Raw genomic sequence first — 111,704 nt, forward strand, 5'->3', positions numbered from 1 at the left:
ATGGAACAGACGAACTGTTAAAAGATCCTACAGTTAAAGATCGTTATACAAAAGAATTTATTTCGTTTAAAGAAGGACAAAGAGTTAGGGTTGCAATTCAAAAAGGGAGTTCATGGTCAGGGTCATATTCAAAGTATGATTGGATTATTGTATCAATGTTCCCTGTATTCTAAATGTGTGTTATAATCTATATTATGGAAGAAAGTGACTATGGTATGGAAAATAATAAAATTATACAAAATGTGAAACAAACTATTTCTGGGATTGAAATTGGGTATTTTACCACTGCCAAAAACTATATTTATGATGAGTATTTTAAATATTTTAATGATGATGATAAAGAAACTAAAAAATATGCATTATTAATTTTTACATGCATGTTAGGCAACTGGTTTAATAAGTCTACTTTTGTCTTTAAACCTGAAAAGGAACGTTTAAAATACAACAATGAAAAAGGAACAAAATTTTTTAATTTTGAGGATTATATAACTTCATTGTTAGATAACTATCAAAATATTAAACAAGAATTTCCTTATATGTTTGAGATTATTGTTGTGTATTTAATTTTGATAGAAAAGGATAAACATATGATTTATGAAGAATGGTTTCCAGAAATTAATCCGGAAATATTTCAAGAACTTAGGGAGAAAATTTTAATTCCCAACAAAAATCTGGTCGATGATTGTCATCCAATAAAATATTTATTTAGAGAAGTTGGAATTAAACCTTTTTTCAAAGGTGATTTTTTTGATGAATAAATACTAAAACCACATTTCAAATGTACAGCACCCCCTAAGTTAGGCCAAAAATCTAACTTTTAGCCTGTAGACCTCGAGGACTTTGAACAAACACAAGAAAAATGGCATTGTCGTGGCTGTAATTTTAGGGAGCTATGTGCATCAAGGTGAAAAAGAAGCGAGTGCTAATATAGCCTCTCGCTTCTTTTTAAGTGATTTTCGTAAAGTGAGCTTTTGTGCTTTTTTTAATAAAGTAAAGAAAAATTAATTGCACAAGTAAAACGATTAGAAACATGATGCCCAAAATAATGAATGAAACCATTTTCACTTCAGGTGTTTGCACAATCCCTGCACCATCAACATTTCTTGCCCCAATAAATACGGCGATGCCAGAAAAGATCAATAACCATACAATATTTACAGCCCACCAGAATATTTTCATACCCAATATAAACACCTCTTTCTTCTTGTAATTCCCTCTTGGAGCTTAATTATAACAATTTACCTTAAATTTGGAAATGTCCGATAGACGGTGCTACATCTCAGCCTACAGACGGATTGACTATTTTAAAAATAGAAGTTTTTCATAGGCTTCATTCCTTGTTTAGGGGATATATGGTAAATTTGGTATGTGCATATTACGTATTACCTTAGAAAGGAGGCAGCATATGGTTAACAATAAAAAGGCCTTTATCGGGTCAATCGTTATGTTGGGTATATGTATGTGTCTGTTTTTTCCTTATCCTTACAATGAAGCAAGTATGGCACATACTACATTCATGTCAATTCCTATCGAAACACAAGATGGATACGTGTTACTTGGCATCTTTGGCTCGATTTTATTTATAATTGCTATGATTTTACTACTTAGGAGTATCAACAAATATCATTTTCGAACATTTGTTATTGTAGTATTACTTTATTCATTTTTACCTCATTTGCTTATCGTGGCGTATCAAGAAACCTTTGCTAGTGGCATTATGGCCATTTCATACAAAGGGGATGGAGAATGTCGGTTTGATATGGTGGAAAAAGACTTAATGAATGGGGAATGTACCATTGTCTTACATAATCGAAGCAATGAAGCTGTGTCCTTTGATTTACAATTTATCGATACGAATTTTTTTAAAGGCGATAAGCGGATGAATTCACTGATGAATATAGCAGGGCCATATCATGTGTCCATCGAGGCCAATCGTGAAAAAGCTATTCATCTAAAGGAATTACTCGATTTAACAAATGTTCCTAATCATATAGAGGGAGGTAGCTCCTCTAAGGTGCATGTTCAATTAATAGACGGTGACAAGGAAAGAACTTTATAAATAGTCGATGCTTGGAAAATATTTTGCGTCTTATACATAGTTCAACATTGTATTTGCTTTTGTGGTAAACTTGTATTAAATTATAGTAAGTTATGAATTGATCTTGAGAGAGGAGGCAAAAAGTCATGGAAACGATTTTCAGAAGAACGGCGATTGAGGTAAAGACATTTTTACAATTAGATGATTTAGGCTCAAAGGGACCAGTCTGTGGTTTTTTAAGAAAACAGCATAGTGAAAGTAGTAACCGGAAGCTTTTTGCTTTTGTCAGTCATGTGTGAAAAATGACTTTTTAACCATACAAAGTAATTGGTAGACGCCGGTTTTATGGCGTCTTTTTTGTTGCGATAAAACGGAGAGAGGGTGAGTGAATTGCTAAAAAAACTAAGACAATTAAGGAATGTTGCAGTGTTCCAAGCGCTTCTAATTTAGAAAAATAATTAGAAGCGAGGAATTTTACTATGAAAAAACAACTAATTTTTACTTCATCATTTCTTTATCTATTTCTAAGTAATTTTTTTATTTTTATAGGATTTGAAATGCTATTGCCTATTTTACCAGCCTATTTATTAACCATAAACGCTAATCCGATGCAAGTAGGCTTGGTGACGACGGTATTTACACTAGGTGCCATTACGATAAGACCTTTTGTAGGGTACTATTTAATGGATCATAAGCGGAAAAAACTAGCGATTGTGGCAAGTATAGCCTTACTCATAATTACAATGCTGTATCCATTGCTTAATACGATTTGGATTTTCCTATTACTCCGACTTTTCCATGGAACAGCGTGGGGTGTAACCACGACAGCCAATAGTACAATGGCTGTAGATAGTATCCCTAAAGCTCGATTAGGAGAGGGAATGGGCTATTTCTCGGTATCCACAACCGTGGGAGCAATTGTTGCACCAAGTCTCGGGATTCTTATTTACAGTACCTTTTCTTTTCACACGCTGATTTGGTCGTCAGCCTTACTAAGCCTTTTTGCGATCATAATGCTTTCATTTGTGCATGCAACAACACCTATTCAAAATGACAAGCAGCCATTTCGATTTATGGAAGCGATATTTGAAAAAGAAGTAAGGTTTCAGGCAGTATTGACTGTTGTGACGACGCTGGGTTTTGGCGCTATTATTACATTCTTAGTTCTTTTTGGTGAACAAAAGGGATTAAAGCATATTTTTCTATTCTTTCTTATCAACGCAATTGTTTCCACTTTAATACGTCCTTTTACAGGGAAATGGTTTGATAAGCATGGACCATGGTCGATCATTATTGTGTCAGCGATTTTCGGTTTTCTATCTTTAATCGTGTTATCCTATACTACAAATAATTTCACATTGATTATCGCCGCGATTTTATTTGGTGCAGGCTATGGCACCGTTATGCCGTGCCTACAAACCTGGGCTGTTCAAAAAGTAAGCGAAGCCAAAAGTGGTGCAGCCAATGCCACTTTTCTTTCCAGTTTTGATGTTGGAGTAGGTATGAGCGCATTTATCTTAGGAATTTTAGCTGAATGGATAAGTATAGAAATGATTTTCCGACTTGTTAGCCTTAGCTTTCTTCTTGTCGCTCTGTTAGTCTATCGGGATTACATTCTTAATAAGAAAACAAACCATTAATATAGGAAGAAGGACCAGTCTCAAGTGTCTGGTCCTTTTTTCTTTGACTTATATAACGCAAGGGTAAACTATTTTTCCCAAAGCTCAATCAGTCGACCTTCTGGATCTTTAATCCAAATAAACTTTCCAAATTCGTTACACTCTAGAGGTTTTGCGAGTGGGACATCAAAATGTTCAAGATGCTTTATCATCTCGTTTACATCATGAACTTGGAAATTTAACATCACTTGCTGTTCTGCTGGAAAATAATTGTCCTGTTCAGTGAAAAAAGAAAAGATCGTTTCATTGCCTTCTTGGGGTTTAATGATTGTCCCATTCCAATCGTTTATTTCTAGCATCAAGGTTTCGCTATACCACTTTTTTACAGAAGCTAGATTCTTTGTTCGCCAAAATATACCTCCAAAGCCTTTTATCATCGTCTCGATCTCCTGTCTGTTTAACGTTTCCTCATCTTTTCCATTACTATAGCATGACAAGATGGCCATAAGAAAGAGACCATGCCATTTTGGATGATCTCTACCTATTATTCGGTAATCGTTTCTGCAAATGTTTTACGGCCAGGGCTTACTTTATTAATATGAATATCGATTTTACTGATGGAATCTTTGCTTAAAGGAATTTTGCCATCCTTCTCTAATCTCTTCCAAGCCTTTACATTACTACGATAGAGATATTCGGATAGACGAAAGACATCCGCATCCATTTTTAGTCCTTCCTCAAAGGTAGTTAGGATTTCTTCCTTGACGGCTTTTTCTACTTTTTTTCTTACCTGATTGGGTGTCAGCTTTCCTTTAAAACCATTTAAAATCGTATCGAATTTTAAATTTACCTCAAACTTTACATCATTACCTTTCACAATTGGCTTGACTTTAACATCTAGCTTTTTAATATCGACGGTTAAGTAATCACTTTTTTCATTATTTTCTAATTCGACGGTGATTTCTCCTTGCTTTGTTTCATCATTCATCCACTCGATTCCACGTGCAGATTTGCCTTTAATATAGCCTTTAAAACTATCCTTTGAAAGAATACCAACGCCAGCAAAAAAGGTTTCTGTTTTGGGGCCATCCATTGTCTCCCAGTTTTCGTTGACGGTTACATAAGGAATTTTCATTTCGTGGTTGGGCTCATTTAAGCCAATGACGAGCTGTCTTAAATTAACAGGCTCTACAAATGACTCCTGCTTCGCTGTATTTTTAGGATTACTTAATTTGGTGGCAGTTGGTGATTTCTCTAACAATGGAGAAACTAATAAAACATCCTCGATAGGATCTTGGGTACAGTAAACCCAAATATGATATCTTGTCTCTCGAAAGCGTAGAAAAGTATCAATAACCGCAATCGCATGTTCAGCTTTCATGGCACTCTCTGAGAAGAGAAGAAAGGTCATATGTCCCCAAAATACTTCTTGGTCCATTGAACGATACAATTTGTAAATGGCTTCTTCTATTGTCTTACCCTTCGCTTGACCAATTTCGGTAGGCGCTGCATTAGGGTTAGCTGATTCTGTTTTCGCTACGTTAGCAAAGTTGATAATTTGTAAGTATGCTGTATATTCATTATCCTTGTAGTCAACCCCCACACCTTGTACGTAATACATGCGTTGCGGCTCTGTTACATCCCAACAGCCTGATAGCAGTAGTGTAGTCGTCAGCATTAAAATAACAATCGCAATTTGTTTTTGGCTCATATATCTCCCTACTTTTTGAAGTTCGTGTATATTAGTTTGTACAAGAACGCAAGGTATTATAAGTAGAGACCATTTGTATGTAGGAAAGTGCTGCTCTCGTCAAAATGACGTAGAGACAGCACTAATGATTTTAGTGGAAATATTTTTGGACGCGTTCAACGACCTCGTTTGCCGATAGTCCATTCGCATCAATCACAGGACCTTCCATAACTGGATCACTAATTCCCATGACATCGCGATCCTGACCTGTAATAATACAAGCATCACATTTTTTCGCATCCTCTTCATTGCGAAGCTGGATGACTTCAAAGCCTTGTGCTTTTAAAGCATCTTCGATATTCGTTAATGATTGTTCCACACCAATAATTCTAGACATTTCTTGTCCACCTCCTACAAATAATGTGCCATTTCAGGTTGCTCATTATTCATACTATTTTTTAGTGGGGAGAGATAATTTCTAGAGATCCGTGCGTAATAGGGGTTGTGTACTACATCTAAAAGAACCGCCAAAGCTTCGAGAAATCGTAAAATCAACATATTCTACGGTGATACCTCTCTTCGCTAGTTGCTCGCCAATCCATGTAAATTCTTTGTCTGTAATATAGACTTCTTCATTAATAGGTAAGCCGTTAGTAGCAAGTTTTGCGGCATCTTCTAGGGAAACGTGAATTTTATCCCAATCTTTTAGCTGTTTGGGAATACCATCAATGAGTGCTTCCTCGCAGACAATCATTAGACCCTCTCTAACGAGGCTAAGCGCACAGTCGAGATGAAGAATGGTTGGATGAAGCGGCACTTCGACCACCGTATAATCAAAGTTACTTGCTAAATTACGCAGCCACTGCACACCATTTTTATTGGAGGCTAGTCCTGAATTCCCGACAAAAATCGTTTTATTTAACACTAACACATCGCCGCCCTCTAAAAACGGGCCAGCTTCAGAATCTAAACCATCTGCCATATCAGGCTTTGGAATGGAGACATAGAAGCATTGATTTTCATTTGCTTCCTGTGCTAAAAGATTACGTACGGGCAAAACTTCGTTGCGTCTATGTGGGAATCGAAGGGAGCCCTCGATTAAAAAATGGCCGATAGTGAAAAAGGGATCGCGAACGAAGAAATTGCTATAGCCATCTTCTTTTCCTACTTCTTTTTCATAGTCTGTTAAACGTCTTGGTACTTGTACTTCTACCCCGTATTTTTCTAATACTTTTTTTAAATTTGCTCGTTCCAATTCCCATTGCTGCTGTCTTTCTGGAAAGACATCTTTAAAATTTTTACCGAGTGTATCTACGCTTGCATAAAGTGCTAGTGTTTCTTCTGTTAAAAATTCATCATCTGTTGGAGCCTCCTTAGCTGGAAAAGCAAATTCCGATTGCGCCATGACAACTCGTTTTAAAGGAGCAAACTCACTTTTTACAAAAATATTCGTCATCTTACTGCCTCCTGTTGTATGATTTAGAAAAAGTAGTGAAAATTTTTCCTGTAATGTTCCTTATCGTAAGATATATAGTTACTATATAGTCAAGGATGGGCTGTAAGGTGGTGAAATGATGGGCATTGCAGAAGTGTTGACCATTGTCTTTGTCGTATTAAAGCTAACAAATGTCATTACATGGTCGTGGTGGCTGGTATTATTACCAGCGATTCTTTCATTTAGTCTGTATGCCATTATTGGGCTGGTGAAGCTTGGGATGGTATTGATTGCTGTGGTAGCAGTGAAAAGGCGGGAAAAGAAAGCAGAATTATGAAATCATAGTAGCCAAATTCTAGTAATCAGAACAATCAGGTCCTTCTTTTGTTTCGCATAGTCATGTAGGATCGTATTGGAGATTAGAGCATGAAAAAGGTGAGGATAGTTCAATTAGGTCCACCCTCACCATTTTATTATTTGCTTAATTCATAAGTTTTCACAGCTGGAGGAACAAAGCTTTCACATTTATCTAATAGTGCTGCTGCGTCCTCATCAACAATAAGTGCATCACGATATTGTGCTTTTAAAAATTGTTCATTTTGCATATGGTCAAAGAAAGATATTAATAAATCAAAATAGTTTTCCATATTGAAAATAGCACAAGGTTTTTGAAGCAGCCCGATTTGATTCCACGTAAATACTTCAAAAAATTCCTCTAATGTTCCAGGTCCACCAGGAAGGGCAATAAAGCCATCTGCTAATTCCATCATTTTACTTTTACGTTCATGCATTGTCTTTACAACAATCAGCTCTGTCAGCTGTTGATGCGCAATTTCACGTTCTTCTAATAATGTCGGAATCACCCCAATGACCTTGCCGCCTTCTTCTAGCACTGTATTCGCTACTGTTGCCATGATGCCTACAGAAGCACCACCATAAATAAGAGTAATTTGTCTTTTGGCTAATTCTTTTCCTAGTAAAATCGCTCCTTGACGATAAGCATCGGAAGCGCCTAGACTGGATCCGCAAAATACGGCAATACTTTTCATAGCTGATTTCCTCCATATCTGATCGAATTCTTTTATAGTATAATTTATTTTGAAGAGGAAGGAAATGGAGGAAACTGAATTGGAACTAAATGAATTTCAACGCTGGGTAAAGGATTACTATGAAGCACGTGGCTGGTCAGAGCTTAATATTTTTACACGTATTGGCTTCTTGGCAGAAGAAACAGGTGAGGTAGCCAGGGCGATTCGAGCAATCGAGATTGGTAGAGATCGACCAGATGAAAAAACACCATCCTTTGAAGAAAATAAGCAGGAGCTAATTGAAGAGCTAGGGGATGTCTTAGGAAATCTTATAGTGATTGCCAATCAGTACGATATTCCATTAGAAGAAATATTTGCAGCTCATCAAGACAAGCTGATAAAGCGTTACCAGGAATAGGAGGATCGAGATGGAATATCAAGTAGAGGTTTTACGGGGACAGCATGAGGATTTTACAAATTTTTTAAGCGAAAAAATTCGTGCCTTTAATAATGAGCAATCTCCTTATCATCGCGAAAGTAGAAAGAAGGGTGCGGTTCTTCCTTTACAGTTAATCGTCACAGATCAACAGCAGCAATGGATAGGTGGTATAACAGCTGAAGTCTACTGGGGATGGATAGAAATACATAAATTTTGGTTTAGTGAAGAATATCGTGGAAAGGGAATTGGCACAAAGCTCTTAGCACAGGCAGAGTTAGTAGCCAAGGACATGGGGGCAACAAAAGCCCTACTGACAACCTACGAGTTTCAAGCGCGTACCTTTTATGAGGCACATGGCTATCAAGTAGTGGGGGAAATTAAAGATTATCCACCAGGCAGTAGCTACTATACGATGGTGAAAGTGCTACATTAAGAATAGACTGTCTAAGGAGATAGACAGCCTGTTTTAATTGACATCGCCCAAATAGATTGTTGTTTGTTGTTCTCGTATAAATTTCTGTAATGGTTGGGTAATCGCTTTGGGGTAAATTCTATATGTATGAAGCTTTTCAATCGGTATCCATTGTGTCCCAATTTGAAGACTATCAGGATTCGTTGGTTGACAAGTTTGCGCATTTAGCTGACAGAGGAAATAATATTCTACCTGATGTACATCAGCGTCAAAGGCGGCATGCTCATGATTTTGTCCGATGTATTCACGGATAAATAACAGCTCTCCAATGTGAACGGAGGAGCCAATTTCCTCCAGGCATTCCCTTTGCAACGTCCTGTGAAAGGTCTCTCCATGCTCCTGTCCACCACCTGGACAAAGGTAAAAGTAGCCCTCTATATCTTGATTTTTTGTTAGCAATAGTTTCCCATCCACGATGATGATGGCTTTGACAGAATTTCTAATCATGGACTTCTCCTTTTAATTGTTATTTTTCGTGATCATGACTAAAACGCTTCATGAATGTCTACCTTAGTAAAAAGGGGAGATGAAGCGTGTATTCAATGTCCAATTTTAAATTACTTGTCGAAAAACAGACCGAAATTGATACCATTTATCAGAAATGTAATGATTTAATTCAATCAACTGTTACACCAAAGCTAGATGCAGAGGTCGAGCAGTTTTTAATGCTAGTTGAACAGCATTTGACACAGCAAGGCTTTACCATTACGAATACATCAACAGGGTTAATCGCCAATTATCAAGAGGCTGTTATTAATGTAGATAAACATTCAAAGCATTTGGAAGAATGCTTTTTTATCAATTTAAATAGTTATGCTGAGGATCAAGTCTCTATTGTACTCGATATCTCACCAACGATGCTACCGAAAATTTCAAACCAGCTCGATGGCTACACAGACATTATAGAGCAAATGACGGATAAGCTAAAGCAAGCAAAAAGTCTAGAGAAAGCCTGTACGAATCCCAAATTTCTTTATAAAACGCAAAGCAACAAAGTTTTTCATACCCCTCAGGAAGTGTTGGATTATTATTTTCAAGGATAGGAGAAGCAGCTAGAAAAAACTAGTAGGTGTATAAAAAATGGAAAATTGATGTTGAGGACTGACCTCAACAGTATAGACAAATAAAAAAATACACCTTCGATTGAATATGGGGTTAAAAACTAAATTTCAATTAGGAGGTGATTTTTCTAAGAGTAAAAGGTTTTAAATGAATTAAATGATCCCTATTGCGAAATATATATAAAGGATGATGATTCAATTACAAATCACCATCCTTTTTAGCGTATTAAATCTGTAAATAAATCATTCCTTAATCCGTTTCAAAGGCTTTTCTTTATACTTGGAAACATCATAACGCCCAATTACTTGATAATTAGACGTTTCATCGTCAGCCTTGAATTTATTGAAATCAGCTACATCCAGAGCATCTGTCATCATCTTCAATAAATATTGTGGTTCCGGAGCTTCTTCTACTGCTGCAAGAACTAGTGCATTTCGTAAATATCCTGCATACTGTGAGAGCAATTGAGCATTGAAGTCTAGCCTATTTGCTTCAGCAAAAAGCTTCATGAAAATCGATACCGTTCGTGTATTTCCTTCTCGGAAAGGATGAACACGCCAAAGTTTTGTCATAAATGAAGAAAAGTCCTCAACAAGGAGAGGATTAGAATACTTCCATTGCTTAGATTTAGACCAACTGAAAATAGTTTTTAAATCAGATACAATGTGATCTTTATCACTATAAGCAACAGATAATCCACTTAAAACATGTTCGCTTTTATAAATATTGACTGTGCGGAATTCTCCTGCCCATAAATATAGCTCATGAAAAAGGAAGTGATGAATCTTTTGGAGACTTTTATATTTTTGGAAGTCAATCTCATGCGTGATAGAAGAAATATCTATAATCCCAGCGATTAACAGTTGTGCTTCAACGTCAATCAATTGTTGTTCATCTCGAATATTTAATTTGTTGATTAAGACATTTGTATTAGGATAAATATATGGGTCCATAAACTACTGTGAAGCCCTTGTATATTTTTCAACAATCGCTTGTTTCAATTGGCTGGATGATACTTGACCATTTTCATATTGGTTTAAGAGGTTCTGTGTAAATGCGCTCGGTTTTCCACCGTCAATGGCAGCCAAACCAACTGCGAATTGCACTTGCTTTTTACGTTCTAAGGATGAATTTTCTTTCATAAATAACACCCCTCACTTTAATGGTATATCTATTATATCAGTTTTATGCATCAGGAGATAGTTAGATCACTGCACGATGCCTACTGACATAGTTCAATCTTTGTCATTAAGTATTTACACTTTGAGTGAGAAAATTCAATAGGTGCCAGTGGGGAAAATTTAGAGCTAGGCTATCCTATAATCAAAGTGGGTGAAATTTTACGAAGAGTAAAATTTCACCCACTTTTTCTATTCGGAGGAGAGGTTTTGTTCTAGTCTTTCATCTATCTAAAAGAGATAGCGATTGGAAGCCCGCTTTCTTCCATTATCGAATAAACTTTCTCCCGCAAAGCCACATTATCAAGGATAGACCTAAGAAATAAAGTGGCATTGTCAGTAAAGAACCGTTATGCAGTAAGCTCATACCAGATGTGATGGCACTGACGAGTAAGTAATAGCCGAGACTAAAGATAGCGCCTGCTGTGCCAATCACATCCTGAAAATCTACTAACGCTAAACTTAAGCAATTAGGAAGTGCGATGCCCGAGCCTAGCAGTGTGATAAAAATAGTAATCAGCATACCAATGGCCATCATGCTCGCGTGCAATGGCAGGGTACAAACGATGGTCAAAAGCAAAGTGCCAACAAGCATTACCAAACAGCCCACATGGATGATTTTTTGTGGCGAATGGCTGATGACGAGTCGCTTTGAAATCATAGCCCCAATTATGGAAGCAAGGGCAACGATAATGCCAAGAAATCCGTACAGGCCAGGTGACAGCTGGAAATGCTCGATGAATATAAAGGGTGCTTCGGCATAGTAGCTAAATAGAACACCATTAATGCCTCCTATTAGTAGCCCATAGACAAGCACGATGGGTGAAGCAAAGATGCGTTTGACGACAGGCCAAATCGCTGTTCTTTGTCTTGTTGCAGGATTGGTTGTTTCTGGAAGTCTGCAATAAGCATAGATAAACAACAGGATACTCATGATGACAAGGACAAAAAACACGGCTCGAAAGCCTAATGCTTGATCCACCCAACCACCAATTAACGGCCCTATAGCTGGGGTAAAGGCAATGACGGCTGAAATTTGAGCAAACATAGCATGGCGTTGACTTCCCGTCACACTTTCACGCAAAATGGTTTGCGTAATAATGGAGCCAGTTGCAGCGCCGAATGCTTGTAGCAATCGACTTGCTAATAGAAAAGGGATTGTCTCTGCGTAAAAGCAGAGTAGGCTACCTATTCCATAAAAAATTAAACCACCTAGCATGGCAGGTCTACGGCCAATAAAATCAGAAATCCATCCCCAGCAGAAAACACCGAACGCAAAGCCAATAAAATAGATACTTAATGTTAATTGGACAGAGCTATTGGCTACATCAAGTGCAGCGGCAATATCCGGAAGTGATGGTGTGTATATTGTTTCACTAATTTGTGGAAAAGCCACAAGAACAATCATTAATAATAAAGATGGTACTGCCTGTTTTTTCAACATATTGCCCTCCTACAAGCAAAATTCTACTTTGTTAGTTACAAGTAGATTGCGTAGCTAGGGAAACGGCGGGACCATTATAAGAATACGTTCATAGGATGTCATGTTGAAATCACCTTTATATGCTTGAAGTAGGAGTGCATAGTCTAGCAACTATTATAGGCTATTTTACAATAATTATATAGTAATAATTGCTAAAGCTAAGAGATATTGCTTGTATATGGAAGGGGGATTTTGTAAAATGGAACATATGTTCTTTCGAGAGGGTGTATCTAATTGAATTTTGAGCTAACTTTATTTACTTCTAGTGATATTCAGGGATTAATCGAGCTATCAGCTTCCGTTGGATGGGATTACGATGCCTACGAAATTGAAACGATTATGGCAGCAGGTAGAATAGTTGGACATAAAAATATGAAAGGAAAAATTGTTTCCAGTGCAGCCATTATTCCCTACGACACAAATGTAGCTTCCATTGGCATGGTGATTGTACATGAGCAATGCAGAGGTTTTGGCTTAGGTAGAATCGTTACACAAGCCTGTATCGATAGTGTTTCAGCGGAAACAGCGATTATGCTCGTAGCTACAATAGAAGGACAACCTTTATATCAAAAAATGGGCTTCACGACTGTTGAGCATGTACATAAATATTTGGCAGACAAATATGTTGAGACGACTAGCAAAGCCGATTTTTTAGGTACTATCAAAGAATTTCAAGAACAGGATTTTGAACAGCTGGCCCAACTTGATGCAGCAGCCTTTGGGGATAGTAGAAGAATCTTTTTGCGTAAAAGAATACAGCAGTCACAGCGCTGTGTTGCTATCAAAAATCAAGACAACCAAATGATTGGCTATGGCTTAACAATCGCGGGGCCAATTTATCTACTTTTAGGACCAATCGTCGCGCCAAGTAAAGAAATAGCGCATCATATTATCAATGAATTGGCTAAGGGCTATCAGGGAAAATTACGTATCGACTGTCCATCAGTTCAAAAGGAGCTTGGTCCAATTTTACAACAAAGTGGTTTTACGATGGCTGCCACACCACCTGTCATGATCTGTAATGCCAAAAAAATACCTACAAGAAATCAAACATTATTTGCTCTAGCAGCACAAGCTTTCGGGTAATCAAACGTGCAAGCCTACTTTGGGGTTTGCACGTTTGTATTGTCAAAAAAGGATTTTGTAGGAAGAGTAGAGAATGATATGGATGGTAGAGGAGGGGAACAGCATGTTTCCAGAATTAGAAACAGCAAGACTTAGGTTAAGAGAGCTCACAGAGGAGGATGTTCCTGCGATTTTTCGTTGCTTTTCCAATGAGGCTTTAACACGCTATTATGGGCAGGAGCCTTTTGCTGACACACAGCAGGCTGAGCAGTTAATTAAGCAATTTGCTAAAAATTTTGAGGAAAAGCGCGGAATTCGTTGGGGAATTGAACGAAAAGATTCGAATGAAGTGATTGGTACAGTTGGCTTCCATTTATGGTCGGCGGCACATCAACGAGCAGAAATTGGCTATGAAATTCATCCTGATTACTGGCGGCAGGGTTATACAAAGGAAGCTGTGCAGAAAGTAATTGCATATGGTTTTGGGGATATGAACTTAAACCGGATTGGAGCCGTTGTTTTTTTAGAGAATGAGGCATCTTCCAAGCTGTTAATTCAGCTTGGATTTCAACAGGAAGGCATATTGAGGGACTATATGTATCAAAAGGGACAAGCACATGATACATTTATCTATTCTTTGTTAAAAAAAGATGAATAACGTAGCTTTAGCGCTTTTATAGAATAATCATTTACTTGGAAATGGATAATAAATAATAATTTAGATGGAGTTTTGAGGCTGCTTTTTTCGGTTATAGTTCTTATATGAACAACAATTCATAAGTTCGTGTAAAAAAGTAACAGATGAGGGGCTGGGTGTTATGGAGCAATATAGCACAGCTTATTTTCAAAAGCTAGATTTACTGTCAAGCTTATACGCGGGACAGGCTGCTTTAAAGGATTCCCTTCCAACAGAGAAGGTCAAGCGGATGGAGCGCTATCAACAAATTGAAGCGGCGATTACAAAACTAAATAACGAAATTAGAATAATTGAACGGACCATATTAAAGTCCTCCCATCCTACTAGAAATAGTTAATGGTAGCTCAACCCATGCATATCCCAGCATGGGTTTTTCGTTTGATAAGGTAATCTTATGTATTTTTATAATAATTATAGATTTTTCTTATGGGTGATCTACTAGTACACTAAAACAAAAGGGGAGGGTGAAGAGAATGGGGATTGATTTTCATAGTCAGCAACATCGTACGTCTTATACAACTAGACAGGCAGATAGCTCATGGAAGGCAGCGTTAGCGAAACATATTCCTTTTCATAGTATGGGAAAGGCAGTAGATATCGGCTGTGGTGGAGGGATTTATGCCAAGGCACTTGTCGATATGGGGGTGGCATCTGTAACAGGTGTAGACTTTTCACTAGCCATGCTAGACGGAGCGAAAGAAAATTGTCGAGCATATCCGCAAATCACATTTGTGCAAGGAAATGCTTTCAATACAGGGCTTGCAGGGGATACTTTTGATATCGTGCTTGAACGAGCCTTAATTCATCATATACAAGATGTCAAAGCATGCTTTCAAGAGGCATTTCGGCTTTTACAGCAAGGTGGTTATTTTATCGTACAGGATCGCACCCCAGAGGATTGCTTACTTCCAGGGGATGCTCATCATATAAGGGGCTATTTCTTTGAAAGTTATCCTTCGCTTATTCAAAAGGAAGTAGAGCGCAGACACACTAGTCAGTTGGTGACAGAAAGCTTACAAGAAGTAGGCTTTCAAGAAATTAGTGAACTCAAACTATGGGAGACAAGACAGGTCTATGCTAATAAGGAGCAATTATTGGCTGATTTACAAGGTAGAGTGGGGCGTAGTCTATTACATGAGTTAAATGACATCCAATTATCGTCCCTTCTTGAGCATATAAGGAATGCAATTACCACTGAAGGTTCCATCATTGAAAAGGATCGATGGACGATTTGGATCGCCAAGAAAAAATAATAACCACCTTCTGGAGAGGATCAACCCTCTCCATTTTTATTCGATTCCAGCATCAAAATCTTACTCCGCTTTCTCAGAGCTATCCGTCAATTCACAGGATCTATCCCCCACTTTTAACTTTCTATCCATCACTTTAGGGTTGCTATCCACTACTTTGCACATTTTATCCGCTTTCCCAGAGAAAACCCTTATAGCATCACTATAAGGGATTATTTAGCAAGTGCTAGCAAAAATTCATCGCGGTCTGCTTCTTCCTGCATTTTACTATCGACAAGCATTGCACCTGATTGAACACTTGTGATGTCGTTGTCTACCAGAAACTGTACATTGACCTTGGCTACTTCATTGTTCACCGTGCAATCACCCTCAAACTCTACAACATCCTGTCCCTTTTGTGTTTCAAAATAGACCCAATATGGATTTTCACAGGCAGAGGCAAAGGCACTCTCCAAAGTTTTTGCGCTATTTTCATAGGAATAGTTTTTTACGTATGTAATATATTCATTGTCTGTAATATCCTTTTGTGGACCATAGAAGTACCAAAATACCGCTAAGATACCGATTGGCACAATCCACAGTATATTTCTTTTACTTAATTTCCCCATGTGTTATATCCCCCTTTATGTGAATATTTTAACATCTTCTTTTGCATTTTTGCTAGCTTACGATAATATTTTCTATTGAAGGCTGCGATTCTGTTCACAGCGTGAGCTTTGAATTCAGGTGGCAGTTATGATAACGTTAGTTGATAGATTTGTTTCGATGTCGCCAAATGGCTTGGTGAAGGAGGTTTTTACATGCATAAAAGAAGACGTGGTGTGCTGCTAGTTCTTGTGCTGATGTTAATGGGTCTAGCCTTTTTTATCGGCATGAAAGTGAGGCCAGTCACACTACCGACTAGAAATCCTGAGACAACGCCCGTTCAAGAGGATGCGTCCGAACAGGAAGGTGGTTCAGACAATATAGAGGTCCTCATACAGGATATTGCTCAATTCGCGCGAGAAGGAAAAGTACCTGATGTGCCATTTGCAGCAGGAGATACAGAACAACAAGCGGTTCGTGAGCAATGGGGAGAACCGCAGCAGGTCACGGAATCCGCCAATGGACAATATGAGGATTATGAGGATGTGACGATTGGTTATCGAGGTTCACAGGCCTTCGATATCCGTTCATCGAAAGAGAATATCAAAAGCATTCGTTTAGCAGATATTAAAAATAAGTTGGGTGAACCTGATGAAGTTCGTTACTATCAGGATCCTTCAACCGATCAAATTATTCTTGTCTACCAAGTAAATGCCAGCTATCAATTAAAGTGGATTTTACCGAAACCGATTGACAGTGATGCCAATCCTACTGTTCATCATATTTCGGTCTATACGGAACTGAAGCCACAAGCGCCAGATACGGTGGAACAAATGACATTGGACGAGAAAATCGGTCAAATGATGTTTGCAGATGTTTCAGGTACGACGCTTCAGCAGGAGACAATAAGCCTTATTCAAAAGGCTAAAGTAGGTGGTTTAATTCTTTATGGCAATAATCTTGAAACACCCCAGCAAACGGTCACATTGATGAATGACTTAATGGCTGCCAATTCGAATAATCAGCTACCACTTTTCCTTGGCACCGACCAAGAGGGTGGAAAAGTAGTCAGATTACCAGGCGCTTTAAAAAATTTCCCAACGAACCGAAAAATTGGGGACATTAACCAATCCAAGTTTTCATTTGAAGTAGGCCAATTATTAGGGGAGCAATTAAAGGCATTTGGCTTCAATCTGGACTTTGCGCCTGTATTAGATGTCAATAGCAATCCGAATAATCCAATTATCGGGGATCGTTCGTTTTCCAATGATCCAGCTATTGTCAGCAAATTGGGCATTCAAACAATGAAGGGTCTGGAGTCGGAGCAGGTTATTCCTGTCGTGAAGCATTTCCCTGGGCATGGTGACACATCTGTGGACTCCCACTTAGAATTGCCAAAGGTGACAAAAAGCTTGAACGATTTGAATCAGCTAGAGCTTGTCCCATTTAAAGAGGCCATTAACAATGGTGCAGATGTCGTCATGGTCGCACATATTTTATTGCCAAAAATTGATCCACAGTATCCTTCCTCCATGTCGAAGGAAATTATCACGGGTATGCTAAGAAAGCAGCTGGGCTTTGACGGTGTTGTGATGACTGATGATATGACGATGAAAGCCATCACGAATCATTATGCGATCGGGCAAGCAGCTGTCGATTCAATCAAGGCTGGTAGTGATATTATTTTAATCGCTCATGAATATGCCAATATTACGGCAGCGATAGAAGCGGTGAAGGTAGCCGTCAGCAATGGGGAAATAACAGAGGAACGCATCAATGAAAGTGTCCAAAGAATCCTAAAACTAAAAGAAAAATATCAGCTTGTCAATCAGCCCGTGCCAGCAGTTGATATCAACAAGCTTAATACGGACATCGAAAAAGTTTTGAATACGTATATGAAATAAACGCAAAAAGGGACATACAGCTACCAGTGTATGTTCCTTTTTGTGAATGATGGATAGGGTGAGAACGTGGATAAGGAATTCAAATTAGCTAGTCAATTATTACTGTTACTAGATTCTGAACAAAGATGGTTTACTTTAGGGGAGGTTGAAAAAAGCTTACATATTTCAGATAAGACCATACGGAAGCTCGTAGAAGAGATCAATCGGCAATTACCAGCAACAATGACGATTGACGTATCTAGAGGAAAGGGAATTTTTCTACAACGAGATGGGCGAAGTACAACCGTTAGTGAAGTGCTTTCGAGCATGTTCAGGCAAACCATCTTCTATCGCTTCATGCACTTATTGTTTATCAATGGGCAACCTTATTCGATGGAGGAGCTAGCAGAGGCGATGTTTATGAGCACTTCCTCGTTGAAGAAGCTGATTACGCAACTAAATAATCATGATTTGAAGCCGTATAAGCTACGCATTACATACTCGATGCCCGCCGTAAAGGGAAATGAATTGAATATGGCTATTTTTATTGGAAATTATATGGTGATGCCTATGAGTATACAGGATGGCCATTTACCAATAGTGACTTTGATTTTATCAATCAATGCATCACGCAAATAGAGCATGAGCAAAGCATTGTTTATTTTATTAACTCCAAAAGGAAATTATCCTTTTTAGTGGCGATTGTCTTGGAAAGAGTACGAAAGGGGAACTATGTCAAAATTACGGAGGATGATTACGCTTGGGAAAGAGGAATGTTCTATTTGCCAGTAAAAGACTTTGCACAGGCACTGGAAGAAAAATTTTCGATTGAATTACCAAAGCGTGAATTGTTTTTTATGCAATCTCTATTTAGTCTAAGCCAATATCATTATTATGAAGGATCAGACATGACGCTAATGAAGGAAATCGAATTATATAAAAATAAAGAAATTGATCAAATGGCGCAGCAGTTGTTCACCTTATTGGCAAAGGCTTACCCTAATCTACATATGAATGAGCGGTTTAGCTTGGAGGTATATGAGTTTTTAGACAAGCTTTTAATCGATAATGCGATCCCTGAATGGCTGATGATTTCAAAAAGTAATTTAACAAACTATGTTCAAATTGAATGTCAGCAAATTTACCAAGATATGCAGATCTGTATGCAAACATGGAAAAAAGCGTACCCTTCTATCCTGTATAATGACTTTCATTTAACCAAGCTTACCTTGCTTGTTCGTTCAGGGCTACGTTATAAAAGTAAACGAGCCTTCTTGGTTATTGGAGAGGAATTTTCAATCCGCCATTATATCGCCAATTTAATCAAGAATGAAATTGGGGACCAGCTGATTATTAATACCTCTATTATGAAGGGGGTAACGGATGAGATGGTACAGCAGCATCACATTGATTTTGTCATAAGTAATTTTCCCGTTGCCTTAACGACAGTGCCGGTTGTTATTATATCTACGATTCCTACCAAAAGGGACTTAGATAATATTCGTCAAGAATTACTTCGGTAATTTGGTCAATTATTTCCCGTACACAACGTAACAATCTGGTCTAGTTTGTCAGGTTTATTAAACCTTATACTCATAGTAGTTTCTGAACAGATTTCTTGTAAAAGAAGTAGTTTCGGAAATGGCTGTGGGTATTTTTTATTGGTAAATGAAAACGGTTACCTAATTGGATTGGAGATAAATGACAAGTTTTTGGAGGAATGAAAATGAGTAGACATTTAGGAGCAAAAAAGGGAGAAATAGCTGAGCGTGTCTTGCTGCCAGGAGACCCTTTACGTGCAAGATTTGTAGCAGAGCATTTTTTAGAGAATGTCTATTGCTATAACGAAGTAAGAGGAATGTATGGGTATACAGGAACGTTCAAAGGTGTACCGATTTCCGTGCAGGGGACGGGCATGGGGAATCCATCGATGAGTATTTACGGTACTGAATTGGTCAACGAATATGGCGTGAAAAAATTGATTCGTATTGGCACATGTGGTGCGATGCAAAAGGACATTCAAATCCGCGATATCATTCTAGCCCAAGCAGTGTCTTCAGACAGCAATTTGACGGAGAAAATTTTCTACGGCAATAATTACGCACCAATTGCGGATTTTTCCTTATTAATGAAAGCGTTTCAACTAGCGCAAGGGAAAAAAGGCAATGTGTTTGTTGGCAATATTTATAATTCAGATGAATTTTATCGTGAAACATTAGACAGGCTTCATAAGTTTATGGAATTCGGTGTTTTAGGGGTAGAAATGGAAAGCACCGCCCTCTATACGTTAGCCGCAAAATATGGGGTAAAGGCATTGTCTATTTTGACGGTAGGTAGTCAACTATTAACAAATGAAAGCTTAACGCACGGGGAAAGTGAAAAATCCTTTTTTGATATGGTGGACATTGCTCTTCATACAATCATCGATGCGTAAGGGATTGCATGGGATGGGAAGAAAAAGCATTTGAAAACATTGTTCGTTACGGAGGGGACAACATGCATTATATTATTTCGATAGTAGGTCTACTACTCGTGCTATTTTTAGCATGGCTTGCAAGTAATAATAAGAAAAAGATTAAATACCGCCCAATCATTGTGATGATTGTTATCCAGCTTGTTTTAGGGTTTCTATTACTGAAAACAGGTATTGGGGAATTTTTAATTAAAGGATTTGCTGATAGCTTTGCAAAACTACTTGAATATGCCAATGAAGGCACAAATTTTGTATTTGGTGGGATGGCGAATGAGGGTGCACATACATTTTTCCTCTATGTTTTAATGCCAATCGTATTTATGTCAGCCATCATCGGCATATTGCAACATTATAAAATTCTACCGTTTATGATTAAATATATAGGTTTCGTATTAAGTAAAATCAATGGCATGGGAAAACTAGAATCCTATAATGCGGTTGCAGCGGCAATCGTAGGGCAAAATGAAGTATTCATTTCAGTGAAAAATCAAATCGGCTTTTTACCAAAGCATCGGCTTTATACCTTATGTGCTTCTGCGATGTCAACGGTATCGATGTCCATTGTGGGCTCTTATATGACGATGCTAGAGCCAAAGTATGTAGTGGCAGCTCTCATATTAAACTTGTTTGGTGGTTTTATCGTGGCCTCAATCATTAACCCGTATGAAGTACAAGCGGAGGAAGATATAATCGAAGTGCAAGAAGGTGAAAAGCAAACGTTTTTTGAAATGCTAGGCGAATACATTATGGACGGTTTTAAGGTAGCCATCATCGTCGGGGTTATGTTAGTAGGCTTTGTAGGGTTAATTGCCCTCATTAATGGTGTGTTTGATGGCATTTTCGGTATCACATTCCAAGGTTTCCTAGGCTATGTCTTTGCCCCAATTGCGTTTGTCATGGGTGTACCTTGGCATGAAGCTGTGAATGCAGGGAGTATCATGGCGACAAAGCTTGTGGCAAATGAATTCGTTGCCATGCTGGACTTCGTTAAAATTCAAGATAGCTTCAGTGAGCGTACAGCAGCGATTGTCTCTGTATTCCTCATATCCTTTGCTAACTTTGGCTCAATTGGTACCATTGTAGGTGCCGTAAAAGGGTTAAATGAAAAGCAAGGCAATGTAGTGGCACGCTTTGGATTAAAATTGCTATACGGTGCCTCACTTGTAAGTGTTCTATCAGCCATCATTATTGGGATTGTGTTTTAAAGAGAAGAAATGAGAGGTGCATATTTTAGGCGTATCAATCCCTAAAATATGCTTTTTTTTGATCTTTTGTCAGGTGAGAAACATTGTAACTTTCTTCCATGATTTTCGTTTGATCTATTAAGAGGTTGAATTGTACCAGCAGTAAAAATTCATAAGGGGAAGGATAAGAATGAAAACTTTCTATCATTGTTTAATCATGTGGATACCTTTTATAGTGCTGTTTGCCTTAGCTGGATTTGGCTTAGAAGTTTTAGAAGGAAGAAAAATCAGGACATCAGAATATATGACGGGATTTCGTGATTTAGGCGTTGGCTATATGTTCTTAATGGGCTCTTTTGCTTTTATTCTCTATCCGATTTCGTTTTTACCGCTAACATTTATTGTGAGTCGTTTTATGAAAAATTGGCTGTTTAAAGTGGTTACCTTCACTTTATTTGGTGGGGCAATAGGGGCTTTTTCTTTCGTAATCATTTATGATTCGCGATTTATAGAAGAATATAATTTAAGTATTATCAATTCGATGCTTATTTTTGGTATTGCGAGTTTACTCTATGCTTTAGTAGAAAATGCGGTGAAGAAAAATATAAAATTTGTTTAACGAATGAATGTGTCTTTTTTTATCTAGCGGCATATGGAAAATTATTTCTACTCATTTCAGTCTAATTACCGATAGCATATTAACGGATTATCCTTTATGGTTAATAGGTCGTAAAAGACACTATCAGGAATATCCTGCAAATATTGAAATGATAGGTGGAAAACAATGAATTATCGAGTTTTATTATATTACCATTACACGAAGATTGAAGACCCAGAGACGTTTTCAGCAACGCACTTAGAAATGTGTAAAGAAATCGGTTTAAAAGGTCGTATTTTAGTAGCCAATGAGGGCATTAACGGGACTGTTTCGGGGACGATTGAGCAAACAGAGCAATATATGGCAAACATGCAAGCAGACCCATTATTCGAAGGCATTGTCTTTAAAATTGATGCGGCAGAAGGACATGCATTCAAAAAAATGCACGTTCGCCCACGTCCTGAGTTAGTCAACTTAGGCTTAGAAGAAGACGTCAACCCACATGAATTAACAGGTCGCTACCTGTCACCAGAACAATTCCTTGCTGAAATGCAAGATGAAAATACAGTAGTATTAGATGTGCGTAACACGTATGAATACGATGTCGGCCATTTTCGTGGCGCGATTCGACCAGAGGTAAAAAATTTCCGTGATACACCAGAATGGGTCCGTGCAAACCGTGAGCTATTCGAAGGGAAAAATGTTTTAACATATTGCACGGGTGGTATTCGTTGTGAGAAGTTTTCGGGTTGGATGAAACGTGAAGGCTTTGGCAATGTCGGTCAATTACATGGTGGTGTAGCAACATATGGAAAAGATCCTGTGGCGAAAGGTCAATTATGGGATGGGCAAATGTACGTTTTCGATGAGCGTTTAACGGTGCCAATCAATCAAGTAGAGCATGTGATTGTCGGTCGTGATCACTATGACGGTGAACCTTGTGAACGCTACATTAACTGTGCAAATCCTGAATGTAACAAGCAAATCATCGCATCTGAAGAAAATGAAGCAAAGCATTTAGGTGGCTGTACAATCGAATGTACAAAGCATGCGCGCAATCGTTACATCGTGCGTCACAATTTAACAGAAGAGCAAGTAGCTCAAGCAATTGAGGCGTTAATTTAAACAAACAAAGCGTTATTAAATATCTTTCATAACCTACTTTATAGAGGTTCTTCAAACACTCAATGTAAGTGTTCAAACTATCCATTTCAACATTGGACTAGTCTGCTCGCTTATATAGGGTGTTTTTTCTTTTGTAAGGAAAATGTAAATGACTCCATCATTGGTGGAAGGGCAGAAGAAATCTGATGCTGTTTAAAGTAAATGTTCAGAGGGTATTCAACAAAATGTAACAGTGTAAGCACACAAAGTGTTTGTCACGAATTAATCAAAATAGGAGATGATAGCTGATGGGAAACCCACATCTAACCGATCCACGTAAAAAATTTCATACCGAAAAATTCCCAAATCAGGAACAGAACACGCCAGCGCTACAGCGTGGAATGATCCCCAAACCTGACTGCGGAGAAGAATCATATAAAGGATACAATCGTCTAGGAGGGCGCAATGCCTTAATTACAGGAGGCGATTCTGGGATTGGCCGTGCTGCCGCTATTGCCTATGCACGTGAAGGAGCCAATGTAGCCATACAATTCTTCCCTGGTGAAGAGGAAGATGCCAACGTCGTTAAAGAATTAATTGAAAAAGCAGGAAGAAAAGCATTACTGCTACCGTATGACTTGCGAGAAGATAACGCGGCCACAGAGATTGTTACAAAAACCATAGAAGCCTTTGGCGGATTGGACATTCTTGTATTAAATGCTGCGCAACAGATCGCACAGCCATCCCTAAGTGACTTAACAATTAAACAAGTGCAAGACACTTTCAAAGTAAACATCATCAGCATGTTCGAGACCGTAAAAGCTGCTGAAGAACATTTGGAACCAGGAAGTGCAATTATCACCACCACATCGGTTCAATCTTTCGATCCATCCTCATCTTTAATGGATTATGCCGCGACAAAAGGTGCAATAAGCAACTTTATGGTATCCCTATCCTCGTACTTTGCTTCTAAAGGTGTCCGTGTCAATGGTGTTGCACCTGGCCCGATTTGGACGCCGCTTCAGCTAGATAACGGGAAATTAGAAGGAGAGATTCCTGAGTTTGGTCAAAATACGCCTCTCGGCCGTGCGGGACAGCCAGTAGAGCTTGCACCCGTTTATGTTCTTCTGGCCTCGGATGAAGGAAGTTATATCACGGGTCAGATTTATGGAGTGACAGGTGGTAAGCCGATAGACTTATAAACTTACTAAAACCACTCTCGACATTAGTGATGTTCTACTGTTTATGTTAGATAAACAGCTTAAGATTGATAATGAAACGAATTAAATGCTATGCCCCCTATAGTTAGTAGTTTGTCTCTAACTTAAGGGGGCATCTGCTTTTCCGTCACCAATTTGAATCCTCGTTTATAAGTAGGAGCGCTTAGCTGGCCATGAACCTTGTAGTTTACGAAGTTGAACAATTTGTCCTGTATGGTAAGCGTCGTGCAAAAGGATATTTAGATATTGTTGCCAAACTGGAAGAGCGGGACTAGGTTGATCTAATGCCTCTTCATGCAAGGATGCTAATGAAGATTGTAGGGCATCATGTACGTGAAGGGTTCGATTCACTGTTTCTTGCCAAGCATCTTCATCATGAGCTCCGCCTTGGACAAACGTTTCATCATTATTTTGTGGAGCAACAAATGTCTCATCTTTATGTAAGCGAGAAAGTAAGCGCTCTTTAAAGATTAATAAATGGTTTACATTTTCCCATATCGTATTAGCGGCATTTCCTTCTGGTTGCCAACTAGCTTGCGCAGCAGTGAGATTCTTTAATGCTTCTGATAACGGTGGGTACCATTCCTCTTCGTAAAAAACCTGATTGACTCCATTTTGCAAGAGCTCTTTTTTACTCATTTGGATAACCTCCTTTTTGTAACGCTCAAAACATTCCTTACTATTAATTTATCAAATTTTCCGAAAATAGTACATAGTAATAGAATTTTGTTGTTCTTTACTCGACATTGCCATTTCATCTAACTAAAAATCAAATTGTAAAGTTTGCTTGACATACGTAGTGATGTAAAGTAAACTTTACTTAACATTAAATGTATAGTTTGCTTTACATTTATAAAGGAGGCATTATGAAAAACAGAATTCGAGAATTACGAAAATTGAACAAGATTACGCAGGAAGAGTTGTCGAAACAAGTTGGCGTTTCACGGCAATCAATCATTGCTATTGAATCAGGCAAATTCAATCCATCCTTAGAGCTTGCCTACAACATATCCAAAGCGTTCAATAGCACAATTGAAGAAGTGTTTATATTTGAAGAGGGGAGAATGAATGATGGAGATTAATATCTGGGGTATGATTGGATTGTATGGGGGAGTGATTGGTGGACTCCTTGGATGGTGGTTCGGGCGACAGAAAGCTAGAAAAAACAGAGGTTTAGACGAGCTGTACTATCATATTTGGCAAAAGGCGAGATCCTATTCATGGTATGTGACATTAGGAGCGCTGTATGTTTTCTTTACGTTACTCAGTTTTGGGATTGAATTAAGCACTGCCATGGTTTTAGGTATCCTTTTATTAACACACGTAGCGAGTTGGGGAATCATCGGAATTATGATGACCATCAATATGTCCAGCGCAGCCCCGTTACAGCCCTCGCGTGTGAAGGTGGGCCTATTCGTCTTCATGACGTCCATTATTGTATTCACGATCATCTCGATCCTGACGACAAACTGGCTGTTTTTATTATTTAGCATTCCACCTAATTTAATTGCACTTTTTACTGCACTTATTCCGAAGCGAAAAGATTCCGAGGTAACCTACTAAACTTCATACGAATATCGTACCGTTTTTTCCCCTATAGATATGGTGGTCTATGGGGGTGTTTTTTATAATGACAATAAAAACAGCTAAATGAAAAAATGGTAGTGGAAGAACACTATTTGACTAACATTGTTAAAATAAGTAAAATGATAGTTGTTACAAAATTTGGGAGGTGTTTACTTGCATACAAACTATGTTCTATATAATATTGTTCCTTTCGGATTTTTAGTGTTGTTGGTCTATATTTTTATAGATGTATTTCTTGATTACTTTAGAAAAGAAATCAAGAGTAATCAAAGACGTGTTACTTTATACAGCTTTCTCTTCTATTTACTATGTTTACTTCAAATTAAAGTAGGGGGAATAACACTTTTACCTCTAAATCCAGCAGACAAGAGTAGACGTTTTATTACAGCTAATGATTGGTTTGGAATTTTTGATAGTATCCACTTCAATATGTATTTGTGGAGCTATTCATCTATAGTTTATAATTTTTTATTATTACTTCCTTTAGGGATATTTTTATGCATTCTTTTCCATTTTAAAAATATAAATAAAGCCATTTTTCTAGTGATATTGTGTTGTTTAGGTACAGAGCTTTTACGTCTACTATTAGGGTCGTTTAGTTTAGTTCCTAGGAACATTGGTTCTATAGATGCTATCTACTTGTTATGTAATATACTTGGTGGAATAATTGGTATATTAATAGTGAAAATATTTACGCATATACAAATGAAGCGAAAAGATAAAGTTTATAATGGTAGTTTTAATTGAATAATAGTTTTCGGCAATTGGGCGCGTTTATTTATCAACGTGTCTTTTTCTTTTAAATGGCAATATTGTTGAATAATACAGTTATTTGAAACCTTTCCTACAATTTACCGTTAAGTATTGTTAAACGGCAATACAAATAGAAAGAGGGATTCGTTATGATTGGTTGGCTTAATATTGGCAGTCTCTTACTAGGAATAATCGCTTGGATACTTCCGGTTATTTATCTAATGGGAAATAAAAAACATGAACATTCTAATTGGGGCATCCTTGCCGTTCTCAGCATCAGTGCCTGCGCTATTTCAATTAGTTTTCAGATGTTTTATAATTATCATTTAGTAAAAATTGAGGATTGGACGGCACTCATGGACACGACACGTGCAGTCGTGATAGCCACAGCAGTTCTTCTCATTTTTACATTGCTATTAAATGGCCTTACTTTTATTGTATATCAAAAGAACAAAAAGTAAGATATTCGTTGCCTGTTCGTATGATTGAAATATATTTTTGGTTTTCAGAGAGTGTAATGAAGATAATGGTAATTTTTGGGACTTTTACAATCGGGCGCTTTATTTAGCGAAAATCTACTCTTTCTCGTGAGATGGCTAGAACAAAGGCTATGAAAAAAATAGTATCAATTATTTTTACGAACAGAAAGCTACCGGTTGATGAGAGGTGCATGTAAAACGATTGAGAATTCATCTTGGAGCTGTGTACCGAAAAGATCATTCTAAGTTGGCTACACCCGTAAGCACCCGTAATCATGTGCGAGAGTATCGTCAAATGACCGTACTTCTTAAGGTAAGTAATGTGAATTGCTTATAAATAAGGTGGTAACACGAGTTGAATCGTCCTTTTGGTTAATCCAAAAGGGCGTTTTTTTTATTCCTTTTTTGAGCAAGTATTTGAAAATCTAAATGTATGAGGAGCAAGCATTATGAAAGATAATCATCAAGATTCACAACTAAAGCGGGAATTAAGTACGCGTCACATGCAATTAATTGCACTTGGCGGATCCATTGGGTCGGTTTATTTTATGACTCTAGTTCAACCACTCAAATGGCAGAGCAGGCAAAGTGAGGAATAGGCTCTAAAGTAGCGGTTAAAACATGAAAAGTAGCGGATACAACGTGAAAAGTGATGGATAGAGCAGGCAAAGTGAGGGATAGGTTCTAAAAAGGCGGTTAAAACATGAAAAGTAGCGGATACAACGTGAAAAGTGATGGATAGAGCAGGCAAAGTGAGGGATAGGCTCTGAAGTAGTGGTTAAAACATGAAAAGTAGCGGATACAAGGTGAAAAGTGATGGATAGAGTAGGCAAAGTGAGGGATAGGGCCATCTATTTTGCTCTTTTTCATTTAAGGGTCATATTGTTGAGTAAAGCAATACATCTTACATTTGCGTGTTTATCTTAACATTGGGTCCAATTGTTGAATAACATTCTTTTAAGTAAAGTTTCCAAACAAAGCTTCTGGCACTTTAAGTTTCAGCATTTTAATACATGATATACTTAAACGCACTTGAATTAACACAAGGTATATTGTTATCTTTGTAGAATCTAATTATTATAATAAATTGCGGTGAAATTCAATTCTATAAAGGGAGTGTAAAGGTGGACCTACTACTTTTGGTAACTATTGGTTTCATAATAATTGGATTTGTTGTGCTCGCTTCTATGAAAAAAGATATGGAAAGTAAGGTCGCTTTTATAAAATTGAATATGGAAGAAGAGGGAAATTCATCAAAAGCAAGATCTGTAGTTTGGTGGATATGGAGTACCACTGCTTGGGGGATAGTAAGTCTGTTTCTTGTTGTTTGGTGTGTCCATCATTACTTTGGGTAACTTTTTGGCTTCAAATGGGTAAAAACAGGTACTGCACATTTCTAAATGAAATATTGTAGCAAAATATATTAAAAGCAAAGGGTGGGTATTTTGAAGATAATCGAGACGGAACGATTATACCTTAGAGCGTTAAAAATGGACGATCATCATGAATTATCAAAAGTGCTTTCCGACCCCGAATCTATGCAATATTACCCTCATCCCTTTAATCAAGAAGAGGTTAAAAATTGGATCAGATGGAATGAGAAAAATTATAAGCAATATAATCACGGACTATGGGCAGTTGTTTTAAAAGAAGGAGATCTATTTATCGGTGATTGTGGAATAACCATGCAGAACATTGACGGTGTATGGTTACCTGAAATCGGTTTTCACATTATTAAAGCGTATTGGAATAAGGGGTATGCGACAGAAGCGGCATCTGCTTGTAAGGAATATGCATGGAATGTTCTGGGCTATTCTGAAATATTTTCATACACGACCTTAAAAAATATCCCATCCCAAAAAGTTGCGGAAAAAATCGGGATGAAAAATTATAAGATTTTTGAGAAGAATGGTGAACAACAAATCGTTCAAGTTGCCTACAAAAGTTTATGAATAGTTAGTAACTCATTTTTTATTCCAGAAAAGGGCGCGTTAATATAGGAACGTGTCTTTTTCTTTTAAAGAATTGAATTGCATTCATTTTTCAAAGGGGGATTGAATGAAGAAATATATAAAAGGGTTAGTGCCTTGCATTTATTTGATGTTGTCGTTCTTTGTACTATCTGGCTGCAATGCTCAAAAAAGTGGTAATACTTATTATTTATTATTGATGGGTGAAAGTGAAAGCTGGAATCTAACTGGGTATGAAATTGTTATAACACCAGAAGACTTTAAAGCAGGATTTGGGACCTTAAAAATGAAAAACGTCAATACGTATATGACAGATTTCTTCCACTTTGAAACGCATGTGGTTATCGAGAGTGATGATTCAGTAGTTCATACTGATTCAGTTACTGGTGAGACGAATATAGCAGAATATACAACTGGTGCTATTGCAGGGCCATACATCAATAAAAATGGTGACTTTATTACACTGAAAGATATACATGAGATTTATGTGGTCGTTGAATGGTGGGATACTAGTAAGAACGAAAGTATAAAAGAAAGAGTAGATTTATTTAACAAATCGAAAAAAGAACAGTCCTTCTTGAACGAACTATAGGTAAAGTTGAATAATGATCTTCTGGGACGCTTATCTGAAATAATAGGAAAGCGTCTTTCTTCATGAAAAGGGCCATTATCAGTAAGCCCATCTAATACATAGGTACTGTTGCATCATCTAGAAGTGCATTGCATACTACTGCAATCTTGATAAAAAGGCTACTCTAAAATATTTCCAGGAGATTGAACAATTTTCTAGAAAACGAGCGTCTAAGTAGTAGGATTGAAACGAGGTGAGCTGTTGTTGGAACAAATCGTAGAACAATATGGTGAATATTTGTATCATCTTAGCTATTTATATATGAAGGATTTTCAGCTTGCAGAGGAGATTACACAGGACGTACTCATGAAGTACTTATTACATAAAGACGATTTTAGAAAAGATGCTTCATTGAAAACGTATTTAACCCGTATCGCTATTAATTGCTGTCACGATGAACTACGTAAACAAAAGAGAAAATCATTTATTTCAAAGCTTTTACCACTAGGTAGAACTGAACCCTCCGTAGAGCAAACATATATAGCAACTGAAGATTTTGCAACTTTAAAGCAAATTGTCTTTGCCTTACCACTTCATTATAGGGAAGTCATTGTACTGTTTTATTATGAAGAATTTGATGTTTCTGAGATTGCTAGTTTATTAAATGTCTCACAAAACACCGTTCGTACAAGGATTCGTCGAGCGAGAGAATTGTTGAAAACAAATCCGGAACTGGAGGCAATATTTTATGAAGGAATTTAAAGACAAGCTAAAAGAAGAATTGCGACATGATGCCCCATTTACAAATGACATCAAGCAACGTATATTGCAAAAGAAACCCATGAAAAGAAAGTTGAACTGGCAGGTTGTCTCCGTATCTATTGCAGCTTTTTTCATGATTGGGTTCATGCTATTCGTTGAATTTTCTCAAAAGAATAACCTACAAAACGCAAGTCAGCAAAATGAGCTATTACCAATTGTCGATGATGTTTCCTCTCTAGACATCATTGAGCCGAACTATGCCCATCTACTTGGGAAACAATGGATGCTGCATTTTTTGCCAATGATTATCGATAAGGAAGCCCCCATTACGTATGGAGATTATGTTGCTTTTTATGGAACGGATGGGCTTGTCGTTTCAACTGTATTAGGATTAGGGAATGATCATGTAACAATGAAGCAAGGGCAAATTTTAGTAGAGAATACCCCATTAAAAGTTCATGGATTAAATGAGCAAATAAAAAAAGAGGATATCAATGACCCAATGAAAAATCCTTACTTTTTTCATAATTTTGGAACAAGACCAGCGCCATTCAATGACAAATCGATTTCTGCGAAAGAAAAAGAAATGGTTGTTTATGACAGTGACGAAGGTCATACGATTATGAAAATTAGTGAGGGGCAATTAGTCGGTAAGGTCGTAGGCTTCCAAAATTTTGAGCTAACATTTGAATTGACTGAAGAGGAGCAGCAAGTTTTTAATGCCTTTAAAACGGATTATAATATTGAAAAGTTAAAAAATATGACACCCCAAGCGATTACTAAAATGTTTTTAATGAGTGATATTGAAAAAGATTTTAAAACATATGAAGCATTGTTCACAACAAATAAGAACGAAGAAACAGAAAGTGTTCGAAGATATTATGAGAAAACGAAAATCGTACGTCAGGAGTTGTTTACAAAGGAAATAAATCGCCTTATTATTGCAAACCTCTTTGCTGGGCTAGAACATGCGGAGTTTGAGCAACAAACAGATACAACAGGTGTTGTAAAATTTATTTCACTTGAAGGACCAACAGAGCTAGGTATGGAGAAAAATGCCCAAGGAATTTGGCAGCCAGCCTTTAGTAGGGGAATTTATTAGGTTTTTAGAAAGGACATCAACTCTAATTTTCATCAGTATCTTTATCTAACAATCGGACGCGTTTATTTCGAAACGCGTCTTCTTTTATAGGTCATGTAGATTGAATAAAGAGCAGGATAGTTTAACGATATAGGTGGATTTTTATGGTAAAATATTTTAGTGGAATGTATTTTTGGGGAGAATAGTGAGTTTTAAGAAAAGGAGTGTTCAATGTTGAAAAAAGTGTTCTCAGGAATTTTTCTTGGGTTGATTCTAATCATGACTTCGTCACCGGCATATGCAGCCGATTTTCAAATAAAAGTTGACGGTGTTACAATTGCATCTGATGTAAATCCAGAAGTTAAAAGTAATCGGACAATGGTTCCTTTACGTGTAATTAGTGAAAATTTAGGGGTAAATGTTGTATGGACGGATGCCCAAATCACCCTTACTAAAAACGATATACAGGTAACACTAAAACTTAATCGTAATCAAGTGGTGAAAAACGGTAAAACAGAAACGCTTGATGTAAAGCCATATATGAAGAATAATCGTACTTTTGTTCCGATGCGTTTTCTTGCCGAAACATTTGGCAGCAATATCACTTACAAAAACGGTACAGTAACGGTTGAGACACAGCCTCTCTTTATTGATGGTATAAAAGTAAAAGCATTGCAATACGAATATCATATGACATTAGGCGGAGTCGTACAGCAAATCAATGGGAATGGTTATAACGAAGCTATTTATAATACTTTTATAAAAAATAATGGAAGTAAAATCGAAGCACCTACTTATAATCCTTGGGATTCTCATCCCATTCCAGTAGGAGACTATGATAAAACTGCGCAATTTGATTTTTTAGACCAAGACTCTAACAGTATCAAACGGTTTGATATTTATTTTTCCACGGGGGACTTGGGCGGAGTTTTGGTGCATGATACTACTGCAAATCATTGGTATGTCTACAGTGATACCGCAAGACTGGGAATACTTCAATTAATTGATACAGCCTCGTTGAACGGCTTTGTGACGGTTATGAGTAATACAGTTCCATAAGGTGGATAATAGTATAAACGGGGTTCTATATGGTCACTAATTCACCAATTCCAATATTATCGACACAAAGTAGGATAAAAATCAAAAACTGCATCCATTTAGATGCAGTTTTATTTTTTTCTAATCAGTGTTTCACCAAGTGGGATTCCAACCACAACAACCAAAACAGTTAAAATTAACAGCGCTCTAAAAATAAAATATGCAGCTTCATCAAACATCGTATCCCTCCTTCTTTTTTACAATACCTACCTCATATTCCGAAAGAATTATTGTTGTGTTTTTATAGTTTACGTCATTACAAGGTACGTATGCAGTTTTTAAAAAATTTGTGGTCTTCAGAAATTTCTTTAGTAAGGAATGCGTCATGCTTCCTCTAAAGGGTCATTTTAATCCTTTAGAAAATGAAAGAATAAAAACTTTGTAATGATGCTATACAAGATCTTCAATCGTTATTTGCTAAAGAATGAGCTAAAGGTTAATAATCCTTTACCCGAGATAATAAATAGTAAACGATACATAAGTAAATTTAATGGAGGTTATGATGATGAGGGTAGTGAAGAAAATAGCCAAGATGGCAGGAATCCTTCTAGTTATACTGACTTTGTTTATGGGGGTTGGATACGCTATTCTTGTGATTAATCCGTTAGGAAATAAACCAGGCAAGCCAGTTGCGGATATTGAAGACAAGGTGGAGATATGGGGAGAAGAAGTGGCAGGTAATCATTCGGGAAGTAAACTTGACGATATGAATATTAAGGGCAATCCTAACAGACTTTTGGCGACATTCAAATTTTCCACTGGCATTGTGGGAGAAGACTATAAAGACAATGAAGCGGCCATTGATACCTTTACCTATGTCTATGAAATTGAAGGGGGCTATGAAAAATCAACCTATGAAGATGAGCCCTATCTGATTCCATATACGGTAGCGAACAGTTACAGTGCCGTCATTATTATGCCAGGTGGTGGTTATGGCTTTAAGGAAATGGATGGAGGAACAGCGGAAGGAAAGGAAGTAGCTGCATCATTAAATAAAGCAGGTATTAATGCATTCGTTCTCCACTATCGTTCCAATCCCTATGAGTGGCCTATTCCACAGCTAGATGTTCAGCGTGCCGTCCGATTTCTACGTTATCATGCCAATGATTATGGTCTCCATCCAGATCGAATTGGTTTAATAGGTTTTAGTGCTGGAGGCTATCAAACGGGTAGCTTTATTAACCTTATTCAGGGAGAAAATCTGTTTCCTGCTAGTTATCAGCCTGATGCCATTGATGCTGTTGATGATCAAGTAGCATCTGCTGCTATGATTTACCCTGCATTGACGTATCGCTATAATGTGCCCATGCTCTTTGCTTCTTTTAATGATGAAGATGTCAGAAATCCAGAAAAACGTGAAGAGCTCTTGCAGCAGACAGATTTATCTACGCATTTCAGAACAGCTCATATACCTCAGTTTATAGCTTATGGGACAAAGGATTTAGCAATCGGGGTAAAAGGTCCACAGGAGTATATCCAATCTGCACGAAACGCAGACGCGGATGTGACTGTGATAGTAGCAGAGGACCAGAATCATGGCTTTAAGCAGGAATACTATATGCGAGCGTATCTTGAATGGGTAAAGAAAATTTTTGCTTCTTTATAATTTGCTTAAGAGGTCAAAGATTTTAGTAAGTGCTATTTTATATGGTTTAAAGTAAAATAGTAGTAAGGTATTTCACCATCAACTCAACTAATCTGATTAGTTGAGTTTTATGTTTTTATAGAAAAGCTACTAAAATATTGTAAAGAAGATGTGATGATAAATGGGGAAAATTGCTATATTAGCAGAGAAACCATCTCAAGCAAGAGCATATGCAGACGCCTTTAAAGTGAAGCAAAAAGAGAAAACCTTTATTGAACTGGAACCTTGTGCTACTTTTCCTCATGGTGCAGTTATTACCTGGGCAGTTGGTCATCTTGTTGAATTAAAGGAGCCGAAAGAATATCAAAAGGAATGGGAGAAGTGGTCGCTTGCTTCATTACCGATCATTCCGCAAAAATTTGAAGATAAAGTGGTCTCTAAAATGTATCCACAATTCAATGCAGTCAAAAAAATCTTTAGTGATCCCCAAGTAACAATGATTTATAACTGCTGTGATAGTGAACGTGAGGGTTCAAATATCTTCTACTCCCTTTTGAAAATGACAAAAGTAAATAAGCCAGTTAAACGATTATGGATCAATTCATTAGAAGTGGAGGAAATCCGAAAAGGTTTTAATCATATGCAAGGTAATGAGCGTGATTTGCTTATGTACCAAGAAGCCAAAACGCGTCAAATTAGCGATTGGCTAGTAGGTATGAACTGTAGTCGCCTCTATACGCTACTGTTGCAGAAAAAGGGCTTCAAGGGCAGTATCTCCATCGGACGAGTACAATCGCCAACCGTCTATTTAATTTATAAAAGACAGCAGGAAATTGAACAGTTCAAGCCTGAAAAATTTTATGAAATCGAAGGGGTATTTAAAGCTCAAAATGGTGTATATAAAGGGAAGGCGAAGCTAAAGACAAAAGAGCGGGCTGAGGCAGTGCAGTTATTGCAACAGCATGGGATTGAACCGAATGATACAGGTCTCATTACAAGTGTCACGAACAAAACGAAGCGGATGGCACCACCTAAACTACATGCGCTATCAACTTTACAAGCGGCTGCCAATAAACGTTGGAAATACAGTCCATCACATGTGTTGAAACTTACGCAATCACTTTATGAGAAAAAGCTCGTTTCTTACCCACGTACCGATTCACAGCTCATTACACATAATGAGTTTGCTTATTTAAATGAATCATTAGGAAACTATCAGCAGCTCGTGGGAAAAGCATTTCAACCAATCAATAGAGGGAAGAACAAGCGCTATGTCGACAGTGCCAATGTTGGGGAGCACTATGCGATAATTCCAACGAAAAAAATACCGACCGCCAAAGCGTTGCAATCCATGAATGCTGATGAACGAAATATTTATTTTGAAATCCTCAATACGACACTCGCTATGTTTCATCAGGATTATGAATACGATGAAAAAACGATTATCACGAATGTCAAAAATGTAGAGTTTAAAACAGTAGGGAAAACAGAGCTTGTCAAAGGCTGGAAAGAATTATTTTCAAATGAGACAGAGGTGCAGGCGCGTGAGGAGTCTTTACCTGTTGTCTTCCAAGATGAGCTGGTACAAAGTAAGATTGCTATTGTAGAAGGCACGACAACACCTCCGAAGCCCTATACAGAAGGTCAACTCATTACGATGATGAAAACCTGTGGTAAATCGGTTGAGGATGAAGAGGAAATCGAGGTGCTGCAATCGATTGAAGGGATTGGGACGGAAGCAACTCGGAGTGGCATTATTGAGACGATTAAGAAGCATGGATTTATTGAAGTACGAAAAAATATCGTGAGCATTACACCGAAAGGACAGCTTTTATGTCAGGCAATTGAAGGAACATTATTGTCAAGTCCTTCTATGACGGCCAAATGGGAAATTTACTTACATAAAATTGGCCATGGGGAAGGCTCTGCCAAGCATTTTATTGAGAGCATAGGCAAGTTTATTCATCAATTAATAGCAGAGGTGCCTAAACAGTTAGAGGCACTGACAATTGAAGCAGAGCAGTTTAAACCAGCCGTGGTAAAAGATATTGCCATGTGTCCAGCATGCAAGGAAGGGAAAATAGGCTTGCGTAAAACCTTTTATGGTTGTTCGAATTATAAAAATGGTTGTAAGCAAACGTTCCCACAAAGGCTATTAGGAAAAAAACTAACGGAAAAAAACATCCATGATTTATGTAAGAGTGGGAAAACTGCTATGATGAAAGGCTTTAAATCAAAGAATGGCAAACAATTTAATGCAGCCCTACGTTTGGTAGAAGGAAAAATTGAATTTGAATTTAAAGAAAAGTAAATGCTGTTAGTTTCAAAGGACTTCCAACATGAAAGTAGGATAGTGTGTTTGTATAGGACATGCTATCCTATTTTTAAGTAAATCAGTCACCTAAAAGGAGCGATGTAATGACGACTATAAAAGAAATTGGCAGCTTATGTCTGACGGATAGTGATGGATACATAATTAATCATGCAGATTGGAATAAAATCAACCCTATTTTTCTTGCTGTCATCAACGATGTGGTTCATACCTATCGCACCCTTCTCCAAGATGACTTACATAGCATTTATATAAGGGGATCGATTCCAAAGGGTATAGGTATTGAAGGAGTAGCTGACTTAGACACAATAGCGGTCACGAAGCAAAATCCTAAAAAACAGCAGGTAAAGCGGATAAAAGATGTAGAGCAAGCGTTAACTCAAAACCATCATTGTGTAGATGGGATTGAGCTAAGTGTATTCGGCAAAGAAGATATTTTAAATACGACATCTTTTTCAATCATTAGTTTCATCCTCCAAACCCATAGTATATGTGTGTTTGGAGAGGATTTAATAACTCGATTACCAAGATATAAAGCGAACGAGGCTTTAGCGAATGACCACCTTATCCAATTGCAGGGGCAAATAAAAAATGCCTGTGATGATCTTCAAGATAATTCGGATAGAGAGGATATTAAAGATTGTTGTAAGTGGATTATGAAAATTATAGTAAGAGCAGGGCTTGCACTTGTCATAACGAAGGAAAACACCTATACAAGGGATTTATACCCCTCCTATAAACGGTTCTCAGAATATTTCCCTGACAAGGAAAGCGACATGAGAAGGGCACTTGAATATGCAATAACACCCATAATCGATACGAACGTTTTGTTATTGTTTTTAAATGAATTTGGAACGTGGATGGTCAGTGAAGCGGAGAAATGGTTACAATTCTATAACCCTACTAGAGAATTAAACATGAAAATCGTATAACTCGAGACAAATAGAGAAAGGTAATCACATATGCGTTGTGATTACCTTTTGTTTTTGTTGTTAATTGAAATTTGGTGTTCTGCTTTATCTTTCAAAAGGGTTGTCAATATAAGGGCCTTTAATGGTAATACGCATTAACTGGGTCGCCATAAATTTGGGGGTATAGGGCATATCATTTTCTAACCACCAGACGATTACTTCAAGAAAGGCGGCTGCATAAAAACGGACGGCCATTTCGCGCGGCACGGTCAGCTTTTGGTCGTCAGGCTCCATCATTTGAATGCCGCTCGAGACAAAATTGATAATAATGTCTTTAAGGCCATCGGAGAAATAAGGGATATTTTTTTCTGTGAGATAGACCTTGTATAGTTTACTATTCAGCGCTATTTGTTCAAATAAATGCATAAATGTCTCATGTGGCTGGTCATAATTTGGTAATAAATCAAAATCCTTCTTCTCTTCGAAGGGTGGGTGAATACTACTTACAAGCTCATGCAAGGCTTCTTCTGAGCTTTGATAGAGAAGGTCTAATTTATCACGGTAATGTAAATAAAAAGTGGCACGGTTTAATGTAGCCCGTTGTGTAATATCTTGTACCGTAATCTTTTCATAGCCTTGTTCATCAATTAATGCCACTAGTGCATCTCTTAATAATTGGCGCGTTCTGATGACGCGAGGGTCCGTTTTTTTCGACATTTTGAAGCTCCTTGTATTAAATTTTCTATTTAAACAACAGTCCGATTGCAAGTGTTGTGAAAGCATCATTTTGGGCTTTGGTGTTGTTTGCCCTTTTTCAATTGCGCGTTATAATTATATTAACGACACCGTGTCGATAATACAACTAGTTGTTAACGTGTTCACGAATTGTTCATTTATATAGAAGAAAGGGAGATTTATGATGGGTCGTTTAAATGGGAAAGTAGCAATTATTACAGGAGCAGCAATGGGAATGGGCGCTTCTGAGGCAAAACTATTTGCACAAGAAGGCGCAAAGGTTATTGCAACAGATGTACAAATCGAGCCCTTGAATAATTTAGTAAAAGAAATTAAAGAAAATGGTGGGGACATTATTGGTCTTCAACATAATGTTACTTCTGAGGATGAGTGGAAAGCAGTGATTGCCGAGGCTGTAAAGGCATATGGCAAAGTGGATATCCTCGTCAACAATGCGGGCGTTTCATCACCTAAAACAATTGCCAACATGGAAATGGCTGAATGGAATAAAATTATGGATATTAACCTGAATGGTTGTATCATTGGCATGAAATATGTGATTCCTGAAATGCAAAAAGCTGGCGGTGGTTCAATTATCAATATTTCTTCGATCGGTGGAATCGTGGGAATGGCTGGTACAAGCCCTTATACAGCAGCAAAAGGAGCGCTTCGTGTGCTTTCTAAATCGGCTGCGATTGAATATGGTAAAGATAAAATTCGTGTGAATTCTGTTCATCCAGGCATTATTGTAACACCAATGACAGCGCCTACGATGGAAGAGGGCGGTGCATTGCCATACTATCAAGCTTACACGCAATTACCATACTTCGGTGAACCTGAAGATGTAGCTTATGGCGTAGTGTTCTTAGCATCAGACGAATCCCGCTTTATGACAGGCGCAGAGCTCGTAATTGATGGCGGCTGGACAGCCATTTAATCCAATAGCAAAATCAAAACTAGGCATCACTCGACGTGAGCCTAGTTTTTTTATATGGACGAGGGTGAATACCGGCAAATCGAGTGAAGATAAACGCGGTCATACCTGCGATTAAGCAATAAATCCTCGATAACGAGCGATAAACCAAATAAATAAAAGAGAAATCCCTGCTGAAGGAATCCTTGATACATACAAAAATAGCACAGACATAGTGGATATTTGTGCATATCATAAATGGAGTAAGCGTTTTCTTCATTTATATAGAAGAAAGTCAAAACCGAAAATTTCACGATTATGTGAACGTCACGAAAAAAAATTCACAAAAACCTTAACTATTTCATGTGAAATCCGTATAATAAATCAAACAGTACGAAAATTGTCCATATTTCTCGAAAAATTGCGTGAATTTTTTAAATTGTATTGACGTAGGAAACGATAATTTGTACACTGTGTACAGTCAATTGTTTTGTGGAGGAATACAATTAATTTGAAAAAGTTAGGATTTGATAGATATGATCGTGTGTAAATTTGGTGGAACATCTGTAGCAAGTGCAGAACAAATACAAAAAGTAGCAAACATTGTAAAATCTAATCCGGCGCGTAAGATTGTTGCCGTTTCAGCACCAGGGAAACGTTCTGGTGACGATATAAAAGTAACTGACCTATTAATACAATTAGCAAATGCAGCGTTACTACAAGAGAATACAGAGGAAAAATTGCAAACTGTTGTGGATCGTTTTAGAGCGATTGCTGATGGTTTGGGGCTAGATAATGCCATTTGTGACGTAATCGCAGAAGATTTACGTGAACGTGTACAAGGTGACAAAACAAATGTGGAATTATTCATCGATAGTATTAAAGCAGCAGGTGAAGATAATAACGCCAAGCTTATTGCCGCTTACTTTAATGCCATTGGTATGCCCGCACGCTATGTCAGTCCTAAAGAAGGTTTAGTGGTCAATGATTTACCAGAAAGAACCTTTGCATTACCTGAAGCGTATGCTAATTTAGCCCCTTTAAAAGACACAAAAGAAATTATTGTGTTCCCAGGGTTCTTCGGTTACACTAAAGCGGGCGTATTGCGAACATTTGACCGCGGTGGCTCTGATATTACAGGCTCTATTTTAGCAGCAGCCGTTGAAGCGGAGCTGTATGAAAACTTTACGGATGTGGATTGTGTGTTCTCCGCGAATCCGAAAGTCGTCAACGATCCAGTGGAAATTAAAGAAATTACGTATCGCGAAATGCGCGAATTATCATATGCAGGCTTTTCAGTGTTCCATGATGAAGCGTTAATGCCTGTCTACAAGATTGGGGTGCCCGTTAACATAAAAAATACAAATAATCCATCAGCCCCAGGTACACGTATTGTACCAAGCCGTCCTGCAACAGGTCGTCCAGTTACAGGTATTTCGGCAGACAGTGGCTTTTCAACTTTATATGTCTCTAAATATTTGATGAATCGTGAGGTAGGCTTTGGACGTAAGCTACTCCAAATTTTAGAAGATGAAAATATTTCTTATGAACACACACCATCTGGTTTAGACGATATTTCTGTCATCATGCGTTCGAATCAACTAACACCAGAAAATGAAGCACGCATTCTTAGTCGTGTGAAAGAAGAGCTACATGCAGAGTATGTAGAAATGCGTCACGGTTTTTCCATGATCGTGATTGTGGGCGAAGGGATGCGTCATAACACAGGATTAGCTGCCCGTGCTGCCACAGCGATTTCAAAAACTGGCGCAAATATTGAAATGATCAATCAAGGTTCTTCTGAAGTGAGCCTCGTGTTTGGTGTCCTTCAGGAATATGAAAACCGCATTTTACAAGCGTTATATGAAGAGTTTTTTGCCCATGCAAAAGCATAATGACACAATCGTCACTAATCCAAGTGTTTCTTGCTTGGATTAGTGTTTTCTTTTTGCTGAGAATACGGTAAAATCGAGGGCGTACATAGTTGGGAGGGTTATTCGTGAAGAATTTAACAATTGGTATGCTTTTTTCGGTCATTGGAATACTTTTTGTCTGTTTAACGATTATGGATATTTTACCGTCATCGACAAAAACAATGAAAATTGTCTACATAGGCATTGGATGGGTCTTTATTATCATCGGCTCTGTCATCCGCTTTAAGAATCTCAAACAAAAGCAGCAATAACACTTTGAAAATGGAATTGTGACAATCGCCAAAGTTATGATACAATTTCAAAGAAAATAAATAATTTGAGTATTATGAAGTTGTTATTCTGTACAAATGTTCAGAAGGTTCAAATTTTAATAAAGAATCGACCGTACAAATTCTTCTTTGTAAGAATTTGTTTTTTTATGTTCCGTAACAACTTTATCGCGAGGAGGCGATTGATTGCCTATACTTACTAAGGATTGCATTCATATTTTTGACGATTATGTTGCCCTTCAAACAGCTTCAGCCATGAAGGTTGTATCCTCAGCCATGCATAACCCAGGCTTTGGTCATTATACGCATCTGATGAATCGAACGGTGCCTATTACCTATGATGAGCGACAGCCACATCAGGAATTGCTGCAGTTTTTGCAGGCACAGCATTTCCCGCATGACAATACAGTGGCTATGATGACGGCTGTCCAAGCCAAGTTTGCGACTATTCGTGACTTTACATATGAGGGAATCCACCTTGTCATTATGATTACCGCAGGACTTGGCAATGCGGTAGATATTACCCGTGCTTTTCATCGAGAGGAGCAGTATCATCCAGGCACTATCAATACTTGGGTGCTGATCAATGGCAAGCTGTCTGATGAGGCACTTTTTCAGGCAATGATTTCAACTACGGAAGCCAAGGTCAAGGCTTTAGTAGATGAGGGTGTTACAGATCCTACGACAGGCACGCTAGCTACAGGTACATCTACTGATAGCTTGCTTATTGCCTCGACAGAAGAAGGGGACTTCCATCAATATGCAGGTCCCATCACTATGCTTGGTAAGGTCATTGGCTATGGTGTTTATGAAACGATGTGTGAGGCGGTTAGGAAATACAAAAAAGATAAAGAGGAGAGGTCTAAATGATTGCTATTGTGATTGCCTGCATCATAGGGCTTATTTTTGATTTAGTAGTAGGGGACCCTCCGAAGCTTCCTCATCCTGTACGCTGGATTGGACACTTGATTCAATCGCAAACAGCTTTATGGAATAAGGGCAAATGGCGCAAGCTACGTGGGACAGTGATGGCACTTGCTGTTGTTGGCACGACCATGTTTGTGGTGACGCTAATTCTATTACTAAGCTATCAGGTGAGTATCATTTTTGGCATCCTTGTAGAGGGTCTGCTGATTGGTATCGGACTGGCACAGCGGAGCTTGAAGGAGGCGGCGATGGCTGTCTATGTGCCGCTTGTCAAAGGGGATTTTGCCGAAGCACGTGTTAAGCTGTCTTGGATTGTCGGACGTGATACCGATAAATTAGGTGAGGATGAAATTGTGCGTGGTGTGGTAGAAACGGTTTCTGAGAATACAAGTGATGGTGTGACAGCTCCACTCTTTTATGCCTTTCTATTTGGGGCAATTGGTTTATGGGGCTATAAGGCTGTCAATACCTTGGATTCGATGGTGGGCTATAAAAATGAAAAATATAAAGACTTTGGTATGTTTTCAGCCAAGCTTGATGATGTCCTGAATTTTATTCCAAGTCGCATTACAGGCTTACTGATCGTGCTTGGTACGAAAAATGAAACAGATCGTTCGCTTGGCAAGCGCTTAAAGCGTTGGGTACAGGACGCTAAGAAGCATCCTAGTCCAAATAGTGGCTATTTAGAGGCAGCGACTGCAGTGCAGCTTGGTGTACAGCTAGGGGGAAAAAATACGTATCAGGGCGTTGTCTCTCATCGAGCAATTATGGGGGAAAAATTAGTGCCATTAACGAAAGAGCATATTGCAACGTCCATTATTCATATGCGTATTGCCACAGTACTGTTTGCGCTTGTTATGTTAGCAGTGGAGGTGTTAATTTATGCGGTTACCTAATCACGGAGCAAATCCGCAAAATGTTTATCAGCAATTAGGCTTAACGATGCCTGAGGTGGTATATGATTTCAGCGAAAATGTCAATGCGGCAGGACCACCAGCCTTTGTGGAGGCACGTTGGCGTACTTTTTATCCACTAATTCAACGCTATCCAGATCCAGATGGGGAGCCTTTTTTAACGAAGGTCGCAGCTTTTCATCAGGTAGAAAAGAATACGATTTTACTAGGCAATGGGGCTTCAGAGCTTTTTAGTGTACTAGCAAGACGTTATGCCAATAAGCGTGTTATCATTGTGCATCCAACTTTTTCAGAGTATGAGCGAACATTGCGTGCTGCAGGTGCTACGATCGTTCCTATTGTCGTGACAGATTTTATCAATTACACATTGCCATTAGAGCAGCTACAGCAGGAAATGATGACGGCAGATGCTGTATATCTTTGTACACCTAATAATCCGACTGGCGTACTGCCAAATAAGGAAGATTTACTCGCCTTAATCGCACACGGAGCAATCGTTAATTGTGAGCTTGTTATCGATGAGGCATTTATGGATTGGGTAGATGAGGCGCATTCGCTGATTCAATTTAGTGCACAAAACCCACATGTTATTGTCGTTCGTTCGATGACTAAAATGTATGCGATTCCAGGTTTACGACTTGGGTATTTGGTTGCGCATGCTACAATTGTGAGCGCCTTAAAAGAAATGCTACCGCATTGGAATTTAAATGCCTTTGCGCTTGTAATTGGGGCAAGCTGTTTAGACGAACAGCACTATTGTCAGCAGGCAATTACCTATGCCGCTGCGCAAAGGGAATGGCTGCATCGTTACTTACAGGACAATGGCTGCCAAGTAACGAATAGTGTAACGAATTATGTGTGCTTCTCCTTACCGAAAACACAGCAAGCAGACGCCTTTTTCACCTATTGTCTTGCACAGGGGGTTGTGCTGCGTCACACAAAAAACTTTCAAGGCTTGCAGGGTGAGTGGTTCCGTATTGGCATAAAAGACATTGCAGCCATGACATCTTTACATAATTGTCTACAAACGTGGTTTAACCTAAATAAGGGGAGAGAAAAGTGACAACTTTTTATCTAGTAAGACATGGGGAAACACACTGGAATCAGGAGCATCGACTACAGGGGTGGCTGGATTCTCCATTAACGGAAAACGGTAGAGCAGCGGCTGAAAAACTTCACAAGCAACTGCAACAGATTCTTTTTACCGCTGCTTATTGTAGTTCAAGTGGTCGTGCAAGAGAGACGATGGCTATTTTGATGGCCAATCGCAAGCTGCCTATTGCCTATGAAGATGATTTACGGGAGATCTATTTAGGGAAATGGCAGGGGCAGACAATCGACGATATACTGGCGACACATAAGCTTGATTATGAGCTATATACGAACTACCCTGCGCAGTTTGTGGCGAGTCATACAGAAAGCTTTGGAGCTGTAACAGAAAGAGCGATGTTTACATTAAAAAAAATAGCAGCCCAACATCACAATGAAACGATCCTCATTGTCTCCCACGCTGTAACGATTAAATGCATTATCAATGCTATTTTACAGCGCAGCATTAGTGAGCTGTGGGCAGCCCCATACATTCATGGGACAAGTGTGACAGTGATTGAACGGCAAGGTCAACAATGGCTTGTGAAGGATATTGGTAATCTACATCATTTACAATAGGAGGTGTCCTACATGGCGCTTATTTTTATTACAGGTGGTGTACGTAGTGGTAAATCCCATTTTGCCGAGCAAGCAGCGCTTCAGCATTATGAGGCACAGACATGTACAGCGAAACGCTTGCTCTATTTGGCCTCGGGTATTGCCTTAGATCATGAAATGGAAAAAAGAATCTTACGGCATCAGGCAGATCGCCAGGCACAGCCTATTCAATGGCTGACGGTGGAGGCTCCCTATGCAATTTCTGAAGTATTTGAGACACTTCAGGATGGAGATGTGGTGCTGTGGGATTGCGTGACAACTTGGCTGACCAATGCTTTTTACGAAGGGTATGACAAGGGGACACCCTGTTTACAACAGCCTGGTTGTTTAGCTAAGAAGCTACAGGCCGTCAAGCAGGCGATCCAATCACTACTGAAGAAGGATTTGACTTTTTTTGTGGTATCCAATGAACTGTTTGATGAACCTCCTTATGCTAGTGAGGAAGTAGAATTATACCGACGAACGCTCGGACAGTTCCATCAATGGTTGGTTTCTATGGCACAGGAGGCCTATGAAATGAACTATGGCATTGTAAAGAGATGGAAATAATCAAGAAGGAAGGCAAGAGGATGAAAAATTTTTGGCATAGCCTCCTACTGGCATTTCAATTTTTTACGGTATTGCCAGTACATAAAGAGCTTCCGCTAACAAGGTCCACCATCACAGGCATGTTTGCTTGCTTACCGTGGATAGGTGCTTTAATGGGAACAACGGTGGCAGCTGTGCTTTATAGTCTTATGCAGTGGACAGCCAGCAGTGAAGTGATGCTAGCTTTCACTGTGATAGGGCTATTTGCTTTATGGACAGGTGGTTTGCACTTAGACGGCTTTATTGATATGGGCGATGCCTATTTTTCCTATCGAGATCGAGAAAAACGATTGGAGATTTTAGATGACCCCCGTGTGGGAGCGTTCGGAGTATTGGCTGTGGTGTTTTTATTAATGGGGAAATTTGTTATTCTACATGAGCTTTTAGTGCAGCAGAAATTCGACTTGTGGATGGTACTATTCGTTCCATTTCTAACAAGGGTGGGCATGAGCTTTTATTTTATGTCACTCCATTGCTCAAAGGAAAAAGGTCTTGCTTATTTTTTTAAGTCTCATATGAATGCTAATCGATTAAAAGTGTTCATGCTGTTATCGCTCGTATTGGCGATGACGGTTGTTTTTATCAGCACGCAGTTCTTACTTCTTCCTGTTGTCCTAGTCGTCGTTTTAGCCATTGCACTTTTTATTTTTCGACAATTTACGTTGCGTAATTTTGGTGGAGTATCTGGCGATTTACTGGGTGCCTCCATTGAAGGGATGGAGGTTGTGCTATGGGTGACATTGTTACTGTGTGCTTAATACGGCATGCGCCTACTAAAGAGAATCTTGAAAAGCGTTACCTTGGGTGGACGGACGTACCATTAGCAGATACAGCCAAGCTTGTTGTTGTGGATGCATTGGTTAAAAAGGTATATGGCAGTGATCTACAGCGCTGTCGACAAACGGCTGCTCATTATTTTCCCAATGCTAGCTATCAGGCAGAGGCATCCCTTCGAGAGACGAACTTTGGTGCATTCGAAGGGAAAACCTATGAGGAGCTAAAAATGGATGCTCACTATCGGGCATGGATAGATGATCCAATCCGTACACCCCCTCCACAAGGTGAGGCATTCGATGATTTTATGAAACGTGTTGTAGATGGATTTCATTATTTACCGAAAAATGAGGATAGCTATTATTTAGTGGTTCATGGTGGGGTTATTCGTGCCTTACTTGTTGCCTTTGCGCCAACAGAACAGCCCTTTTGGTCCTATCAAGTGCCACATGATAAACAATTTGTTTTAACATTTACAAGAAAGGCTTGGGAGGAGGGAGCACGATGCATGTCTTTATCGGAGGTGCCTATAACGGCAAAACCGACTATGTGAGGCGCTTGTATGAACCGCAACAGATGGTGATGATTGCTGGTGAACTACCTGAGGTAGCGCCCGCCTGTGATGTCCTTGTCCTAAAGAACTTAGAAAAATGGCTTGTGACACAAAACTTGGAGGAAGATGAACAAATCGTACAAAAGGTGCTAGCCACATTACAAGAGCTTGAACAGCATTGTACACTCGCACTTATTGTGACGGATATGGGGCGTGGGGTTGTGCCAATGGAAAAACAAGCCCGACAGCTACGTGATACCTGTGGTCGTCTATATCAAGCTTTGTTCAAGGAAGCGGAGCAAGTTGTACGGATTTGGTATGGAATTGCTGAGCCATTGAAGTAAAGTAGACATTCAACAGAAAAGAGGGAATGAAATGGAACGACAAAAATTAAGAAAATTGATTTTGACGGCGATGGTAGCGGCCATCTGTGCAGTAGGAGCAATGATTAAGGTACCAGCGTTTATTTCAACGGCTGCACTGGATTCGGCTCCTGCCTTTTTAGGTGTTGTCTTTCTATCCCCCATCTTAGCAGGGGTTGCTGGATTAATCGGCCATTTTATTACAGCATTAACAGCTGGATTCCCCCTAGGACCTTTACATATTATTATTGCGGTAGAAATGTTGATTGTTGTATGGGTCTTCGGGGTGATGCATAAAAAAGGCATGCACTTTTGGAAATGGCCAGTTGCCTTAGTATTAAATGGTATTGTTGCGCCACTACCATTTTATTTTATTATTAGTCCAGCATTTTTCTGGGGTGCTTTAGGTAGTATTCTAATGGCAACGGTGATCAATTTAATCATTGTTGCGGTAGTAATGCCCGTCCTATCAAAGGTTTTTGTGCGTAAGGAAGGTCGTGTACAGTGAGAAATGCGATGAAAGTAGGGGCATTCGTTGCGACCATGGATAATGCCGCAGCCATTGGACAAAAACCACAAGATGTTGTGTCGGCATCAGACCAATTGACAGCCTATATGACAGCCCGTGTAACGTTTTTAGAACAGCTTGCTGCACAGGCACTACCTATTCAAGTTCTACTTGCGAATTTTTCTGGAGACGCTGCATGGTCTCGCTATGAAAAAGGTATACAGCAAGTGTTTGCAGAGGCAGGTCTTACATGCCCAGCCATTACGGGGAGTACGGAATCCAATATGCCCACATTGCAGTCAGGCTTAGCTGTTACAATGCTTGGAGAAATTCAGCAGCAGCGTCGAGCATTTGACCACGATCAGCTTAGCTGGTACACCTATGGCCTGCCGTTTGTGGGTGAAGAGGTGTTGGCACAGCCTGAAGATGTGGCGCAGTTGCTGCCTGTTTTCAAGGCATGGCAGTCAGAAATTGTTCAGCAAGTATGGCCAGTCGGATCAAGGGGGCTGCAAGGAGAATTTGCCCGTCTGTTTGGGGAGCGACATGTGGAATGCGCCCTTGATGGTGCAAAATCAGCAGGCCCCTGTACGGTCATTTTGCTAGGCATTGCTCCAGACAATGAATCACAGGCACAAAAAATTTTCCTGCGAAATTTTGAGAAACTACGCATTTCTGAAAAGTGATGGGGCTTGTTTTGGGCAAATGATCGTTTCTTGGGACAGGGCCAGATAATCCAGAGCGAGTGTTATTTTACTTCTGTAGTATCCTTGCTCTGGGTAGTTCCTTACATATTAACAGGATGACGCTGAATCTAAAGTAGCTGGCTGTTGCTTGTAAAGGAAAAGGCCTGCTCTGAAAGGGGAGGAAGTCGCTCTTAAGGAGAGCAAAGAGGCCGCTCCAAAGAAGGATAACCCCGCTCCAAAGTAGAACTTCGCTCTAAAAAGTCACCACCCTCCAAAATCTGCTTAGAAATTAGATTTTTTCTCCTTATGAAGACACTACACCACAATCAAACCACTCCAATAATATTACGAGACCCGAAAAATTATTTATCAAATGGGAATGATTTTCAGTTATAATAAGGAACGAATGGGATTTAAATAGAACGGAGACGAATGTATGCAGGCAGTTAAACAATTAGGGCAGTATTTGGGGCCTTATAAATTTTTCACGCTGATTGCACCGTTATTGATGGTGCTAGAGGTGACGATGGATTTAATTCAGCCGACCATCATGCAACATATGATCGATACGGGGATTGCCAATGGGGATAATCGTTACGTATTGAATATGTTTGTGTGGATGCTTGGCAGTGCAGTGCTCGGACTTATTGGTGGGGTTGGTTGCTCGTATTATAGCTCGAAGGCGGCGATTCATTTTGCCTCGGATATTCGACAGGCTCTTTATGAGAAGATGATGACTTACTCAGCCAAGGAGCGAGATGCTTTTACAACGGGGAAGCTGATTACGATTTTAACGAGTGATGTGGAAAGTATTCAGCGTGCCTTTATGATGACGCTGCGTATTTTTGTGCGTGGGCCCTTGCTCTTTATCGGCGCAGTGATTATTGTGTTTGTCACAGCACGTGAGCTTTTTTCCATATTGCTCATTATCGTACCATTGTTGGTTATAGCGATGTATTTTTTTACGAAGTATTCGGGTGTATTGTATCGTCGTGTTCAGGAGGCCATTGATGCCGTCAATACGAAGCTACAGGAAAATTTGGCGGGTATTCGTGTAGTTAAAGCCTTTCGCCGTGAAACACAGCAGGTAGCACAGTTTGGAGAATTAAATGAGGCGTTGACGAAACGTTTTATTACAGCTGAGCAAATTGTCGGCGTGCTTGTACCCTTTACGATGTTTGTTGTCAATCTAGGGATTGTAGCCGCGCTTTGGCTTGGAGCCATTAAGGTAGACGCTGGTACGCTGCAAGTGGGCGTTATTCTTGCATTCATCAATTATTTAACGATTATTTTAAATGGACTGATGTCCTCTAGTATGGTGCTGATGCAGATAGCGCGAGCCTTGCCTTCAGGAGAACGCATTGTGGACGTGTTAAACAAAGAGATTGCTGTTAAGGAAGCGGAACATGCGCTGACCGATCCAATAAAAGGGGCCATTGACTTTGATCAGGTGAGCTATCGTTACTATGAAACAGCTGAGGATGTCCTCAAAAAGATTTCATTTTCGGTGAAACCAGGGCAAACGGTCGGTATTATTGGGAAAACAGGTAGTGGTAAATCGACGCTGGTGAAGCTATTACCTCGCTTATTTGATCCCTCTGGTGGCGCAATCCGCATAGACGGAAAACCGCTAAAATCCTACTCACTCGCAACCCTACGTGAGCATATCGGATTTACCTCACAGAAAGCATTATTGTTCTCAGGACCGATTGAAAGAAATATTCGTCTCGGTAAGGATGATGCTACAGCTGAGGACATACAGCAGGCATTAGAGGCGGCCTGCGCCAGTGAATTTGTAGAGCGACTTGATAGGGGTTTAGCACATGAATTATCACAGGGTGCTACGAATCTTTCGGGTGGGCAGAAGCAGCGCCTTGCATTAAGTCGTGCGTTTATTCGAAAGCCTGCTATTTTGGTGTTGGATGATACAACGTCAGCGCTCGATAGTGCATCAGAACAACAAGTGCAGCGAGCTATTGCCACCTATTATCAAGACACAACGACCTTCATCGTAGCGTCGAAAATTGCCTCCATTCAGCAGGCAGATGTTATTTTGGTACTAGAGGATGGCGACATTGTTGGGCAAGGAACCCATCAGCAGCTTCTACAATCAAATGCGCATTATCAAGCAATTTATGCGTCACAGCAAAAGGCTGGTGAACAAGGATGAGTCAAGGTCAACCAAAGCAAATGAATTTTGGACGTGGACCGCGTACGGGAGGACCAGCTGAGAAGGCGAAAAATCAAAGGGAGACATTGTCACGTGTGTGGCATTATGTCAAGCAACAAAAAATAGGGCTGTTTTTCTCTATCTTTTTTGTCATTGCCTCGACCTTTTTAAGCCTTGCGGGGCCCTACATGATTGGGCATATTATTGATGATTATATTATGAAAAAGGATATCGACGGAACGATTCGTTTAGGCATCCTATTGGCCGTTATTTTTTCAGTAGCCTCTATTCTGACATGGCTGCAAACCTATGTCATGATTCATGTGGCGATGAAAACCATTCGGACATTGCGTCTTGAATTATTTCAAAAGCTTCAAACACTGACATTACGCTTCTTTGATCGGCGTGCACTTGGGGATTTAATGAGCCGTGTGACCAACGATATTGATAATTTAAATACAGCACTTGCGCAAAGTGTTACGCAAATCGTGTCGTCCATTTTAACTGTAATCGGTGTCAGTATCGCCATGTTTACATTAAGCTGGCAATTAGCAATCGTGACATTGATTATTATTCCGCTGATCGTTTTCACAACCAAGCAAATCATTAAACGCAGCAGTAAAAATTATGCAGCACGACAACGGGATCTTGGGAAGCTCAACGGCTATATTGAGGAAATGATTACAGGTTCGGAGGTACTTACGCTTTTTGGCAAGGAGCAGCAAACGATTGATACGTTCCATCAGCAAAACGAAAATCTACGAAACTCTGCCCAACGAGCAGAAATTACCTCTGGCTTACTAGGTCCGATTAATAACTTTATGAATAATTTAGGCCTTGCTGTCGTCATCGGAACAGGTGCCTTTTTAGCAGTAAAGAGTATTATTACAGTGGGGATTATTGCCGCCTTTGTGACCTATACACGGCAATTTTTCCGTCCGCTTAATCAGCTATCTAATCTATTAAACACCTTCCAGTCTGCTATTGCTGGGGCAGAGCGTGTTTTTGAGATACTAGATGAACCCTCAGAGGTAGCCGACAAGCCTAATGCGATCAAGACGGCATCGCTCAAGGGGGATGTTGTTTTCAAGCAAGTATCATTTAGCTATGGGCCAAATAAGCCTGTGTTAAAAAACATTGACTTCCATGCCAAGGCAGGAGAAACTTTTGCTCTTGTTGGCCCAACAGGCTCAGGCAAAACAACGATTATCAATTTATTAACACGTTTTTATGACGTCGATCAAGGTGAGATTTTAATTGATGGGCATAATATTGAACACTATCAGATGGCGACGATTCGCCAAAGAGTTGGTGTGGTTTTACAGGACACCTATTTGTTCTCGGGAACGATTCGTGAAAATATTCGCTTTGGTAAGCTAGATGCGACAGATGAAGAGGTTGTGGAAGCGGCAAAAATTGCGAATGCCCATCATTTTATCAAATATTTACCTGCCCAATACGAAACACCCGTGCAGGCAGGAGGAGCCAATTTAAGTCAGGGGCAGCGTCAGCTTATTGCGATCGCCCGTGCGATATTAGAGAATGCAGATATTTTAATTTTGGATGAAGCGACATCTAGCGTGGATACCCAAACAGAGGTCGATATTCAAAAAGGCTTACAGCATTTAATGCAGGGACGCACAAGCTTTGTCATTGCCCATCGTCTGAAAACAATCGAAAATGCCGATCAAATCCTCGTGATTCAGCAGGGAGAAATTGTCGAGCAGGGCAATCACCAAGAGCTGATGCAGCAGCAGGGGATCTATCGTCATCTTCAACAAAAACTATTGTTAGAGCAGGTAGAATAGGGAATAATAAAGGTACATCTTCCAGAGGGCGAGGGATTGACATGTATGAATTAAAGACCAAAGAAACCGATGTAAGTGTCATTGAATTTATTGAAAGTGTAGACCATCCAAAAAAGCGAGAAGACGCCTATCGATTATTGGACATTTTTACAGAGGTCACAGGCTATGAAGCCAAAATGTGGGGACCGAGTATTATAGGCTTTGGTAAATATCATTACAAATATCAAACAGGCCATGAAGGGGATGCCCCACTAGCTGCTTATTCCCCTCGCAAAGCGAAAATTAGCTTATATTTTGCTCCAGGGGATGAACGAGAGCAACTATTACAACAATTTGGTAAACACACAACAGGAAAAGCCTGCGTTTATATTAATAAGCTAGCGGATGTGAATGAAGACATCTTAAAAGCCCTTATACAACAAACGATCGATTTTTTACGAAAAACCTATCCAGATGCTTAATCAAGAGAGCTGCCTATTAGTTAGGTAGCTTTTTTGTATGAAATTTATCTATTTTCTCCAAAAGTTTAGTAGAAATTTATTTTTACCGTGTATCCTTGCAAGTATCAACGAAAAGAGGAGATACGTATGAAAAAGAAAGCAAAGAAAATGATTGTCTATATGGGGGCATTGATTGTGCTTGGAATGGTGATAATTTGTATTTATCACTATAGCTTAATACAGAAGGAGTCAGCTATTTTACAACCTAACGGCACATTAAACAATGTAGATGGTCAAAATTTCCATGTTTATCAGGAGGGGGCTGGCGAGGATACATATATTTTTATGGCTGGCTCAGGTATCGCAGCACCCGTATATGAGCTAAAAGGGCTGTATCGTAAGTTTTCACAGCATCATCAAATTGCAGTAGTGGATCGAGCTGGCTATGGCTATAGCGACGTAGCCCATGATGATAGAGGAATCGATACGATTTTAGCGCAAACACGACAGGCACTTCTGCAAAGTGGGCTTAAACCGCCATATGTCCTTGTGCCACATTCCATTTCAGGGCTAGAGGCCATTTACTGGGCTCAAAAATACCCAGAGGAAGTAAAGGGCATCATCGCGCTAGACATTGGCCTACCTAGTCAATATGTAAAGCATAAAATGGGGACGGTCGATCGTTGGATGGTGAGAGGCATGCACCTCGCTACTAAACTCGGCTTACATCGACTTTTGCCAACACAGGTCTATAATCCGCAAGTACTTCAACTGTCGTTTTTAACAGCACAGGAAAAGGAAATCTATCAGGCGTTGTCCTTTAAACAATTTTTTAATGAAGATATGCAAAATGAGCTGTTGCAGGTCTACGAAAATAGTTTACAATCAGAACAGCTCAAAAAGCCGCAAGACACGCCTATCTTACTGATTGATGCGATTGCGGAAGAAAATAAACATTCGAAATATACGAAGCAAAATCGGCAGGATTATGCTGACTTTGCAAAGCAATTCACTTATGCACAGGTGAAAGAGGTCAGTGGGACACATAGTATTTATCTCTATCAGCCAGATGAAATCTATCAACTGGCAATGGAATTTATGAAAACAACGGGTGATGAGAAAGGTCGATAAGTATGAAAGGTTTTAGAATCTTAATTATAGAAGACGATCACATGATTGGTGATCTACTGCAAAAAATAGTGCAGCATGAGGGCTATGAGGCAATCTGGAAAACAGATGGCAAGGATATGATGGCGCTGATTCAGCAGGTGGATTTAGTCATAATGGATATTATGCTGCCAGGAGAGGATGGCTATCAATTAAGCAAAAATATTAAACGTTTAGGCTTAAATATTCCAATCATTTTTCTATCGGCACGTAATGATATTGAAAGTAAGCTAGAGGGGTTGATGGTCGGAGAGGATTACCTGACAAAGCCATTTGATCCGCGAGAGCTGTTGCTAAGAATGCAAAAAATGCTAGCACAACAGTATGGTACACTTACGCAAATTCAGCATTTATTGATCGATGGGGAGCGCCGTCAAGTATTTCATCATAGTATCCATGATGAAATCGCCCTGACAGCAATTGAGCGAAAAATTTTCTTTTATTTATTTGACAATCGTGACCGAGTATTAACAAAGGAACATTTTTTTGATTATCTTTGGCCGCTCGATGAACGCAATCATAATATTTTGAATGTCCATATTAAAAAAATTCGAACAAAGCTACAAGACCCAGCAGGTACTATTGTGCAAAATATTTATGGAGAAGGGTATCGTTTAAATACCTATAATAAAAAATGACCTTAAAAACAAAATACCGTACTTTGTTATTTGTAGCCATTGGGAGTGTGCCTGTTGTACTATTAGGCATTAGTGTGGCCATGTCAATTTTGTATGACAAGGCCTTTAAAATGAAAAATGACGGCATCCCGTTTCATGAGTCCTATGCCTATCCTGTGATGCTGATTACGTTTGTGCTAGCGTTAGGAATGCTCGCATGGCTATTTTCCACATCGATTCATTCGTTACTATCCAAAATTACACTACTTAATAAAACGATACGAGAACTAGCAAGTAATGAGCGAATACCTGACACTTTAACGATAAAAAGTGAGGATGAAATTGGACAGCTTAGCCAATCTGTCAATCTTTTAATTGAGCGTACAACTTACCGAGAATTAGAGCTTGCCCAGCAGCAGGAGCTTCAAAAAGAGCTGCTACAAAAGTTGCGACATGACATTCATACGCCGTTAACGGCTATCCGTTTGCAGCTGTTTTATCTAGAGGATCAGCTACAGGGGCAGCCCAAATTGGTGGAATCCTTACATGCACAAATTCACTATATCACGAATTTAACTAATGCATTTCAGTTACAGTCCTTTGATACGAGTGAACAGTCCTATGTCATGCAGGAGGAGGTTCAACTTGTCCCATTGTTACAAATGATGATAAAGAAGTGGCAGTATCTATATCGCATGCAGAATATTACGCTGCATTTTCAGCACGATGATTTACAAGCAACTTGGCTTAGCAATGAATTGTGGCTACAGCGTTTATTCGATAATGTCTTTCAAAATACATTAAAGCATGCCCAAGCATCTAAGCTAGAGGTGACGATTAAGGACGGGCAAGTTGTCATGTGTGATGATGGTATTGGCTTTACGACCGAAGATGAGCATGGCGGACTTGGGCTTAAAATCATTCAGGATATTGCTAAAACATTGAATATCGAAGCTTCCTTACAATCAAACAAAAATGGCACGACCTTCTACTTTACACACGAATAAAAAACAACGGCAGCCTTTGCCGTTGTTTTTTCTTTTACACTGATTTTCGTTGCTGTAGTAAGAACAGGGCAAGTCCTAGTAAAATGACCACAATACCGATCCCCTGTTGAACGGAAATCATCTCATCTAAAATAAAATAAGCTAATATACATGTGCCGATTGTTTCGCCTAAAATACTCATGGAAATCACCGTTGTACTTAACCATTTCAATAGCCAATTAAAAATGGTTTGCCCGAAAATCGTTGCAATGACAGCCAGCCCTACAAGGGACCACCAGGTGGAGGCTGAATAATCAAAAAACGATTCTTTCATAAAGAGGGCATAAACGGCTAAAAAGATCGAGCTACTGCCATAGCCGATAATAGAATAGGGAATGAGCGATAAATCCTTGCGCACTGATTGCCCAATAAAAAAGTAGGCTGTAATAATACCTGCCGCAATAAAGGCAAGAATATCGCCATAAAGGGCTTGTCCACTAATCTGGAAATCTTGCCAGCCAATAATGAAGCAGCCGATGATCGCTACGAAGCAGCCAACAATCGCTCCTTTTGAAAATCGCTCTTTAAATAAAAAATAGCTGCCTACTAAAGAGAATAGTGGCTGAAGTGTCACAATGACGGTTGAACTAGCCACAGATGTGTAGTTTAATGATTCAAACCATAACACATAATGACAGGACAAAAATAAGCCTGATAAAATGCCGAGTCCCCATTGTTTTTTCGAGAGACTTGTAAGCTCCTGCCGCAAGCTCTTCTGTGCCAATAAAAATGGAAGAAGTACTAGCATCGCAAAAAATAGTCGATAAAAGGCTGTAATCGCTGGTGGTGCATCAGCTAGCTTAACAAAGATTGCTGAGGTAGATAATGCAAATACTGCAAAAAATAACGAGATGTAATAAAACATGATGTACTCCTAAGCATTTACAAGATTAATAATGACAAACCTATTATAGTGTAGTCCGCATGAATAATATAGGGTTTTTAGAATATTAGCACAAAATAGGTTTATGGAGCTAATTCTGCTCAAGCAAGGATTCAATGACCTGTTTTAATTGCAGAATGAAGGGCTGCTTACTGTCATCTTTTTTATAGATATAAACTGTTTCGATCGCACTGTGAAGCCCATCTAAATCATAAAAATACAGGTCGGGACAAGGATAAAGTGCTAGTAATTTGGTATTTAATACAGCCAATGTATGCTCGATTTCAAGAAAATCTAAAATACTACTAACTGATTTAATTTCCTTCATCGTAAAAGGTACCTGCTTGTCAGTGAGCCATTGTGCTAATGCATGGGTATACATGCAGCCCTTACTTAACACAAGCAATGTGACAGGTGTTCGTTGTTCAAAGTCGATGATATGAGCGGAGCTTGAGATAACTTCAAACGTCTCTGTGGCTAGTACATCATAGTGTAGATCGCTATAATGCTTGATTGGATTACTTGTCAATGCACAATCTATTTCCGCCAGATGGACTTTGTGATTTAAGGCTGTACTTGATTCCACAGTGAAATCAACATCTATCGGACTTCGACTAGTTTGCAGTGCGTTCATGATGGATGGTCCATATATTTTAATGGTTGTATGAGATGTACCAACCAAAATGCTCGTTTGTGTAGGGCCGATGGTATGTAAAAAGTCTTCATACTGCTCGGCAACTTTCTTTAAAAACTGTAAATAATGTAGACCTACCTCTGTCAGCTTTAAGCCTTGGGGTGTTCGTTTAAAGACGTCCTGCCCAATTTCACGCTCCATTTTTTTCACCTTTGCTGTTAAGGCAGATTGTGTATAATTGGTGATTTCAGCTGATTTACTCAAGTTTTGCCTCTCTAAAAGCTCCATTTTTAAGGCAATTTCTTCAATGTTCATGTTGTTCCTCACATACCTATAGATTTTTTTAATAGCCGCTATCATTTTCCTCCATTTTACGTACGCGAGCTGTCCACGTACACTCTAGATAATGAAAAGGTAGACTGCAAAAGCAGTAACCTGATGGAGGGTTTTTATGCATACATATTATCGATGGGTCATCTTGCTTGTGGCTACGCTTTCGCAAACAGCCGCAACCTTTGTGACCTACGGAATGGGGCCAGTTGCCTCTTTTTATCAAATGGAATGGCACTTAACGTCCTTCCAGACAGGGCTAATTGTTTCAGCCGTCAATATAGGGCCAATTTTCTCCATGCTGCTATTTGGTTATCTCATGGATAAAAAGGGAGAAAAGCAGATTATTGGATGGGGCTCGATACTACTAGGCATGTCAGCCTTATTGCTAATACCCGTGAATCATTATACGACATTGCTTCTCGTATTAATAGTTGTGGGGATATGGTATGGCAGTGCGCAAACAGGTGGCAGTACTGCTATTGTGAAATGGTTTCCTAACAAGCATCGAGGACTGGCTATTGGGATACGCCAAACAGGTATTCCGATTGGTGGTGCATTGGCTTCCACTTTGCTGACCTATTTGTATCAACATCATCATCTATCCTCTGTCCATTTAGCACAGGGCTTGATGGCGATTGGTGGGGGACTATTATTTTTATTGCTGTACAAAGAACCAAAACAGCATGACTCCGCTACGGCACCTCTCATTCCTTTTAAAGAGAAGATGCGTGCTATTCGGCACAATCGAGCGCTCTATCCTTTATTTTTTGTGGGCATGGTCATGATGTCCCTCCAAATGATTATCATTGCTCACTTTATGAGCTATTTACATCATGAAGGTGGGTATACATTAACCGAGGCGGGGCGCTATTTAAGTCTGATTTTATTTGGTGGGATGTTTGGGAGAATTGTACTTGCTTGGATGAGTGATCATTATTTCGCTCTAAAACGAGAGCCATTATTAGTGCTCGTCATGCTCGCTACATTCCTGATGGTTGGCTTTTTGCCCTTTGTCATACATAGCAAGGGCCTCATGATTTTATTTTGCAGTCTATTTGGGTTTTTAGCGCTTGGCTGGTATTCCATATATATCACTTGTGTCACGGAGCAATCCGATTCGCAAGCAGTAGGACTAACTGTTAGTGCAGCGTTAACGATTAATCAGTTCTTTATTGTCTTGGCACCAACGGTTTATGGTTTATTAGTTACTGTTTTTTCCAGCTATCAGCTCGCTTTGGATGTTATCGCTGTGATGGTTATACTGGGGGCATTTCACTTATACAGAACATCCCAAGGTAGTCTAACTTCTGAAAGTTCGGTAAAATAATGGAAAAGAGGAAATGGAGGTTGCGACGAATGACCAGTTCGATTTGGATTGAGGCAAAGATAGATAAAGTATGGCAGGCGATTACAGAGGAGCAATCCCTCTCCCGATGGTACGCACCAGGCTCCATATGGGACATCCCTATACTAACAGCTGGAGAAAAGATGACATTTACCTTAATGCCAAATGCGCATAACCAGCTTTCTGAAAAACTGCCGATGGAGCTAACGATTCAGCAAGTGAAGAAAAATGAGGAATTTTCCTTCTATCTAGAAGTTCCTGAAACATTGATTGCTATTACGCTAGCCCAACAGGGTAATGGCACTACGGTGAGCTTTAATTCGTCAGGCTATGATGCCTCTCTTGCGAATTTAAAGGCATTGCTGGAGGGGCATGACATTCCTTATCAGTAAGCCTCTCTACGTCTTAGGTCTTAGATGAATTTCGAGCGGAGGGTCGTATTTTAATTTCCTCCCTTCTATATAATGAAATTATTGGTAGATTATACGGTGGGAGGAAATAATAGTGAAAAAATTAGTGGGTTTAGGTGTCGTGATAGGCACGTCAGCATTGGTATTATCGGGGTGCTTTTCCTTTATTCCAAATAAAATGCGAGAGGAAGCCATTTTGGTGGAAAAGGATAAAGCGAAAGCATTAGAGGTAGACATTGATTTAGGTGTTGGCGAAATGAATGTATCGAGTGGTGCAAAGGAATGGGTTGAGGGCAACGCAGAATATAATGTAAAAAAGCTAGCCCCTCAGGTAGACTATGATCTACATGGCGATACAGGAGAAGTGGAAATCAAGCATAAGGGCTCAACGAAGCTGGGGCTCTCCAATATTAAAAACACATGGGCGATTCAACTGAACGACAGCATCCCCATGGATCTAAATGTGGAAACGGGTGCCTCTCTTGCCAATCTTGATTTACAGGGTCTTCAGCTGGAAAAGCTCGATATTGAAGCGGGTGTCGGTGATCTAACGGTTAATCTAGGTGGCGACTGGAAAAAGAGCTTTACAACGACTATTGAAACAGGTGTCGGTCAAACAACCGTTATTTTACCTTCAAAGGTTGGCGTGAAATTAACGACAGAAAAAGGCATTGGCTCGTCTAATGTGGAGGGCCTTATATCAAAAGGGAATGGTGTCTATGTCAACGAAGCTTACGACAAGGCGGATGTCGTGCTAGAGGTCAATTCGGAATTGGGCATCGGGGAAATTACCTTTAAGTTAGATCGATAGAAAATGGAGTAGGCTACTTTCATTGAAGTAGTCTCTTTTTGTATGGCCAAAAAAATAAATAAAAGTGAAACCTTTTGCTTGGATAAAAGACTCTAAGTATGGAAGGAGGGGAAACAAGCATGGAACATGATTTATCTATCGTTAAACAAGCGATTGCGGGGCAGAAGGAAGCCTTTGAACAGCTACTTGTGCTAGAGGAAGAAAAACTATATTACACGGCGTTATCGTATGTTGGTCAAAAAGAGGATGCGCTAGATGCTATTCAAGAAGCGGCATGTAAAGCCTATTTAACCGTTCATCAACTAAAAAATCCAGCATTTTTCTCGACATGGCTGTTCCGCATTTTAATTCATGAATGCTATCGTTTGCTGAAAAAGGGCAAGAAAATGATTCCCTATGAGGAGAGGGAATTATTAGAGCGGTTGCATGATCAGGAGCAGGTCATAGGGAATCCTATTGATTTAGCAGAAGCTATCCAACAATTAAACCATTCCCAGCAGATGGCGCTCCTTTTATTTTATTATCACGATTTACCTATTAAAGAAATTTCAGACATGATGAAAAAGCCTGAGAACACCATCAAAACCTATTTGCATCGTGGTAAAAAACAGCTAAAACGACAATTAGAAAGGAGTGCAATGTTCAATGAAAAAGTCAGTGACCCTACCTGAATTTCCACGGGATGAGGTACGAGCAGCGATTGCACAAGGTATTCAACAAGCACAAGGTAAACCAATTCAAATGAAAAGAAGAAGCAAGCGTAAACCATTCGTATTTATTGCCAGTACTGTTGCCGTTTTTAGTTTAACCATTGGCACAGCCTATGTATCACCAACATTTGCGAGCACATTGTCCAAGCTACCAATTATCGGTTCCGTATTCAATGACTCAGGCTTGCCTGGGCTAAAACAAGCCAGTGAACAGGGACTAACCAAAGCTGTTGGCGAAACACAAACCATCAATGGGATTTCGGTCACAGTAGATGAGGTGCTTTATGATGATTCTCGTATAACGGTTGGGGTAACGATGCAATCTGAGCAGGAATTGAGTGAACTATATTTTGGAGCAGGCTTGGAATTTACCATTAATGGCGCCCAACCAACTGTCAGCTCAGGTAGCTATTCTGAACAGAGGTTAAGTCCTACGGTTCGGACAGGTATTGCGACGTTTGATGTCAAACAGGTTGAGGAAATGCCAGATTTCTTTCAATTGGGCTTAATATTAGCAGGCGAAAAGGGAGAAAAATGGACGTTTTCGACCCCGATTGAAAAGATTACAGAGATTGTCCATGTTCCTGTGAATCATCGACAGCAGTTTGAAGGCATTGAGCTTGATATATCCAACATCTCCTTCAGTCCATCGGGGATCTCCCTTGACTATGAAGCAAAGATGAATGGAATCCTCGATAACCCACCAGCATCTATAGAATTTTTCATAACAGATGGGCAAGGCAGGGAGATCGCCTCTCATTCGGGCGGTGGAAAAGCGCAATTTGATGATGGGGTGTGGAAATTAAGCAGCACGAAAGCCTTTGATCCAATAGCACAACACGTTGGAAAATTAACCATTACGCCTTATGTTGCTATTCCAACAGGGGGTGGGAGCGTTCAAATAGATGCTGATGGCAAAGAAACACATCTTCCATTCAATCCATCAGCCTATAAAGAAGTGAACTTCCAACCATTTACAGTAGAAGTACCCGTACAATAATAGGAGCGTCAAATACATCCTTTGTATTTGACGCTTATTTTATGGTAGTTTTAAGAAAGCAATGTTTCAAAGGAGCGAATAGATTGAAGACCTATACATACAAGCAACCAGCGGCCATCGAGTCAACAGAGGCCGTTAAAATTTTAAATGAAGCGGGGGAGGTATCGTCCACCGTTCAACGCGTGTATTCCAATGCACTAAAAAAAGCATTCGATAAAACGATGGACTATCGTTATTTCGTTCGTTTTGATGTTCACGATCGCAATGGTCAGCCGCTTTTTACGTGTAAAAAAGTATCCCGTCGCGGGCGCGTGCATTTCCGTGGCAAGGATTTGGTAACAGGTAAAGACTATATGATTGCCTATGATGGCTGGCAAATTATGATTCCTGATTTAGTTATTACCGATGGCGAACAGCAGATCAAGCTCAACAAAGAAATGGAGGACTGGTCTGTTTTTACTGTGAATGAGCAGCCTATCGCACGCTGGCAAGCGACTTTCTGCGAGACGCATTTTAACATTACACTACAAATTGAAGACAGCAGTCCCATTCAGCAGGAAGCCTTTTTTATTGCCATCGGACAGGCAGTGCTGTTTGTTGGGGCTTAAATAAAGGTAGATGGAAGAAAGGGCTTGATGAAATGCTAAACATATTACCAGCAAAAGAGATTTATTTACAGGGAAATGAGCATGCCCTACTGCTTTTACATTCCTTTACAAGTCATACAAGAGATATGAAGACAGTAGCCACTGCACTACATAACCAAGGCTATACTTGCTATGCGCCGCTATATCGTGGACATGGCACTCATCCAGAACAGTTATTACACTATCAGGTAGACGACTGGTGGCAGGATGTAGTGAATGCTCATCAATTTTTATTGGATGAAGGCTATCAAAAGATTTCGGTCATCGGTCTATCCATCGGGGGAATTTTCGCATTGAAGCTTGCTCAATTAGAAAGGCTCGAGCAAATCATTGTCTTATCTGTGCCGTTTGATAAGGAGCCAGAGCAATTAAAACAAAGGATTATGGACTATGCCCATAATTACAAAACAATAGAGGGCAAGCCACCACTTCAAATCGCTCAGGAAATGGAGCCATTTGAGAACATGCCATTACATGCAATGAACGTATTCCAAACATTTATCCAAGCAACGATGGAACAGCTTGATAGAATTATCATTCCTATCGCTATCTACTATGGTGAAAAAGACGATGCCTTATACACGCAAAGTGCTGAAACGATCTATCAGCACGTTCATTCATCTAGAAAGCAGAAGAAAGGCTTTGGAAATTCTAAGCATCTCATGACATTAGGACGAGATCAAGAGGCTATCATAAAGGAAATGATAGAATTTCTTCAAATTTAGGGAGAATTTCATTTTATAAAAGGAGTGGGGGTGCTCCGCTTCAAAGAGGGGTAAAAGCGCTCGCTCAAGAGAGAGCCCCGATTCTAAAAAAACAGCCACCTCTAACCATAGAGGGGCTGTTTTACTTATATTTCCAATATCTCGTTCGCATTTGTCTGCTCATCCAGTAGCCTTGGAGGGTAAAGACAATGAGGGTTGACCCTAGGAAGGCGAGACTTGTGAGGCCCAATGTTAGAAAGTCATAGGACATTGGAGAGCCTTCATCAATGAAGGCTACCATTCTCGTTAAGACGAACCCCAGAAATGTCCCGACCATGAGACCATAAAGGACGAACGATAGGACTTGTGTCAGTATGAGCTTCATCAGCCCATTTGGTGACAGACCAATTAATCGTTGGATGGCATAGTCACTGCGTTTTGTATAAATGGTATGCAGTAATGTTTGGAGGACACCAAGCCCCGTGGCAGCTATTAAAATAACAAAGACGCCAACAAATAAGCTCCACCGTTGGAAGAACATTTCATTGGATTGTGCTAATATGGTCGCTTTATCTGTCAACTTCAGGGCTGGCCAGCGCTGTCCCAAGAATGACAGCTCCACCAATGCCTGCTCTGGGTGGGATGTTTCGACCATAATGTCTTCGATAATTGGGTGATCCTGTGCCGTGAGGAATGATGACCAATCAACGATTAAATCAGCACGGTGAATAGGTGTATCAGTAATTCCTATAATTTGTAACTCACCAGTAGGTATATCCTGCTGGGCCGTAAAATCATAGGTACCCATCGTTACACGATCACCCACTGCCAAATGATAATGCTCGGCAAAGCCCTTTGTCACGACAAGGCCATTTTGTAAATTTCCTTCCTCAATTTGAGGCAACTTCTTTAATTGCATAAATTTCTTAATATCAATGGTTGTATAGTTCTCTGGTAGCCATTCATCACCGAGTTGTAGAGCAATATACGCATTATTACTTTGTGTATACGCGTACTGTACGCTTGGCAATGCTTCTATTTCCTCTATAATTGCAGGCGTGATCGTTGGATCATTTAATTCATTATTGATTTTTATGGCTGTTTCGTATTGTGATTCTGTGTAGGCAAGGTCATTGTGTTGTAAGGTTTTCATTAATGAACTTCCAAAGGTTAAAATAACCATTAATCCTATCATGCTGAGCACCACGGGTATATTTTTGCGTACTTGCGGCATGAGCTGCTGGCATGCTAAATAGGCTTCCTTGCCAAGTACCCTTCGAATCGGCTTTAAAGCCAGATGAAGGATGGCTGTAAATAGATAGGGGATTAGTAACAGTAAAATCCCACATACAAGTAGTGTTCCGAGTAAAATAAACAGGGCACCTTGATCGCTTCCTGTCCCAGCTAAATAGGCTTGTAAAAAGAAGAAGGTAGCTGTCACACCTACAATACTGACAATAATTGTTTTCCATTTTGTCCAACGTAGCTGTAAATTTTCATTATCTGTCGCGATTTGTAATGGCAGTAGTCGAGAGCTTTTCGCTACTTGCCATTTTGTCATCACTTGAAGAATGATGAAGCTGGAAAGGGCAATTAAAAGAATAAACACAATAGGAAGCTCTGTTTTAGCTTCGGGTAAATGCAAAAAGCTAATTAATTGTGGTAGCCAGCTTTTTATTACCACAAGGCTCAGCGTTGTTCCAAGCGTAACGCCAAAGCTAATGATCAGTGATAGTTGGAGCTTGACTATATGTCCAACCTGTTTCACGGATGCCCCGAGAGCCCGTAAAATCATGAGCTGCTCTTTGATTTTATAGAATAATAGCTGGAATGTGGACAGCAATAGGACACTTGAAATGAGTAAAATAAAAACAGATAGTACAATCATAAAAACCATTAAGCTCTGTAAATTTCTTTTAATGACATCGTAATCACTCATAACATCAACACGTAATGTTTCATCCAGTTGTTTGATTTCTGCGCCTACTGCCTTGGCACGCCCCTCATCAGTTTTAATGAGCGCAAATATGCCTGCCGTTTGTGGCTGACTGTTGTTCATCCATGCCTTAACTACGTCATTCGCTAAGAGGATGATATTAGGACTGTCAGTGCCTTTCATCGTCGGTAAAATTTCTTGCACGATAAAATCCTTTGATTGAATATGAATGGAGTCCCCAACTCGTTTGTTGAAAAGACGGGCAACATTTTCCGAAAGAATGGCATCATTCGGTCCAAGATTGACCGCAAAATGGTAGCGACTTTTCACAAGGTCATCATTTTCGACGCCAACGGTATAAAATGCGGTGTACTTTTCATGTTCAACGATTGTGTGAGCTATCGATAAGCGGGACACTTGTGTGACGCCGGCTAGAGTAGAAAGCTCCTCTATTTGATTTGTCGTCAACAATTTTTGCTGATCGGGATTATAACCAACCATTAAATCCATTTCCCCATACAACGCTTGGATGTCTGCCTTCATCTGGCTATTCGCATTCCAAATGTAGACGGTCATCGTCATCACCAGGCAAATTGAGATCGTAATAATACTAATACTCGTTAGGACATTTGCCCAAGCGGCACGAAAAAGCTTGAGGGCAATATTACGCATCGTAAACATTAGCGATCCCCCCTCGTTATTTCCTTGAATTTCATTAGAATACAATCTAAATCCTCTTCATTTTGTCGGTTTTGATAGGAATCCACAATCGCCCCATCATGGAAGAACAATACCCGATTGGCATAGGTAGCCACATAGGGGTCATGTGTGACAAGTAATATCGTTTGCTGGTTCTTTTTTTGCAGAGCAACAAGCAGTTCTAAAATTTCATCTGTTGTATGAACATCCAAAGCCCCAGTTGGCTCATCTGCCAGTAAAATAGGAGGATTGGCAATAATCGCTCGCGCAATGGCGACACGTTGCTTCTGTCCACCAGAAAGCTCATGTGGTCGATGCTTTGCCCAAGCAGCGATGTTTAAGGTTTCCATCATGTGCTGCACACGCATCTTAATCTCCTTGCTAGGAATATCATTTAAAATAAGGGGAAGTGCAATATTATCCTCGACGGTTAAATCCTTTAGCAGATGAAAGGATTGGAAGATAAAGCCGATATTTTCTTTTCGGAATTGCGATGCTTTTGGCTCTTGATAAATAGCCTGCGCTTCCTTGCCAAATAAAAATAATGCGCCATCTGTTGGCTCATCAATGGCACTGATCATATTCAGAAGAGTACTTTTACCAGAGCCGCTTGTCCCCATAATCGCCACCATTTCTCCTTGATAAATGGTGCAATGGATATTTTTCAAGGCATTCACAGTATGATGCTTTTGCTGATAAATTTTGGACATCCCTTCAACACGTAGCACCTCTGTTAAACGTCCTTCAGGGATGGGTATTGCATTAATGACTTCTTTCAGCGGATTGAACCCACTCATCGAGATATGCCCCCTTTAATTGTTGTCGTAATGCATGCAAGCCACGGCGAATATGTGTTTTCACGGTACCTTCAGGGCATTGCAAAATCGCCGCAATATCCTTGACAGAGTAGTCTTGATAAAATCGTAGTAATAGCACCGTTTTGTACTTTTCCTCAAGCCTGCAAAGAGCCTGCCATAAATCCAGCTCTTCTTCGATGTATGTAGGAGATGCACTTGTTAAATCCTCGAAAGTTTGTGGTTCAACAGGCATAACTGTTTTTTTCTTCGCAATATAGGTTTTACAGCATTTTATCATAATGCGGGTAAGCCAAGTGGCAAAATAGTGAGGCTCCTTTAATTGCGGTAGCCCCTCATAGGCTCGAATAATGGTTTGCTGAAAAACTTCTACGGCATCGTTTTCATTTTGTACGTAGACATAGGCCATTCGGTAAAGCTTATGCTGCTCCTGCTCAATGAGCTGATAAAACGCCTGCTCATCACCTTGTTGGGCTAAGGCTACAAGAGTTTGTTGGGTGCTCGTAATGAAAATCGCCTCCTTTTCGACCATTAGACTCAGCAAGTCATCATTTCGATTCAAGTTTTTTATTTTTATTGAGAAACGTCATAAGCATACCCATTTAATAGAAGGTTATCAATTTACTGCTATAATGATAGTGGCTTCATCAAAAAAAGGAGTGAGTTTATGAGCAGAAAGCCTATTTATGTCGAGATAGACATTCAGGCTCCTATAGAGAAAGCATGGGATTATACACAAAATCCACATCTGCATGAGCAATGGGATTTACGTTTTACATCGATTACATATATGCCGAAAAAAGCACCCGAGGAGCCACAGCGTTTTACCTATGAAACGAAGGTAATGCCAGGCTTACAGGTAAGCGGCTGGGGAGAAAGCAAGGGGGAGCATCATAAAGAAAATGGCACGCGAACATCCTCACTGCATTTTGGTACGCCTCAAAAGCGCTCACCCATAGCGGAGGGAAAAGGCTATTGGCAATATATCCCGCATCAACAGGGGCTGACATTTCTGACCCAATATGATTATGATACACGCTATGGCAAGCTTGGCGTATTCTTTGATTTATTTTTTCGTCCATTAATGGGGTGGGCGACGGCACTCAGCTTTGATGTTTTAAAAAGATGGCTAGAAAAAGGAGAAAATCCTACCGCACAGTATAGACGATTCTTTTTAACAATGCTTCTGTGTCTATTCTTTTGCTTTGTCTGGTTCTATCATGGTCTTGTACCGAAGATCATCCATTTGCATCCGCAGGAATTAAAGATGACCGCTTCATTACTAAACCATGCAGATCCGCTAGTTATGTGGATAGGGGTTGCGGAAATTCTCTTTGCTTTTTGTTGGCTTTACCCGCGAGGAAAACGCTGGCTCTTTGGCATGCAAATCATCGTTTTTCCGCTCTTGACGATAGCTGCTATTGTTGCGGACCCGACAAGTGTACAAGCACCCTTTAATCCACTTACCTTTAATAGTGCTTTATGGGTGTTGTCGATTGTCGGATTTAGCTTAAGTAAGGATGTACCGAGTGCTAAAAGTTGTAAAAGAAAGCGAGGATAACAAGGATGACGATCTATCAAACATTATTAGGGGATGATTTTGCAAGACTTCATCCGATGCTACAACAGCGTTATGCGTTACCAATTGATGAACCATTTTTTGCTAAGGGTGTGATGCATCAAATAAAATCTGGTGCTAAATGGATGTGTCCCTTCTATACACTGGCTGCGAAAACGCGATTTCTGTTCCCAGAGTCAGGGGAGGATATCCCCTTTACTATTTCGAATACATGCAGAGCCCTGCCAAGTGGGGAACTAGACGTGCTATGGGAGCGCACCTTTTATTTCCCGCAGAAAACAAGGCATTTTGATGCAAGGATGACCATTGATCCAATCCAAAAAATTGTGAAAGATTATTTAGGCACACCCGCTCTTTTTTATTCCGATTTGCACTTTACGGTGACACGAGCGGGGACATTGGTCATTCGTTCAGGTAAGCAGCGCTTTGTCCTCTCGCGTTTCGAATGCCCGATGCCTAGACTGTTAGAGGGTCGAGTCATTGTAGAGGAAGGCTTTGATGAATCGAAAAATGTCTTTACCATTCATGTCTCCATCCATAATCCATTCATAGGGAGGCTCATGATGTATGCTGGTGAATTTACGCGACAATCGAAGTAATTTCATTTTTTTACTAGGGATTTTGTTCACGGTGATGTGCTTTGTGCTTAGTGGGCAACCCAATTACTTATGGTTACTAACCGTTGCTCAACTAGTTTTCGTTCCCACCATGGTATCAATGGTTGTGGATGTTCAGAAAGTCGGCACAGCCATTATTTTAGGGATGATGCTAGCCGTTACACTGCTGCATTGGTCGACGGATGGCGTTTTGGTTAATGTTTTGGCAGGCATGTATGTACTGTATACCTTCTATATCGCCATGCAAGGCGTGAAAAGATTTTTACAACGAGGTTTTACAAATATTGCGGAGTTTGCTATCGACATGGGGCTTTTCTACCTAGCCCTCGGTGGTCTGTGGTTTTTCGCCTATGTCACCAACATGGAAACTGGTTTTTCACCATTAATCACGTGGTTAACGGCCATTCACTTTCATTATTCGGCTTGTTTATTACCCATTTCAGTCGGACTTTTAGGTCGATTACATGATAGTAGCGGCTATCGTGTGATGGTGATGATGTTGCTGGCAGGGCCAATCCTTGTTGCGATAGGTATTGCCTTTTCCATTCTCATCGAAATCATCGCAGTCGTTCTTTATATTTTCGCCATTTACGGCTTGTTTTTCGTAGCGCTCAAAACAAAGCTTCCGTTTGGACAGGGGCTATTGCTGAGGACTTCCTATGGAGCGCTCTGTCTGACGATTCTTGGATCTTGTCTGTATGTTTACAGTCGTGTCAGCGGAAACGTTTCCATCGGCATTCCAGAAATGCTTCAATTCCATGGTGTGATCAATGGTGTTTTCTTTGGGGGGATAGGGGTCATCGCCTGGCTAATGGCTGTCCCCCCAACAACACAGCGTCCGTTTGAGTTCCCTGTAAGCCAAATTCGCGGGAAGCTATATCATGAGAATATACCACACCCTGGCTTGGTCGATGCCTTACAGGATTTTGTCGATACTACAAAGCTACCGCCTGTCATTCCACATTTTTATGAGTATACGATGACCTATCGGCTGCTTTCGACGGTGCAATGGAAGGCTTGGTTTCGACCTTTTGCCTTTCTGTACCAAGGAATGAGCCGTTTGCTCCAACAGCTCAATTTACCCTTTTCCAGTAAGCAAGTTGAGATGACGGGTAGCATTGTTCAGGTCGATTCTGCACGAGATAGCCGTCCGTCTCCACGTGCATGGATTCGGACAATTCATCAGCAAACCGTTTTTGTCGCGATTTATTCGAAGCACACAAGCGACGAAACGACCTATATGAATATAGCCTTACCACTCCCGTTCTCAACAATGGTTGGCATTTTGTATGCCTATGAAGAAAATGGTCAGCTACACCTAACAAGTCGCCATGATGGAGATGCAGGAATTTATTTGGCGATAGGAAAAAATGTGATGAGGCTACCCCTACAGGAGCATTTTCAAATTTCTGCGGTAGATGACAAGACATTGTCAGCACACCATCAGATGACGTTATTTGGTATTCCATTCCTACAAATTGATTATCATATTAAAAGAAATGCATAGATTGGCAGGAATTTCTTCAACCGAACGAGAAGGTCCTATTATAGAGACAAATATCAAGGAGTGATGGATGGCTTGCGTTTAACAAAAGGAATTTCTGGTTTCGATGCAGCGCATTTAATTCAGCAGGACATGCGCATGTTTCAGTCGATGGTGTACCATTTAGTGACAAGTGAACAACGAGCGAAAGTACGGCAATTTATCGATCAAGCGCCCTTTGTCTATATGCAGGCAGTAATTGAAATCGATGGAGAAACACTGACAATTCTTCATCATCGTTTGATGCCGTACATCGCCTTTGCCAAGCAGGAGGAGAGTAGCTTTACCTTTTTATCCAAGTCTCACCTGCATAAATACTTTCCTATGCGAAAATGCTTGGAAGCGGAAACACTTACAACATTACTAACAAAAGATGAGGCGTTCCATAGCCTATCTGCTATAGAATGGAAATACGTTACTTATTTTAATAGCCAAACCATTGGCGATGTAATGTTCAATGGCTGGGATTAAGTGTAGTACTAAAGGCGCACGATAAAAGATGCTATAAAAAACATTATATTGACCAAGTTATTTCTGGAAATATAGCAAAAATTCCTAAAACCGCTAATCTTCCTAATTAAATGGTAGATTTTTAAGGATGGAATAGATTAGGAAAATAAGGGGTTTTTTCAAATGAAGTTCAAAACAATCAGTAGACGCATTGTTTTTTCCTTTAGCATTGTGATTGCAATCATGATAGGATACATTGTTTACAATTACTTTGCCATCAAGCAAAGCAATGATGCGACAGAGCAAATTGTACAGCAAGAATTACAACTATTAATTATCGATTACGAGCAGGCACAGTCCATTGATTTAAGAATAGCGGCAGCTAGAGGCTATGTGCTTTCTGGGAGAGAAAAGTATAAAGAGATATTTCAGGATAATGTTGCAAAGGAACTAAGCAATGAAGAAAAGCGATCAGCATTATCTTCCTCACGCGAATTCGGACAATTTGCGAAGATGTCTAAGGAATGGAACCGTTATATTGAGCAAGAGGTATTTGCGGTATATGACCAGGGGAACACCAATCAGGCTACTCAAAACCTCACAAAAATGGATAACACAGCTACGACCATTCGTGAAGGCTACGAAGGTTTAGCAGCGCAACGAAAGCTAGCCATTAATGAGGTAGGGAAAGACAGCATTGCCGCTGGAGAGCAGAAACAGCGAATCGCCATTATCGTAGGTATTGTGATTATTCTTCTAGCAGTGATAATTGAGCTATTAAGTGCTCGTGGTATTTCAAGACCAATCGTGACGTTAACCAAGCGTATGCAACAAATGACTAATGGTGATTTAAGTGAGCCGCCTTTGAAGGTTCAATCGAAGGATGAAGTAGGGCAACTGATGGAAGCGACCAATACGATGTCAGATATTTTAAATCGTCTATTAAAGCACATTCAAACGGTGTCCAATGATGTAGCGGCACATAGTGAGGAGCTTCTTCAGTCAACTTCAGAGGTCAAAACTGGGACAGAGCAAATTGTTCATACGGTTACGGAAATGGCAAGTGGGACAGAATTACAGGCAGATCATGCCTCTGATGTCGCTTCCGTCATGAATGATTTTACTAGCAAAGTCACTACGGTTCATCACGGCAGTAAAGATGTTCAACAGTATTCGCAGAATGTAAAGGCTTTAACACAAGAAGGTAGAAGCTTAATGACCACTTCCACCAAACAAATGGAAGCCATCCAGCATACAGTGAAGGACGCGGTGAATCAGGTAAATGGCTTAAGTAAGCAAACACAGGAGATTTCTAAGCTTGTAGCGGTCATTCAAACGATTGCTGCCCAAACTAATTTACTCGCATTGAATGCAGCGATTGAAGCAGCCCGAGCTGGGGAACAGGGGAAAGGCTTTGCCGTGGTGGCTGACGAGGTTCGGACATTAGCTGAACAGGTCGCCCTCTCCGTTGATGATATTACAGCGATTGTCAGAAAAATTCAGGATGATTCCGATACAGTAACCTCCTCGCTAGAGCAAGGCTATGAGGAAGTCGAAAAGGGCACAACACAAATGGCTGCAACCAATACGACATTCTATCGAATTGCGGATGCTATTGAGGCCATTGCGACAGGCATAGAAGGTATGTCAGTGGAGCTAGCAGAGGTTGTTCACAATACTGTCACGATTAATAAAGCAGTCGATGAAATTGCTGCGGTCTCCGAACAGTCAGCGGCGGGTATTCAGGAAACATCGGCTACCATTGAGCAAACTGCAAGCTCCATGGCGGAAATTAAACATAGTGCCGAGCATTTAGCAGAAATGGCTGAACAACTAAACGCCCTGATTCGTCAATTTAAGCTATAGTAATTAGCTGTGGATTTCAAACTTCCCTCACATTTCATCTGTATACTAAAGCATTGGAAGGTGGAATCATTTTGAGAAAATATTTACTTTTATTATTGATGAGTACTTTATTCATGGCACCCGTTGCCTACGCCCATACGATGGATAAAAGTACACTATTCACGGATGTCCCTGAAACAGCCGCCAATATTCAGGACATTATGGTACTACACAGTATTGGGCTTCTTGGGTACAATGGCAAGGATATGGCCTTAAACCCAACAGACAATCTTTCACGCAAGGACTTTGCAGGCTGGGTAGGTGGCTTTTTCAGCCTTGAGGGAGCAACAGTGGATGAGCTAGCACAAGCAGCTCAAAAAGAGGATTACGTGTCTTCGCTAGAGGGAGATATTACGTACAAGGAAATAAATACAGCACTTTTTCATCATAAACTTGAGCTAGCCAATCCTGATGCAACCATGACGAAAGAAGAGTACATTGCATTCTTAACAAAGCACCTAACATTTGATATGGACGGACATACGCTTATTCAAATGGGCGGCTTTGCAGAAGGACCAACGGGTACGATTGAAGACGTTGTCACAGGTGACCAAACAAGAATCATCATCGACGGTAAAACATACATGCTGTCAGGACACCCTCGCATCTTTGCCGATTCAACAGATGCCAAAAGCTGGGTAGGGCAACAGCTAGAACGTTCTATTTTTACAACAGCAGCGGATCACCATCATGATCATGACGGTGGGCAAGAGGAAAGCCACGGGGATCATGCAGAAGGCCACGGCGACAGCCACGAGCATGAAGCATCCGCCTCCAATGAAGCAACACTACAATATGTGCAAATTAGCACTGCACAAGTGGTAAAAGAGGATGCCAAAGAAATGGAGTCTTCGAACGCTACACCAAGAGAAGAGCAACAAGCAGCCGCAGCAGATGACACAGCATCCAACTCAAACACAGTTTGGATGATCGCTATCCTAGCAGCACTAGCCGCTATTTTTGTTATTGTATTTGTGAAACGCAAGAAATAATGTAAATGAAAAAAACCAGCAATGACCGAGGGAATTCGGTTGTTGTTGGTTTTTTCATTTTTCCCCACTTTCATTAAACCGTCAAACATTCCAAATAAACACCTGCATATTCCAGCAATTTTACACAAAATTGAATAAGCACAAGCATGTTCGGTATATAAATAGGGTACGAACATTTTTTGGTTAGGAGTGTGTAAATGGCTGTACTTGTGGTGAAGAGGAGCATAATGCATCGTTATCAAAGTATCGGGCAGGCGATTGAAGAGGCGGCGCCTGGGGATATGATTGAAATTCGGGATGGGATTTATGAGGAAAGCTTGGATATTGCCAAGCGGCTGACGTTGTATGGGGTTGGCAATGTGACCATCAAAGGTGGCGTTTTTATTCGCTATCAAACACCTGTTGCGATGCGTAATTTACGGTTCCGGCAAGGGCAGGGGCTATATGTGAAAGGCGATTTACAGCTAGAGAATTGTGTCATTGAGGAGCAATTGATTCGAACGCAGATGATGGTGAGCTATGGTAGTTTGCTGATGAAAAATTGTGCAGTGCTTGCTACGCCACTGAATCATTTTGGTTTGCGTGTGGCGAATGGCTCCAGTGTTATTCTAGTCGACACGACATTTGAGCATCATAGGAAGGCACAGATTATTGCTCAAAACTGTGAGCTGACCTTGACGAATTGTATGCTGTTGGAAGGGAAGAAGCATGGTGTTTTTGCGATTCGCCATGTCAAGCTGACAATGGAGGACTGTGAAATTCATGGGCATGACAAGGCACAAGTAATGGCTGCGTCGAGTGAGATGACGATGACCAATTGTTTAGTGCACCAAGGGCAAGGGGTGGGCATTCAATTGTTTGATAGCACGACTTTCAGGATGGATGGCTGTGAAATAAAAGAGCATCTTGATACGAATATGGTGGTTCATCGCAGTGATCTAATGGTATCTGATTCTATTTTTTCAGATGGTCAAAGTCATGGGTTGTATCTTGGAGAAAAAACCGAAGCTAAGTTCTATGATTGTCAAGTTTCTCGGCATGTCAAGGCGCAGGTGTTGATTGAAAATAGCAAGGTGGAATTTCATACATGTCATGTTCGCAATGGTATGGCTGTCGGACTTACCATTGTGGATGAAGCAAATGTTTCGATGAACCAATGTAAAATTCAAAACCATCAGCAATTTCATATTATTGTTGATGCTAGTGGATTAAAGCTACAGCAATCGATTATTCAATTTGGGCAATCAGGTGGTGTTTATGGTAATGAACATGCCAAAATCATGATGCATCATACAACGATACGAGAGCTGCAAAGCCACCATATCTATATCAACAATGCCCGATTATTTACACAATATTGCACGTTTGAACAAATGGAAGGAAACGGAATCACTTGCATTGATGCAATTTTTGAGATAGCTAATAGCTATTTTAAAGATGGTCAAGAAAGCTCGTATGCCATGATTTGGTCAGATCAATCAATGGGGCGTATTGAAAATTGTAGGGTGGATAAGGCGGCTAGACCATTTTTAGCGCTGTCCAATAAATCATTATTGGAAATGCGTCATACAGATATAGCTGCGGTAAAGGCTCCAGCGGTGGTCCAGGAAAACAGCCAATTATTTGTACAAGGACATGTGCAGTCAGCAACATGGCAGAAGGATGCAGCATCAAAGGTTTCGCAAATGGAGGACATGAAATTAGAAATAATGAAACATGATATTAAAAAAATAATATAAAAGCCGATTATACAAATAAGACAAGTAGTTTCAATTTTGAAATTACTTTTTTTGTGGATTCGCGTATTGATATTTCATATATGTGAAAAATGGGTAAAGGAATACGTTTGGGTTGTTAATTAAATTTAAATTGTGAAAAAAACTATAATTCGACAAAATGCAAGAATATTTTTATAATGGTATAGATGTCTTGTTGCAATTACTGCAATATTTTGAAATATTCCACAGGAAAACTTATACAATCTTTGTATAAGTTATAACCAACATAATAAAAGTTTTTACTGAATGTAAAATAAATATTAAATAAATGTGGATAATAGATTGATTATTTTCTATGTTTAAACCTATAATTAGTAAAAATGGTTCATGCAATAAGATAAATTTTCGTTAATTATGAAATGGGAGTAATGATTTTACAATAATAAATAGAGAGAGTATTGGGGTGATATGAGTATGTTTGGGCTGACAAAAGAAGAAATTATGTTAATGCTAGAGGAGATGGAATTAGCAGAGAAGCACAAGAATGTGATTGCTGATATCTTACATCTAAATAATATGCGAATCGAACAACAACTCGCATTAATGATCCATTTAATCATAGATGAGCGCGAACGAAATATTTCCAACAATACATATCTAAACTAAAAAAATGTCGAAAAATCACAGGTGCTATGTTTGCAACGCCTGTGATTTTTTTGTCAGCCATTTTTATAATTTTTTTGTGAAGCAAATGATGCGATTAGCTTCTGTAAAACCGAGCTGAAGATGAACCCTTAGGCTTTCGTCATTGTCCCATTCACAGTCACTGGCAAACTCTAGACAGCCCCTATGCTTTGCCCATTGCTCACATTTCTCCACAAGCAGTCTTGCATAGCCCTGCTGGCGATATTCCTCTCTCACAAAAAGGCCTTCTAAATAGCCGACTGGACTCGAGTCAGTCCCTTCTACATAGTCTGTTCTTAACTGGCATTGGGCAAATCCAACTGCTTCGTCATCGTCATAGACAAGGAAAATAGCTGCGTTTTCTTCCTTTAGCAGCTGTGTCATCTTTTCGGTAAATTCCTCTCGTGTATGATTGGGCCAGAGCAGTAAGGCTAATGAGGCTGCAGCATGAGCGTCCTTCTGGTTTGCTTGTTGAATCATAAAATCTTCCTCCTTTGTAAAAAATGAAACAATTTGTTTTGAAGTACGTACAAACTAGTAAGCGTTTTTATTTTAAAGCTCTAATTCTATTTTAACAATCTTACTTGAGGGGGGGAATCCAATCATGTCACTCTTACAAACGTTAATTGAACAAGCGAAAAAGCCAAATGGATGGATTGGCTCAACGATGCTACAAATTATGAATTTTGCCCATCGTGGTATGAATGCATGGTTCATCAGGCAAGGAGCTATCAATGACGGTGATCGTGTGTTAGACATAGGTTGTGGTGGTGGGAAAACGCTCCAAATTTTATCCAAATTAAATCCAAATGGTATAATATATGGGATAGATTTTTCCACACAGGCAGTGAAGGAATCAATCAAATTGAATAAAGCAAATGTTGCCAGGGGTAGCGTCATTGTGAAAGAGGCAAGTGTTTCAAGCATTCCATACGATGATCAGTTTTTTGATGCGATTACAGCCTTTCAAACACACTATTTTTGGCCATCCTTGGAGCAGGATGTAGAGGAAGTATGGCGGGTTCTGAAAAACGGTGGGAAATTTATTATCATAGCAGAGCTCTACAAAATGAACTATCATATGAAAGCCTATCAAACACCTGAGGCAACGAAGCAATTATTAGAACGTATCGGTTTTCAAACCGTGTATGTCACCGAAAAATCAAGTAAAGGATGGCTTTGCATTACAGCTATTAAGTAAAGGATACATAAAATGGAGGGTATAAAAATGAAAAGATGTGATTGGGTCAAGCTAGATGAACCTTTGTATGTGGAATACCATGACAAGGAGTGGGGTGTACCTGTCTATGATGACCAGCATTTATTCGAGATGCTTTGCTTGGAGGGGGCACAGGCTGGCTTGAGCTGGTGGACGATTCTCCAAAAGCGTGAAGGCTATCGTGAGGCATTTGATCAATTCGATGTGGAAAAAATTATCCATTATACAGCAGACAAGCTAGAGGAATTGCAGCAAGACACACGGATTGTACGCAATAAATTAAAAATAGCTAGCGTGGTGACAAATGCTAAAGCATATCTCCAAATACAGGAAAAGCATGGCTCATTCTCAGATTATATTTGGGGCTTTGTAGATCACAAACCAGTTTTGAATGAGTGGGCATCCATCAAAGAGGTGCCTGTGACGACAGAAATTAGTGATCGTATGAGCAAGCAATTGAAGAAAGATGGCTTTAAATTTATCGGTAGTACAATTTGTTATTCCTTTATGCAGGCAGTAGGCATGGTAAACGACCATACAACAGATTGCTGCTGTCGACAAAAGGAGCTAGCGGATGGCAATTGAACATATTCGGGCTCAACTAGCCACGCAGGCCACGATTTTTCAAACGGGTGGTATTCGACCTACACATGATTTATTGGAAAGCTGGATTGGCTATGTGGGCTGGTCCTTACCAGAAGAGCAGCCACCATCTGGCTATCAGCCGCTCGCTACGTTTTTTCTAAAAGGTCTACCCTATGTACCGATGGCATTACAGCCTTTTCACTTAGTCACAGTCTTTGTCGATGAACGTCTATTAGATCATCTCATGGAGGATGATCTTAGTTCTTATTTTAATATTAGAACGTACACCTCTTTGGAAGGCTTAGTAAAGCGCGAATGGCAGCATGAACAAATTCGCGCGTTTCCACTCCTACCACAGCATATCACGAACGACTATCCAACATGGGATGGGGGCGGTATTCCTGCTCAATTGGAGGAAGAGATTTTGACGTTGGAGCATGAAGAGCAGCTCGACTATTTTGAGGATATTGTTGAAGACCTCTATCCACTCCATAAAATTGGTGGCTATCCAAGCTTTTGTCAAAGTGGCGTTGATTTCGGTGACGATGCGCCATTTGTCCTCCAAATTGCCTCCGATGCAAAAGCGCGTTTGAACATCGTGGATCATGGTAATTTTTATTTTTTCTACAATCCAACCATCCAGACTTGGCACGTCTATTGTGATTTCTACTAAAGGGATGGCGGCTTGTCTCTTTCATGAATTGTCATCATGATGAACTGGTAAATCAGATATAAGCCAAGGTACGCCCCTGTAATTAGAAAGACAGGGTTTAAGAACACAGCATGGATCGTTGTCATAAAGACTACATCCTCAAGAATAATGTTCGTTATAGCTGTAGCGGCAATCGTGCTAAACAGAATCGCAGCAAGGACACCTAGTATGTTGAAAAGAAGGCGAAAGCTAGCCCATTTGTGCTGAAGATATGCCATAAGGCTGGGGATGCCAATCGTGGCAGTCAGCATGAAAATTGTCATAACATCACATCCTTTCTTTCAGATTGCCCTTGTTCGTTCCTGCATAAACATAGAAAACGATAGGAGGGAAACCGATTGCGATGGCAAGAAGGAGAGTTAAAAAGCACTAGGAAGGTGAAAAAAGTGGAGCATAAAACGATGGTCAAAAATGGCATTGGCTTTGGTTCGGTTTTAGCGATTACGATCTCCTGGAGTGTGCATCACTCCATCATTTGGGCAATCATTCATGGCTGTTTTAGCTGGCTGTATGTTATTTACTACGCCATCATGCGCTAAGCTTGTAGGTCAGCCTATCAACTAAGATGTTGTTTGAATAAAAATAACATTGGGTACATAAAAACAAAGCGTTCATAATTTTTAATGAGCAAGCATAAATAACAAAGTGCTCTTTTCCAAAGTACCAATTGTATGAACGTAGAAGAAAGGTTGATAGAATGACACATCAAGTAACGGCTTTAAGTAATGTTAATGGTAATGCTACAGGCGTGGAAGGTATATTACAAAATGTAGCATTTATTTTATCGACGTTTACGATTCCTTGTCCGCTCCGCGAATATGTGACAAGGTCTGATATTCGTAAACCCTTCCAGCGTATGAAGAAAATAAACACAAAACGCCTTATAGAATGTATCCAACGTTTTGAGCCACGAGCTGTCGTAGTAGATGTTGATTATCTTGGCGATGTGAATAGAGGGAAATTAGAGCCCATTGTCAAAGTCATTGTCAATGAATAGCTGAAAAAATATGAATTCTGCCAGGTATGGTTTCACGAACCTGGCAGAAGATTAAATGTGCTTATAGTGGTAGGATTATGGTATATGAATTGTTGTCAAGTAGGATAATGGAACAGTTACGCGTTTCTAATGGCAATAATTTGCTGGCAATCAATGATAAGTGGTGTTGGTGCTGCTGCCTCTATCTCTAAGAATGTAGCACAGCAAGTTTTAGGATCTAAGCTGATAAAGGAAATTCCTGCAAAGCTACCGCCACCTGCTAAAATAACATCTACCAAAGTACCAGGAGATAAGCATCTTAATAGATGACAAATACAGCCTTTACACTTGTGATCTTTGGAATAATCCTTCTCGTAGTAGTACTCTTCCTCCTCTTTTTTGCAAGAGCAAGAATCCTCCTTATGTTCCCATTTACAATGGTCATCCTTTTCATGACACTTACATCGCTGGTGCTTCTGTTCCCATTTGCAATGCTCATGCTTGTGTTTGCATTTGCATCCTTCTTGTTTGTGTTCACATTTTTTTTCTAAATGACAATAGCATTTTACATATTGTTCACAGCACTTTTCTTTTTTATGATTCCAATTCATATATTGACTATATCTACTATCCTGCATCTTTTAATCTCCCTTTTTGTTAGTTTTTTAGTAATGGTAGCGCTAACCTTTACATTTCTAATCTATGAAGCCACAAACAAAACTTCTTGGTAATTTGCCCTTTGTACAAAAAGAAAATTATTTTTTAATAATTAAAGAGAGAAATAGCTATACATAGCTGTGAGAATAATAACAATTTCAGGGAAAAAGATTGCTAGACTTCCGCCTGTAAATTTCATGGAGAAATGGAGCGAGTGTATGAAAAATGTCCTGCAAATCTTCTTTTTATTCATGTGCTTACTGGTTGTGGTGTCATTGTGGATGGTACAAAGGGAGCCTTCAATTATAACCCCGAGCCCTGAAAGAGCGACTATCTATGCAGAGGAGCTTGGCGAAAAATTACAAGCTACGAATTTTACAAAACAAGTGTTACAGGCGATACGGTCGGCAGGCTACTCGCCTGATAGTACAGTTGGTTATCTAATAGACTCTCCAGCGCATCAAGTCATCACTATTCAATTACACGATGGGGAAGAAATTGATGTAAGTACAGAAAGTGAAATTCAATCGATTATCGATGAGCTAGCTGAAAAGAATAATATGCATCTATTTATGGTTGATGTTCAATTACTAGAGCGTGAATAGTAGAGGGGAGGCACTGTGATCTGTGCCTTTTTACATATATAGGGAATTGTAATATAATGATAAAAGAGGTGAGAGAAATGAAAATATTAATATTAGGCGCGAGTGGTCGTGTCGGCAGCCATCTGGTGGAACTAGCAATAAAGGATCAGCATGAGGTCACCCTATTAGTCCGAAATCCCGATAAATTACCGCACCATCATCAACAGCTGTGTGTAATGAAAGGGGATGTTTTAAACAAGCAGGATATCGAGCAGGCAATGCATCATGTGGATGTGGTGGTGAGTGCATTAAATACAGATGGAGGCACTACATTATCGGCTAGCTTACCATTGATTCTTGAAGCGATGACAAAGCAACAGGTGACAAGAATCATTACGATTGGAACAGCAGGGATTCTACAAAGTCGTGTAACGCCGACTCTTCTTCGTTACCAATCAACGGAATCGAAACGAAAATCGACCTTTGCTGCACAGGAGCACCAACGTGTATTCGAACAGCTACAGCAATCTGCAATGGATTGGACAATTGTTTGTCCTACCTATTTACCTGATGGGGCCTGGACAGGAAACTACCGCGTTGAACGCAACTTCTTGCCAGAGGGAGGTAGCGAAATTTCAGTAGCGGATACAGCAGATTTTGCCTACCAACAAATCTTTAGCAAGGATTTTTTGAGAACGCGCGTCGGACTTGCCTACTAGAAAAGGGGAGCTATGGTGAAATATATTCATGCCATCATCGGGATGACAATCATTGTCGTAGGATGTGCCTATCTCAGTACAACCATAGAAGAGGCACCTGTGAGAAATGTGCTGCTGAAAGTCTATGGAGTTATCATTGTTTTCATCGGGTCATTCTACCTCAAAAAAATTGCGAAATTTGGTAAGCAATAAGCACTTTTACATAAGGATAGTCTAAATGGACTTATGACTTTAACCTTTTTTTATCCTAAATCGTCCAAATGATAGCTATTTTAGTGAAAAAATATACTGTTATTTTCCTTTTTATAGAAGGTTTGCTATACTTTATGTCGAATATATCTATTGAAGAGGTGATTGTATGGACAAGGAGATATCAAATAACTATCAATATCCTAAACACCTAACAAGCCTTGATGGAATCGAAACGACAGAATTATATGTCATCAAGATAACAAAGGAACAAGTGGATAGGTTGATTGAGGATATCGATCAAACATTAAAGACGTCGACATGACGTCTTTTTTCATGCCAAAAAAGGCCACCTTCCAAGGAAAGTGACCTCAAAACAGGAGAGCTGTGGAAAGGCTAGATTTGCTTTACACTACTATTTGTATGTAAAAGTAATCTTGTTAGCTAGCCATTTGCCTGAAAGATAGATGAAATTTACTCGATTTTCTAGCAACTCAGTTCACTATCCATATATGTACTACCTCAGTTCTTCTGACATGAAAAGGAGTAATTCAAAGCCAAATAATCGCGGATGATAGTAGGCTGTCCGCCATTTTCAAGACATAGCTTACTGGCAATTTTAATTTCCTTCTGATTATAGTGAGATTGTGCTCCAATCAAAAATATGCCTGACAGTATCAATAATGTACCGATGCCCAACACATATTTTATAACCCTTTTCACTCATCTTACCTCCATTTCGATACGTTCACCCTACTGTCTAACATATGTTGAAGCATGAAAGCATTATGTTTAATTGACAATTTGTATACATTTGTATACAAATAGTTTAAATTAATGTATACAAATGTATACAAAAGGGGTGTTTTAGAAATGAGAGGATCTGGATTTAGAGAGCATATGAGAGAGGGACATCACCGTGGAGGACGCCACAGAGGCATGGAAGGTGCGCCACAGCGAGGAGCAAAAACGTTCCGACGCGGCAAAGCGATTTCATTTTTAGAGATGCTGCATGTGAAGCGAGCTACCATTAAACAGCAATTAGAACAGCCAGAATATCAATCGATTCAGCAAATTTTAGTCGGTGAATTAAAAGCCATCGATCTGGTTATCCAAGAATTTTGCCAGTTGTTTGATATTCAAGAAAATGAAACCAACGACAGTCTACAAGAGGAAGATAACGCACATGAAACAAATGAATAACTATATAGATGAGGTATTTTATCAGGACGATGCCCTATTAGAGGATGTCCTGTCCTCTATTGCCGAAAATGGTATGCCTGCTATTTCTGTCTCTCGATCATCAGGAAAGCTGTTGACGATGCTTGTATCGATTACTAGGTCAAAGGCTATTTTAGAAATTGGTGCTCTTGGCGGCTATAGTGGTATTTTCTGGCGAGAGGAATGGAAGGGAAAGGCAAACTGACATCCCTAGAGTTAGAGGATAAATATGCACAGCTAGCCGCCAAAAATCTTGACAAGGCAGGCTTTGCCGAGCAGGTAACGTATATGACAGGTCCTGCATTGGATAGCCTTGAAAAGCTTGTGGCAACGGGACAGTGTTTTGATTTTTTCTTCATTGATGCTGATAAGGATAACTATGAAAATTATTTAGCCTATTGCATACAGCTAGCAAGCCCTGGTGCATTCATTGTGACAGATAATGTCCTAGCAGGAGGCAGTGTAGCAGACCCTATGGCTACACCCAAGCGCTATACAGCCATCATGAAAAAGTTCAATGTCACAGTGGCTAATCATCCGCAGCTGGATTCGATTCTTTTACCCATTGGGGATGGTATGACGGTTTCAAAAGTTATAAAATAATGCATATCAGAAATTAACTATTAATGGTAAAATATTGTTAGCAAACGATAAGGGAGAGATGCTTTTGAAGCAAGCACTAGTGGTCATTGATGCACAGCAAGAATTAATCGAGGGAAATCAGGATGAACAAGCCGTCTATCGCAAGGATGAATTGCTTAAAACAATCAATGCCGTTATTCAAAAAGCTATTGAGGCAGGGGCACATATTATCTTTGTACGTGATCAGGATGTAGCGGGTGGAGAAGGGGAAGGCTTTCAAGTACATCAAGCGATCCAAGTACCTACTACCGCTGTTTATTTTGATAAACTGGCTACAAACGCTTTTTATAGGACGGGATTACTCGATTACTTACAGGCCAATGAGGTAGAGCATTTGGTGATGATGGGCTGCAAAACCGAGCATTGCGTGGATACAGCAGTTAGAGCAGCAACTATACAGGGCTTTGATGTCACTTTAGTGGGAGATGGCCATTCAACAAATGGTTCCGACTACTTATCACCAGAAGATACGGTTGCACACCATAATGACATCCTACATGGCCATTATAATGTGGATCATTTCTCACTTGTACGAAACGCCGACGAAGCATTATTTGAACCAACACATAATAGTTATCGCTAATTAAAAAATGACCAAGAATCTAGGCTCTTGGTCATTTTTACATATAGAAGTGATTGAGCAACCAACCTATAACAGTACTGAAGATACCAACTACTATCAAAACCAGCCCATGGGTTGGTGCTTGATAATCCTTTTTAAGTACAATTCCCATACAGATAGCCATGAGCCCACAAAAAGCTTGGAATAGGAGAAGAGCAGCTATCACATTGACCCAACCGATGATTAAAAGTAATCGCTTACTATTGCTTTCATGTACCATTTATTGTTCTCCTTCATCATTGCTATGTAAATAAAGTACCGTACCTAACACGCCTAGTAGTAGGGTTGAAAAAATAATAGACATAATCGCTTGATAGACAATGGCGGTTATAGCCAAAAACAGTAAAATAATCAGTATGAGGAGGCGCAGTAGGAATTTTGATTTTTACGAATGGCGAAAAAATCCTGTAGAATAATGAGTAAAAAGCTCACTCCAAATAGGAGAGCATATTCAAGAATGATTAGAGGATGCACATTCGATACACCCTCACCACGAAAGTATTTTAAAATAATTATAGGAATGAGTATGTATTTTAAATACTTGTACCACTGGAAAAGACGATCCATGTTGCTGCCTCCAGCTCAATAGACTGTTTTTACAAATATTGTAACGGAAATTATGAGGCGACACAAGAATCTTTTTTTTCATAGGGCCACTGTGCGAGCAGTGACCCTAAGTATCAAGTCAGGAGGTGTAAGGCTAAAATTAGCTTTACACTATTATATGTATGTGAAAGTAGCTTCAAAAGCTAGTTATCTGCCTGTTCAATAGATTATTTTTTGGAAGGCGACTAAATGGGGCACCAATTGTCGGATGGAAGGCTACTATTCCTGCTAAAGTAAAGATAAGGAAGGTGATAGAAGTGGATTCTTTAACAAGGTTGAATGAGGCGATTACGTATATCGAGGCCAATCTAACAGAGGAAATTGAAGTGCAAGAAGCTGCGAGATTAGCTTATTGCTCGGAATACCATTTTAAACGTATGTTTTCCTTTCTAGCAGGCATCTCGCTATCAGAGTATATTCGTCGTAGGCGTCTGACGCTTGCCGCACTGGAACTATCAGATTCATCTATGAGAATTCTCGATATCGCGATTCGTTATGGCTATCGCTCTGCAGATGCATTTACAAGAGCCTTTCAGCAAATGCATGGCATCACACCATCGGAGGCGAGGCAAAATGGTCAGCACCTAAAAGCGTTTCCACGAATGACCTTCCAACTTACCATACAAGGAGGTTGTGAAATGAATTACCGACTCGAACAAAAAGAAGCGTTTCACATCGTGGGTCTTATGAAAAGAGTACCTATCGTCTTTCAAGGAGAAAATCAAGCGATAACTGAAATGGCACGTGCATTAACAATGGAGGATATTGGGCACCTAAAAAAGCTGTCGAATGTAGAACCAACAGGAATCATCCAAGCCTCCACAAACTTTTCTGAGGACAGAATGGAGGAAAAGGGCGAGCTGGATCATTATATCGGCGTAGCCACAACCGAAACGTCTCACCATTTTTCACAGTTGGATGTACCCGCTTGTACGTGGGCTGTCTTTCAAGCGGTTGGACCATTCCCACAAACACTGCAGGAAACATGGGGGCGCATTTATGCGGAGTGGTTCCCATCATCTGGCTATGAACAGGTTGCTGGTCCAGAAATCGTGCACCATACAAGCACGAATTTTTCCTCACCAACCTTTACAAGTGAAATCTGGATACCACTTCAGAAAAAGAAGCCTCTTGCATAATGCGAGAGGCTTTTACTGTATTTTCGTTCCATTGGGCAGCTGCTGATCGGGCGTTAACAGGATTACATCTCCTTCCACAGGTACACCACCAATGACTAATACCTCTGACTTAAAACCCGCAACGCGACGTGGCGGGAAATTAACAATCGCCACTACTTGCTTCCCAATGATGACTTCGGGTGTATAACGCTTCGTAATTTGTGCGGAAGACTGTTTAATGCCCAATTCTTCACCAAAATCAATTTTCATTTTAATCGCAGGAACCCGAGCCTTTGGCAGTTCCTCAGCCTCTAATACCGTGCCGATTCGTATATCAAGTGCTATAAAATCTTCTATTGTCGCCATCACTGTACTCCTTAAGCTTTTATGACAATGTTAGCATTTAATAGAAAAAAATACAAAAAAGAAGAGCACATAGCGTGCCCTTCTCTCGTTAACGACGATGCTCTACCAGGTCAATCGCACCTAACACAATGTGTGCTAAGCCGAAGCCAAAAATCGTATTGGCCACCATTTTGTTAGAGCCATGTTTTTGCTTCATTGCATAGCCTGCCGCCGTAACAGCTGACCCGAGTATAGTGGGGATTAAACCTTCACGAATTCCATTCATAAATTGATCCCTCCGTCGTATGATTCGGCGTGAGTTTCACACCATACTTACTATGAACGTTTGGCGCGGATACTATACTAGGCATCAACCGTATCAATCATGAAAGCAGTGATCTCCGTTTGATCTGCATTTGTATAGGCCTTGCAAAAAAGAACCACAGCACTTTCTTCATCATCAAACCATAAATAGCGAATTTCTGTTGTAAAACAACTTTGGTCATTCATTTCATACACATCAATAGCTACGGAAGCTTCATCCAGCGGCCATGTTAAGATACCTTGCAAGGCGAAAACCTCCTGCAGAAATATAGCAGTATCCTCTGTTAATATCTTCTCCTGTTGAAGTTTCTCGTATCTATTATGTACTAAATCATCTAAGGTCATTTTTGTTAATGCTTCTATTTTGTCTTTCATTTGCATAGCCTCCCTCCTTATAGTTATTTTACTGGAAAAGGAAAAATTTTGTATAGGTAAATAGGGATTTATTGAAACGAAAAAGAGCGGTTAGCCGTATAATAAACGAAGGGGAGCTGAAAATGAAGTATATAGGCATTGGCACCATCTTGTCCATTCTAGGTGTTATATGCTCCATTCTCATATGGGGTACAGAGAAAGCCCATTTGCTTTCAGGGCTACTCGGTGGAATTTTCATCGTTTCTGCCATGTTATTGTCAGGAGCCATCGCAAGCGGAGATCGAATGCGCGCCAATTTCGCAACAGAAACCAATGAAGACAGAAACGAACGCAATCTTCTCATGAATAATGCGTTACTATTAGCCATACCAAACATTATCGTAGCAATCTTTGTGTATTATCTATGAAGCTAATAGCAGCAATCAATTTAGAATAAGTATTGTATTCAACACATTTAGCATTCAATCCACTGATTTGAATGAGCAACCCATTCTAAGCGATTCTATCGGTCAAAATGAGCAATGTACCCGTCAGATTAGACATTGTATCCGTTACATTTAGCATTCTATCCACCGATATGAATGAGCAATCCATTCTAAGTGTTTCAATCGGTCAAAATAAGAGTTGTATCCGTCAGATTAGACATTGTATCCGTCACATTTAGTATTCTATCCACCGATACGAATGAGCAATCCATTCTAAGTGATTCTATCCATCAAAATGAGCATTCTATCCACCACATTTTACAGGCTATCCACCAATCGTTACATATAAAAATCATAAAAAGTGTCACATCTACCCTAGGTGTGGCTTTTTTTGTTGCATTTAATAGAGAGGAGTACATTTGCAATAGAGAGGTGGTACTATGCAATTAACAGATGGTACACAGATATTTGACACGGACATCATTGATGAGGCTGCTAAAAAGAGGGAGCGTGATGAGCAGGAGCGGGAGATGCTCAACGCCTTTGCCCGCTATGCATACCTACGATATAAGCAAATACGAGACAAAGTAAATCCGCGGAAATGCAAATATATGTATATTCATCAGGTGCGTCAGCAGTTAGCATTACCGGCTAGACTACAACGTGTTTGCAAGCTGCTAACGATGACGGAAGAGGAAGTTCTCTACATTGTTGAATTTGTGCGGAAGTATTTGAAATACGTTAAATAAGCCTCATCTTCATAGATGGGGTTTTTTTACATAATTTCTAGGGAGAATTGTTTCTCAACAACCGCTCCATATAGTATGATGAACGTGTATAAAGGAGTGAGCGTAGTTGAGATTGATTAAATTTCTAGTGGTAATTGCTATATTTGTTGGTGTAGTGGGGTATGGTGTACTACATTTCGGCACAAAATTTGCCTCTGAAAAAATTGTAGATACCTTGTCGACAGAATTAGAAAATAGCGGACAAAAGGAAGAAATCAAAAATACCATTGAAAATGATCCACAATTAAAAGCCTATATGGAAGAGGCGAAAACGGTCGATAGCAGTACATTACCGTTTACGACTAAAGAAGAGGCAACGAAAGTCTTAATTCAAAAAGTGGGCATTACCGATTTGAACGACTTGCGTGTAAAATTGCAGGACGGCTCGATGACGCAGGAAGAAGCCCTGAAAATGGTGGAAGGCAAATTATCCGATGAAGAGATTGCAGCTTTAAAAGTCATTGTCTATAAAGAGCTTTACGAATAACAAACAGCAGAAGCAAACAATTGCTTCTGCTTTCATTTTCCATTACAGATCTTTGCTGATTGACGTAAATCTCGGACATGAATAAAAACATTATTCACCTTCTTGCTAAGAGGGGACGACGTTACAAATTTCATTCTTTCTACCATCTTTCGCTTGTTCTTAAAAGAGCATGCTTCATGGCATGTTCTTTTTTTATGTCCCATTTTTAAAAAATTTTCTTTATCTAGTTAGAAAGGACATTAGATGGAAAGAGGGATCGTCATGATTTATCGAGTAGCCAAAAAGGAGAATTATGTGGTTTTGGATAAAGCATTTTTAAAGGATGAGCAATTAAGCTGGAAAGCAAAGGGTCTGCTTGCCTATATGCTGTCTTTGCCAGATGATTGGTCATTTAGTCTTGCAGATTTAGCAATACGTAGTAAATGTGGGCGGGAAGCGACAGCCAAAATTTTGGACGAACTCATAGAGGCGGGCTATCTTCAAAAAGTACAGGAACGAGGAAAAGACGGCAAGTACGGTGGGGTAGAATTTTTCGTCTATGAAGCATCAAAACGTGCTGCTATACCGTCAACGGTCGTACCATCGACGGAAAAGCCCACACTACTAAATAATAATTTACTAAATAATCAATTACTAAAAGATAAAGATGATAAGGAGTCTACTAACACTGCCTACCACTTTTATGTGCAACAAGGCTTTGGCACACAAACAGCCTATATTGCTAGTAAAATTCGTCATTGGCTCACTATTTTTTCAGAGGACATGGTCATCTATGCGATGAAGCTAGCGGTGGTGCATAATGTTTTACGCTGGCGGTATGTCGAGAGCATCTTACAAAATTGGTGCAATCAGAACATAAAGAGTCTTGCAGATATTGCTATCGACCAGCAGCGTTTTCAAGCCCGCAAGCAGCAAGTGTCATCACATTCTAAAGCCAGAAGACGGAAAATCATTCCGCAGTGGTTTCAGCAGCGTGATCAGGAACAAGAATCTCGGCCAACAATTGATTTTGCAGCAGAACGACAAAAAATTTTAGCCCTCTTACGGAGTGAATAAATTCTCCGCATACCATATAGGCTTAATCGATGAAAAGTTATCATGATCCTGTAAAATCATGTGAATTCTTTCCAACGCATCATCAAAGGAGCGTGGGTCATAGTGACGAGTCCAAACAATGGTTGAAAAGACAGTCATGGCTGCATAGAGAGCATATAAACGCCAAAACATATCGTCTGGTGCAGATGAAAAATAGCCATCAATCTGGCCAATACAATAGGGGATACTTTGTCGTCTACTAAACAAGGCAAGATTATAAAAGTCATGATAAGGATCGCCCACATCATAGCCATTAAAATCTATCACCCCATTGTAAGTATGTCCTTTACAAATAATATGACCAAGATGAAAATCATCATGAAGCAGGGTGATGGGGCGTTGCTTTAATAGCGGTAAGTGCGTTTCAATAAAGCGCAATAGTTTAGCTTCTTGTGGAAGTTGATAGGCATCTTGTTGGTATGCCTTCAAATAGGTAGAAAACTTTTTGAGCTGTGTTGTCTCCCAATGAATTATTTGCGGAGGGCTCACTTGATGTATTTTTCTCAATTCTTTCCCCGCCGCAAGACCAAGGTGGAATTGCTCAGAGTCAGAAAGTTCCTGAATAATTTCATCTGCTGGTGTTTCTTCTAAAAAGCTAACGACCATTGCGGATACATTGGCTTCCTGAAACAAGGTATAGTTAACGGCTTTATGTGTTCTTACACCCTGCTTTGCTAACTCTTGGAGCAAGGAAAACTCTACTGCACGTTTGTCATGATGTGCTAGATCTGACAAGCGCACCAAATAGCGCGTTTCACCAACTGTTACCAGATACTTGCTATCAGGTGAATAGCCTTTGTTAATTTTCACTAGCTGTGTAAAGCCGTGTAAGCTTGGTAATTGACGAATAATCTCTACTGCCTGCACACTTTCTTTCCTCGCTTTCAATATTTTAGAAGAACTAAAATACTACAGAAAATAATACTTTGTCAATGCTTGGAAGCGAGAAAAGAGGTTATAAAATCATAATGAAAAAATAGTAAAAGAGCACAACTAACTAGAAAACACTTTTGTGCGCGCATTTACTAATAGTAAGTGGATGTCCTTGTGACATTCACACTTCATAGCTTCGAGGAAAGAGAGGTGAAACGATCGCAGTAGCCTTAAGCGCGAAAAGAAGCTAATAAGCCAAAAAAGGAACCTCTAATTATCTGTTGTTTACCCTAAAAAACCCAAAAGGAAGAAAAGAATAACATAGCATCAGTCGCTAAAAATAATAGGAAAGGACGGTGCAACATGAGTTATGTTATTGAAAAACAGATGATGTCAGGGCTACCGAATCAAGCGCTAACGGCAGTCAAATACGTTGTGGCGCATGAATCAGGTAATGGCAGCAATACAGGTCCAAATGCATTGGAAAACGAAATTGCCTATATGAATCGAAATAAAGCCAATGCCTTTGTTTCTCACTGGGTAGGCGGTGGTGGAAGAATCGTACAAGTAGCCCCAGTCAATCGCGTGCAATATGGCTGTGGACCAAAGGGAAATCCGTATAGCTATGCCCAGGTGGAATTGGCACGGACTGCTGATAAGGAACAATTTAAAAAGGACTATGCGGCTTATATTTGGCTGTTACGTAAGCTTGCGATAGAGGCAGGGATTCCCACTGTTTTAGATGGTAGCGGCAACGGCATTAAGTCACATCGATGGATTGCAGAAAATCTAGGAGGCACTACGCACAAAGATCCATTTGACTATTTAAAAAGTATGGGGATTACAGAAGCACAGTTCCAGCAAGATATTAAAAATGGGCTTGAGGAGGGATTAACAGTGTCACAATATAATGAGCTAAAACAAGAAATAGAAACGTTGAAAAGCTTACTAGCTGAAAAAGCTAGTTTACAAACAAGCAGAGAAGTGGGAGCAGCCCATAAAGAGGCTTGGGAGTGGGCTATTAGCGAAGGCATTATCCGAGGCGATGGAAGTAAGAACATGAATCCAGCAGGCGCCTTAACAAGAGAGCAAATGGCGACCATGCTGAAACGCTATTACGACAAATTTATAGCCAACTAATTGTGTAGGATAAAGCTCCTATGTCATCACGAGCTTTATCCTTTTTCATTGAATAAAGGTTTTTTCAAAATTTTGTCGAATGTAGTAGAAGAGAGGAGGGGTTTTGATGTTAACTAAAATAAGAAAAGTAAAATTTGAACAAGAAAGAAAAAATCCATTATACCAGGTGGTGATGGAATGTCCCGATGGTAAGCAACTCTATGTAAAATTTGATTATACGTATAAAACAAAAAATTTCTGGCCATTAGAAGTGAATTATAATAAAAAGAACTATGGTGCAAAGCTAGCATGGTATACAAATGAAGTCGAGAATATGACAGTGGCTTTATTTCTAGAAACGATTGCTGGTAAAATCAACAAGAAGTATGATTTTAACTTTAAGAAACAATAAAAAAAGCAGCACCTTGTAGGAGCATACTGCTTAAGACTTGTCCATTATTTAGTTGAGATATAAACAACAAGTGCTGCCTCATCAAATGTTACATTTGCGCCAAGTGCTTGACTGACAAAGCGTAAAGGCACCATTGTTGTACCTTGATATATTTCAGCAGGATGGCTGAGTGTGATTGTTGATGCAGAACCATTTGTATCAACATAAGCCGTTTTATTCCCCACACCAATCACAATTTTTTTACTGTCCTTTGTTGCCGTTACTTTTTTCGTTGCATTATCATAGCTAACCGATGCCCCAAGAGATTCAAAGATTGCCTTCATTGGCACTAAGGTTGTGCCATTTTTCATATAAGCGCTAGGCGTATAATTTTGCTTCACGTCATTTAAATAGACAGCAACCTTCGTTAATACAGGTGCTACCGTTGCTTTAGGGGCTGGCGTAGAATAACTTTGACCGCCTGAAGAAGACCCTGCATCATTGCCACCATTGCCATTATGATAATGATAGCCAGAACAAAGCCCTTTAGCCTTTGATTTGTCAGAACAGTTGTGACCGCCATTGCTATCTAAACGCCCTGGATGTGCGCTCGCAATAGAGGCTGTGGTGAAAAATAATGTAAGCATCGCCATCAACAAAACCAATTTCTTCATATAAATCCTCCAATTATCAAAATATGTAATTATTATACTATTGAAAAGAGAATTTTGATATGTTTTTATAGGAAATTAGTTTTAACCCATTAAAAGGCACTACCAGTCAAGATTGGTAGTGCCATTTTGTTATACGGTTAATTGATTTTCGTTTTGGAGATCAATGGCTTTTTGGAGCAGTCGATGCAGAACGGCTGCCAAGGTTGCAATCGTACTGGTTACAAAGATGCTGATAAGTGTCAGCGTAATAATTCCTGTAATATCTTCCTGGCCAGTAAACATTATCATAATTGATGCAATACCTAGCGCAAGGCCGGCTACAATAGTGAGAGCACAATTTTTGATCGTTCTCAAAGCCCGTACAGATGATTTGGAGAACGCTTTATGCTGGTCGATGTTCGTTAAGAGGCGATAGGCCTGATACAACGCCGTGTAATAGGGAATGCATAGTGCATACACATAGAGTAAAAAAAGATAAGACAAATAGGAGGATTCGGGATGTGCCGCTGCATCTCTACTGGCTATCCCAGGTAGCCAAAATAGTCCTAAAGCTAATACAGGGATACCTAGCAGCATAATCACACTCTTTAGGAAAATGGTTGAGCCCTTTTTATGTTTCATACAAAACACCTCACTGGTAATGGTATATTGATTTTAAAATAAAATTTATCGTTTTTCAATAAAAACATATTGCTATTCATTGATTTTTTTCGTTTTAAAAGACATCCATCCTTATAGGATAGATGCCTTTTAAGTGGGATGATTAACATCTTACATATTTACGTTTAAAGCCAATTCTGCCTCGCTCTATTTCCTTTTGAATTGTTTCATAAGCATTTAGCTGTGTGCTTTTCTTGTTGTCTCGCTTCATTTCTACAGGACCAATCGCTTGTGCGGTTGCTACTGCTTGTTCGTGGAGCGGCACATAGGAAATAGCCACTGTGTATAAAAAATTATTCATGGCCGATTTTGTACGTTCGGGTACGTCGTGGATGGTATTTTTCACGACATCCAGCATGTTAGCTAGCTTGCTCTCGGAAAATTCGCTATCCTTGCGATTCCCTAATAGCCAGCAATAGCAGCTCCAGCCCGCAGACATTTTCAGTTCCTCACCACTGGCAATCCACGCATCCGCCACCTCCTGAGCAATCGGTGCCTCTGCTAAAGTAACCGCTACTACATAATCCGACAGCATATAAAAATAAGCTGCCTCCATCCATCGATTAAAATCTTCCACAGTCATGGCTTTTGGATCTGCTATGATGCCAGCAAAGTACATCGCATCATAGTTGCCCGTAGCATAAAGCTCTTCTGCAAGACTCTGATCTATTTTAATTTTCTTCGCAATAGGCTTCATGGCACCTGTTGCCACGCCAAATAACGGCTCATGGGCGCCATTTGACATATACATTTTTTTCGTCCGTTCTTTGCCAAGAGCCTCTAGCTCCTGCATCACCAATTCAGCATTCATAATAGCACTTCCTTTTCTTTAAATATCGATTGCCTTGAGACAGCTAGTATTATTTACACCATATAGCGTTTTAGTTCCTTCTAAGTGGTCGCTTAAGAACCGATCCACCATTTGAATAAGCTCTTCAACGGAAAAATCAAGCTCGCCCTGTAGCCAGCTAATGGTAACAGCCGTAATGGATACAGTGAAAAAATGGGTCACAAAACTCATATATTTTTTCTCTACCTCTTGACACATTTCCGCAATTTGCTTCACAAAGTCTTCAATAATGCTATATATTTCTTGATGAAAAAAGCGATTAAAATGCTCATGGCCCATGGAGTTAATAGCATTTAGTGCAAACGCTCGATTTTTTTCTAAGTACAATAATATATCTCGATAGCCTTCTTGCCAAAGGCTTTCATCCTTATAATCATCCAGTAACTCAATTGCCTCTCGCTCTAGTGTCCACTTCAATAAATCATAAATATCCTCAAAGTGATAGTAAAACGTCTGTCGATTTAATTGTGCTTTCTCCATGACTTCCTGTATGGATATCTTTTCTAATGGCTTGAGTACCATTAATTCTTTTAAGACACTGGCTAATTGCCTTTTTGTTTTTTCACTTTTTTTCATACAGATCACCTTTTTTACAATTTTGCATTTTTGTCTGAATTTATACAGATCACGTTATCTGTCTATATCTTGCTCTTCCTTTCTTGATATACAGTATAGTCAGTTCTAATTGGAAAGGAAGAAAAGCATGAAAAAGTCATGGATATTGAGTCCTGTTTTTTGGGTGATAACAGTTATCGTGATGCTGATGATAATGCCTAATCTTGAAAAACTTGTACTAGATAAAGGACAAATCACATTGCCTAGTGACTTAGAGAGTGTCATTGGCACAGAGCTGTTAAACGATATTCAAAACGAAGGGAAGGATACCTATTCGTTTGTCTATGTATTTCATCAAGAAAAGGGTTTAACAGCTACTGATTATTTGGCAATCGAAGGGGTCCTTCATCATTTAAACACAAATAAGCTTCTTATCACAAATGCGCTCTTCCATACAGACAGTGAGCAGGCGGCGAATCAATTGGTTAGTAAAGACCATACAACCGTCATGGCACAATTGTCAATCGATAGAAAGATCGGTACAGCCAGTGAAGCAGCAGCGCTATTAAGGGCGGAAGTAAAAAATTTACCAATGGATACATATGTAACAGGAGCCGATATTGTGATGGATGATTTCTCTGCCACAACCCAAGATGGTGTGAAAAAGACTGAAATCATTGCTATTGTCTTTATCATTGCCATATTAGTGATTATTTTCCGTTCACCGATCATTCCATTGATCTCGCTTTTAACAGTAGGGGTGGCTTATGCTGTATCATTATCCATCATCGCCTTACTTACTAATTATTGGGATTTTCCGTTTTCTAACTTTACACAAGTATTTTTAGTTGTCATATTATTTGGGATTGGTACAGACTACAATATTCTTTTGTTTACTCGCTTTAAAGAGGAATTGGCTAAAACAAATCATGTCTTAAAGGCGATACAAAACACCTACAGAACCGCAGGCAAAACCGTATTACTAAGCAGTTCATCTGTGTTAATAGGCTTTACGGTGTTGTATTTTTCAAAATTTACCTTGTATCAAAGTGTTAGTGGAATCGCCATTGGCATTTGTATCTTATTGGCGGTTTTGATGACATTAAACCCATTCTTTATGGCATTGCTTGGCTTTAAGCTGTTTTGGCCAAGTAAGGTTATATCAGAGCATACTGAAAATAAGCTGTGGGGTTTTTTAGCAAAAAACGCCTTTGCAAGACCTATCGTTGGCATTATCTTTGCCTGTATCCTCACTGTACCATTTATTTATCACTATTCAGGAGAGCTTAATTATAATGATTTAGTAGAAATCGATGACAAATATGAATCGAAGCAGGCAATTAGTTTGATTGAAAAACATTATGAGCCTGGTATGAGTGCGCCCGCCACACTTGTCATCCAACAAAATGAATCGCTCGCAAGCACTGATTATTTACGTGCATTAGATGAATTAACTGGCATTATTGCGAATACACCTGGTGTAGCGAAAGTCTATTCTCCGACACGTCCAGAGGGGGAGCGTATTGCTGATCTTTATGTGAATGAACAAGCAAATACACTACAGGGGGGCTTAGGAGAAGCACAGGAGGGTGTCAGTTCCATTCAAGAAGGACTACAGGATGCCACCAATCAATTATCGAAAGAACAAGATGTCAGTGGTGTCCAAAATTTAATTAATGGCACCATACAATTACAGAATGGGGCTAGTGATTTAACGAATGCTTTACAGGGATTAACGAATGGCTTAGACAATGCAACAAATGGTTCTACCGATTTAATAGACGGGACAGTATCCCTAGAAGCGGGACTTGGGGAGCTTCAGCAAGGGCTCAATCAATTACAAACCTCCTATCAACAAATTGATACGGGCTTTCAACAATATCGTTCCGTTTTTTCTCAAATCGAGCAGCTAATCACGTCCTCTAAACAAGCGTTTGAAGGTATTTTAGGGGCCATGAATGCGTATGTCCAAGCAAACCCGGAAGCAGCAGAAGATGACAACATCCAAACAACTATAAGGACTGCTCAGCAGGGACTAAGTTCGTTAAATGCATTAGATGCTGTATCACTTTCAGCCCATTTTAATCAATTAACACAGACTTTTGGGCAAGCCAATACTTCCTTAGGTAATGCTCAATCAGCCATTGTGACTTTAAAAGCAGGCGCTCGTACTCTAAAAAATGGTGTCAATGATTTATCCCAAGGAATAGGGACAGCAGCACAAGGAGCCAATCAAATAACGACTGGTTCACACAATTTAACCAATGGATTAGCTGAGGTAAAAGCAGGTCAACAGCAATTACAGCAACAATTAATTAGTCTACAGGATAGCATGGTGGAACTGCGCAATGGATTAGGCGAAGGAGCAGAAGGGCTAGAAGATATCTACGCAGGATTAGATGATGCAAATAGCTATTTACATGAATTGTCAAACAAAGAAACAGGGACATTCTTTATACCAGCAGAGGTGTTACAGGGTGAGTTCCAGGAAAGCTTAAATGCCTATATGACCGATGATCGTCATGCCGCAACCTTCATGATTATTTTGGATGTCAATCCCTATAAGGAAGAAGCTATGACGATTATGCGTGACATCAAGCGTCGAGTAGACAGCTATGTAGAAAGTTCGTTATTGCAGCAAGCAAACGTCTATTTAACAGGTAAAACAATGAGTAATATCGATTTACAAGAAATTTCTTCAGCTGACTTTATACGAAGTGCAGTACTGATGCTTGCCGGCATTAGCGTGATTTTATGGTTAATCACACGCTCCTTTTTACAAACACTTATTATTAATGCCAGCTTATTAATCGCGACATTTTCCAGCCTTGGTATAACTGAAATGATAGCGAAACAGCTGCTAGATTATGACATGCTTAGCTGGAATGTACCGTTCTTTACGTACATTATGATTGTCTCACTTGGTGTGGATTACTCGATTTTCTTGTTGATGCGCTATAACGAGACAGCACAAGCAGGACTGAAGGAAATTATTCCGACAAGCCTACAGATGGGAAGCATTATTTTAGCAGCGGCTGTTATTTTAGGTGGCACCTTTGCTGCATTAATGCCATCTGGCGTTATTACGCTGATTCAGGTAGCGATGGCAGTCATTATTGGATTAGTGATCTTGACGTTTATGATGATGCCAATTTTTATTCCAGCTTGGTTTGGGTTTGCCGACAAAATAAAATTATTCCTAGCAAATAGAAAAGAGAAAAATCTGTAATGTCATCTATTTTTTTAGAATAGAAAAAATACTATTATATGAAATGAAGATGTGGATTTGGTATTTTCCAAATCCACATTTTAGCTAGAGCCTATTCCAAATAAACATAAATTGAGCTGCATCCGATTCGAGGGCAATTTGATGATAGTCTGTTGAATCATCATCTGTAATCAAGCGACCTTTTTGCACGTTTAAAATGGCATGTTTAACAGAGTCTGGATGTTCAATCGCATAGTGGGAGTCTTTTAGAAGAGTGAGGGCAGATCGACATTTATGTTTATCGATGCGCTCATTTTTTCCTTTAAAATACAGCTTAATTAAATAGGGCACATCGTCAATGATTAAACCGAGCTCAGGATTGGAACGCACAATTAAATCGTCACAATACCAATTTGCCTTACCTGGTTCAAACCACTGAACGTTTTTATTTTTTAAGAATTTTATATAGGCTTTAACGGCTTCTTGGTAATTTTTCTGGCGTGCAGGAAGGGCATTATCCACGATGTCGAGTAAATAGGTATCATTAAAACGCTGCTCATGGTATTTTTTTAATCCATCACGCAAGGCTTTCCAATAATCTTTTATTGGATGGTACTCTCCCTGATATTTGATATCCTTCACAAATTTTGTTTTTGCTGCACTTCCCTTCATTGTGAAGTCTGTAAATTGTGTTAAACCAATAGATGGCTTTGTGAGCGTCGTCATTTTTCCATCACCCTTCTTTCATCATCGATGACATACTATAGATTAGTATTATATTGGAAAGGGTACATGTATATGATTGATGGGCTTGTTAACAATCAGCTCCTAACAGTATTCTATTACAATAAGAAAATCAATTTTTTAAAAAAATATGTTTAGATGTGTTTTGACTGGGAATATAAATAGCGAGCTAGTAAAAAGCTCAAAAAAATATTTAGGAGGAATAGAAATGGCTAACAAGCAAAACAATCGCAACAGAAACAACAATGAAAACATGACTGTCGAAGAAGCGGGACGTAAAGGCGGAGAAGCTACCTCCAAAAATCATGACCGTGATTTTTATGAAGAAATAGGACGTAAAGGCGGCGAGGCTACGTCTAAAAATCATGGACATGAATTTTATCAAGAAATTGGCCGCAAAGGTGGAGAAGCTACGGCTGAAAACCACGGCGAAGAATTTTATGAAGAAATTGGCCGCAAAGGCGGAGAAGCTACCTCTGAAAAGCACGACGACGATTTTTATGAAGAAATAGGACGTAAAGGTGGAGAAGCACGCAGTAAACAGCGTAGTAACAACTCCAACGGCAATCAAAATCGTCGAAATAACAATAATAACTAATCACTTTTAAATAGCTTGAAACCCTTCACACACAGGGCGTTTGTAGTTTTAAACTACAGGCGCCTTTTTTGTTGTTAAGTTCCTCTCAATCCACAGGATAAATTTGTTGAATTTCTCCTAATTGTAGTATATATTTAATCCGCTTCTATTTGTTTTTAGAGGAAATGAGGATAGAGAGAATGACACAACTTAAAGATAAAGAACTATTTCAGGTAATTCAATCCGTCGTGCAGGCTGTGAACATGACGGTCAAGATAAAACAAGATGATTCAGGTATTAATATGAGCTATAACTTTATTGGGGATTATGTAGGATTTGATGCGAAACGATTAGTAGAGGCAAGAAATGAACTAATGCTTCCAACTTCACTTGAAATTTATGTCAAAACAATGACCCTTCATGAGCTAGGTCATGCAGTGGATCGACAAGCATTACAGGCGTCACTTCCACGTACAATTGAAATCTTTACGATGAAAAAGCAACATGCCTTAAAAGAAATATATCGTCAGGAACAACTACTAGCCATGCTGATTGAAGAACATGAAATGAATATTCAATTTGAGCAAACGGCTTGGGAAAATGCATGGATGCTTAACCATACACATCACTTAGTTCCTGAAAAGGACTTTGACTATATTAAACAGCATAGCCTAGCGACCTATCAGCGTTTATATGAGCAAGATTTACAAGCTTATCACCATCTTTTGAACCAGCAGATGGTGCAATTAGTTTAGCTAGAAATAATCATTTCATACCGTCGCGGGAATAGATCAAACCAAATAGGGCAATGTAATACTACTTGGAGGTGATCATTTTGACAAAGGGCAAGCAATATAAACGTCAGTCAGAGTTGGCGGAATTAGCGACAGATTTAAGTCCAGATGATTTAGATGTGCGCGAAGAAAATGCTCTAACACAAGAGCAAAAGAAAAATTCGAGCGAAGGAAATCGTTCAAAAAAATCTGCCACACGCAAATCGCAATCATAACGTAAACACCACAATCATTTCCGATTGTGGTGTTATTTTATCTATTTGCCACTTTTACATAGAACTGTACTACCGAGCATTGATTTAATGTTACAATTTATAGAATGAATGAAAGGAGCTGGAATAAATGATTTTATTTATCGTATTTGTTGGAGTTGTCGTTGTCATAGGCATCGTCAGTAATGCAAATAAAAATCACAGCAAATCGAATGAGCACAACCACCATATCCATTCCCCTAACGATTTTTCAACAAATGATGCATATCTTTCCTCCCAGGACAGCCAACAGTGTGCTGATTCTAGTGCTACTACGAGTGACTCATCCTGTGGCTCCGGTGGGGAATGAAGGTGGCCCATTCTGAATTATGGAGATATTGCTAGTAAATTGGCTTACGAGAATTCAAAGTAATCGAACTAAGAGCAAATTTTTTATAACGTGATCAAAAGCGGAGGAGGTCTGTTTTGCACCGATCTCTTCCGAAGTACATATGTAAAATTTCATCACCTCACCACTAGTAACTATTGTTACTAGAGAAGTTGTGAACTGTTCTTTAAGATATAGCGAAAATGAAGCAACAGGCGTAAGATAGAGGAATAGATAGAGAGAATTTGGAGGTAGTAGTTGATATGATTCGATTCGAAAATGATTATGCAGAAGGTGCCCATCCACAAATTTTGCAGCGGTTAGTGGCTACAAATGAAGAACAATCTCCTGGGTATGGTATGGATGAGCATTCCGAAAAAGCAAGAGCGTCTATTAAAAAAGCGATTGCAGCGGAGCAGGCAGACATTCACTTTTTAGTGGGGGGTACACAAACGAATACGACCGTGATAGCGTCTATTTTGCGTCCTCATCAGGGCGTCATTACTGCTAGTACAGGTCATATTGCGGTACATGAAACAGGAGCTATTGAGGCAACTGGTCATAAGGTGCTGACATTGCCTAGCGGTGATGGCAAACTAACTGCGGCACAGGTGAAAGCCTGCTATGATGCGCACTGGCTGGATAGCACACATGAGCATATGGTGCAGCCAGGCTTAGTGTACATATCTCACCCTACAGAAAATGGCACGACCTATAGTAAGACAGAATTAACAGCCTTACGTGAAGTTTGCCGAGACTGTGACCTACCACTGTTTATCGATGGTGCTCGTTTAGGCTATGGTCTAGTGGCACAAGACAGTGATTTATCACTCGCTGATATCGCTAAGCTTTGTGATGTATTTTATATTGGTGGCACTAAAATGGGTGCATTGTTTGGCGAAGCAGTCGTGATTGTTAATCCTGCGTACCAAAGGGATTTCCGCTACATGATCAAGCAAAGAGGGGGGCTGCTTGCCAAAGGTCGATTATTAGGCATTCAGTTCGAAACGCTATTTGAAGATACGCTCTATATGGATATTTCGCATCATGCGGTAGATATGGCAATGCTGATACGACAGGCATTTCTCGATAAAGGCTTCGCAATGCGCTATGATTCAAAAACGAATCAGCAATTTCCAATTTTACCAAACCATCTACTTCCAACGTTAGAAGAAAAATATTCCTTCTCCATTTGGGAAGCATACGATGATACTCATACAGTTGTGCGCTTTTGCACAAGCTGGGCTACGACCAAAGAAAATGTGGATCGTTTACTAGACGACATCCACCAATTAGTATAGCCAATCAAGCTGCACCTTCCGTCAAAGGGTGCAGTTTTTTCCTATTATTCCCTAACTCTTGCTATACTATAAATAACAGGAAAGGTGGAAGCGAATGACTAAATACGTAGCACTTTTAAGAGGTATTAATGTAGGTGGGCACAATAAATTAAAAATGGCTGAATTGAGAGACGCGTTGCAACCATTAGGACTCCAAAATATTCGGACCTATATTCAAAGTGGCAATATCCTGTTTGAATCGAGTGAATCAGAAGAACTTTTACAACAGCAAATTCAAGAGACCATTCAAACTACCTTCACTATCACGAGTACAGTAATCATTCGTACAGCTGAAGAATTTTGCTCTATTGTGAACAATTGTCCTTTCTCAGATCAAGACTTAGCAGATGCAAGAGCTGTAGCTACAGGGGAAAGTCTCCATGTTGCACTACTTCCAACAGTTCCAACTGAAGAGAACGGTGCTAAGTTATTACAATATGCAAGTGAAAAAGAGCGTTGCATGATCAAGGGGAGAGATGTCTATCTTTTATTTTACGATAGCATTCGCAATGCCAAGCTTAGTCAACAACTGCATAAGCTAGAGGTGCCTGCTACAGTTCGCAATTGGAAAACGATGATGAAGCTTGCGACAATGATTGGTGAGTAGAGAAATTCATCTTTTCTAAAAGGAGGCGTGTTTAGATGAGACGGGATCAAGTAGGTTATTTTATTTATCCTTTTTTATACTTCATTGTTAGAACGGTTAATCAATGGAGGAAGCATGAGTCGATTGCATGGGGAGAAAATGTGACGATGTTGGTCATCACAATGGTCTTCATCTATTTCTTTGTTTGGATGTGGAATTGGTCCAAAAAGCCGTATCAATGGGGAAAAAAGACTAATAAAGAAACATAAAGCAAGAGAGCAAATTTCATTTATTGAAATGATGCTCTCTTGTTTTTTATTTGAACTTTTCGGGTTTTGTGGCTTTAATAGAGGCAATTTCTCCACATTGCGTACAGACAGTGAAAATAAGGGGTGAACCTGAGGAAAAGATGGTATTCATGGGTCTTAAAGCAGCATAGCCATCTAATTTTCCTTCAGAAAAAGATTGCCCGCCACAGGCTTTACAACTATATGTATTTGTTTCCATATTCTCACCTCATAATGTAAGTTTAAGGAAATTATAGCATAGAAAAAACTACAGCGATATGCATCACTGTAGTCAGAATTGGTTGATACCCTTTGAGGTTTTCAAAAGTATTATAGCATAACAACTTATTCATTGTATAGATGAAGGAAAATAACTAGATGTTGCGACTTCATTTGATTTTATCGAATTGGCTATTTGAACGAAAAGATTGGGTGTTTTCTGATTGGTGATATCTTTATTCCTGAAAATATGCTGTTTAACTACGTTATAGACATAGAGAATGTTTAGTGAATCATTTATGCCATCTTCACGATCTTTGTAAAATCAACAAGTTCACAGTGGAGCTATAAAATGCTAAAGGTTATTAGTTTAAAATTAAATAGTTTAATGTTAAACTATTTTACGTTAGGAGAGCTAATTTGCTCTTTTTCGTGTGATTTGAAGGAGGAATTGAAAATGGATCGAGTAAAAAATAAAGTGGCATTAGTAACAGGTGGGGCTTCTGGTATTGGTTTATCGGCAGCTAGCTTGTTAGCAAAAGAGGGTGCAAAAGTAGTCATTGCTGATTTTAATGTAGAGGGTGCGAAAGAAGCAGCAGCAACTTTAGTCAATGATGGGTATGAGGCGGCAGCGGTTTTCCTTGATGCAGGGGATGCTTCCTCCATTGAAGCGGCCGTGAACTTCACTGTAGAACAATACGGCTCATTAACGGTGCTCTTTAATAATGTTGGTCTAACTAACCTGAAGAAAGATTTAGATGTATTAAATATTGATTTAGATGAATGGGACCGTTTAGTCAATGTGAATTTAAAATCGATTTTACTGGGTAGTCGTTTTGCCATTCCACATATGCAAAAAGCGGGCGGGGGCTCAATTATTAATACGGCTTCTATGGCTGCATTCGCCAGTGACCAAATTCGTACAGCCTATGGGGCAACAAAAGCAGGTGTGGTGAATATGACAAGAAACATTGCTACACAATTTGGGAAGGATCATATCCGTTGTAATGCGGTTGCACCAGGTCTCATATTAACACCTGCCGCAAAAAACAATATGCCAGAAGAAATGCTGGCCATTTATGCGAAATTTAATGCGCTACCATATCATGGGGAAGCGGATGATATTGGCCATGCAGTTGTATTTTTAGCCTCTGACGAATCAAAATTTATGACGGGCCAAACATTACAAATTGAAGGCGGACATTACCTCGCTAACCCAACCATCGCTGATACGAATAACTGGCTAGCATCTTTATAGTTAATCAATAAAAGAGGTTGTCTTAAAATAGACAACCTCTTTATTAGTTGGCACAAGCTTAGCTACATTTGAGGAGCTTCCAACCCAAACTGAGCCCATTCCTCTTTCGCTGGACCATAAATACCTGGAACAGTTAAACCAGCCTGACGCATCAGAACCGTCATTTGACCGCGATGATGACTTTGATGCTGTAGTAAAAATAATAACAGGGAACCATTGGGCATTTGTCGACCAATAAATTCAATCGTTTCAGTCATTGTCTTGTCAGTCCATTGCGATTGTATCGCTTCCACAAAGGCTTCACTCGCTTGGTGATAGCCATCTGCAATGAACTGAGCAGAGGTAGGAACTGGAAAATCCTTTGCTGGGGCTTCAAACGCTAAATTCGAATTCGAGGTAATAATTCGAATTGCAGTAACCGTGTGCCAAGCAACGCGTCCTAAAGTCCAGTTTTCCGGAGTGATTGCCTGATGTAGTGATTCATCTGTTAGATGATTAAGTAATTTTTGCGTAGCAGCGGCTTCAAATGCCCAAGACTGTAAAAAATGATCGATTGTTTGAAACATGAAATCCCCCCAAAAATAGCCTATGATGTCTTATTTTCCTATGCTCCTAAAAGAAAAGCAAGATAAAGCACTGCATAAAGGGGAAGGGCAATCGAGAGCAGGATGTACATGCTCCATTCACCAATCGATAATTTCCGTTGCCACCTCGTTAATTTTAGCTGTCGACAATAGACCATACTAGCAAGTAAAAAAATTAATAAAGTAAAATCCTTTAAGTTATCTAAAAAGATGTTCAGAATATCAGCTCCTTTAGGCATTGGCAATATATGTGCCAACAAGACGTTCAATGACCATAAGCTGAGCCAACATAAAAAGTGCGTTTCTATCTAACATAGAAACGCACTTCCATTTATTCATCTCGAAGGACAATAAAAACACCACTAAAAATTAATAGGGAGCCTATCCAAAAGGAAAGCCCAATCGTCTCTCCTAATAAGAGCCAGCCTAAAAATGTGCCGACAATTGGTTGAAAGAAGAAAAATAAGCCGCCACTAGACGCATTCATTAGTTGAAGCCCTTTATTCCACAATAAAAAACCACCAGCTGTTGAGATAATGCCTAAGTAAAGCAAGCCTCCTGAAATGGTCGGTTGTAAAACACTTGCCAGATCTAAATTCTTTAGCCTTGGAAGGACAAAAGGGGTCAATAACATCACGGCAATCATAGATGTATAGGTTGTGACAACAATTTGTGAGTAATGGCTTGGTACCTTTTTGACGAATACCGACATCAGTGCCCACGTTAAGGCAGCAAGCAGTAAATAGAGTCCACCTAATTGCTGTGTCACATCGATTTGACCATTGCCTACAACGATCCCGACACCAATCGTGGCAAGAGTGATAGACAAGCATTTTTTCAGCGTAATGCTTTCTTTTAAAATCAAACGGGCGAAGACAACCATAAAAGCAGGGGTTGTAGCAGTAATAATTGCCCCCATCTGCGCGGTGGATAGCATTGTGCCCATTTCCTGTGTCACAATTGAAATCGTGTTCCCAATAAGGCCAACAAGAAAAATGATCAGCCAATCTTTTTTAGCTATTTTCCAGGATTGCCTCATCATGACCCCAATGATCCCAAGTGCAATCACCGCGATCAAATAGCGCATCCAAACAAGCTCTAATGGTGGCACAACCTCCACCACTACTTTAACAACTACATACATGGCACCCCAAATACTCGCAGCAAGCGATAAAAAGATAGCACCGATTATTAGATTTCTCATGTTTTTTTCCTCCGTTTTCATAGATACCTATGCCCTTAACGGAGAAAAAGAGCTTCTACCGTTAAGGAAGAAGAAGTGCTGGTACGTCCTGTTCAAATAATGGAGCAAACATCATAATAATCCCACCATCCTCAAGTCATTTTTTATTAGTATAATAGAATAGACATCGTTTTCATAGGGAGATTTCATGAAAGCAAAAAGAGGGGGATGAAAATGGTAATACTTCAATATGTGATGGAAGAGAAGGATTTGCCAATCATAAAGGAGGTCTATCAATCTGTTGGGTGGATGAAACATGATGAACAGATTATCAAACAAGTTTTCGATGCAAGCACACATCAAGTATTCGCTGTGGTAGATGGAAAAATAGTGGGCTTTGCCAGAGCTTTGTCAGATGGCGTCTTTAATGCCGCCATTTACGATGTGATTGTGCATCAAGCCTATCAAGGCACAGGGATTGCTCGTTTACTTCTGGAGGATCTGATCGCACAGTTAAGGGAGGTATCCTGCATTCAGTTAATCGCCACAACAGGGAATGAACCGTTTTATGCAAAAATGGGCTTTAGAAAATTGAAAACGGGTATGGCCATCTATAAAAATCAGCAACTAGCTCAAGAATATTTGGATTAAAGGGAAGGGGCGGAAACCCACCAATGGTTTCCGACCCTACATTTTTAGACTGGATGAAATAGCTGTTAGTGGATACCTGCTTATAGTGCCCTACACTCCACTCATTCAAGTTGATTAAATCCTTAAGGGATTTGGGGACAGGGCAATTCCAATCTACATTTGCTATTGTTAGTGGGAAATTATCCTCAGCCGGATTAGGTGTATGGATATTAACTGAATCCAAACCAGCATCCTCCTCTACAAACTCCATCCATATTTGATAAGGTTTTCCCAATGTCGAGAGCCTTTCTGATAAGCGGTTATATAGGGCTATATGTGCTTTGATGTGCTCTCTTCTTATCTTTAAACCATCATTGCCGTACCCGTAAAAATCAAGGTGAATGTGCCACAAATTAAACCAACCTTCTTCGTCAATGTCTACAATAGATAGCTCTGTGGTTGTTTGTCGCCATAAGTTACGGAAATAACGCCTTTTCCCACGAAATTTTTTCAAATTACTGTTCTTCCATTTAAAAAGCTGTTCCTTTCATTACGTTGCCTTTTATTAAAATAAAGGCTTTGGCAATCCACTAAGATGCGCGATAACAGAGATTTGCCCAACATGGTAAGCTTCATGTGAGTAAACATGATGAAACAACCAGTTACGTGTAGGGACGGAAGGTGGCGTCCAACCATCGGAAAACTTCGGCACCTCGACTATTTCATTGAGCTGCGATTCGTCTAATGTATGTAGTATGTCATCCGTATAATGTCTAATTTGAATATAGCTATCTAGTATTTCCTTAGGCGAACAATCATCGTGAAGGTTTAATATACAAGGATTTTTAAGTCCAATTTCATTCACCCAATAGTCTTCGCTACTTGATAAATGAGAAATAATCCATGCTACATTATTTGGATAAAAATCAGATGTCTTAAACCAAAACGCCTCATCAAGTGTCCTTAGGTAAGGTATTAACGTTTTCCTTAGATCATTACGATATGGAAATAGCACATCTATACATCCTTTCTTTTATTAATAGGTTTATTGTAAAGGAGCAAGCACAGGATAGGAAATGAATCCTTTTTTCTCAGATTAAAAGAGGTCTGGAATATTAAAAAAATCACCTAGAGGAAGGTGATTAGATCGGATTGATTTTAAGTTCTCTTAGAATTAAAAGAACGCCCACTCCATACACGATAGAAATGGCTAAAGGTACAAGTGTGAAGGCTTGATCAACAAAGAAGCCACCTAAAATCAGGGCAGAAAAGCACACGCCTAGAGTCACAAATAAATAAGCCTTACTTTTATAAATCCATATGTATGGCAGAAAATGAGAGCCTGCAAGTAAACCAATTGTAAAGGGAAGATATTCAGGTATGTTCATATACACAATGATAAATACAGGTATGTAAAAAGCTTGAGGAGCGGCAACGATTCCTCCTAACGTCCCTAAAGGATTGCCAGTAGCGTTTAAATTAATCCCAAGAATTTTACTAATGCCTAAACCGATAGGGAAAATGGCACCTAAGCCAAATATCCAACTTAAACGAACCGCTTCGATTGGCAAAACTAAGGGCATTAGAGTAAAAAGTAAAAAGACAACCGCACCAGAAAGTAAAATGGGAAATCCCTTTTTTACTTCAACAATCATTTCCTTTTGTAAATCTTCCAGTGTTTTATCCATCAACGCACCATCCTTCATGAAATAAATAGAATATAACCTATAATATACCAGTATATTTCTATTTTTACCACAGATGATTTGAAATGGAGTTTTTTGTAAAGTTTGAAGGTGATCGAATCCTATGTCCCCCGAAAAATTATGAAGACAAAGATAATTATTAAAATTGTTGAAAACACTTGTAAAGAGAAACGAACATTAGCAATCATTCCTTTCAACTTTCTTACATTTTAAATACCTATGGAGATTTGACAATATTGATTTTGGGGTTACAAAAACGCCATCTTCTCAAACATCAAACATGGCTAAAGGTTACTCGCTTTTTTTTTGTCTCAATGTTAGCATTGTAGAATATTGGAGGTATCATATGGGACGAGATAAAAAATTTTCTGAACAAGACCTTTGGCATCATACGCATCAGCTTTTGCTATCTGTTGGATATCAAGGGTTTACAATGAGCTTGCTTGCACAAAGTATCGGCGTATCAAGGGCCGCAATTTATAAACAATATCCAAATAAAGAAGAACTTATTATTCAATTTATGGTTTGGCAAATGGAAAAAAGCATCGAGAACCTTTCAAATGTTAATTTTTCGCAATCATTTGAACAACAGCTTGAGGACTTACTTGTTCGTATGTTTGATATGCGCGACCTACATCAAATTTTAGGATTCGCCTCACAAATTAATGACGTATCGCTGGTTGTGAAGCAAAAAAAGGAAGTATTAAATAACATGCATGGTGGACTTTACATACCACTTCAACAAGTAATTAAACAGGGGAAGGAAGAGGGGATAATTGCAGAAGATCGTAACAACTTTATTTTGCTTAGCTTCATTTTTCAATTGATTGACATGCCAAACCATCTCAATATGCCTATAGAAAGCTTTTTAAAGGAGATCAAATTGCTTATTTTACATGGTATTTCAAAATAAGTAACAAGTATGTCACTTATTTTAGTTACACATGTGTAACTTTTGTGTATAATGAAAAAGAATTCATATTTAGCAGGATTCAATCTTTGCTCATATGAATTCTATTTCTAATATGGAGGCTACATCATGTTTTTAGCACTAAAAGAATTAAAATATGCGAAGTTCCGCTATGTAATGATGACCACAATTATCATTTTAATCGCATGGCTCGTGTTCATTTTATCAGGACTTGGCAACGGTTTAGCGACTTTGAGTGCCGCTACACTGAAAAATATCGACGCAGAATACGTTGTCTATGAAGAAACAGCAGGGGCTACATTCGCAAAATCGATCCTGTCAGAAAATCTGCAAGATGATTTAGAAAAACAAAAAAATGTAGATAAAGTAGCTGCGTTTGGCGCTTCTACAATAGCAGTCGGCAAAACAAAGTCAAAAGATGCCGATTCGAAGGAAGATGTCGCATTTTTAGGCGTTGAGCCAGACGCATTTTTTATGCCAGAGGTAATCGAGGGTGAAAAATTATCATACGACAACAAAAAAGGTGTTGTTATTAACGATACGTTAAAAGAAGCAGGCTACAAGATTGGTGATATTTTACTAGTAGCAAACTCTGACATGAAATTAGAAGTGGTAGGTTATGTAAAAGGAGAAACCTATAATCACTTACCTGCTATTTTCACAGTACTGGAAAACTGGCGTGATTATCAATATGCAGCTCCTGGCTCTGATAATGATACGGACAAGGCTGTACAAGCTTTCTTCCTAAAGGCTCCTAACTTAGAAGATCCATCTACTATCGATAAAGCCGTAAAAGATGTTGAAACGGTTACAAAGAAAACAGCAATCAACGGTATGCCTGGTTATAAAGAAGAAAACGGCACTATTATGATGATGCTTGCTTTTTGTATCGTTATCTCTGCATTCATTATTGCTGTATTCTTCTACGTCATTACAATGCAAAAGACACAACAATTTGGTGTCATGAAAGCAATTGGCGCTAGCAATGGTTTCATCGGTAAAGCAATTGTTGCACAAGTAGCGATTCTATCAGTATTAGGTATCGTTATTGGTATCGTCTTCACATACTTAACGGCTAAAATTTTACCAGAGGGTATGCCATTTGACTTAGAACCGACCTTAATCATTACCTATGCGATTGTTTTATTAATTATTGCATTATTAAGTTCAATTGTTTCTGTACGTCAAATCGTTAAAATCGATCCATTAACAGCATTAGGGAGAGTGGAATAAATGGCGCTATTATCATTACAAAATGTTTCTAAAAGCTATAAAGAAGGCGCTAGCACTGTCCAAGCATTAAAGCAAGCAACACTTGAAGTAGAAGCTGGGGAGCTAGTAGCCATTATCGGTCCATCAGGTTCGGGTAAAAGTACACTACTTTCAATTGCAGGCGCTCTATTACAGATGTCAGAGGGTACTCTAGAAATTAACGGCAGGAATATTGTTCATCTTTCAGCAAAACAATTAGCAAGTTTCCGTTTAAAAGAGCTTGGTTTCATTTTACAAACATCTAACTTAGTACCTTACTTAAATGTACTTGATCAATTACTACTGGTGAAAAAAATGGGTGGTAAAGTGACAAAAGAGGATAAAGAGTTTGCAAAGCAACTACTTACAGAGCTTGGCTTAAGTGATAAATGTAAAAAAATGCCGAATGAATTATCAGGTGGTGAGCGTCAACGTGTTGCGATTGCACGCGCATTCATGAATAACTCAAAAGTGATTTTAGCCGATGAACCAACTGCTAGCCTTGACTCTAAACGGGCACTTGAAGTCGTAAAGCTTCTTGCCAAAGAAGCAAAAGAACGTAATAAAGCTGCCATAATGGTAACCCATGATGAACGAATGCTACAGTTCTGTGACCATGTATATCGTATGGAAGATGGCGTGCTCACGCAACAATCTTAATCAATACAAAATAGAGGCTGGTATAAAACTCTAGCTTTCATCAAAAAGGACTCGTGCTTTTGTGTCAGTAAAAGTGCGAGTCCTTTTCGTTATAGAAAGGAATATTAAATGATTTTTATTGTTTAAACGATCAACCTAAACTAAGAAAAACATTTAATGATTATGCACGGGTATCAAGCCTCTTCAAAAACTGC

At 39.5% G+C, this 111,704-nt stretch carries 138 protein-coding genes, 1 pseudogene and 1 other annotated feature (1 of these 140 cut by a window edge); of the genes and pseudogenes, 99 read left to right on the plus strand and 40 right to left on the minus strand.

The features are described 5' to 3' along the window. Together EW028_RS03485 and EW028_RS03490 are read left to right on the plus strand one after the other, a co-directional pair. Positions 1–173, plus strand: partial view of a hypothetical protein gene (locus tag EW028_RS03485; protein WP_066037497.1) — the 3' end only. The gene continues 460 nt to the left of window position 1, outside the view; 173 of the gene's 633 nt are visible here — the last part of the coding sequence; the start codon falls outside the window, past its left edge; its stop codon occupies positions 171–173. A 42-nt stretch (positions 174–215) separates the two neighbouring features. After that, entirely contained in the window at positions 216–758 is a 543-nt protein-coding gene (locus tag EW028_RS03490) for a hypothetical protein (protein WP_225340902.1), read from the plus strand. A gap of 187 nt (positions 759–945) precedes the next feature. Here EW028_RS03490 and EW028_RS03495 read toward each other — a convergent pair whose 3' ends face one another. After that, positions 946–1,179 (minus strand): DUF3923 family protein, encoded by a 234-nt coding sequence (locus EW028_RS03495; protein WP_066037514.1) that lies wholly within the window; start codon positions 1,177–1,179, stop codon positions 946–948. A gap of 226 nt (positions 1,180–1,405) precedes the next feature. Here EW028_RS03495 and EW028_RS03500 point away from each other — a divergent pair, with 226 nt between their 5' ends. The 3 genes from EW028_RS03500 to EW028_RS03505 all read left to right on the plus strand — a co-directional run bounded on the left by EW028_RS03500 (position 1,406) and on the right by EW028_RS03505 (position 3,678). After that, positions 1,406–2,059 carry a hypothetical protein gene (locus tag EW028_RS03500; RefSeq protein ID WP_131519896.1) on the plus strand — a complete coding sequence of 218 codons (654 nt, stop codon included), beginning with the start codon at positions 1,406–1,408 and terminating at the stop codon, positions 2,057–2,059. Between the two features lie 125 nt (positions 2,060–2,184). Next, positions 2,185–2,337, plus strand: a complete 153-nt coding sequence (locus EW028_RS25085; RefSeq protein WP_167444836.1) for a hypothetical protein — start codon at positions 2,185–2,187, stop codon at positions 2,335–2,337. A gap of 180 nt (positions 2,338–2,517) precedes the next feature. Next, positions 2,518–3,678, plus strand: a complete 1,161-nt coding sequence (locus EW028_RS03505) for an MFS transporter (RefSeq protein WP_131519897.1) — start codon at positions 2,518–2,520, stop codon at positions 3,676–3,678. A gap of 68 nt (positions 3,679–3,746) precedes the next feature. On the opposite strand, the gene EW028_RS03510 is transcribed toward EW028_RS03505, so the two are convergent. The 4 genes from EW028_RS03510 to EW028_RS03525 form a co-directional block, all read right to left on the minus strand. After that, complete coding sequence (locus EW028_RS03510; RefSeq protein ID WP_131519898.1) at positions 3,747–4,094, minus strand: VOC family protein; 348 nt, start codon at positions 4,092–4,094, stop codon at positions 3,747–3,749. A 107-nt stretch (positions 4,095–4,201) separates the two neighbouring features. Then, on the minus strand, positions 4,202–5,368 hold the full coding sequence (locus EW028_RS03515) for a Ger(x)C family spore germination protein (RefSeq protein ID WP_054548797.1): 1,167 nt from the start codon (positions 5,366–5,368) through the stop codon (positions 4,202–4,204). A 130-nt stretch (positions 5,369–5,498) separates the two neighbouring features. Then, positions 5,499–5,744, minus strand: a complete 246-nt coding sequence (locus EW028_RS03520; protein ID WP_004228871.1) for a YkuS family protein — start codon at positions 5,742–5,744, stop codon at positions 5,499–5,501. Between the two features lie 81 nt (positions 5,745–5,825). Beyond that, the gene (locus EW028_RS03525) at positions 5,826–6,803 is read right to left on the minus strand and encodes a dimethylarginine dimethylaminohydrolase family protein (protein ID WP_131519899.1); all 978 of its coding nucleotides are present in this window, start codon (positions 6,801–6,803) and stop codon (positions 5,826–5,828) included. A 118-nt stretch (positions 6,804–6,921) separates the two neighbouring features. Between EW028_RS03525 and EW028_RS03530 the strand changes: the two genes are divergently transcribed. Continuing rightward, on the plus strand, positions 6,922–7,119 hold the full coding sequence (locus EW028_RS03530) for a transmembrane Fragile-X-F protein (protein ID WP_054548795.1): 198 nt from the start codon (positions 6,922–6,924) through the stop codon (positions 7,117–7,119). 136 nt (positions 7,120–7,255) lie between these two features. On the opposite strand, the gene EW028_RS03535 is transcribed toward EW028_RS03530, so the two are convergent. After that, on the minus strand, positions 7,256–7,831 hold the full coding sequence (locus tag EW028_RS03535) for an LOG family protein (protein ID WP_054548794.1): 576 nt from the start codon (positions 7,829–7,831) through the stop codon (positions 7,256–7,258). A 79-nt stretch (positions 7,832–7,910) separates the two neighbouring features. Between EW028_RS03535 and EW028_RS03540 the strand changes: the two genes are divergently transcribed. Both EW028_RS03540 and EW028_RS03545 read left to right on the plus strand, forming a co-directional pair. After that, the gene (locus EW028_RS03540; RefSeq protein WP_054548807.1) at positions 7,911–8,228 is read left to right on the plus strand and encodes a MazG nucleotide pyrophosphohydrolase domain-containing protein; all 318 of its coding nucleotides are present in this window, start codon (positions 7,911–7,913) and stop codon (positions 8,226–8,228) included. A 10-nt stretch (positions 8,229–8,238) separates the two neighbouring features. Further along, complete coding sequence (locus EW028_RS03545; RefSeq protein WP_131519900.1) at positions 8,239–8,682, plus strand: GNAT family N-acetyltransferase; 444 nt, start codon at positions 8,239–8,241, stop codon at positions 8,680–8,682. 33 nt (positions 8,683–8,715) lie between these two features. Here EW028_RS03545 and EW028_RS03550 read toward each other — a convergent pair whose 3' ends face one another. After that, positions 8,716–9,168, minus strand: a complete 453-nt coding sequence (locus EW028_RS03550) for an NUDIX domain-containing protein (protein WP_131519901.1) — start codon at positions 9,166–9,168, stop codon at positions 8,716–8,718. Between the two features lie 95 nt (positions 9,169–9,263). Here EW028_RS03550 and EW028_RS03555 point away from each other — a divergent pair, with 95 nt between their 5' ends. Further along, the gene (locus EW028_RS03555; RefSeq protein ID WP_227744841.1) at positions 9,264–9,764 is read left to right on the plus strand and encodes a hypothetical protein; all 501 of its coding nucleotides are present in this window, start codon (positions 9,264–9,266) and stop codon (positions 9,762–9,764) included. Between the two features lie 261 nt (positions 9,765–10,025). Here the strand turns inward: EW028_RS03555 and EW028_RS03560 are convergent, their stop codons facing one another. The 3 genes from EW028_RS03560 to EW028_RS03570 form a co-directional block, all read right to left on the minus strand. After that, positions 10,026–10,736, minus strand: coding sequence for a Fic/DOC family protein (locus tag EW028_RS03560; protein WP_131519902.1), 711 nt, complete (start codon positions 10,734–10,736; stop codon positions 10,026–10,028). Between the two features lie 3 nt (positions 10,737–10,739). Continuing rightward, complete coding sequence (locus EW028_RS03565; RefSeq protein WP_131519903.1) at positions 10,740–10,925, minus strand: antitoxin VbhA family protein; 186 nt, start codon at positions 10,923–10,925, stop codon at positions 10,740–10,742. 304 nt (positions 10,926–11,229) lie between these two features. Beyond that, entirely contained in the window at positions 11,230–12,402 is a 1,173-nt protein-coding gene (locus EW028_RS03570) for a multidrug effflux MFS transporter (protein WP_193767302.1), read from the minus strand. A 276-nt stretch (positions 12,403–12,678) separates the two neighbouring features. Here EW028_RS03570 and EW028_RS03575 point away from each other — a divergent pair, with 276 nt between their 5' ends. From EW028_RS03575 to EW028_RS03590, 4 genes are all read left to right on the plus strand, one after another. Beyond that, entirely contained in the window at positions 12,679–13,530 is an 852-nt protein-coding gene (locus EW028_RS03575) for a GNAT family N-acetyltransferase (RefSeq protein WP_131519905.1), read from the plus strand. Between the two features lie 103 nt (positions 13,531–13,633). Continuing rightward, the gene (locus EW028_RS03580) at positions 13,634–14,167 is read left to right on the plus strand and encodes a GNAT family N-acetyltransferase (RefSeq protein WP_066037504.1); all 534 of its coding nucleotides are present in this window, start codon (positions 13,634–13,636) and stop codon (positions 14,165–14,167) included. 160 nt (positions 14,168–14,327) lie between these two features. Next, positions 14,328–14,543 carry a hypothetical protein gene (locus tag EW028_RS03585; protein ID WP_054548789.1) on the plus strand — a complete coding sequence of 72 codons (216 nt, stop codon included), beginning with the start codon at positions 14,328–14,330 and terminating at the stop codon, positions 14,541–14,543. A 136-nt stretch (positions 14,544–14,679) separates the two neighbouring features. Beyond that, positions 14,680–15,459, plus strand: coding sequence for a class I SAM-dependent methyltransferase (locus tag EW028_RS03590; protein WP_131519906.1), 780 nt, complete (start codon positions 14,680–14,682; stop codon positions 15,457–15,459). A 209-nt stretch (positions 15,460–15,668) separates the two neighbouring features. On the opposite strand, the gene EW028_RS03595 is transcribed toward EW028_RS03590, so the two are convergent. Beyond that, entirely contained in the window at positions 15,669–16,064 is a 396-nt protein-coding gene (locus tag EW028_RS03595; RefSeq protein ID WP_048390581.1) for a hypothetical protein, read from the minus strand. A gap of 192 nt (positions 16,065–16,256) precedes the next feature. Here EW028_RS03595 and nagZ point away from each other — a divergent pair, with 192 nt between their 5' ends. The 8 genes from nagZ (at position 16,257) to EW028_RS03630 (ending at position 24,485) form a co-directional block, all read left to right on the plus strand. Beyond that, positions 16,257–17,945: a beta-N-acetylhexosaminidase gene (gene nagZ / locus EW028_RS03600; protein ID WP_131519907.1), complete on the plus strand. Its 1,689-nt coding sequence runs from the start codon at positions 16,257–16,259 to the stop codon at positions 17,943–17,945. A 66-nt stretch (positions 17,946–18,011) separates the two neighbouring features. Then, complete coding sequence (locus EW028_RS25505) at positions 18,012–18,563, plus strand: helix-turn-helix domain-containing protein (RefSeq protein WP_227744842.1); 552 nt, start codon at positions 18,012–18,014, stop codon at positions 18,561–18,563. A 68-nt stretch (positions 18,564–18,631) separates the two neighbouring features. Next, positions 18,632–19,447, plus strand: a complete 816-nt coding sequence (locus EW028_RS25510; RefSeq protein ID WP_227744843.1) for a PTS sugar transporter subunit IIB — start codon at positions 18,632–18,634, stop codon at positions 19,445–19,447. A 203-nt stretch (positions 19,448–19,650) separates the two neighbouring features. Further along, positions 19,651–20,358, plus strand: a complete 708-nt coding sequence (deoD, locus tag EW028_RS03610; RefSeq protein ID WP_131519908.1) for a purine-nucleoside phosphorylase — start codon at positions 19,651–19,653, stop codon at positions 20,356–20,358. Between the two features lie 62 nt (positions 20,359–20,420). Then, positions 20,421–21,602, plus strand: a complete 1,182-nt coding sequence (locus EW028_RS03615; protein ID WP_048390691.1) for a NupC/NupG family nucleoside CNT transporter — start codon at positions 20,421–20,423, stop codon at positions 21,600–21,602. A gap of 169 nt (positions 21,603–21,771) precedes the next feature. Beyond that, the gene (locus tag EW028_RS03620; RefSeq protein ID WP_048390590.1) at positions 21,772–22,200 is read left to right on the plus strand and encodes a hypothetical protein; all 429 of its coding nucleotides are present in this window, start codon (positions 21,772–21,774) and stop codon (positions 22,198–22,200) included. Between the two features lie 165 nt (positions 22,201–22,365). Next, on the plus strand, positions 22,366–23,304 hold the full coding sequence (trhO, locus tag EW028_RS03625) for an oxygen-dependent tRNA uridine(34) hydroxylase TrhO (protein ID WP_054548782.1): 939 nt from the start codon (positions 22,366–22,368) through the stop codon (positions 23,302–23,304). Between the two features lie 287 nt (positions 23,305–23,591). After that, positions 23,592–24,485 (plus strand): SDR family oxidoreductase, encoded by an 894-nt coding sequence (locus EW028_RS03630; protein ID WP_131519909.1) that lies wholly within the window; start codon positions 23,592–23,594, stop codon positions 24,483–24,485. A 165-nt stretch (positions 24,486–24,650) separates the two neighbouring features. Here EW028_RS03630 and EW028_RS03635 read toward each other — a convergent pair whose 3' ends face one another. After that, a complete protein-coding gene (locus tag EW028_RS03635; protein WP_131519910.1) occupies positions 24,651–25,142 on the minus strand; it encodes a DinB family protein in 492 nt (163 codons plus the stop codon). 227 nt (positions 25,143–25,369) lie between these two features. Here EW028_RS03635 and EW028_RS03640 point away from each other — a divergent pair, with 227 nt between their 5' ends. From EW028_RS03640 to EW028_RS03700, 13 genes are all read left to right on the plus strand, one after another. After that, on the plus strand, positions 25,370–25,585 hold the full coding sequence (locus EW028_RS03640) for a helix-turn-helix transcriptional regulator (RefSeq protein WP_054548780.1): 216 nt from the start codon (positions 25,370–25,372) through the stop codon (positions 25,583–25,585). Next, positions 25,575–26,066 (plus strand): hypothetical protein, encoded by a 492-nt coding sequence (locus tag EW028_RS03645; protein ID WP_054548804.1) that lies wholly within the window; start codon positions 25,575–25,577, stop codon positions 26,064–26,066. Before EW028_RS03640 ends, EW028_RS03645 begins: the two co-directional genes overlap by 11 nt. A gap of 177 nt (positions 26,067–26,243) precedes the next feature. Further along, the gene (locus tag EW028_RS03650; RefSeq protein ID WP_131519911.1) at positions 26,244–26,837 is read left to right on the plus strand and encodes a VanZ family protein; all 594 of its coding nucleotides are present in this window, start codon (positions 26,244–26,246) and stop codon (positions 26,835–26,837) included. Between the two features lie 155 nt (positions 26,838–26,992). After that, positions 26,993–27,304 carry a hypothetical protein gene (locus tag EW028_RS03655; RefSeq protein WP_054548778.1) on the plus strand — a complete coding sequence of 104 codons (312 nt, stop codon included), beginning with the start codon at positions 26,993–26,995 and terminating at the stop codon, positions 27,302–27,304. A gap of 140 nt (positions 27,305–27,444) precedes the next feature. Then, positions 27,445–27,693 (plus strand) — a binding site (T-box leader). A gap of 753 nt (positions 27,694–28,446) precedes the next feature. Next, positions 28,447–28,677, plus strand: coding sequence for a hypothetical protein (locus tag EW028_RS03660; protein WP_131519912.1), 231 nt, complete (start codon positions 28,447–28,449; stop codon positions 28,675–28,677). 90 nt (positions 28,678–28,767) lie between these two features. After that, complete coding sequence (locus EW028_RS03665; RefSeq protein WP_081010929.1) at positions 28,768–29,274, plus strand: GNAT family N-acetyltransferase; 507 nt, start codon at positions 28,768–28,770, stop codon at positions 29,272–29,274. Between the two features lie 106 nt (positions 29,275–29,380). Beyond that, the gene (locus tag EW028_RS03670; protein WP_131519913.1) at positions 29,381–29,884 is read left to right on the plus strand and encodes a hypothetical protein; all 504 of its coding nucleotides are present in this window, start codon (positions 29,381–29,383) and stop codon (positions 29,882–29,884) included. A gap of 243 nt (positions 29,885–30,127) precedes the next feature. Then, positions 30,128–30,625 carry an RNA polymerase sigma factor gene (locus EW028_RS03675; protein ID WP_016994968.1) on the plus strand — a complete coding sequence of 166 codons (498 nt, stop codon included), beginning with the start codon at positions 30,128–30,130 and terminating at the stop codon, positions 30,623–30,625. After that, on the plus strand, positions 30,612–31,727 hold the full coding sequence (locus tag EW028_RS03680; RefSeq protein ID WP_131519914.1) for a hypothetical protein: 1,116 nt from the start codon (positions 30,612–30,614) through the stop codon (positions 31,725–31,727). The genes EW028_RS03675 and EW028_RS03680 overlap by 14 nt, the downstream gene beginning before the upstream one ends. Positions 31,728–31,940: 213 nt before the next feature. Beyond that, on the plus strand, positions 31,941–32,765 hold the full coding sequence (locus tag EW028_RS03685; protein ID WP_131520022.1) for a copper amine oxidase N-terminal domain-containing protein: 825 nt from the start codon (positions 31,941–31,943) through the stop codon (positions 32,763–32,765). A 544-nt stretch (positions 32,766–33,309) separates the two neighbouring features. After that, positions 33,310–34,410 carry an alpha/beta hydrolase gene (locus tag EW028_RS03690; protein ID WP_131519915.1) on the plus strand — a complete coding sequence of 367 codons (1,101 nt, stop codon included), beginning with the start codon at positions 33,310–33,312 and terminating at the stop codon, positions 34,408–34,410. A gap of 160 nt (positions 34,411–34,570) precedes the next feature. Then, the gene (locus EW028_RS03695; protein WP_131519916.1) at positions 34,571–36,700 is read left to right on the plus strand and encodes a type IA DNA topoisomerase; all 2,130 of its coding nucleotides are present in this window, start codon (positions 34,571–34,573) and stop codon (positions 36,698–36,700) included. Positions 36,701–36,807: 107 nt separating this feature from the next. Next, complete coding sequence (locus EW028_RS03700; protein ID WP_131519917.1) at positions 36,808–37,653, plus strand: nucleotidyltransferase; 846 nt, start codon at positions 36,808–36,810, stop codon at positions 37,651–37,653. An 84-nt stretch (positions 37,654–37,737) separates the two neighbouring features. Here EW028_RS03700 and EW028_RS03705 read toward each other — a convergent pair whose 3' ends face one another. Continuing rightward, a complete protein-coding gene (locus tag EW028_RS03705) occupies positions 37,738–38,349 on the minus strand; it encodes a TetR/AcrR family transcriptional regulator (protein ID WP_131519918.1) in 612 nt (203 codons plus the stop codon). A gap of 202 nt (positions 38,350–38,551) precedes the next feature. Between EW028_RS03705 and EW028_RS03710 the strand changes: the two genes are divergently transcribed. The 19 genes from EW028_RS03710 to EW028_RS03800 all read left to right on the plus strand — a co-directional run bounded on the left by EW028_RS03710 (position 38,552) and on the right by EW028_RS03800 (position 55,708). Beyond that, a complete protein-coding gene (locus EW028_RS03710; protein ID WP_004228793.1) occupies positions 38,552–39,304 on the plus strand; it encodes a glucose 1-dehydrogenase in 753 nt (250 codons plus the stop codon). Positions 39,305–39,816: 512 nt separating this feature from the next. Then, positions 39,817–41,175, plus strand: a complete 1,359-nt coding sequence (locus EW028_RS03715; RefSeq protein ID WP_048390622.1) for an aspartate kinase — start codon at positions 39,817–39,819, stop codon at positions 41,173–41,175. Positions 41,176–41,279: 104 nt separating this feature from the next. Then, positions 41,280–41,465 carry a hypothetical protein gene (locus tag EW028_RS03720; RefSeq protein WP_131519919.1) on the plus strand — a complete coding sequence of 62 codons (186 nt, stop codon included), beginning with the start codon at positions 41,280–41,282 and terminating at the stop codon, positions 41,463–41,465. Positions 41,466–41,669: 204 nt separating this feature from the next. After that, positions 41,670–42,353: an adenosylcobinamide amidohydrolase gene (locus tag EW028_RS03725; RefSeq protein ID WP_131519920.1), complete on the plus strand. Its 684-nt coding sequence runs from the start codon at positions 41,670–41,672 to the stop codon at positions 42,351–42,353. Next, complete coding sequence (gene cbiB, locus EW028_RS03730) at positions 42,350–43,306, plus strand: adenosylcobinamide-phosphate synthase CbiB (protein WP_131519921.1); 957 nt, start codon at positions 42,350–42,352, stop codon at positions 43,304–43,306. Before EW028_RS03725 ends, cbiB begins: the two co-directional genes overlap by 4 nt. Further along, on the plus strand, positions 43,293–44,387 hold the full coding sequence (locus tag EW028_RS03735) for a pyridoxal phosphate-dependent aminotransferase (RefSeq protein WP_131519922.1): 1,095 nt from the start codon (positions 43,293–43,295) through the stop codon (positions 44,385–44,387). The genes cbiB and EW028_RS03735 overlap by 14 nt, the downstream gene beginning before the upstream one ends. Beyond that, on the plus strand, positions 44,384–44,992 hold the full coding sequence (locus EW028_RS03740; protein ID WP_131519923.1) for a histidine phosphatase family protein: 609 nt from the start codon (positions 44,384–44,386) through the stop codon (positions 44,990–44,992). Before EW028_RS03735 ends, EW028_RS03740 begins: the two co-directional genes overlap by 4 nt. A 12-nt stretch (positions 44,993–45,004) precedes the next feature. After that, positions 45,005–45,580 (plus strand): bifunctional adenosylcobinamide kinase/adenosylcobinamide-phosphate guanylyltransferase, encoded by a 576-nt coding sequence (locus EW028_RS03745; protein ID WP_131519924.1) that lies wholly within the window; start codon positions 45,005–45,007, stop codon positions 45,578–45,580. 20 nt (positions 45,581–45,600) lie between these two features. After that, complete coding sequence (gene cobS, locus EW028_RS03750) at positions 45,601–46,377, plus strand: adenosylcobinamide-GDP ribazoletransferase (protein WP_131519925.1); 777 nt, start codon at positions 45,601–45,603, stop codon at positions 46,375–46,377. After that, positions 46,350–46,946, plus strand: coding sequence for a histidine phosphatase family protein (locus EW028_RS03755; protein WP_131519926.1), 597 nt, complete (start codon positions 46,350–46,352; stop codon positions 46,944–46,946). Before cobS ends, EW028_RS03755 begins: the two co-directional genes overlap by 28 nt. Next, positions 46,898–47,290 (plus strand): bifunctional adenosylcobinamide kinase/adenosylcobinamide-phosphate guanylyltransferase, encoded by a 393-nt coding sequence (locus tag EW028_RS03760; protein WP_131519927.1) that lies wholly within the window; start codon positions 46,898–46,900, stop codon positions 47,288–47,290. Before EW028_RS03755 ends, EW028_RS03760 begins: the two co-directional genes overlap by 49 nt. 31 nt (positions 47,291–47,321) lie before the next feature. Continuing rightward, entirely contained in the window at positions 47,322–47,816 is a 495-nt protein-coding gene (locus EW028_RS03765; protein WP_131519928.1) for an ECF transporter S component, read from the plus strand. Beyond that, on the plus strand, positions 47,813–48,499 hold the full coding sequence (locus EW028_RS03770; protein ID WP_227744845.1) for a hypothetical protein: 687 nt from the start codon (positions 47,813–47,815) through the stop codon (positions 48,497–48,499). Before EW028_RS03765 ends, EW028_RS03770 begins: the two co-directional genes overlap by 4 nt. Before the next feature lie 436 nt (positions 48,500–48,935). Then, positions 48,936–50,669 carry an ABC transporter ATP-binding protein gene (locus EW028_RS03775; RefSeq protein WP_131519929.1) on the plus strand — a complete coding sequence of 578 codons (1,734 nt, stop codon included), beginning with the start codon at positions 48,936–48,938 and terminating at the stop codon, positions 50,667–50,669. Beyond that, complete coding sequence (locus tag EW028_RS03780) at positions 50,666–52,477, plus strand: ABC transporter ATP-binding protein (protein ID WP_131519930.1); 1,812 nt, start codon at positions 50,666–50,668, stop codon at positions 52,475–52,477. The genes EW028_RS03775 and EW028_RS03780 overlap by 4 nt, the downstream gene beginning before the upstream one ends. 41 nt (positions 52,478–52,518) lie before the next feature. Further along, on the plus strand, positions 52,519–52,938 hold the full coding sequence (locus tag EW028_RS03785; protein ID WP_004228761.1) for a DUF1801 domain-containing protein: 420 nt from the start codon (positions 52,519–52,521) through the stop codon (positions 52,936–52,938). A gap of 126 nt (positions 52,939–53,064) precedes the next feature. Next, entirely contained in the window at positions 53,065–54,048 is a 984-nt protein-coding gene (locus EW028_RS03790) for an alpha/beta hydrolase (RefSeq protein WP_131519931.1), read from the plus strand. Positions 54,049–54,050: 2 nt separating this feature from the next. Then, positions 54,051–54,722, plus strand: coding sequence for a response regulator transcription factor (locus EW028_RS03795; protein ID WP_131519932.1), 672 nt, complete (start codon positions 54,051–54,053; stop codon positions 54,720–54,722). Next, positions 54,719–55,708 (plus strand): sensor histidine kinase, encoded by a 990-nt coding sequence (locus EW028_RS03800; RefSeq protein ID WP_131519933.1) that lies wholly within the window; start codon positions 54,719–54,721, stop codon positions 55,706–55,708. Before EW028_RS03795 ends, EW028_RS03800 begins: the two co-directional genes overlap by 4 nt. Before the next feature lie 34 nt (positions 55,709–55,742). Here the strand turns inward: EW028_RS03800 and EW028_RS03805 are convergent, their stop codons facing one another. Together EW028_RS03805 and EW028_RS03810 are read right to left on the minus strand one after the other, a co-directional pair. Beyond that, complete coding sequence (locus tag EW028_RS03805) at positions 55,743–56,612, minus strand: DMT family transporter (protein ID WP_131519934.1); 870 nt, start codon at positions 56,610–56,612, stop codon at positions 55,743–55,745. Between the two features lie 109 nt (positions 56,613–56,721). Then, on the minus strand, positions 56,722–57,579 hold the full coding sequence (locus EW028_RS03810; RefSeq protein ID WP_131519935.1) for a LysR family transcriptional regulator: 858 nt from the start codon (positions 57,577–57,579) through the stop codon (positions 56,722–56,724). Between the two features lie 136 nt (positions 57,580–57,715). Here EW028_RS03810 and EW028_RS03815 point away from each other — a divergent pair, with 136 nt between their 5' ends. The 7 genes from EW028_RS03815 to EW028_RS03845 all read left to right on the plus strand — a co-directional run bounded on the left by EW028_RS03815 (position 57,716) and on the right by EW028_RS03845 (position 63,245). After that, positions 57,716–58,924: an MFS transporter gene (locus tag EW028_RS03815; RefSeq protein WP_131519936.1), complete on the plus strand. Its 1,209-nt coding sequence runs from the start codon at positions 57,716–57,718 to the stop codon at positions 58,922–58,924. 29 nt (positions 58,925–58,953) lie between these two features. Then, the gene (locus tag EW028_RS03820; protein ID WP_048390658.1) at positions 58,954–59,334 is read left to right on the plus strand and encodes an SRPBCC domain-containing protein; all 381 of its coding nucleotides are present in this window, start codon (positions 58,954–58,956) and stop codon (positions 59,332–59,334) included. Positions 59,335–59,446: 112 nt separating this feature from the next. Continuing rightward, the gene (locus EW028_RS03825; RefSeq protein ID WP_131519937.1) at positions 59,447–60,163 is read left to right on the plus strand and encodes a toast rack family protein; all 717 of its coding nucleotides are present in this window, start codon (positions 59,447–59,449) and stop codon (positions 60,161–60,163) included. Positions 60,164–60,282: 119 nt separating this feature from the next. Continuing rightward, positions 60,283–60,834: a sigma-70 family RNA polymerase sigma factor gene (locus tag EW028_RS03830; protein ID WP_131519938.1), complete on the plus strand. Its 552-nt coding sequence runs from the start codon at positions 60,283–60,285 to the stop codon at positions 60,832–60,834. Then, a complete protein-coding gene (locus tag EW028_RS03835; RefSeq protein ID WP_131519939.1) occupies positions 60,809–61,873 on the plus strand; it encodes a DUF4179 domain-containing protein in 1,065 nt (354 codons plus the stop codon). The genes EW028_RS03830 and EW028_RS03835 overlap by 26 nt, the downstream gene beginning before the upstream one ends. A gap of 83 nt (positions 61,874–61,956) precedes the next feature. Then, complete coding sequence (locus EW028_RS03840) at positions 61,957–62,481, plus strand: tubby C-terminal domain-like protein (RefSeq protein ID WP_048390662.1); 525 nt, start codon at positions 61,957–61,959, stop codon at positions 62,479–62,481. 32 nt (positions 62,482–62,513) lie between these two features. Next, positions 62,514–63,245, plus strand: a complete 732-nt coding sequence (locus EW028_RS03845; protein WP_131519940.1) for an alpha/beta hydrolase — start codon at positions 62,514–62,516, stop codon at positions 63,243–63,245. Positions 63,246–63,366: 121 nt separating this feature from the next. On the opposite strand, the gene EW028_RS03850 is transcribed toward EW028_RS03845, so the two are convergent. From EW028_RS03850 to EW028_RS03860, 3 genes are read right to left on the minus strand one after another with little or no spacing between them, the layout of a single operon-like run. Further along, a complete protein-coding gene (locus EW028_RS03850) occupies positions 63,367–65,841 on the minus strand; it encodes an ABC transporter permease (protein ID WP_131519941.1) in 2,475 nt (824 codons plus the stop codon). Then, positions 65,841–66,569, minus strand: a complete 729-nt coding sequence (locus EW028_RS03855) for an ABC transporter ATP-binding protein (RefSeq protein WP_371824167.1) — start codon at positions 66,567–66,569, stop codon at positions 65,841–65,843. The genes EW028_RS03850 and EW028_RS03855 overlap by 1 nt, the downstream gene beginning before the upstream one ends. A 52-nt stretch (positions 66,570–66,621) precedes the next feature. Continuing rightward, a complete protein-coding gene (locus EW028_RS03860) occupies positions 66,622–67,206 on the minus strand; it encodes a sigma-70 family RNA polymerase sigma factor (RefSeq protein WP_131520024.1) in 585 nt (194 codons plus the stop codon). A 135-nt stretch (positions 67,207–67,341) separates the two neighbouring features. Between EW028_RS03860 and EW028_RS03865 the strand changes: the two genes are divergently transcribed. The 8 genes from EW028_RS03865 to EW028_RS03900 all read left to right on the plus strand — a co-directional run bounded on the left by EW028_RS03865 (position 67,342) and on the right by EW028_RS03900 (position 76,144). Next, positions 67,342–68,235: a DoxX-like family protein gene (locus EW028_RS03865; RefSeq protein ID WP_131519943.1), complete on the plus strand. Its 894-nt coding sequence runs from the start codon at positions 67,342–67,344 to the stop codon at positions 68,233–68,235. A gap of 5 nt (positions 68,236–68,240) precedes the next feature. Beyond that, positions 68,241–68,852: a DUF4166 domain-containing protein gene (locus tag EW028_RS03870; RefSeq protein WP_131519944.1), complete on the plus strand. Its 612-nt coding sequence runs from the start codon at positions 68,241–68,243 to the stop codon at positions 68,850–68,852. Then, a complete protein-coding gene (locus tag EW028_RS03875; RefSeq protein WP_131519945.1) occupies positions 68,821–70,377 on the plus strand; it encodes a YndJ family protein in 1,557 nt (518 codons plus the stop codon). Before EW028_RS03870 ends, EW028_RS03875 begins: the two co-directional genes overlap by 32 nt. A 63-nt stretch (positions 70,378–70,440) precedes the next feature. Next, positions 70,441–70,884: a hypothetical protein gene (locus EW028_RS03880; RefSeq protein ID WP_131519946.1), complete on the plus strand. Its 444-nt coding sequence runs from the start codon at positions 70,441–70,443 to the stop codon at positions 70,882–70,884. A 162-nt stretch (positions 70,885–71,046) separates the two neighbouring features. Next, entirely contained in the window at positions 71,047–72,729 is a 1,683-nt protein-coding gene (locus EW028_RS03885; protein WP_131519947.1) for a methyl-accepting chemotaxis protein, read from the plus strand. Positions 72,730–72,800: 71 nt separating this feature from the next. Next, a complete protein-coding gene (locus EW028_RS03890; RefSeq protein WP_131519948.1) occupies positions 72,801–73,760 on the plus strand; it encodes a hypothetical protein in 960 nt (319 codons plus the stop codon). Between the two features lie 227 nt (positions 73,761–73,987). Continuing rightward, positions 73,988–75,499 carry a right-handed parallel beta-helix repeat-containing protein gene (locus EW028_RS03895; RefSeq protein ID WP_227744846.1) on the plus strand — a complete coding sequence of 504 codons (1,512 nt, stop codon included), beginning with the start codon at positions 73,988–73,990 and terminating at the stop codon, positions 75,497–75,499. A 453-nt stretch (positions 75,500–75,952) separates the two neighbouring features. After that, positions 75,953–76,144 carry a hypothetical protein gene (locus tag EW028_RS03900; protein WP_048393895.1) on the plus strand — a complete coding sequence of 64 codons (192 nt, stop codon included), beginning with the start codon at positions 75,953–75,955 and terminating at the stop codon, positions 76,142–76,144. A gap of 63 nt (positions 76,145–76,207) precedes the next feature. Here EW028_RS03900 and aac(6') read toward each other — a convergent pair whose 3' ends face one another. Further along, positions 76,208–76,642: an aminoglycoside 6'-N-acetyltransferase gene (gene aac(6'), locus EW028_RS03905; RefSeq protein ID WP_131519950.1), complete on the minus strand. Its 435-nt coding sequence runs from the start codon at positions 76,640–76,642 to the stop codon at positions 76,208–76,210. 124 nt (positions 76,643–76,766) lie between these two features. Between aac(6') and EW028_RS03910 the strand changes: the two genes are divergently transcribed. The 3 genes from EW028_RS03910 to EW028_RS03920 are packed head-to-tail and all read left to right on the plus strand — an operon-like array spanning position 76,767 to position 78,639. Beyond that, the gene (locus EW028_RS03910) at positions 76,767–77,363 is read left to right on the plus strand and encodes a class I SAM-dependent methyltransferase (protein WP_048393890.1); all 597 of its coding nucleotides are present in this window, start codon (positions 76,767–76,769) and stop codon (positions 77,361–77,363) included. Positions 77,364–77,390: 27 nt separating this feature from the next. Further along, positions 77,391–77,966: a DNA-3-methyladenine glycosylase I gene (locus EW028_RS03915; RefSeq protein WP_131519951.1), complete on the plus strand. Its 576-nt coding sequence runs from the start codon at positions 77,391–77,393 to the stop codon at positions 77,964–77,966. Further along, positions 77,956–78,639, plus strand: a complete 684-nt coding sequence (locus tag EW028_RS03920; RefSeq protein ID WP_131519952.1) for a DUF1963 domain-containing protein — start codon at positions 77,956–77,958, stop codon at positions 78,637–78,639. The genes EW028_RS03915 and EW028_RS03920 overlap by 11 nt, the downstream gene beginning before the upstream one ends. Here EW028_RS03920 and EW028_RS03925 read toward each other — a convergent pair. Further along, complete coding sequence (locus EW028_RS03925) at positions 78,636–78,896, minus strand: transposase (RefSeq protein WP_227744847.1); 261 nt, start codon at positions 78,894–78,896, stop codon at positions 78,636–78,638. The genes EW028_RS03920 and EW028_RS03925 overlap by 4 nt on opposite strands. Before the next feature lie 120 nt (positions 78,897–79,016). Between EW028_RS03925 and EW028_RS03930 the strand changes: the two genes are divergently transcribed. Beyond that, complete coding sequence (locus EW028_RS03930; RefSeq protein WP_131519954.1) at positions 79,017–79,217, plus strand: hypothetical protein; 201 nt, start codon at positions 79,017–79,019, stop codon at positions 79,215–79,217. 158 nt (positions 79,218–79,375) lie between these two features. Then, positions 79,376–79,675 (plus strand): GPW/gp25 family protein, encoded by a 300-nt coding sequence (locus EW028_RS03935; protein ID WP_048393880.1) that lies wholly within the window; start codon positions 79,376–79,378, stop codon positions 79,673–79,675. A gap of 116 nt (positions 79,676–79,791) precedes the next feature. Here the strand turns inward: EW028_RS03935 and EW028_RS25515 are convergent, their stop codons facing one another. Further along, complete coding sequence (locus tag EW028_RS25515) at positions 79,792–79,953, minus strand: hypothetical protein (protein WP_227744848.1); 162 nt, start codon at positions 79,951–79,953, stop codon at positions 79,792–79,794. 20 nt (positions 79,954–79,973) lie between these two features. Continuing rightward, on the minus strand, positions 79,974–80,153 hold the full coding sequence (locus tag EW028_RS25520) for a hypothetical protein (RefSeq protein WP_227744849.1): 180 nt from the start codon (positions 80,151–80,153) through the stop codon (positions 79,974–79,976). A gap of 355 nt (positions 80,154–80,508) precedes the next feature. On the opposite strand from EW028_RS25520, the gene EW028_RS03945 reads away from it, so the two are divergent. The 4 genes from EW028_RS03945 to EW028_RS25095 all read left to right on the plus strand — a co-directional run bounded on the left by EW028_RS03945 (position 80,509) and on the right by EW028_RS25095 (position 82,128). After that, positions 80,509–80,916 carry a hypothetical protein gene (locus tag EW028_RS03945; RefSeq protein ID WP_227744850.1) on the plus strand — a complete coding sequence of 136 codons (408 nt, stop codon included), beginning with the start codon at positions 80,509–80,511 and terminating at the stop codon, positions 80,914–80,916. Between the two features lie 77 nt (positions 80,917–80,993). Then, positions 80,994–81,614 carry an NAD(P)-dependent oxidoreductase gene (locus tag EW028_RS03950; protein ID WP_131519957.1) on the plus strand — a complete coding sequence of 207 codons (621 nt, stop codon included), beginning with the start codon at positions 80,994–80,996 and terminating at the stop codon, positions 81,612–81,614. Between the two features lie 12 nt (positions 81,615–81,626). Continuing rightward, complete coding sequence (locus tag EW028_RS25090; RefSeq protein WP_193767314.1) at positions 81,627–81,806, plus strand: hypothetical protein; 180 nt, start codon at positions 81,627–81,629, stop codon at positions 81,804–81,806. Positions 81,807–81,972: 166 nt separating this feature from the next. Further along, on the plus strand, positions 81,973–82,128 hold the full coding sequence (locus tag EW028_RS25095) for a hypothetical protein (RefSeq protein ID WP_016993988.1): 156 nt from the start codon (positions 81,973–81,975) through the stop codon (positions 82,126–82,128). A 197-nt stretch (positions 82,129–82,325) separates the two neighbouring features. Here the strand turns inward: EW028_RS25095 and EW028_RS03955 are convergent, their stop codons facing one another. Next, positions 82,326–82,526: a hypothetical protein gene (locus tag EW028_RS03955; RefSeq protein WP_016993987.1), complete on the minus strand. Its 201-nt coding sequence runs from the start codon at positions 82,524–82,526 to the stop codon at positions 82,326–82,328. Positions 82,527–82,676: 150 nt separating this feature from the next. Here EW028_RS03955 and EW028_RS03960 point away from each other — a divergent pair, with 150 nt between their 5' ends. The 3 genes and pseudogenes from EW028_RS03960 (at position 82,677) to EW028_RS03970 (ending at position 84,249) form a co-directional block, all read left to right on the plus strand. Next, positions 82,677–83,006 (plus strand): hypothetical protein, encoded by a 330-nt coding sequence (locus EW028_RS03960; protein WP_131519958.1) that lies wholly within the window; start codon positions 82,677–82,679, stop codon positions 83,004–83,006. Continuing rightward, a pseudogene (locus EW028_RS03965) lies at positions 82,990–83,627 on the plus strand (O-methyltransferase). Before EW028_RS03960 ends, EW028_RS03965 begins: the two are co-directional and overlap by 17 nt. A gap of 64 nt (positions 83,628–83,691) precedes the next feature. After that, the gene (locus EW028_RS03970) at positions 83,692–84,249 is read left to right on the plus strand and encodes an isochorismatase family protein (protein ID WP_131519959.1); all 558 of its coding nucleotides are present in this window, start codon (positions 83,692–83,694) and stop codon (positions 84,247–84,249) included. Positions 84,250–84,286: 37 nt separating this feature from the next. Here the strand turns inward: EW028_RS03970 and EW028_RS03975 are convergent, their stop codons facing one another. Further along, complete coding sequence (locus tag EW028_RS03975) at positions 84,287–84,508, minus strand: hypothetical protein (protein ID WP_131519960.1); 222 nt, start codon at positions 84,506–84,508, stop codon at positions 84,287–84,289. Between the two features lie 643 nt (positions 84,509–85,151). On the opposite strand from EW028_RS03975, the gene EW028_RS03980 reads away from it, so the two are divergent. Beyond that, positions 85,152–86,033: an AraC family transcriptional regulator gene (locus tag EW028_RS03980; protein WP_131519961.1), complete on the plus strand. Its 882-nt coding sequence runs from the start codon at positions 85,152–85,154 to the stop codon at positions 86,031–86,033. A 12-nt stretch (positions 86,034–86,045) separates the two neighbouring features. Here EW028_RS03980 and csaA read toward each other — a convergent pair whose 3' ends face one another. The 3 genes from csaA to EW028_RS03995 all read right to left on the minus strand — a co-directional run bounded on the left by csaA (position 86,046) and on the right by EW028_RS03995 (position 87,062). Then, on the minus strand, positions 86,046–86,378 hold the full coding sequence (gene csaA / locus EW028_RS03985) for a chaperone CsaA (protein WP_004228641.1): 333 nt from the start codon (positions 86,376–86,378) through the stop codon (positions 86,046–86,048). An 88-nt stretch (positions 86,379–86,466) separates the two neighbouring features. Beyond that, positions 86,467–86,643, minus strand: coding sequence for a hypothetical protein (locus tag EW028_RS03990; protein WP_004228639.1), 177 nt, complete (start codon positions 86,641–86,643; stop codon positions 86,467–86,469). Positions 86,644–86,720: 77 nt separating this feature from the next. Then, complete coding sequence (locus tag EW028_RS03995; protein WP_131519962.1) at positions 86,721–87,062, minus strand: DUF7668 domain-containing protein; 342 nt, start codon at positions 87,060–87,062, stop codon at positions 86,721–86,723. A 116-nt stretch (positions 87,063–87,178) separates the two neighbouring features. Here EW028_RS03995 and EW028_RS04000 point away from each other — a divergent pair, with 116 nt between their 5' ends. From EW028_RS04000 to EW028_RS04015, 4 genes are all read left to right on the plus strand, one after another. Beyond that, positions 87,179–87,463, plus strand: a complete 285-nt coding sequence (locus tag EW028_RS04000; RefSeq protein WP_048393866.1) for a DUF5316 domain-containing protein — start codon at positions 87,179–87,181, stop codon at positions 87,461–87,463. A 458-nt stretch (positions 87,464–87,921) separates the two neighbouring features. Beyond that, positions 87,922–88,230 carry a hypothetical protein gene (locus tag EW028_RS04005; RefSeq protein WP_004228634.1) on the plus strand — a complete coding sequence of 103 codons (309 nt, stop codon included), beginning with the start codon at positions 87,922–87,924 and terminating at the stop codon, positions 88,228–88,230. Positions 88,231–88,336: 106 nt separating this feature from the next. Then, positions 88,337–88,756 carry a hypothetical protein gene (locus EW028_RS04010; RefSeq protein ID WP_131519963.1) on the plus strand — a complete coding sequence of 140 codons (420 nt, stop codon included), beginning with the start codon at positions 88,337–88,339 and terminating at the stop codon, positions 88,754–88,756. Between the two features lie 261 nt (positions 88,757–89,017). After that, positions 89,018–89,812: a DnaD domain protein gene (locus tag EW028_RS04015; protein WP_131519964.1), complete on the plus strand. Its 795-nt coding sequence runs from the start codon at positions 89,018–89,020 to the stop codon at positions 89,810–89,812. Here EW028_RS04015 and EW028_RS04020 read toward each other — a convergent pair. Then, positions 89,798–90,718: a phosphotransferase family protein gene (locus EW028_RS04020; RefSeq protein WP_131519965.1), complete on the minus strand. Its 921-nt coding sequence runs from the start codon at positions 90,716–90,718 to the stop codon at positions 89,798–89,800. The two genes, EW028_RS04015 and EW028_RS04020, sit on opposite strands and share 15 nt — an antisense overlap. Before the next feature lie 369 nt (positions 90,719–91,087). Between EW028_RS04020 and EW028_RS04025 the strand changes: the two genes are divergently transcribed. Further along, complete coding sequence (locus tag EW028_RS04025) at positions 91,088–91,864, plus strand: N-acetylmuramoyl-L-alanine amidase (protein ID WP_048393857.1); 777 nt, start codon at positions 91,088–91,090, stop codon at positions 91,862–91,864. Positions 91,865–91,970: 106 nt separating this feature from the next. Next, entirely contained in the window at positions 91,971–92,255 is a 285-nt protein-coding gene (locus tag EW028_RS04030) for a hypothetical protein (RefSeq protein ID WP_048393855.1), read from the plus strand. Between the two features lie 44 nt (positions 92,256–92,299). Here the strand turns inward: EW028_RS04030 and EW028_RS04035 are convergent, their stop codons facing one another. The 4 genes from EW028_RS04035 to EW028_RS04050 all read right to left on the minus strand — a co-directional run bounded on the left by EW028_RS04035 (position 92,300) and on the right by EW028_RS04050 (position 94,994). After that, positions 92,300–92,908, minus strand: a complete 609-nt coding sequence (locus EW028_RS04035) for a copper amine oxidase N-terminal domain-containing protein (protein WP_131519966.1) — start codon at positions 92,906–92,908, stop codon at positions 92,300–92,302. 129 nt (positions 92,909–93,037) lie between these two features. Then, entirely contained in the window at positions 93,038–93,529 is a 492-nt protein-coding gene (locus tag EW028_RS04040; protein WP_131519967.1) for a DUF2975 domain-containing protein, read from the minus strand. 142 nt (positions 93,530–93,671) lie between these two features. Beyond that, complete coding sequence (locus tag EW028_RS04045) at positions 93,672–94,379, minus strand: DNA alkylation repair protein (protein ID WP_131519968.1); 708 nt, start codon at positions 94,377–94,379, stop codon at positions 93,672–93,674. 18 nt (positions 94,380–94,397) lie between these two features. Next, positions 94,398–94,994, minus strand: a complete 597-nt coding sequence (locus EW028_RS04050) for a TetR/AcrR family transcriptional regulator C-terminal domain-containing protein (protein WP_131519969.1) — start codon at positions 94,992–94,994, stop codon at positions 94,398–94,400. A 127-nt stretch (positions 94,995–95,121) separates the two neighbouring features. Here EW028_RS04050 and EW028_RS04055 point away from each other — a divergent pair, with 127 nt between their 5' ends. Next, the gene (locus EW028_RS04055) at positions 95,122–98,202 is read left to right on the plus strand and encodes an MMPL family transporter (RefSeq protein WP_131519970.1); all 3,081 of its coding nucleotides are present in this window, start codon (positions 95,122–95,124) and stop codon (positions 98,200–98,202) included. 84 nt (positions 98,203–98,286) lie between these two features. Here EW028_RS04055 and EW028_RS04060 read toward each other — a convergent pair whose 3' ends face one another. Continuing rightward, a complete protein-coding gene (locus EW028_RS04060; protein WP_131519971.1) occupies positions 98,287–98,907 on the minus strand; it encodes a hypothetical protein in 621 nt (206 codons plus the stop codon). 271 nt (positions 98,908–99,178) lie between these two features. On the opposite strand from EW028_RS04060, the gene EW028_RS04065 reads away from it, so the two are divergent. The 6 genes from EW028_RS04065 (at position 99,179) to EW028_RS04090 (ending at position 103,070) form a co-directional block, all read left to right on the plus strand. Then, a complete protein-coding gene (locus EW028_RS04065; protein ID WP_193767313.1) occupies positions 99,179–99,523 on the plus strand; it encodes a KGG domain-containing protein in 345 nt (114 codons plus the stop codon). A 179-nt stretch (positions 99,524–99,702) separates the two neighbouring features. After that, positions 99,703–100,257, plus strand: coding sequence for an integrase (locus EW028_RS04070; RefSeq protein WP_112117949.1), 555 nt, complete (start codon positions 99,703–99,705; stop codon positions 100,255–100,257). 71 nt (positions 100,258–100,328) lie between these two features. Beyond that, positions 100,329–100,511 (plus strand): hypothetical protein, encoded by a 183-nt coding sequence (locus EW028_RS25100; protein WP_227744851.1) that lies wholly within the window; start codon positions 100,329–100,331, stop codon positions 100,509–100,511. Positions 100,512–101,138: 627 nt separating this feature from the next. Further along, positions 101,139–102,176, plus strand: a complete 1,038-nt coding sequence (locus tag EW028_RS04080; protein WP_131519974.1) for a threonine aldolase family protein — start codon at positions 101,139–101,141, stop codon at positions 102,174–102,176. A 94-nt stretch (positions 102,177–102,270) separates the two neighbouring features. Further along, positions 102,271–102,822 carry a DUF1697 domain-containing protein gene (locus EW028_RS04085; protein ID WP_131519975.1) on the plus strand — a complete coding sequence of 184 codons (552 nt, stop codon included), beginning with the start codon at positions 102,271–102,273 and terminating at the stop codon, positions 102,820–102,822. Positions 102,823–102,857: 35 nt separating this feature from the next. Next, positions 102,858–103,070, plus strand: coding sequence for a hypothetical protein (locus tag EW028_RS04090; RefSeq protein WP_131519976.1), 213 nt, complete (start codon positions 102,858–102,860; stop codon positions 103,068–103,070). A gap of 46 nt (positions 103,071–103,116) precedes the next feature. Here the strand turns inward: EW028_RS04090 and EW028_RS04095 are convergent, their stop codons facing one another. Then, complete coding sequence (locus EW028_RS04095) at positions 103,117–103,308, minus strand: hypothetical protein (RefSeq protein ID WP_131519977.1); 192 nt, start codon at positions 103,306–103,308, stop codon at positions 103,117–103,119. 456 nt (positions 103,309–103,764) lie between these two features. On the opposite strand from EW028_RS04095, the gene EW028_RS04105 reads away from it, so the two are divergent. Continuing rightward, positions 103,765–104,565 (plus strand): SDR family NAD(P)-dependent oxidoreductase, encoded by an 801-nt coding sequence (locus tag EW028_RS04105; RefSeq protein ID WP_016991487.1) that lies wholly within the window; start codon positions 103,765–103,767, stop codon positions 104,563–104,565. Between the two features lie 62 nt (positions 104,566–104,627). Here the strand turns inward: EW028_RS04105 and EW028_RS04110 are convergent, their stop codons facing one another. The 3 genes from EW028_RS04110 to EW028_RS04120 all read right to left on the minus strand — a co-directional run bounded on the left by EW028_RS04110 (position 104,628) and on the right by EW028_RS04120 (position 106,353). After that, complete coding sequence (locus EW028_RS04110) at positions 104,628–105,131, minus strand: DinB family protein (RefSeq protein ID WP_131519978.1); 504 nt, start codon at positions 105,129–105,131, stop codon at positions 104,628–104,630. A gap of 38 nt (positions 105,132–105,169) precedes the next feature. After that, positions 105,170–105,418, minus strand: coding sequence for a hypothetical protein (locus EW028_RS04115; RefSeq protein WP_227744852.1), 249 nt, complete (start codon positions 105,416–105,418; stop codon positions 105,170–105,172). Positions 105,419–105,480: 62 nt separating this feature from the next. Next, complete coding sequence (locus EW028_RS04120) at positions 105,481–106,353, minus strand: DMT family transporter (RefSeq protein ID WP_131519980.1); 873 nt, start codon at positions 106,351–106,353, stop codon at positions 105,481–105,483. Positions 106,354–106,566: 213 nt separating this feature from the next. On the opposite strand from EW028_RS04120, the gene EW028_RS04125 reads away from it, so the two are divergent. Further along, positions 106,567–106,983 carry a GNAT family N-acetyltransferase gene (locus EW028_RS04125; protein WP_131519981.1) on the plus strand — a complete coding sequence of 139 codons (417 nt, stop codon included), beginning with the start codon at positions 106,567–106,569 and terminating at the stop codon, positions 106,981–106,983. On the opposite strand, the gene EW028_RS04130 is transcribed toward EW028_RS04125, so the two are convergent. The 3 genes from EW028_RS04130 to EW028_RS04140 form a co-directional block, all read right to left on the minus strand. Next, entirely contained in the window at positions 106,916–107,476 is a 561-nt protein-coding gene (locus EW028_RS04130) for a hypothetical protein (RefSeq protein ID WP_227744853.1), read from the minus strand. The two genes, EW028_RS04125 and EW028_RS04130, sit on opposite strands and share 68 nt — an antisense overlap. 51 nt (positions 107,477–107,527) lie before the next feature. Further along, positions 107,528–107,977 (minus strand): DinB family protein, encoded by a 450-nt coding sequence (locus tag EW028_RS04135; protein WP_131519982.1) that lies wholly within the window; start codon positions 107,975–107,977, stop codon positions 107,528–107,530. A 127-nt stretch (positions 107,978–108,104) separates the two neighbouring features. Further along, positions 108,105–108,650 carry a DUF7010 family protein gene (locus EW028_RS04140; protein ID WP_131519983.1) on the minus strand — a complete coding sequence of 182 codons (546 nt, stop codon included), beginning with the start codon at positions 108,648–108,650 and terminating at the stop codon, positions 108,105–108,107. 364 nt (positions 108,651–109,014) lie between these two features. On the opposite strand from EW028_RS04140, the gene EW028_RS04145 reads away from it, so the two are divergent. The 3 genes from EW028_RS04145 (at position 109,015) to EW028_RS04155 (ending at position 111,510) form a co-directional block, all read left to right on the plus strand. Then, complete coding sequence (locus EW028_RS04145) at positions 109,015–109,581, plus strand: TetR/AcrR family transcriptional regulator (RefSeq protein ID WP_048393822.1); 567 nt, start codon at positions 109,015–109,017, stop codon at positions 109,579–109,581. 126 nt (positions 109,582–109,707) lie between these two features. Next, the gene (locus tag EW028_RS04150) at positions 109,708–110,832 is read left to right on the plus strand and encodes an ABC transporter permease (RefSeq protein WP_048393820.1); all 1,125 of its coding nucleotides are present in this window, start codon (positions 109,708–109,710) and stop codon (positions 110,830–110,832) included. Next, positions 110,833–111,510, plus strand: coding sequence for an ABC transporter ATP-binding protein (locus tag EW028_RS04155; RefSeq protein ID WP_131519984.1), 678 nt, complete (start codon positions 110,833–110,835; stop codon positions 111,508–111,510). It begins immediately after the preceding gene. Positions 111,511–111,704 lie beyond the last annotated feature (194 nt).

Source organism: Lysinibacillus sp. OL1 (genome assembly GCF_004332175.1).
In the GTDB taxonomy this organism is placed as follows: domain Bacteria; phylum Bacillota; class Bacilli; order Bacillales_A; family Planococcaceae; genus Lysinibacillus; species Lysinibacillus capsici.

Excerpts from the sequence above, each read along its gene's own strand:
- EW028_RS03870 (WP_131519944.1), top strand. The coding sequence starts at position 68,241 with ATGACGATCTATCAAACATTATTAGGGGATGATTTTGCAAGACTTCAT.
- EW028_RS03735 (WP_131519922.1), top strand. The coding sequence starts at position 43,293 with ATGCGGTTACCTAATCACGGAGCAAATCCGCAAAATGTTTATCAGCAA.
- EW028_RS03555 (WP_227744841.1), top strand. The coding sequence starts at position 9,264 with ATGTCCAATTTTAAATTACTTGTCGAAAAACAGACCGAAATTGATACC.
- EW028_RS03775 (WP_131519929.1), top strand. The coding sequence starts at position 48,936 with ATGCAGGCAGTTAAACAATTAGGGCAGTATTTGGGGCCTTATAAATTT.
- EW028_RS03995 (WP_131519962.1), bottom strand. The coding sequence starts at position 87,062 with ATGCAAATGAAAGACAAAATAGAAGCATTAACAAAAATGACCTTAGAT.
- deoD (WP_131519908.1), top strand. The coding sequence starts at position 19,651 with ATGAGTAGACATTTAGGAGCAAAAAAGGGAGAAATAGCTGAGCGTGTC.
- EW028_RS03695 (WP_131519916.1), top strand. The coding sequence starts at position 34,571 with ATGGGGAAAATTGCTATATTAGCAGAGAAACCATCTCAAGCAAGAGCA.
- EW028_RS04050 (WP_131519969.1), bottom strand. The coding sequence starts at position 94,994 with ATGAAAAAAAGTGAAAAAACAAAAAGGCAATTAGCCAGTGTCTTAAAA.
- EW028_RS03920 (WP_131519952.1), top strand. The coding sequence starts at position 77,956 with ATGGCAATTGAACATATTCGGGCTCAACTAGCCACGCAGGCCACGATT.
- EW028_RS03950 (WP_131519957.1), top strand. The coding sequence starts at position 80,994 with ATGAAAATATTAATATTAGGCGCGAGTGGTCGTGTCGGCAGCCATCTG.
- EW028_RS03645 (WP_054548804.1), top strand. The coding sequence starts at position 25,575 with ATGGAGATTAATATCTGGGGTATGATTGGATTGTATGGGGGAGTGATT.
- EW028_RS03755 (WP_131519926.1), top strand. The coding sequence starts at position 46,350 with ATGGGTGACATTGTTACTGTGTGCTTAATACGGCATGCGCCTACTAAA.
- EW028_RS03595 (WP_048390581.1), bottom strand. The coding sequence starts at position 16,064 with ATGGGGAAATTAAGTAAAAGAAATATACTGTGGATTGTGCCAATCGGT.
- csaA (WP_004228641.1), bottom strand. The coding sequence starts at position 86,378 with ATGGCGACAATAGAAGATTTTATAGCACTTGATATACGAATCGGCACG.
- EW028_RS25085 (WP_167444836.1), top strand. The coding sequence starts at position 2,185 with ATGGAAACGATTTTCAGAAGAACGGCGATTGAGGTAAAGACATTTTTA.
- EW028_RS03990 (WP_004228639.1), bottom strand. The coding sequence starts at position 86,643 with ATGAATGGAATTCGTGAAGGTTTAATCCCCACTATACTCGGGTCAGCT.
- EW028_RS03875 (WP_131519945.1), top strand. The coding sequence starts at position 68,821 with ATGCTGGTGAATTTACGCGACAATCGAAGTAATTTCATTTTTTTACTA.
- EW028_RS03635 (WP_131519910.1), bottom strand. The coding sequence starts at position 25,142 with ATGAGTAAAAAAGAGCTCTTGCAAAATGGAGTCAATCAGGTTTTTTAC.
- EW028_RS04090 (WP_131519976.1), top strand. The coding sequence starts at position 102,858 with ATGAGACGGGATCAAGTAGGTTATTTTATTTATCCTTTTTTATACTTC.
- EW028_RS03925 (WP_227744847.1), bottom strand. The coding sequence starts at position 78,896 with ATGGCATATCTTCAGCACAAATGGGCTAGCTTTCGCCTTCTTTTCAAC.
- EW028_RS03515 (WP_054548797.1), bottom strand. The coding sequence starts at position 5,368 with ATGAGCCAAAAACAAATTGCGATTGTTATTTTAATGCTGACGACTACA.
- EW028_RS25090 (WP_193767314.1), top strand. The coding sequence starts at position 81,627 with ATGGTGAAATATATTCATGCCATCATCGGGATGACAATCATTGTCGTA.
- EW028_RS04125 (WP_131519981.1), top strand. The coding sequence starts at position 106,567 with ATGGTAATACTTCAATATGTGATGGAAGAGAAGGATTTGCCAATCATA.
- EW028_RS03765 (WP_131519928.1), top strand. The coding sequence starts at position 47,322 with ATGGAACGACAAAAATTAAGAAAATTGATTTTGACGGCGATGGTAGCG.
- EW028_RS03805 (WP_131519934.1), bottom strand. The coding sequence starts at position 56,612 with ATGTTTTATTACATCTCGTTATTTTTTGCAGTATTTGCATTATCTACC.
- EW028_RS03615 (WP_048390691.1), top strand. The coding sequence starts at position 20,421 with ATGCATTATATTATTTCGATAGTAGGTCTACTACTCGTGCTATTTTTA.
- EW028_RS03855 (WP_371824167.1), bottom strand. The coding sequence starts at position 66,569 with ATGTCCAAAATTTATCAGCAAAAGCATCATACTGTGAATGCCTTGAAA.
- EW028_RS03845 (WP_131519940.1), top strand. The coding sequence starts at position 62,514 with ATGCTAAACATATTACCAGCAAAAGAGATTTATTTACAGGGAAATGAG.
- EW028_RS04150 (WP_048393820.1), top strand. The coding sequence starts at position 109,708 with ATGTTTTTAGCACTAAAAGAATTAAAATATGCGAAGTTCCGCTATGTA.
- EW028_RS04145 (WP_048393822.1), top strand. The coding sequence starts at position 109,015 with ATGGGACGAGATAAAAAATTTTCTGAACAAGACCTTTGGCATCATACG.
- EW028_RS03585 (WP_054548789.1), top strand. The coding sequence starts at position 14,328 with ATGGAGCAATATAGCACAGCTTATTTTCAAAAGCTAGATTTACTGTCA.
- EW028_RS03900 (WP_048393895.1), top strand. The coding sequence starts at position 75,953 with ATGTTTGGGCTGACAAAAGAAGAAATTATGTTAATGCTAGAGGAGATG.
- EW028_RS03500 (WP_131519896.1), top strand. The coding sequence starts at position 1,406 with ATGGTTAACAATAAAAAGGCCTTTATCGGGTCAATCGTTATGTTGGGT.
- EW028_RS03715 (WP_048390622.1), top strand. The coding sequence starts at position 39,817 with ATGATCGTGTGTAAATTTGGTGGAACATCTGTAGCAAGTGCAGAACAA.
- EW028_RS03860 (WP_131520024.1), bottom strand. The coding sequence starts at position 67,206 with ATGGTCGAAAAGGAGGCGATTTTCATTACGAGCACCCAACAAACTCTT.
- EW028_RS04015 (WP_131519964.1), top strand. The coding sequence starts at position 89,018 with ATGATTTATCGAGTAGCCAAAAAGGAGAATTATGTGGTTTTGGATAAA.
- EW028_RS03690 (WP_131519915.1), top strand. The coding sequence starts at position 33,310 with ATGAGGGTAGTGAAGAAAATAGCCAAGATGGCAGGAATCCTTCTAGTT.
- EW028_RS03670 (WP_131519913.1), top strand. The coding sequence starts at position 29,381 with ATGAAGAAATATATAAAAGGGTTAGTGCCTTGCATTTATTTGATGTTG.
- EW028_RS03620 (WP_048390590.1), top strand. The coding sequence starts at position 21,772 with ATGAAAACTTTCTATCATTGTTTAATCATGTGGATACCTTTTATAGTG.
- EW028_RS03850 (WP_131519941.1), bottom strand. The coding sequence starts at position 65,841 with ATGTTTACGATGCGTAATATTGCCCTCAAGCTTTTTCGTGCCGCTTGG.
- EW028_RS03655 (WP_054548778.1), top strand. The coding sequence starts at position 26,993 with ATGATTGGTTGGCTTAATATTGGCAGTCTCTTACTAGGAATAATCGCT.
- trhO (WP_054548782.1), top strand. The coding sequence starts at position 22,366 with ATGAATTATCGAGTTTTATTATATTACCATTACACGAAGATTGAAGAC.
- EW028_RS04085 (WP_131519975.1), top strand. The coding sequence starts at position 102,271 with ATGACTAAATACGTAGCACTTTTAAGAGGTATTAATGTAGGTGGGCAC.
- EW028_RS03565 (WP_131519903.1), bottom strand. The coding sequence starts at position 10,925 with ATGAAAGAAAATTCATCCTTAGAACGTAAAAAGCAAGTGCAATTCGCA.
- EW028_RS03640 (WP_054548780.1), top strand. The coding sequence starts at position 25,370 with ATGAAAAACAGAATTCGAGAATTACGAAAATTGAACAAGATTACGCAG.
- cobS (WP_131519925.1), top strand. The coding sequence starts at position 45,601 with ATGAAAAATTTTTGGCATAGCCTCCTACTGGCATTTCAATTTTTTACG.
- EW028_RS03705 (WP_131519918.1), bottom strand. The coding sequence starts at position 38,349 with ATGTCGAAAAAAACGGACCCTCGCGTCATCAGAACGCGCCAATTATTA.
- EW028_RS03815 (WP_131519936.1), top strand. The coding sequence starts at position 57,716 with ATGCATACATATTATCGATGGGTCATCTTGCTTGTGGCTACGCTTTCG.
- EW028_RS04005 (WP_004228634.1), top strand. The coding sequence starts at position 87,922 with ATGCAATTAACAGATGGTACACAGATATTTGACACGGACATCATTGAT.
- EW028_RS04070 (WP_112117949.1), top strand. The coding sequence starts at position 99,703 with ATGACACAACTTAAAGATAAAGAACTATTTCAGGTAATTCAATCCGTC.
- EW028_RS03530 (WP_054548795.1), top strand. The coding sequence starts at position 6,922 with ATGGGCATTGCAGAAGTGTTGACCATTGTCTTTGTCGTATTAAAGCTA.
- EW028_RS03630 (WP_131519909.1), top strand. The coding sequence starts at position 23,592 with ATGGGAAACCCACATCTAACCGATCCACGTAAAAAATTTCATACCGAA.
- EW028_RS03975 (WP_131519960.1), bottom strand. The coding sequence starts at position 84,508 with ATGGTACATGAAAGCAATAGTAAGCGATTACTTTTAATCATCGGTTGG.
- EW028_RS03525 (WP_131519899.1), bottom strand. The coding sequence starts at position 6,803 with ATGACGAATATTTTTGTAAAAAGTGAGTTTGCTCCTTTAAAACGAGTT.
- EW028_RS03760 (WP_131519927.1), top strand. The coding sequence starts at position 46,898 with ATGCATGTCTTTATCGGAGGTGCCTATAACGGCAAAACCGACTATGTG.
- EW028_RS03745 (WP_131519924.1), top strand. The coding sequence starts at position 45,005 with ATGGCGCTTATTTTTATTACAGGTGGTGTACGTAGTGGTAAATCCCAT.
- EW028_RS03680 (WP_131519914.1), top strand. The coding sequence starts at position 30,612 with ATGAAGGAATTTAAAGACAAGCTAAAAGAAGAATTGCGACATGATGCC.
- EW028_RS04140 (WP_131519983.1), bottom strand. The coding sequence starts at position 108,650 with ATGGATAAAACACTGGAAGATTTACAAAAGGAAATGATTGTTGAAGTA.
- EW028_RS03895 (WP_227744846.1), top strand. The coding sequence starts at position 73,988 with ATGCATCGTTATCAAAGTATCGGGCAGGCGATTGAAGAGGCGGCGCCT.
- EW028_RS04120 (WP_131519980.1), bottom strand. The coding sequence starts at position 106,353 with ATGAGAAATCTAATAATCGGTGCTATCTTTTTATCGCTTGCTGCGAGT.
- EW028_RS04025 (WP_048393857.1), top strand. The coding sequence starts at position 91,088 with ATGAGTTATGTTATTGAAAAACAGATGATGTCAGGGCTACCGAATCAA.
- nagZ (WP_131519907.1), top strand. The coding sequence starts at position 16,257 with ATGCATAAAAGAAGACGTGGTGTGCTGCTAGTTCTTGTGCTGATGTTA.
- EW028_RS04030 (WP_048393855.1), top strand. The coding sequence starts at position 91,971 with ATGTTAACTAAAATAAGAAAAGTAAAATTTGAACAAGAAAGAAAAAAT.
- EW028_RS04000 (WP_048393866.1), top strand. The coding sequence starts at position 87,179 with ATGAAGTATATAGGCATTGGCACCATCTTGTCCATTCTAGGTGTTATA.
- EW028_RS03910 (WP_048393890.1), top strand. The coding sequence starts at position 76,767 with ATGTCACTCTTACAAACGTTAATTGAACAAGCGAAAAAGCCAAATGGA.
- EW028_RS03580 (WP_066037504.1), top strand. The coding sequence starts at position 13,634 with ATGTTTCCAGAATTAGAAACAGCAAGACTTAGGTTAAGAGAGCTCACA.
- EW028_RS03700 (WP_131519917.1), top strand. The coding sequence starts at position 36,808 with ATGACGACTATAAAAGAAATTGGCAGCTTATGTCTGACGGATAGTGAT.
- EW028_RS03545 (WP_131519900.1), top strand. The coding sequence starts at position 8,239 with ATGGAATATCAAGTAGAGGTTTTACGGGGACAGCATGAGGATTTTACA.
- EW028_RS03885 (WP_131519947.1), top strand. The coding sequence starts at position 71,047 with ATGAAGTTCAAAACAATCAGTAGACGCATTGTTTTTTCCTTTAGCATT.
- EW028_RS04040 (WP_131519967.1), bottom strand. The coding sequence starts at position 93,529 with ATGAAACATAAAAAGGGCTCAACCATTTTCCTAAAGAGTGTGATTATG.
- EW028_RS03865 (WP_131519943.1), top strand. The coding sequence starts at position 67,342 with ATGAGCAGAAAGCCTATTTATGTCGAGATAGACATTCAGGCTCCTATA.
- EW028_RS03915 (WP_131519951.1), top strand. The coding sequence starts at position 77,391 with ATGAAAAGATGTGATTGGGTCAAGCTAGATGAACCTTTGTATGTGGAA.
- EW028_RS03800 (WP_131519933.1), top strand. The coding sequence starts at position 54,719 with ATGACCTTAAAAACAAAATACCGTACTTTGTTATTTGTAGCCATTGGG.
- EW028_RS03490 (WP_225340902.1), top strand. The coding sequence starts at position 216 with ATGGAAAATAATAAAATTATACAAAATGTGAAACAAACTATTTCTGGG.
- EW028_RS04080 (WP_131519974.1), top strand. The coding sequence starts at position 101,139 with ATGATTCGATTCGAAAATGATTATGCAGAAGGTGCCCATCCACAAATT.
- EW028_RS03960 (WP_131519958.1), top strand. The coding sequence starts at position 82,677 with ATGAGAGGATCTGGATTTAGAGAGCATATGAGAGAGGGACATCACCGT.
- EW028_RS03550 (WP_131519901.1), bottom strand. The coding sequence starts at position 9,168 with ATGATTAGAAATTCTGTCAAAGCCATCATCATCGTGGATGGGAAACTA.
- cbiB (WP_131519921.1), top strand. The coding sequence starts at position 42,350 with ATGATTGCTATTGTGATTGCCTGCATCATAGGGCTTATTTTTGATTTA.
- EW028_RS03790 (WP_131519931.1), top strand. The coding sequence starts at position 53,065 with ATGAAAAAGAAAGCAAAGAAAATGATTGTCTATATGGGGGCATTGATT.
- EW028_RS03505 (WP_131519897.1), top strand. The coding sequence starts at position 2,518 with ATGAAAAAACAACTAATTTTTACTTCATCATTTCTTTATCTATTTCTA.
- EW028_RS25520 (WP_227744849.1), bottom strand. The coding sequence starts at position 80,153 with ATGAGCATTGCAAATGGGAACAGAAGCACCAGCGATGTAAGTGTCATG.
- EW028_RS03780 (WP_131519930.1), top strand. The coding sequence starts at position 50,666 with ATGAGTCAAGGTCAACCAAAGCAAATGAATTTTGGACGTGGACCGCGT.
- EW028_RS03830 (WP_131519938.1), top strand. The coding sequence starts at position 60,283 with ATGGAACATGATTTATCTATCGTTAAACAAGCGATTGCGGGGCAGAAG.
- EW028_RS25095 (WP_016993988.1), top strand. The coding sequence starts at position 81,973 with ATGGACAAGGAGATATCAAATAACTATCAATATCCTAAACACCTAACA.
- EW028_RS03495 (WP_066037514.1), bottom strand. The coding sequence starts at position 1,179 with ATGAAAATATTCTGGTGGGCTGTAAATATTGTATGGTTATTGATCTTT.
- EW028_RS03510 (WP_131519898.1), bottom strand. The coding sequence starts at position 4,094 with ATGATAAAAGGCTTTGGAGGTATATTTTGGCGAACAAAGAATCTAGCT.
- EW028_RS04105 (WP_016991487.1), top strand. The coding sequence starts at position 103,765 with ATGGATCGAGTAAAAAATAAAGTGGCATTAGTAACAGGTGGGGCTTCT.
- EW028_RS04035 (WP_131519966.1), bottom strand. The coding sequence starts at position 92,908 with ATGAAGAAATTGGTTTTGTTGATGGCGATGCTTACATTATTTTTCACC.
- EW028_RS03535 (WP_054548794.1), bottom strand. The coding sequence starts at position 7,831 with ATGAAAAGTATTGCCGTATTTTGCGGATCCAGTCTAGGCGCTTCCGAT.
- EW028_RS03520 (WP_004228871.1), bottom strand. The coding sequence starts at position 5,744 with ATGTCTAGAATTATTGGTGTGGAACAATCATTAACGAATATCGAAGAT.
- EW028_RS03835 (WP_131519939.1), top strand. The coding sequence starts at position 60,809 with ATGAAAAAGTCAGTGACCCTACCTGAATTTCCACGGGATGAGGTACGA.
- EW028_RS03810 (WP_131519935.1), bottom strand. The coding sequence starts at position 57,579 with ATGAACATTGAAGAAATTGCCTTAAAAATGGAGCTTTTAGAGAGGCAA.
- EW028_RS04055 (WP_131519970.1), top strand. The coding sequence starts at position 95,122 with ATGAAAAAGTCATGGATATTGAGTCCTGTTTTTTGGGTGATAACAGTT.
- EW028_RS03785 (WP_004228761.1), top strand. The coding sequence starts at position 52,519 with ATGTATGAATTAAAGACCAAAGAAACCGATGTAAGTGTCATTGAATTT.
- EW028_RS03795 (WP_131519932.1), top strand. The coding sequence starts at position 54,051 with ATGAAAGGTTTTAGAATCTTAATTATAGAAGACGATCACATGATTGGT.
- EW028_RS03945 (WP_227744850.1), top strand. The coding sequence starts at position 80,509 with ATGGAGAAATGGAGCGAGTGTATGAAAAATGTCCTGCAAATCTTCTTT.
- EW028_RS04155 (WP_131519984.1), top strand. The coding sequence starts at position 110,833 with ATGGCGCTATTATCATTACAAAATGTTTCTAAAAGCTATAAAGAAGGC.
- EW028_RS03560 (WP_131519902.1), bottom strand. The coding sequence starts at position 10,736 with ATGGACCCATATATTTATCCTAATACAAATGTCTTAATCAACAAATTA.
- EW028_RS04060 (WP_131519971.1), bottom strand. The coding sequence starts at position 98,907 with ATGACGACGCTCACAAAGCCATCTATTGGTTTAACACAATTTACAGAC.
- EW028_RS04065 (WP_193767313.1), top strand. The coding sequence starts at position 99,179 with ATGACTGTCGAAGAAGCGGGACGTAAAGGCGGAGAAGCTACCTCCAAA.
- EW028_RS03590 (WP_131519906.1), top strand. The coding sequence starts at position 14,680 with ATGGGGATTGATTTTCATAGTCAGCAACATCGTACGTCTTATACAACT.
- EW028_RS03880 (WP_131519946.1), top strand. The coding sequence starts at position 70,441 with ATGGATGGCTTGCGTTTAACAAAAGGAATTTCTGGTTTCGATGCAGCG.
- EW028_RS04095 (WP_131519977.1), bottom strand. The coding sequence starts at position 103,308 with ATGGAAACAAATACATATAGTTGTAAAGCCTGTGGCGGGCAATCTTTT.
- EW028_RS03820 (WP_048390658.1), top strand. The coding sequence starts at position 58,954 with ATGACCAGTTCGATTTGGATTGAGGCAAAGATAGATAAAGTATGGCAG.
- EW028_RS03935 (WP_048393880.1), top strand. The coding sequence starts at position 79,376 with ATGACACATCAAGTAACGGCTTTAAGTAATGTTAATGGTAATGCTACA.
- EW028_RS04045 (WP_131519968.1), bottom strand. The coding sequence starts at position 94,379 with ATGAATGCTGAATTGGTGATGCAGGAGCTAGAGGCTCTTGGCAAAGAA.
- EW028_RS04110 (WP_131519978.1), bottom strand. The coding sequence starts at position 105,131 with ATGTTTCAAACAATCGATCATTTTTTACAGTCTTGGGCATTTGAAGCC.
- EW028_RS03710 (WP_004228793.1), top strand. The coding sequence starts at position 38,552 with ATGGGTCGTTTAAATGGGAAAGTAGCAATTATTACAGGAGCAGCAATG.